At 69.2% G+C, this 115343-nt stretch carries 82 protein-coding genes and 1 tRNA gene (1 of these 83 running past the window's edge); 38 read left to right on the top strand and 45 right to left on the bottom strand.

The annotated features are described in order from the left end of the window. Both J8M50_RS00415 and J8M50_RS00410 read right to left on the bottom strand, forming a co-directional pair. Positions 1-827, bottom strand: the 5' portion of a protein-coding gene (locus J8M50_RS00415) for a HAMP domain-containing sensor histidine kinase (RefSeq protein WP_010350863.1). It extends 556 nt beyond the left edge of the window; 827 of the gene's 1383 nt are visible here — the first part of the coding sequence; its start codon is at positions 825-827; the stop codon falls past the left edge of the window. Further along, positions 824-1516 carry a response regulator transcription factor gene (locus J8M50_RS00410; protein WP_010350864.1) on the bottom strand — a complete coding sequence of 231 codons (693 nt, stop codon included), beginning with the start codon at positions 1514-1516 and terminating at the stop codon, positions 824-826. Before J8M50_RS00410 ends, J8M50_RS00415 begins: the two co-directional genes overlap by 4 nt. 201 nt (positions 1517-1717) lie before the next feature. Between J8M50_RS00410 and J8M50_RS00405 the strand changes: the two genes are divergently transcribed. The 4 genes from J8M50_RS00405 (at position 1718) to J8M50_RS00390 (ending at position 6411) form a co-directional block, all read left to right on the top strand. Further along, positions 1718-3007, top strand: coding sequence for an aspartate kinase (locus J8M50_RS00405; RefSeq protein ID WP_010350865.1), 1290 nt, complete (start codon positions 1718-1720; stop codon positions 3005-3007). A gap of 16 nt (positions 3008-3023) precedes the next feature. Further along, entirely contained in the window at positions 3024-4097 is a 1074-nt protein-coding gene (locus J8M50_RS00400) for an aspartate-semialdehyde dehydrogenase (protein WP_010350866.1), read from the top strand. A 449-nt stretch (positions 4098-4546) separates the two neighbouring features. Further along, positions 4547-5221, top strand: coding sequence for a SigE family RNA polymerase sigma factor (locus J8M50_RS00395; RefSeq protein WP_010350867.1), 675 nt, complete (start codon positions 4547-4549; stop codon positions 5219-5221). Between the two features lie 140 nt (positions 5222-5361). Next, positions 5362-6411: a hypothetical protein gene (locus J8M50_RS00390; protein WP_010350868.1), complete on the top strand. Its 1050-nt coding sequence runs from the start codon at positions 5362-5364 to the stop codon at positions 6409-6411. A 73-nt stretch (positions 6412-6484) separates the two neighbouring features. Here the strand turns inward: J8M50_RS00390 and J8M50_RS00385 are convergent, their stop codons facing one another. Continuing rightward, positions 6485-7306: an SURF1 family protein gene (locus tag J8M50_RS00385; protein WP_010350869.1), complete on the bottom strand. Its 822-nt coding sequence runs from the start codon at positions 7304-7306 to the stop codon at positions 6485-6487. A gap of 225 nt (positions 7307-7531) precedes the next feature. Here J8M50_RS00385 and J8M50_RS00380 point away from each other — a divergent pair, with 225 nt between their 5' ends. Beyond that, a complete protein-coding gene (locus J8M50_RS00380) occupies positions 7532-9325 on the top strand; it encodes a S9 family peptidase (RefSeq protein ID WP_029183442.1) in 1794 nt (597 codons plus the stop codon). A gap of 52 nt (positions 9326-9377) precedes the next feature. Here J8M50_RS00380 and J8M50_RS00375 read toward each other — a convergent pair whose 3' ends face one another. Beyond that, positions 9378-11204, bottom strand: a complete 1827-nt coding sequence (locus tag J8M50_RS00375) for an NAD(P)-binding protein (protein ID WP_040835436.1) — start codon at positions 11202-11204, stop codon at positions 9378-9380. Between the two features lie 212 nt (positions 11205-11416). Between J8M50_RS00375 and J8M50_RS00370 the strand changes: the two genes are divergently transcribed. Both J8M50_RS00370 and J8M50_RS00365 read left to right on the top strand, forming a co-directional pair. After that, positions 11417-12442: a permease gene (locus J8M50_RS00370; RefSeq protein ID WP_010350872.1), complete on the top strand. Its 1026-nt coding sequence runs from the start codon at positions 11417-11419 to the stop codon at positions 12440-12442. Beyond that, a complete protein-coding gene (locus J8M50_RS00365; protein ID WP_029183443.1) occupies positions 12439-13146 on the top strand; it encodes a TIGR03943 family putative permease subunit in 708 nt (235 codons plus the stop codon). Before J8M50_RS00370 ends, J8M50_RS00365 begins: the two co-directional genes overlap by 4 nt. A 43-nt stretch (positions 13147-13189) precedes the next feature. Here J8M50_RS00365 and J8M50_RS00360 read toward each other — a convergent pair whose 3' ends face one another. Next, entirely contained in the window at positions 13190-14749 is a 1560-nt protein-coding gene (locus J8M50_RS00360) for a hypothetical protein (protein ID WP_010350875.1), read from the bottom strand. A 328-nt stretch (positions 14750-15077) separates the two neighbouring features. On the opposite strand from J8M50_RS00360, the gene J8M50_RS00355 reads away from it, so the two are divergent. The 3 genes from J8M50_RS00355 to J8M50_RS00345 all read left to right on the top strand — a co-directional run bounded on the left by J8M50_RS00355 (position 15078) and on the right by J8M50_RS00345 (position 23653). After that, positions 15078-16466, top strand: a complete 1389-nt coding sequence (locus tag J8M50_RS00355; RefSeq protein WP_010350876.1) for a L,D-transpeptidase — start codon at positions 15078-15080, stop codon at positions 16464-16466. Positions 16467-16640: 174 nt separating this feature from the next. Further along, positions 16641-18689 (top strand): hypothetical protein, encoded by a 2049-nt coding sequence (locus tag J8M50_RS00350; RefSeq protein ID WP_010350877.1) that lies wholly within the window; start codon positions 16641-16643, stop codon positions 18687-18689. Positions 18690-18787: 98 nt separating this feature from the next. Further along, a complete protein-coding gene (locus J8M50_RS00345; protein ID WP_010350878.1) occupies positions 18788-23653 on the top strand; it encodes a DNA repair ATPase in 4866 nt (1621 codons plus the stop codon). Between the two features lie 21 nt (positions 23654-23674). On the opposite strand, the gene J8M50_RS00340 is transcribed toward J8M50_RS00345, so the two are convergent. The 5 genes from J8M50_RS00340 to J8M50_RS00320 all read right to left on the bottom strand — a co-directional run bounded on the left by J8M50_RS00340 (position 23675) and on the right by J8M50_RS00320 (position 37386). After that, positions 23675-24253 carry a hypothetical protein gene (locus J8M50_RS00340; RefSeq protein ID WP_010350879.1) on the bottom strand — a complete coding sequence of 193 codons (579 nt, stop codon included), beginning with the start codon at positions 24251-24253 and terminating at the stop codon, positions 23675-23677. A gap of 9 nt (positions 24254-24262) precedes the next feature. After that, complete coding sequence (locus tag J8M50_RS00335) at positions 24263-28888, bottom strand: RHS repeat-associated core domain-containing protein (RefSeq protein ID WP_010350880.1); 4626 nt, start codon at positions 28886-28888, stop codon at positions 24263-24265. A 306-nt stretch (positions 28889-29194) separates the two neighbouring features. Then, on the bottom strand, positions 29195-31924 hold the full coding sequence (locus tag J8M50_RS00330) for an FG-GAP repeat domain-containing protein (RefSeq protein WP_010350881.1): 2730 nt from the start codon (positions 31922-31924) through the stop codon (positions 29195-29197). 236 nt (positions 31925-32160) lie between these two features. Then, a complete protein-coding gene (locus J8M50_RS00325; RefSeq protein ID WP_010350882.1) occupies positions 32161-32724 on the bottom strand; it encodes a hypothetical protein in 564 nt (187 codons plus the stop codon). Between the two features lie 9 nt (positions 32725-32733). Beyond that, the gene (locus tag J8M50_RS00320) at positions 32734-37386 is read right to left on the bottom strand and encodes an RHS repeat-associated core domain-containing protein (RefSeq protein ID WP_223786130.1); all 4653 of its coding nucleotides are present in this window, start codon (positions 37384-37386) and stop codon (positions 32734-32736) included. A 439-nt stretch (positions 37387-37825) separates the two neighbouring features. Here J8M50_RS00320 and J8M50_RS00315 point away from each other — a divergent pair, with 439 nt between their 5' ends. Together J8M50_RS00315 and J8M50_RS00310 are read left to right on the top strand one after the other, a co-directional pair. Beyond that, the gene (locus tag J8M50_RS00315) at positions 37826-39268 is read left to right on the top strand and encodes a DNA phosphorothioation-associated putative methyltransferase (protein WP_029183444.1); all 1443 of its coding nucleotides are present in this window, start codon (positions 37826-37828) and stop codon (positions 39266-39268) included. Between the two features lie 58 nt (positions 39269-39326). After that, positions 39327-40178 (top strand): hypothetical protein, encoded by an 852-nt coding sequence (locus J8M50_RS00310; RefSeq protein WP_010350887.1) that lies wholly within the window; start codon positions 39327-39329, stop codon positions 40176-40178. Positions 40179-40291: 113 nt separating this feature from the next. Here J8M50_RS00310 and J8M50_RS00305 read toward each other — a convergent pair whose 3' ends face one another. The 5 genes from J8M50_RS00305 to J8M50_RS00285 form a co-directional block, all read right to left on the bottom strand. After that, a complete protein-coding gene (locus J8M50_RS00305; RefSeq protein WP_010350889.1) occupies positions 40292-41092 on the bottom strand; it encodes an adenine nucleotide alpha hydrolase family protein in 801 nt (266 codons plus the stop codon). A 231-nt stretch (positions 41093-41323) separates the two neighbouring features. Beyond that, positions 41324-41971, bottom strand: coding sequence for a hypothetical protein (locus J8M50_RS00300; RefSeq protein WP_010350890.1), 648 nt, complete (start codon positions 41969-41971; stop codon positions 41324-41326). 86 nt (positions 41972-42057) lie between these two features. Then, positions 42058-42954 carry a phospholipase D family protein gene (locus tag J8M50_RS00295; RefSeq protein WP_010350892.1) on the bottom strand — a complete coding sequence of 299 codons (897 nt, stop codon included), beginning with the start codon at positions 42952-42954 and terminating at the stop codon, positions 42058-42060. After that, the gene (locus tag J8M50_RS00290; RefSeq protein ID WP_202950038.1) at positions 42951-44834 is read right to left on the bottom strand and encodes an ATP-binding protein; all 1884 of its coding nucleotides are present in this window, start codon (positions 44832-44834) and stop codon (positions 42951-42953) included. The genes J8M50_RS00295 and J8M50_RS00290 overlap by 4 nt, the downstream gene beginning before the upstream one ends. Then, on the bottom strand, positions 44831-46405 hold the full coding sequence (locus tag J8M50_RS00285) for a DEAD/DEAH box helicase (RefSeq protein ID WP_010350894.1): 1575 nt from the start codon (positions 46403-46405) through the stop codon (positions 44831-44833). Before J8M50_RS00285 ends, J8M50_RS00290 begins: the two co-directional genes overlap by 4 nt. Before the next feature lie 490 nt (positions 46406-46895). Between J8M50_RS00285 and J8M50_RS00280 the strand changes: the two genes are divergently transcribed. The 6 genes from J8M50_RS00280 (at position 46896) to gltX (ending at position 58228) form a co-directional block, all read left to right on the top strand. Beyond that, positions 46896-48104, top strand: coding sequence for a cysteine desulfurase family protein (locus J8M50_RS00280; RefSeq protein WP_010350895.1), 1209 nt, complete (start codon positions 46896-46898; stop codon positions 48102-48104). A gap of 45 nt (positions 48105-48149) precedes the next feature. Next, a complete protein-coding gene (locus tag J8M50_RS00275; RefSeq protein WP_010350896.1) occupies positions 48150-49256 on the top strand; it encodes a DUF4007 family protein in 1107 nt (368 codons plus the stop codon). After that, the gene (locus tag J8M50_RS00270; protein ID WP_010350897.1) at positions 49253-52852 is read left to right on the top strand and encodes a hypothetical protein; all 3600 of its coding nucleotides are present in this window, start codon (positions 49253-49255) and stop codon (positions 52850-52852) included. Before J8M50_RS00275 ends, J8M50_RS00270 begins: the two co-directional genes overlap by 4 nt. Next, positions 52849-53682 carry a phosphoadenosine phosphosulfate reductase family protein gene (locus J8M50_RS00265; protein WP_010350898.1) on the top strand — a complete coding sequence of 278 codons (834 nt, stop codon included), beginning with the start codon at positions 52849-52851 and terminating at the stop codon, positions 53680-53682. The genes J8M50_RS00270 and J8M50_RS00265 overlap by 4 nt, the downstream gene beginning before the upstream one ends. A gap of 525 nt (positions 53683-54207) precedes the next feature. Then, on the top strand, positions 54208-56655 hold the full coding sequence (locus J8M50_RS00260) for a DUF262 domain-containing protein (protein WP_029183447.1): 2448 nt from the start codon (positions 54208-54210) through the stop codon (positions 56653-56655). Positions 56656-56851: 196 nt separating this feature from the next. Next, positions 56852-58228: a glutamate--tRNA ligase gene (gene gltX / locus J8M50_RS00255; protein WP_029183448.1), complete on the top strand. Its 1377-nt coding sequence runs from the start codon at positions 56852-56854 to the stop codon at positions 58226-58228. A 7-nt stretch (positions 58229-58235) separates the two neighbouring features. Here gltX and J8M50_RS00250 read toward each other — a convergent pair whose 3' ends face one another. Genes J8M50_RS00250 through J8M50_RS00210 form a run of 9 tightly spaced genes read right to left on the bottom strand, consistent with a single transcriptional unit; the run spans position 58236 to position 67454 of the window. Further along, positions 58236-59222: a glycosyltransferase gene (locus tag J8M50_RS00250; protein ID WP_010350901.1), complete on the bottom strand. Its 987-nt coding sequence runs from the start codon at positions 59220-59222 to the stop codon at positions 58236-58238. Then, complete coding sequence (locus J8M50_RS00245; RefSeq protein WP_010350902.1) at positions 59219-59833, bottom strand: HD domain-containing protein; 615 nt, start codon at positions 59831-59833, stop codon at positions 59219-59221. The genes J8M50_RS00250 and J8M50_RS00245 overlap by 4 nt, the downstream gene beginning before the upstream one ends. 5 nt (positions 59834-59838) lie before the next feature. After that, entirely contained in the window at positions 59839-61554 is a 1716-nt protein-coding gene (locus J8M50_RS00240; RefSeq protein WP_010350903.1) for a carbamoyltransferase C-terminal domain-containing protein, read from the bottom strand. A gap of 22 nt (positions 61555-61576) precedes the next feature. Further along, positions 61577-62374: a radical SAM protein gene (locus J8M50_RS00235; protein ID WP_010350904.1), complete on the bottom strand. Its 798-nt coding sequence runs from the start codon at positions 62372-62374 to the stop codon at positions 61577-61579. 16 nt (positions 62375-62390) lie between these two features. Then, positions 62391-63503, bottom strand: a complete 1113-nt coding sequence (locus tag J8M50_RS00230; RefSeq protein WP_010350905.1) for a hypothetical protein — start codon at positions 63501-63503, stop codon at positions 62391-62393. A 5-nt stretch (positions 63504-63508) separates the two neighbouring features. After that, on the bottom strand, positions 63509-64615 hold the full coding sequence (locus J8M50_RS00225) for a radical SAM protein (RefSeq protein ID WP_010350906.1): 1107 nt from the start codon (positions 64613-64615) through the stop codon (positions 63509-63511). A gap of 3 nt (positions 64616-64618) precedes the next feature. Beyond that, positions 64619-65617 (bottom strand): D-2-hydroxyacid dehydrogenase, encoded by a 999-nt coding sequence (locus J8M50_RS00220; RefSeq protein ID WP_010350907.1) that lies wholly within the window; start codon positions 65615-65617, stop codon positions 64619-64621. Continuing rightward, a complete protein-coding gene (locus J8M50_RS00215) occupies positions 65614-66924 on the bottom strand; it encodes a glycosyltransferase family 4 protein (protein WP_010350909.1) in 1311 nt (436 codons plus the stop codon). The genes J8M50_RS00220 and J8M50_RS00215 overlap by 4 nt, the downstream gene beginning before the upstream one ends. Positions 66925-66965: 41 nt before the next feature. After that, complete coding sequence (locus J8M50_RS00210) at positions 66966-67454, bottom strand: ATP-binding protein (RefSeq protein WP_223786129.1); 489 nt, start codon at positions 67452-67454, stop codon at positions 66966-66968. Between the two features lie 234 nt (positions 67455-67688). On the opposite strand from J8M50_RS00210, the gene J8M50_RS00205 reads away from it, so the two are divergent. Together J8M50_RS00205 and J8M50_RS00200 are read left to right on the top strand one after the other, a co-directional pair. Further along, on the top strand, positions 67689-69134 hold the full coding sequence (locus J8M50_RS00205; RefSeq protein ID WP_029183449.1) for an NsdA family TPR-like regulatory protein: 1446 nt from the start codon (positions 67689-67691) through the stop codon (positions 69132-69134). A gap of 10 nt (positions 69135-69144) precedes the next feature. Continuing rightward, positions 69145-70098 (top strand): FAD-dependent oxidoreductase, encoded by a 954-nt coding sequence (locus J8M50_RS00200; protein ID WP_010350912.1) that lies wholly within the window; start codon positions 69145-69147, stop codon positions 70096-70098. Between the two features lie 229 nt (positions 70099-70327). Here the strand turns inward: J8M50_RS00200 and J8M50_RS00195 are convergent, their stop codons facing one another. From J8M50_RS00195 to J8M50_RS00180, 4 genes are all read right to left on the bottom strand, one after another. Beyond that, positions 70328-72028 carry a relaxase/mobilization nuclease domain-containing protein gene (locus J8M50_RS00195; protein ID WP_010350915.1) on the bottom strand — a complete coding sequence of 567 codons (1701 nt, stop codon included), beginning with the start codon at positions 72026-72028 and terminating at the stop codon, positions 70328-70330. Beyond that, positions 72025-72513 carry a MobC family plasmid mobilization relaxosome protein gene (locus J8M50_RS00190; RefSeq protein ID WP_370516605.1) on the bottom strand — a complete coding sequence of 163 codons (489 nt, stop codon included), beginning with the start codon at positions 72511-72513 and terminating at the stop codon, positions 72025-72027. The genes J8M50_RS00195 and J8M50_RS00190 overlap by 4 nt, the downstream gene beginning before the upstream one ends. An 851-nt stretch (positions 72514-73364) precedes the next feature. Next, positions 73365-74042 carry a zinc finger domain-containing protein gene (locus tag J8M50_RS00185; RefSeq protein ID WP_029183450.1) on the bottom strand — a complete coding sequence of 226 codons (678 nt, stop codon included), beginning with the start codon at positions 74040-74042 and terminating at the stop codon, positions 73365-73367. Between the two features lie 8 nt (positions 74043-74050). Next, positions 74051-74860 (bottom strand): DNA-binding protein, encoded by an 810-nt coding sequence (locus J8M50_RS00180; protein ID WP_010350918.1) that lies wholly within the window; start codon positions 74858-74860, stop codon positions 74051-74053. A gap of 685 nt (positions 74861-75545) precedes the next feature. Between J8M50_RS00180 and J8M50_RS00175 the strand changes: the two genes are divergently transcribed. The 5 genes from J8M50_RS00175 to J8M50_RS00155 all read left to right on the top strand — a co-directional run bounded on the left by J8M50_RS00175 (position 75546) and on the right by J8M50_RS00155 (position 81516). Continuing rightward, positions 75546-75929: a helix-turn-helix domain-containing protein gene (locus J8M50_RS00175; protein ID WP_010350919.1), complete on the top strand. Its 384-nt coding sequence runs from the start codon at positions 75546-75548 to the stop codon at positions 75927-75929. A 49-nt stretch (positions 75930-75978) separates the two neighbouring features. Further along, the gene (locus J8M50_RS00170; protein WP_010350920.1) at positions 75979-77496 is read left to right on the top strand and encodes a LacI family DNA-binding transcriptional regulator; all 1518 of its coding nucleotides are present in this window, start codon (positions 75979-75981) and stop codon (positions 77494-77496) included. 421 nt (positions 77497-77917) lie between these two features. Beyond that, the gene (locus J8M50_RS00165; protein ID WP_223786128.1) at positions 77918-79768 is read left to right on the top strand and encodes a transposase; all 1851 of its coding nucleotides are present in this window, start codon (positions 77918-77920) and stop codon (positions 79766-79768) included. A gap of 8 nt (positions 79769-79776) precedes the next feature. After that, positions 79777-80571 (top strand): type I glutamate--ammonia ligase, encoded by a 795-nt coding sequence (locus tag J8M50_RS00160; protein WP_075779138.1) that lies wholly within the window; start codon positions 79777-79779, stop codon positions 80569-80571. A 102-nt stretch (positions 80572-80673) separates the two neighbouring features. Continuing rightward, positions 80674-81516, top strand: coding sequence for a hypothetical protein (locus J8M50_RS00155; protein WP_029183453.1), 843 nt, complete (start codon positions 80674-80676; stop codon positions 81514-81516). Here J8M50_RS00155 and J8M50_RS00150 read toward each other — a convergent pair. From J8M50_RS00150 to J8M50_RS00135, 4 genes are all read right to left on the bottom strand, one after another. Next, positions 81446-82741 carry a hypothetical protein gene (locus tag J8M50_RS00150; protein ID WP_223786127.1) on the bottom strand — a complete coding sequence of 432 codons (1296 nt, stop codon included), beginning with the start codon at positions 82739-82741 and terminating at the stop codon, positions 81446-81448. The genes J8M50_RS00155 and J8M50_RS00150 overlap by 71 nt on opposite strands. A gap of 531 nt (positions 82742-83272) precedes the next feature. Continuing rightward, positions 83273-83346: transfer RNA gene (locus J8M50_RS00145), tRNA-Pro, on the bottom strand. A gap of 42 nt (positions 83347-83388) precedes the next feature. Continuing rightward, a complete protein-coding gene (locus J8M50_RS00140; protein ID WP_010350925.1) occupies positions 83389-84174 on the bottom strand; it encodes a Pr6Pr family membrane protein in 786 nt (261 codons plus the stop codon). A 169-nt stretch (positions 84175-84343) separates the two neighbouring features. Further along, the gene (locus J8M50_RS00135) at positions 84344-85270 is read right to left on the bottom strand and encodes a metallophosphoesterase (protein WP_010350927.1); all 927 of its coding nucleotides are present in this window, start codon (positions 85268-85270) and stop codon (positions 84344-84346) included. Positions 85271-85366: 96 nt separating this feature from the next. On the opposite strand from J8M50_RS00135, the gene J8M50_RS00130 reads away from it, so the two are divergent. Then, entirely contained in the window at positions 85367-85831 is a 465-nt protein-coding gene (locus tag J8M50_RS00130; RefSeq protein WP_010350929.1) for a GatB/YqeY domain-containing protein, read from the top strand. Between the two features lie 129 nt (positions 85832-85960). On the opposite strand, the gene J8M50_RS00125 is transcribed toward J8M50_RS00130, so the two are convergent. Continuing rightward, positions 85961-88300, bottom strand: coding sequence for a transglycosylase domain-containing protein (locus J8M50_RS00125; RefSeq protein ID WP_010350931.1), 2340 nt, complete (start codon positions 88298-88300; stop codon positions 85961-85963). 498 nt (positions 88301-88798) lie between these two features. On the opposite strand from J8M50_RS00125, the gene J8M50_RS00120 reads away from it, so the two are divergent. Next, a complete protein-coding gene (locus tag J8M50_RS00120; protein WP_029183455.1) occupies positions 88799-89146 on the top strand; it encodes a WhiB family transcriptional regulator in 348 nt (115 codons plus the stop codon). A 300-nt stretch (positions 89147-89446) separates the two neighbouring features. On the opposite strand, the gene bagB is transcribed toward J8M50_RS00120, so the two are convergent. After that, positions 89447-90907 carry an ATPase BagB gene (gene bagB, locus J8M50_RS00115; RefSeq protein ID WP_010350933.1) on the bottom strand — a complete coding sequence of 487 codons (1461 nt, stop codon included), beginning with the start codon at positions 90905-90907 and terminating at the stop codon, positions 89447-89449. After that, on the bottom strand, positions 90904-91881 hold the full coding sequence (bagA, locus tag J8M50_RS00110) for an ATPase BagA (RefSeq protein WP_010350934.1): 978 nt from the start codon (positions 91879-91881) through the stop codon (positions 90904-90906). The genes bagB and bagA overlap by 4 nt, the downstream gene beginning before the upstream one ends. Before the next feature lie 129 nt (positions 91882-92010). Between bagA and sp36 the strand changes: the two genes are divergently transcribed. From sp36 to J8M50_RS00090, 4 genes are all read left to right on the top strand, one after another. Further along, complete coding sequence (gene sp36, locus J8M50_RS00105) at positions 92011-92166, top strand: Sp36 family protein (RefSeq protein WP_010350935.1); 156 nt, start codon at positions 92011-92013, stop codon at positions 92164-92166. Next, positions 92163-92627, top strand: a complete 465-nt coding sequence (locus J8M50_RS00100) for a RidA family protein (protein WP_010350936.1) — start codon at positions 92163-92165, stop codon at positions 92625-92627. The genes sp36 and J8M50_RS00100 overlap by 4 nt, the downstream gene beginning before the upstream one ends. Before the next feature lie 89 nt (positions 92628-92716). Then, positions 92717-93586 (top strand): NUDIX hydrolase, encoded by an 870-nt coding sequence (locus J8M50_RS00095; protein WP_010350937.1) that lies wholly within the window; start codon positions 92717-92719, stop codon positions 93584-93586. After that, positions 93583-94413: an MBL fold metallo-hydrolase gene (locus J8M50_RS00090; protein WP_010350938.1), complete on the top strand. Its 831-nt coding sequence runs from the start codon at positions 93583-93585 to the stop codon at positions 94411-94413. The genes J8M50_RS00095 and J8M50_RS00090 overlap by 4 nt, the downstream gene beginning before the upstream one ends. Here the strand turns inward: J8M50_RS00090 and J8M50_RS00085 are convergent. Both J8M50_RS00085 and J8M50_RS00080 read right to left on the bottom strand, forming a co-directional pair. Further along, positions 94410-95225 (bottom strand): nucleotidyltransferase domain-containing protein, encoded by an 816-nt coding sequence (locus J8M50_RS00085; protein WP_010350939.1) that lies wholly within the window; start codon positions 95223-95225, stop codon positions 94410-94412. The two genes, J8M50_RS00090 and J8M50_RS00085, sit on opposite strands and share 4 nt — an antisense overlap. Positions 95226-95393: 168 nt before the next feature. Continuing rightward, positions 95394-96068 carry a Crp/Fnr family transcriptional regulator gene (locus J8M50_RS00080; protein WP_010350941.1) on the bottom strand — a complete coding sequence of 225 codons (675 nt, stop codon included), beginning with the start codon at positions 96066-96068 and terminating at the stop codon, positions 95394-95396. Positions 96069-96342: 274 nt separating this feature from the next. On the opposite strand from J8M50_RS00080, the gene nth reads away from it, so the two are divergent. The 3 genes from nth (at position 96343) to J8M50_RS00065 (ending at position 99270) form a co-directional block, all read left to right on the top strand. Continuing rightward, the gene (nth, locus tag J8M50_RS00075; RefSeq protein ID WP_370516606.1) at positions 96343-97230 is read left to right on the top strand and encodes an endonuclease III; all 888 of its coding nucleotides are present in this window, start codon (positions 96343-96345) and stop codon (positions 97228-97230) included. A 73-nt stretch (positions 97231-97303) separates the two neighbouring features. Further along, positions 97304-97996 carry an NUDIX hydrolase gene (locus tag J8M50_RS00070; protein WP_010350943.1) on the top strand — a complete coding sequence of 231 codons (693 nt, stop codon included), beginning with the start codon at positions 97304-97306 and terminating at the stop codon, positions 97994-97996. Between the two features lie 74 nt (positions 97997-98070). Beyond that, a complete protein-coding gene (locus J8M50_RS00065; RefSeq protein ID WP_010350944.1) occupies positions 98071-99270 on the top strand; it encodes a MarP family serine protease in 1200 nt (399 codons plus the stop codon). Between the two features lie 21 nt (positions 99271-99291). On the opposite strand, the gene J8M50_RS00060 is transcribed toward J8M50_RS00065, so the two are convergent. The 6 genes from J8M50_RS00060 to J8M50_RS00035 all read right to left on the bottom strand — a co-directional run bounded on the left by J8M50_RS00060 (position 99292) and on the right by J8M50_RS00035 (position 108329). Then, positions 99292-99474, bottom strand: a complete 183-nt coding sequence (locus J8M50_RS00060) for a hypothetical protein (protein ID WP_075661357.1) — start codon at positions 99472-99474, stop codon at positions 99292-99294. A gap of 247 nt (positions 99475-99721) precedes the next feature. Then, the gene (locus J8M50_RS00055) at positions 99722-100651 is read right to left on the bottom strand and encodes an alpha/beta fold hydrolase (protein WP_029183457.1); all 930 of its coding nucleotides are present in this window, start codon (positions 100649-100651) and stop codon (positions 99722-99724) included. Next, positions 100648-101136, bottom strand: a complete 489-nt coding sequence (locus J8M50_RS00050; RefSeq protein ID WP_010350946.1) for a phage holin family protein — start codon at positions 101134-101136, stop codon at positions 100648-100650. The genes J8M50_RS00055 and J8M50_RS00050 overlap by 4 nt, the downstream gene beginning before the upstream one ends. A 54-nt stretch (positions 101137-101190) precedes the next feature. Then, a complete protein-coding gene (nhaA, locus tag J8M50_RS00045) occupies positions 101191-102564 on the bottom strand; it encodes a Na+/H+ antiporter NhaA (protein ID WP_010350947.1) in 1374 nt (457 codons plus the stop codon). 386 nt (positions 102565-102950) lie between these two features. Next, positions 102951-104906 carry an acetate--CoA ligase gene (acs, locus tag J8M50_RS00040; protein ID WP_010350949.1) on the bottom strand — a complete coding sequence of 652 codons (1956 nt, stop codon included), beginning with the start codon at positions 104904-104906 and terminating at the stop codon, positions 102951-102953. 225 nt (positions 104907-105131) lie between these two features. Beyond that, positions 105132-108329: a SulP family inorganic anion transporter gene (locus J8M50_RS00035; RefSeq protein WP_223786126.1), complete on the bottom strand. Its 3198-nt coding sequence runs from the start codon at positions 108327-108329 to the stop codon at positions 105132-105134. 291 nt (positions 108330-108620) lie between these two features. Between J8M50_RS00035 and J8M50_RS00030 the strand changes: the two genes are divergently transcribed. Beyond that, complete coding sequence (locus J8M50_RS00030; RefSeq protein WP_029184513.1) at positions 108621-109904, top strand: polysaccharide deacetylase family protein; 1284 nt, start codon at positions 108621-108623, stop codon at positions 109902-109904. Here the strand turns inward: J8M50_RS00030 and J8M50_RS00025 are convergent. Then, on the bottom strand, positions 109894-110874 hold the full coding sequence (locus J8M50_RS00025) for an ATP-binding protein (protein WP_075694068.1): 981 nt from the start codon (positions 110872-110874) through the stop codon (positions 109894-109896). The two genes, J8M50_RS00030 and J8M50_RS00025, sit on opposite strands and share 11 nt — an antisense overlap. Before the next feature lie 101 nt (positions 110875-110975). Between J8M50_RS00025 and J8M50_RS00020 the strand changes: the two genes are divergently transcribed. Beyond that, positions 110976-111791 carry a Fic family protein gene (locus J8M50_RS00020; RefSeq protein ID WP_029184514.1) on the top strand — a complete coding sequence of 272 codons (816 nt, stop codon included), beginning with the start codon at positions 110976-110978 and terminating at the stop codon, positions 111789-111791. A 336-nt stretch (positions 111792-112127) separates the two neighbouring features. Here J8M50_RS00020 and J8M50_RS00015 read toward each other — a convergent pair whose 3' ends face one another. Beyond that, on the bottom strand, positions 112128-112955 hold the full coding sequence (locus J8M50_RS00015; protein WP_010359176.1) for an HAD family hydrolase: 828 nt from the start codon (positions 112953-112955) through the stop codon (positions 112128-112130). A gap of 651 nt (positions 112956-113606) precedes the next feature. Here J8M50_RS00015 and ssd point away from each other — a divergent pair. Next, the gene (ssd, locus tag J8M50_RS00010; protein ID WP_010359177.1) at positions 113607-114737 is read left to right on the top strand and encodes a septum site-determining protein Ssd; all 1131 of its coding nucleotides are present in this window, start codon (positions 113607-113609) and stop codon (positions 114735-114737) included. A 31-nt stretch (positions 114738-114768) separates the two neighbouring features. Continuing rightward, positions 114769-115343: ATPase, T2SS/T4P/T4SS family (locus tag J8M50_RS00005; protein ID WP_223786125.1), on the top strand; the 575-nt coding region annotated here is incomplete at its 3' end.

Raw genomic sequence — 115343 nt, 5'->3', positions numbered from 1 at the left:
ACTTCCGCGGTCGCCTGCTCGACGTCCTCGCGGACGAATTCGTCGTCGACGCCGTCGGCGATGTTGTCGAGCGACAGCCTCAACGCCGTGAGTGGCGTGCGGAGTTGGTGCGAGGCGTCCGCGACGAAGATGCGCTGCGAGGCGATCAGCGTGTCGAGCCGCTCGCCCGCCTGGTTCAGGGTGCGGGCGAGCGTCCGGGTCTCCTGAGGGCCCGTCTCAGGGGTACGGGCCGTCAGGTCGCCGTCGCTGAACTTGGTCGCCATGTCGTTGAGTTGGCGGAGCGGCCGGGTGAGCCGGCGGGCCACCACGGCGCCGATCACGGCAGCCACACCGAGGACGGCGGCGGCGAGTCCGGCCCGGAAACCCCAGATGTTCCACAGCCGGTTGGTCATGCCGTGCGTCGAGTAGACGATCCGTACGGCGCCGACGGTCTCGTCGCCCGACTTCGCGGGGACGGTGATCGTCAGTTCGTCGCCCCAGATGAAGTCGGACCCCCAGTCGGTGGTGTCCTTGCCCTGGCCCAGCGCACGCTCCAGGGCCTGGCCGGCCTGCGGGCGGGGCAGCGGGGCCGCGCAGTCGGCGGTCGCCGTGACCTGGATGTCGTCCTTCGTCGCCTTGGCGTACGCGCGCGCGAGCTGGGTCAGCGCCTGGCAGGACGCCGGGTCCCCGTTGCTGAGCAGCACCGCCATCGTCGTCGCCTCCCGCTTCACGGACACCTCGGTGTCGTCCCGGAGCTGGTTGGTGAGGGTGAAGGCGACGGGGAAGGTGAACAGGCCGATCGCACCGGCGACGAGGAGCGCGTAGCTGAGGATGAGCTGGCGGATCATACGGAGGTATCCCCCGGGGTAGTACCGACGATCTCCAGCCGGAATCCCACCCCGCGTACCGCCTCAATGGTGATGGCTCCCGCCAACTTCCTTCGCAGCGCCGCCACATGGACGTCCAGCGTCTTCGTCGGCCCGAACCAGTTCGCGTCCCAGACGGCTTCCATGATCTGCTCCCGGGTCATCAGCGCCCCCGGCTCCTCGGTGAGGAAGGCGAGCAGGTCGTACTCCTTGGGAGCCAGCGACACCTCCTCCCCGTTGAGCCGGACCCGCGCGGCCTTGCGGTCGACGGTGAGGCCGGGGCCGTACCGGTCGGGCCCCGCCTCGGCGGGCGTACGCGGCTGGACCCGCCGCATGACGGCCCTTATCCGCGCGATGACCTCCCGCACCCCGAACGGCTTGGAGACGTAGTCGTCGGCGCCGAGTTCGAGCCCGACGACCCGGTCCGTCTCGTCGCTGCGGGCGCTGATGACGATGATCGGCACGTCGCTGCGGGCGCGCAGCGCCTTGCAGACGTCGAGTCCGTCGGTGTCGGGCAGCCCGAGGTCGAGGAGGACGACGTCGTGGGGGTCGGCGTGAGCAAGGGCGGCGGCCCCGGTCATCACCCAGTCCACCTCGAAGCCGTACCGCTTCAGCCCGCGCCGCAGGGATTCCGCCACGGGCTCGTCGTCTTCCACCAGAAGTACGCGCACAGCGGCACCCTAGTGCTTGAAACTTAATTCACAGCAATCACGCGCGTAACCCGTACGACCTGGGTACTAGCTCTCACGTACTAGACCGGAAAGAGCGTCGGGAACGGGTGTCGGACATCTCACCATGCGATACCCCGGAGGGGGAATTCGGACGCTCGTTAGACTGACCGGTGCAATCGACTAACTGAGCGAGGAGCGCACGTGGGCCTTGTCGTGCAGAAGTACGGAGGCTCATCCGTAGCCGATGCCGAGGGCATCAAGCGCGTCGCCAAGCGGGTAGTGGAAGCGAAGAAGAACGGCCATCAAGTGGTCGTCGTCGTTTCCGCGATGGGCGACACGACGGACGAGCTGATCGATCTCGCCGAGCAGGTGTCTCCGATGCCCGCCGGGCGTGAGTTCGACATGCTGCTGACCGCCGGAGAGCGGATCTCCATGGCCCTGCTGGCGATGGCGATCAAGAACCTGGGCCACGAGGCCCAGTCCTTCACCGGCAGCCAGGCAGGCGTCATCACCGACTCCGTCCACAACAAAGCCCGGATCATCGACGTCACGCCCGGCCGGATCAGCGAGTCCCTCGACCGGGGCAACATCGCGATCGTCGCCGGATTCCAGGGCGTCAGCCAGGACAAGAAGGACATCACCACGCTCGGCCGGGGTGGCTCCGACACCACGGCCGTCGCCCTCGCCGCCGCGCTCAAGGCCGAGGTCTGCGAGATCTACACCGACGTCGACGGCGTGTTCACCGCCGACCCGCGGGTGGTGAAGAAGGCTCAGAAGATCGACTGGATCCACTTCCAGGACATGCTGGAGCTGGCGTCCTCTGGCTCCAAGGTATTGCTCCATCGGTGTGTGGAGTACGCCCGCAGGTATGACATCCCGATCCACGTCCGCTCCAGCTTCAGCGGCTTGCAGGGGACCTGGGTCAGCAGCGAGCGGCCCGTTTCGAAGACACAGCAAGGGGACCAGCAGGTGGAGCAGGCCATCATCTCCGGTGTCGCGCACGACACCTCCGAGGCCAAGATCACGGTCGTCGGTGTGCCGGACAAGCCGGGCGAGGCCGCGGCGATCTTCCGGACGATCTCGAATGCCGAGATCAACATCGACATGATCGTGCAGAACGTCTCCGCCGCCTCGACCGGCCTGACGGACATCTCCTTCACGCTCCCCAAGTCCGAGGGCCGCAAGGCGATCGACGCGCTGGAGAAGAACCGCTCCGGAATCGGCTTCGAATCCCTGCGCTACGACGACCAGATCGGCAAGATCTCCCTGGTCGGCGCCGGGATGAAGACGAATCCGGGGGTCACGGCGGACTTCTTCACCGCGCTGTCCGACGCGGGCGTGAACATCGAGCTGATCTCGACATCCGAGATCCGTATCTCGGTCGTCACCCGCGCGGATGACGTGAACGAGGCCGTCCGCGCCGTCCACTCGGCGTTCGGACTCGACTCCGACAGCGACGAGGCCGTCGTCTACGGCGGCACCGGACGATGAGCGGGGGCTTCGCCCGATGACCGTACGACCGACGCTCGCGGTCGTGGGAGCGACCGGGGCCGTCGGCTCGGTCATGCTCACGATCCTCTCCCAGCGCGCCGACGTCTGGGGTGAGATCCGCCTCGTCGCCTCCCCGCGCTCGGCCGGCCGCAAGCTGACCGTGCGCGGCGAGGAGGTCGAGGTCGTCGCTCTTTCGGAGGAGGCGTTCGACGGGGTCGACGTCGCGATGTTCGACGTCCCCGACGAGGTCGCCGCGCGCTGGGCGCCGGTCGCGGTCGCGAAGGGCGCGGTCGTCGTCGACAACTCCGGCGCCTTCCGGATGGAGCCCGACGTACCCCTCGTAGTACCCGAGGTGAACCCGCACGCCGTCCGGGTCCGCCCGCGCGGCATCGTCTCCAACCCGAACTGCACGACCCTGTCGATGATCGTCGCCCTCGGCGCGCTGCACGCCGAGTTCGGGCTGCGGGAGCTGGTGGTCTCGTCGTACCAGGCGGTCAGCGGGGCGGGCCGGGAGGGCGTCGAGACGCTGCGCCGGCAACTGGCGCAGGTCGTGGGTAGCTCCGGGGTAGGGGGAGACCTGGGTACTACCCCTGGAGATGTACGCCGGGTGGTGGGGGACGACACCGGGCCGTTCGCGGCGCCGATCGCGCTGAACGTCGTCCCGTGGGCCGGGTCGCTCACCGAGGACGGCTGGTCCTCCGAGGAGCGCAAGGTACGGGACGAGTCCCGCAAGATCCTCGGGCTGCCGAAGCTGCCGGTCGCCGTCACCTGCGTACGCGTCCCCGTCGTCACCACCCACTCGCTGACCGTGCACGCCCGCTTCCAGGACGAGGTCACGGTCGCCGGTGCGCGCGAGATCCTCGCGACCGCGCCGGGCGTCGTGCTGTTCGACGACCCCGCCGCGGGCGAGTTCCCCACCCCGGCGGACGTGGTCGGCACGGATCCCACCTGGGTGGGACGGGTACGACGCGCCCTCGACGACCCGACCGCGCTCGAACTCTTCGTCTGCGGCGACAACCTCCGCAAGGGCGCGGCCCTCAACACCGCGCAGATCGCGGAGCTGATCGCGGCGGAGTGGGCGCCGAAGTGAAAAGCCGCTGGCCAGAGCCGGACGGCTTTGTAGGATCCACGTCAGAACTGTGAGCCGGAAGACGGTCGCGCCGCCTTGTCCCCGGGCCGGTCGGCGTCCGAAGATTTTTCTCCCCGCGCACCGCAACCGAGCGGCGCACGGGGAGCGTCTTTGCGGTCACCCTCTCCGGGTGCGCAGGCGTGTGACCACGGGCTGTAGCTGTCGGAAGCCTGTGGACGGGCGTGGGGACGCCCGTTTCGTATGGGGACACTTCCTATGGGACATAGGGAACATAGGGGAAGAGCGGGACGTATGAGGGTAGACCAGGGGGCGCGGGCCGGCAGACGGCCGGCCGCGCGACCCGGCGGGACCGGCGCGAGCGCCGGTGGAGAAACGATTCAGGCGATGCCGTGCGGAAAAGAGACGGCCGACACGTACAACCTCGCCCGGGGTACGGGTGTCCAACTGGCGTGGCAGAGGTACTCGACTTCACAGCGGCGACCCGCGGCGCGACACTGCGCCCGCCCCGCCGGACCGCCCGCCCCCGCGTCGCCGGGGCGCCCGGCGGCCTGCCGGTGATCGCGCCCGTGCCAGCGACGCGGCCCACCCGCATCCCCGGCCCGCGTGCCGACGCCGACGACACCGTGGCCGCCGGTACGACAGTCGACCACCTCACCGAGACCTACCAGGCGCACTACCGCTCCCTCCTGGGCCTCGCCGCCCTCCTCCTCGACGACACCGCCTCCTGCGAGGACGTCGTCCAGGAGGCGTTCATCCGCGTCCACTCGGCGCGCAAACGCGTCCGCGACCCCGAGAAGACGCTGGCCTACCTGCGCCAGACCGTCGTCAACCTCTCCCGCTCCGCCCTGCGCCGCCGCATCCTCGGCCTGAAGCTCCTCTCCAAGCCGATGCCGGACATGGCCAGCGCGGAGGAGGGCGCCTACGACCAGCTGGAGCGCGACTCCCTGATCAAGGCGATGAAGGGCCTCCAGCGCCGCCAGCGCGAGGTCCTGGTCCTGCGCTACTTCGCCGACATGACCGAGGCCCAGGTCGCCGAGACCCTCGGCATCTCCCTCGGCTCCGTCAAGGCGTACGGCTCGCGCGGCATCGCGGCGCTGCGGACGGCGATGGAGGCGTCGGCGTGAGCGGGGAACCGGACCGGGACGGTACCCCTCTGGAGGGACGGGGGGACTACCTGGGGGGTAGCCACCCCCCGTACGACACGGGCGGACCGCCGCCGTCGTACGGGACCGAACCGAACCAACCAGACGCTGGGAACAGGACTGTGAACCACCACCTCGACGACCAGGGCCCGGACGGGCTCGACTCGGACGAGCTGGAGCTGCGCCGCATGCTGCACCGGGCGGTGGACGAGATGGCGCCGCGCGACGGCTCGCTCGACCACCTGCGCCGGGCGGTCCCCGCGCGCAAGGCCCGCAAGCGGCAGGCGATCGTGGGGGTGGCCGCCGCGGCCCTGTTCGCGGGGGTCGCCGTTCCCGCGCTGATGACCGTCTCCGGCGTCGGCGAGACCGCGAACCCCGCCGTCGCGGGGCAGGCGTCCCAGACCGGTGGCTCCACGGGTGGGGGCAAGAACCCCGACGGGGGGTCCGCCGGGAAGGTCGGCGAGTCCACCGGAGGTACTACGGGTACGGGGTCAGGGGAGTCCAAGGGGACGGGCGCCGGCAAGCCGACCCCGGGGGCGGACGCCTCCAGCGGTACGGGGCCCTCCGCGTCGGCCGGTCCGGCCGCGCCTTCCTGTACCGCCGACCAGCTGGGGTCGGCGACCGCGACGGTGGACGGGCCGGACTCGACGGGCGTGGTGTACGGCACGTTCCGCGTCGTCAACGTGTCCACCACGAGCTGTACGGTCGCCGGGGCCGTCGCGCTGTCCCCTGCGGTGCAGGGGGCTGCCGATGCCACGAAGGTCGGTGTCACCGAGCATGCGGCCGGGGATGTGGCCGCCGCTCTGCCGGACCCCTCCCTGTACGTCACGAAGCTGGCGCTGGCGCCGGGGTCCGCGTACGACGTGAAGTTCGCGTGGGTGCCGTCGGGCTCGTGCCCCTCGGACGGGGGGACCACCGGCGGGAGTACTACGGGTGGGGACACGGGGTCCTCCCCGTCGCCCTCGCCGTCGCCCTCCGAGCAGACGACCAGTACCAGTAGCGGTACTACGGGTACGAGTCCGCAGTTGGTGCGGGAGGACGCGGTCACGACTGCCGAGGGCAGTGTGTCGGTGACCTATACGGCCGATGCGGGGTCACCGTCGGTGACGGCTACTGTGCCGGACGCGTGTGCGGGGACGATCTACCGGACGGGTGTGCTGGCGTCGTCGTGAGGGTGGGGTGGGGGGAGTCTGAGCGGGGTCGGCCTGCGGGGGGCCGGTGTGAGGGGGAGCTGGCTCTGAGGTATTAGCGGGTTAGTACTGAGGGGCTAGCTTCAGAACCCTCGGCATCCTTGCCGCCGTCGCCGTCCTCGGTGATCAGCCCCAGCTCCGCGTCCCGCGCGGCCTCCACCTCGCGCCGCAGCAGCCGGAACCACATGAACACCACGAACCCGGCGAAGACGAACCACTCGCCGGTGTAGCCGAGGTTCTGGAACGCCTTGAGGTCGAGCCCGGTGTTGGCGGGCGCCTCGGCGGGCACGGTCGTCATCCCGGGGTCGGCGCTGTCGAGCGTCACCCACGCGTCGTACAGGTCGTACGGCACGAGGTTGACCAGCGAGGCGGTGCTGATCGCGCCGATCTGACCGGCCGGCAGGCCTCCGCGCGCACTGACCCCGTTGTCCCCGGGTGTCTCGGACGCCTGGAGCGCGCCGGTCACGCTGACCTCGCCGCCCGGCGCGGCCGGAGCCTTCGCGGCGTCCGCCCTGCCGGGGAGCCAGCCGCGGACGACGGGCAGGGCCTTACCGGAGTCGGTCCGCAGCAGCGTGAGGACGTAGTACCCGGTCCGCTGCTCGATCTCCCGTCCGGGTACGAGGAGTTGCTCCCCGTAGTGCCCGGTGACGGTGACCCGCTTGCCCACGGTCGCCTTGTCCACCGGCAGCATCTCGCCGAGGGGCCGCGCGGGCTGCGACTTGCCCGTCTCGGCGGCTCTGTCGAGCGCGCGGTGGTCGTCCATCCGCGACTCGAACCGGCTCAGCTGCCAGGACCCCATGAACACGCAGAAGGGGATGGCCAGCAGCACGAAGACGTTGATTCCCCACCAGCGAGGCGTCAGCAGAAACCGGTACACGCGTTCAACCGTACGCGCCGGGGTGGGCGGCGGGGGCGGCGGGGTGGGCGCGGGGCCGGTCGGCGGGTTGGTGAGGTGGGGCGAGGTACTACCCCGCTAATACCTCCGACGGACCTCCGGGTATCACCTCCGCTTCTTCACCGGCCCGGCACTTTCTGACGGATGCCGCGCTTCTCCTCGTGCAGCGATGTCCACGCGACCCTCCTCATCAGGTTTGATGGAGGTATGAGTGACGCTGAGGCCATGCCCGAGTGGGAGAAGCGGTTCAGGGCGCCGCGGGTCTCCCTGCCCGACTGGGCGGAGGACGCCCCCGACCGCTCGCTGTTCACGTCGAACGCGACCGGGACGTACGAGCTGTACGCCTGGGACCGCGTGAGCGGCGAGCAGCGGCAGGTGACCGACCGGGCCAACGGGACGACGGACGGCAGGCTGTCCCCGGACGGCGCCTGGATCTGGTGGTTCGACGACAAGGACGGCGACGAGTTCGGCGTCTGGCGGCGGCAGCCGTTCGCCGGCGGCCCCGACGAGCCCGCCACCCCCGGCCTCGACCCCTCCTACCCGGCCGGACTGGCTCTCGGGAGGGACGGCCGTACCTCCGTGGTGGGACGCTCCACCGACGAGGACGGCACCACGATCCACGTAGTACTCCAGGGGGAGGCGCCCCGTGAGATCTACCGCCACCGAGAGTCCGCGGGCGTCGGCGACCTGTCGTACGACGGGACGCTGATCGCCGTCGAGCACACCGAGCACGGCGACGCCATGCACTCGGCGCTGCGGGTGCTCGCCCTCGACGGCACGACGGTCGCCGAACTCGACGACACCCGGGGCGGCGCGGAGGAACTCGGCCTGGAGGTCCTCGGGTTCGCGCCCGTCGCGGGGGACACCCGCCTGCTCATCGGCCATCAGCGGCGCGGTCGCTGGGAGCCGCTGGTGTGGGACGTGGTCTCCGGCGGGCAGACCGAGCTGTCCCTCGACCTGCCGGGCGACGTCAACGCGGAGTGGTTCCCCGACGGGGGTTCGCTGCTGATCGCCCACAGCCACGAGGCCCGCAGCGAACTCTTCCGCTACGACTTCGCGTCGGGTGGGCTGGAGCGGATCCCCACCCCCGCCGGTACCGTCTCCGGCGCCTCGGCGCGGCCCGACGGGAGCGCCGAGTACCTGTGGTCCTCCGCCGCCCAGCCGCCGGCCGTGCGCTCTACCTCCGGAGGGGTAGTACTGGACCCCCCGGGTATGAGGTCGCCGGGTTCGGTCCCGGTCGAGGACGTGTGGGTGGAGGGCCCCGGGGGCCGGATCCACGCGCTCGTCCAGAAGCCGGCCGGTGCGCGGGGTCCGCTCCCCACGGTCTTCGACATCCACGGCGGTCCCACCTGGCACGACAGCGACGCCTTCGCCGCCGCGCCCGCCGCCTGGGTCGACCACGGGTACGCGGTCGTCCGCGTCAACTACCGGGGCTCCACCGGGTACGGCCGCGCCTGGACCGACGCGCTCAAGCACCGCGTCGGCCTGATCGAGCTGGAGGACATCGCCGCGGTCCGCGAGTGGGCCGTCTCCTCCGGGCTCGCGGACCCCTCGCGCCTTGTGCTGACGGGTGGCTCCTGGGGCGGCTACCTCACGCTCCTCGGCCTCGGCACCCAGCCCGACGCGTGGGCGCTGGGCATCGCCGCGGTACCCGTCGCGGACTACGTCACGGCCTACCACGACGAGATGGAGGCCCTGAAGGCGATGGACCGCACCCTCCTCGGGGGTACCCCGGAGGAGGTACCCGAGAGGTACGAGGCGTCCTCGCCGCTGACGTACGTCGACCAGGTGAAGGCGCCGGTCTACATCTCCGCCGGCGTCAACGACCCGCGCTGCCCGATCCGCCAGGTCGACAACTACGTCCGGCGGCTGGAGGCGAGGGAGGCTGTTCACGAGGTGTACCGGTACGACGCCGGGCACGGCTCGCTGGTCGTGGACGAGCGGATCAAGCAGGTGCGGCTGGAGCTGGAGTTCGCAGAGCGGCATCTGGGGAGGGCGTAGCTCTCAAGGGGTAGTACTCAAGAGCTGCTTCTTGAGTACTACCCCTGCGGCACTACCCTTCAGCTCGCTCGTGCCTGCGCAGCAGGTCCGCCATCCCCTGCCGGGTCGCCGCCAGGATGACCCGGTCCGTCGGCCGCAGCACCCGGTCCGCCGGCAGGTCCCAGGCCAGCCCCGTACCGGTGTCGAGGGCCAGCACCCGCCAATGTCCGGAGCGGAACGCCTCGCCCATCGTGCGGCCCTCCAACTGCGGGTGCCCGCCCGCCTCCAGCGCCGAGAACAGCAGCACCCGGCGCTCCACGGAGATCGCGCCCAGGATCTGGCGGCCCATCATCGCCCCGGCGAAGGAGGGGGCCGCCAGATGGGAGACGCTGCGGCTGCGGGTGCGCGCGTAGGGGTGCGCGGCGCGCAGGGTGCGGTAGACGGCGGTCGCGAAGTCGTCGTCGTACAGCCGTAGTACCGCGTTCAGGTCCTGGCGCAGGGAGCGGGCGTAGAGGACGGCCTCCAGGTTGGTCGTGTCGGAACTGGTGACCGCCAGCAGGGCGTTCGCCCGATGGATCTTCGCCGCCTCCAGGACCCCCTCCTGGGTGACGTCCCCGAGGACTACGGGTACCCGCAGCCGCCGGGCCACCGCGAGCCCCCGCGCCTCGGGCCCGGACTCCACGCACACCACCGGGATGTCCAGCTCGCGCAGCCGGATCAGCACCCGGGTGCCGATCTTGCCGAGGCCCAGCAGGACGACGTGCCCGCTCATCCCGCGCGGCGGCTTGCGCAGGGAGCCCGCGCTGCGGAACGTGCCCAACGCTTCGAGCACGGCGGCCAGGAGCACCGGCAGCAGCAGCAACCCCATGAGCCCGGACAGGAGTTGGAGGATCTGCCGGGCCAACGGGTCGCCCACGGCAGGGTCGTTGATGGCGAAGAGGTCCAGCAGGGTCAGGTACAGGGCGCCCAGCGGATGGATGCCCGTCGTCAGCCACAGCGCGACCGCCAGCGCGAGGACGCAGGTGACGACACCCGCCAGCGACCAGCGCAGCCGCCGGGAGAAGAGCGAGGCCATCGGCGCGATGAGCCCGGCGCCGCGCCCCGTCGAAAGGTTGCCCTCGGAGGCGTACGACACCTGCTCCAGGACCACGGTCCCGCGCCCCGGCGAGGCGGCGGTCGCCGTCCTCACCTCCTCGGCGTCCGGCAGGAGTTGGGGTCCCTGCTCGATGTTCCCGTCGGTCTCCGAGGAGAGCAGCGCGAGCGTGGCGAGGCCGGGTGCGGCGCCCTCGCCGTGGTGTTCGACCGCCCGCAGGAGCAGGCCGTCGGTCTGAACGACCTTGGTGGTACCGGCGATCGCGGTCGCGGCGAGGGCCGGTGCCGCGGTGTCCGCGTCGGACAGGACCGTCGTCGTACCGGCGGTGGCGTCCTCCTCGCCGGACGCCAACAGGGCGGCCTGGTCGAGGAGTTCCTCGATGTGCTGGCCCAGCCTCCGGTTGTACAGGCGTAGTACGAGGCGCACGCGCGGGTTGAGGCGCCGGGCGGTGAGGGCGGCACGGATGTTGGTCTCGTCATCGTCGTAGACCAGCGCGAGGGCCGCCGCGCGGGCCACGCCCGCCTCGGAGAGGACCGCCTCGGTGGGCTCGGCCGCCTCCAGCGTCCGCTCGTTCCCGGCGGGAGCCGGCTCCGGCGCGCCCGAACCGCCGGTGCCCGACGCCCTGTTCACGGCCGCGCTCACCACGCGGTCGAGCAGCGCAGCCGAGACCGCGCGGGCCCGGCCCACCACGGGAGGGCGTACCGTGCGCTGGGCGGGCGGGACGACGAGAGTCACCTGCTCGCTGTAGACGCCCCGGAGTTCGGCGGCCAGACGGTGCGCGAGACCGTCGTCGCCGCACACCACCATGTGCGCCTCGACATCGATCGGTCTGGCCTGATTCGGAACGGTCCCCACGACGGAGAAGACTGCCTCATCGAGACAGGTGGTTCCACCAACGATCCGTTCGGGACCGCCTGAACGGAGCGGACGATTCGGTCGTACTTGAGATGTAGGGGGCGTACGGGTCGTAGAGAGCGGAGGCAGCAGATGCGATCCACGAATGCCGAGGTGCCCCGGCCATGACCACCGTCGTCACCGGGCAGGAGCTGAAGGACGGTAGTCCTGAAGAGGTAGCCCGCAAGAGGGAGGAGCGGCCTCCCCGGCTCAGCTCCCAGCTGGTCCTGGTCCTCGGCATGCTGCTGATGGTGCTGTTCCAGTCGCCCATCCGGCGCGCGCTGGGCTCCCCGGTCATGCAGAGCTGGACGACCGTGTTCGTCGCCGTCGTCGTCCAGGCGCTGCCCTTCCTGGTACTGGGGGTACTGCTCTCGGCGGCGATCGCCGTGTACATCCCCCCGTCGTTCTTCGCGCGCGCCCTGCCCAAGCGGCCCGCGCTCGCGGTGCCGGTCGCCGGGATCGCCGGGGTGGCGCTGCCGGGATGTGAATGCGCATCCGTTCCCGTGGCCGGGGCACTGGTGCGCAGAGGCGTGACTCCGGCCGCCGCGCTCGCCTTTCTGCTGTCCGCGCCGGCGATCAATCCCATTGTGCTGACGGCCACCGCGGTCGCTTTTCCGCGCAATCCGGAAATGGTCGTGGCGCGTTTCGCCGCCAGTCTCGTCGTCGCCTGCCTGATGGGGTGGCTGTGGTTGCGGCTGGGGCGGACGGATCTGCTGAAACCGCCCACGCACGCCGCCTATGAGGGGCGCACCAAGGGCGCCGCTTTCTGGGGTGCCGTACGGCACGACGTCATGCACGCCGGGGGATTTCTCGTGGTCGGCGCGATGGCCGCCGCGACCCTGAAAGCGGTGGCGCCGGAAAGCTGGCTGAAGGCCGCCGCCGACAATCCCGTGATCGCCGTTCTGGCGCTGGCCGTTCTCGCCGTCGTGCTCTCCATCTGCTCGGAGGCGGACGCCTTTGTCGCCGCTTCCCTGACGCAGTTCTCCTTGACCGCCCGGCTGGCCTTCCTGGTCGTCGGGCCGATGATCGACCTGAAATTGTTCGCGATGCAGACGGGGACGTTCGGCCGGAGTTTCGCCCTGCGATTCGCGCCGGCGACCTTCGTCCTCGCCATCGTGGTGTCCGTGCTCACCGGGGCGGTGCTGCTGTGAATCGTCAGGCCCAGTCGGCCGTGCTCTTCCTCCTCGGCGCGGCTCTGCTGCACGCGGGGAGCACGGACCTCTATCTGCGGTACGTCAAGGCCGGGTTGCAGCCGTTGCTGCTGGCGGCGGGCGTGGTGCTGATCGTCGCGGCGGCGGCGACGTGGTGGTACGAACGGAAACAGGCACAGAGCGAGGAAAACCATGCGCACCGCGAACCCCGCATTTCCTGGCTCCTCGTCCTCCCCCTTCTCGCCCTGATTCTCGTCGCCCCGCCCGCCCTCGGTTCCTACAGCGCCACCCGCACCGGAACAGCGCTCCAGGAACCCGTCGTCTACGGGAAGATCCCCGCCACCGGCCCGCTGAAGCTGGCGCTCGTCGATTACGCGGGCCGGGCGATCTACGACAACAAGAACATCAAGGGCCGGGAGATCCAGATCGCCGGATTCCTGGCACTGGGCAAGGACGGCACCCCGTATCTCGTGCGGATGGCGCTGAGCTGCTGCGCCGCCGACGCCCAGCCGGTGAAAGTCGCGCTCACCGGGAACATTCCGCCGGTCCTCCAGCCGGACACCTGGCTTTTGATCACCGGCACCTATTCCCCCAAACGCAGGGCGGACCCGGTGAACGGCGGCCCCATTCCCTTCATCCAGGTGACCCGCGCGGCCCCGGTCGCCGAACCGAGGGACCCTTACGACGAGACGTGGAACGGCTGAACTGTCTGAAATCACCCGGAACTACCTGGAATCGCGCCGGAATTCAGAACGCCATGTCGTCCGGCCCGCCATTCCGCCGCCGCAGGAACAACACCGCCCCCGTCACTGCCGACGCCCCCAACAGGACCGCGCCGATGAGGAAGGTGTTCCGGGGAATGCCGAACCAGCCCAGGCTGGAGGCGCCCTTGGGGGTGGCGCTGCCGGGGTCCTGGGAGGCGGTGGCTCCCAGGTCGTACGGGTCCGGTACCTGAGTACTACGGGCCGGGCCGTGCGAGGCCGGGGGATGCGAGCCGGTCACCGGGGAGCCGGCCTCGTGCGAGCCGGGGGTACTGGAGGTCGGGGAACCGGTGTGGTGGCTCCCGGGATCGTTCGGGTGCCCGGACGGGACCAGCGAGAACGCGGGGAGTTCACCGGGGACCTGGCTCCCGGAGGGATGCGTGGAGGGGATACCTGGGAGGTACCCCCCAGGTACCTCGCCGGGCAGGAACCCAGGGACTACGGCGGGTACGTCGTCGTATCCCGTGCCGGGTACCTCCCCGGGCACGACCCCCTGCGCCGCCCCGGCGGAGAACGCGGCCGAGTTCTCCGACGTCTCCTCCGGCACGGACGTACCGGACGAGGGCGCCTCGTCCTCGCCGGTGGCGGGCTCTGGGTCGGTCTGCGCGCCGAGCGGCATCGGCACCGGCGTCACGACGTCGCCCGCGCTCTGCTCGTACGGCACCCCGAACCGCAGCGAACTGTGCGCCCGCAGCATGGGCGCGCCGATCAGCCGGCCCTTGTGGTCCAGGGTGCTGGTGCGGTCGCTGCCCTCGGCGAACCCCTCGCTGACCTGGCTGCCGGGGTCGAGACGCAGCCGGACGGTGCAGTGCACGGTCCGGCCGGGCGCCACCTGGCGTAGTACTGACGTACCCTCCGCGCAGCTCACCCCCTGGGGGGCCAGGGTGCGGTCGGTGATGCGGACGCCGTGGACGGGCAGGTTGCCAGTATTGGTGAGGGAGTACTTGAGAGTGACGCGCGCCGGGTCGTCGGGCCCGGCGGGCGCGGCGACCGTGGCGCGCTGATTGAGCGCGAGGGTGCCGCCGACCCCGGCGTACCCGGACCGGGCCGTGGCTCTGACCGGCGCGTTCAGGGAGGGGATCCGGCCGGAGGCGGTGGCCTGCGCGATCCGCCGGCCCTTCTGCGCGGAGCCCTGGGCCGTGCAGGTCGTGGAGGTCAGGCCGGGCAGGAGCCGGACCTTGTCCGCACCGCCCGCGCAGACGATGCGGGCGCCCTTCATACCTGGGTCGTAGACGTGTACGTCGTGCAGGTCGGCGCCGCCCTTGTTGGTGAGGCGGTACTCCTTGAGCACGGTGTGGCCGGTCCGGATGCCCGGGTCGACGGCGCCGGTGCCGGGCCGCTTGTTGACGATCACCCGGAGGACCAGCCCCTTCCTGCCGGTCCCGTCCGCAGGGGCCGCGGCCGGTGCCGCGTGGGTGGGCCAGCAGGTGGAGAGAGCCGTGCACGCCAGGACCAGCGGCAGGACCGCCCGCCGGACCAGGACGCTGGCGGCCCGGGGAGCCGGGGCGCCGGTGTGCTCGTCGCACAGGGGAAATCGGATGATCATGAACGTATTGATCATTATGGTTGCGGGCGCGGGAGAGGCGGCACGCGCAGCGGACGTCATATGGGCGCATGGATTCACCCCGTTCTTTTGGCGGGCGCCCGGAGGAGGGGCCGGGGGCCAATCGGTGGTCCCGCAGGGGGAGATGGGGGCACCCCGGAGGAACGGCCGATGGGCCCGCGCGTGGCTCTGAAGGCGTACGACGCCGACGTACGGCCCGTGCGGGCGCCCCGATCGGAGGCCGCCGTTTCGTCTGATCGGATGCTGATCATCCATGGTTCTCGGGACACGCCGCAGACCTACGGGTGGCTCCGAGGTATGAGCCGGTTACATGCGAGCCGACCCACCCGCCCCCACCCCGCTGGAGCACAGGTTGGCGCCGAGCAGCACTCCGAGCACCCCCGGCGGCAGGGCCCTCAAGACGTACGGCACGGCCGCAACCGCCGCCGCCGTACTGGCCGTTGCCCTGACCGTCGCCCTCCACCACCCGCACGCCGACGCCCCGGCCACGGACGGCAAACCCGCACCGCCGCAGCCGGAGGTACGGGTCGGCACGCACTCCCAGGAACCGCACCCGCAGGAACCCCGCTCCCCGGGACGTACGGCTCCCGTCGACCCGGACGCCCCCGTCACCGTCACCCTCCGGGGCCAGGGTCACCTCACGGACGTAACACTCAAGGACGACGCGGGACACCGGGTCGCCGGGCACCTCGACCCCTCGGCACGCGTCTGGCGCAGCACCCACGTACTACGCGCCGCCACCCACTACGTCGCCGAGGTCCGCACCGACCCCCAGCCCCACAACGCCCCCCACCGCACGGAGTTCACCACCTCCCGCGCCCGCAGCGGCCTCCTCACGGTCACCCTGGGACCGTCCGGCGGGGATACCCGTAGTACCCCGGAGGGAGCCCGCACCTACGGCGTCGGCCAGATCGTCACCGCCCACCTCAGCCACCCCGTACCCCCCGAGAGCCGCGCCCTCCTGGAGAGCCACCTCAGCGTCACCGCCACCCCGGCCGCCGCCCCTGGCGCCTGGCACTGGCTGAACCCCACCACCCTCCACTACCGCCCCCGCACCTACTGGCCCGCACGGGCCGACATCCGCGTCACCGCCGACGACCTCGCCGGACTACGCCTCACGGAGCACCTGCGCGTAGCCCCCGTAGTACCCCTGAGGTTCTCCACCGGCCCCCGGGTGGAGGCCGTCATCGACGCCTCCGCCCACCGGATGAGCGTCCTGCGCGACGGTACGACCCTTCGAGTCATCCCCGTGACGACGGGCAAGGAGGGCTACCGCACCCGCGCCGGCATCAAGGTCGTCCTCGACAAACAGGCCGTCCTGCGGATGCGCAGCACGACCATCGGCATCCCCTCCGACACCGACGAGGCGTACGACCTGCCGGTCCGCCACGCGATCCGCCTCACCCGCAGCGGCGAGTACCTCCATGCGGCCCCCTGGGCGGCCTCGTCGTTCGGGCGCCGGGACGTCAGCCACGGCTGCGTCGGGATGAGCGACCGGGACGCGGCGTGGCTGTTCCTCGTCCTCGGCGAGGGCGACATCACCCGGACCGTGCACACACGCGGCCAGGAGATGACGCCGTTCTCCAACGGCGTGGGCGACTGGAACATGCCGTGGCGCGCATGGGTCAACGGCAGTGCCCTGAACGGGAGTAGCGCCGTACGGCCCGCCGAGGAACACCTGCGCCCCTCGGCCTCGTGACACGGCCGTACGACGTCGAACCTCCAACTCCACGATCCACACGGCTTCTTGACGGATTCTTAACAGCAGTCGGAACCAACACCCCCGAAAACACTGCCGAGAACCGGCAATGCGCGAAGCCCCAGGCCACGGGCACGATGACGGCACCAACCCAACGGCCGAAGGACGTACTCCATGGATGTCGTCGTCGTGCTGGCAGCCGTCGGCCTGATCCTGCTGCTGCTCGCGCTCCTCCTGGTCTCCCGGCTCTTCCGCAAGGTCGAGCAGGGCAAGGCGCTGATCGTGTCCAGAACGCGCAGGGTGGACGTGACGTTCACGGGGCAGATCGTGCTGCCGGTCCTGCACAAGGCCGAGACGATGGACATCTCGGTGAAGGCGATCGAGATCACCCGCGCGGGCAAGGAGGGGCTGATCTGCAAGGACAACATCCGCGCCGACATCCGCATCTCGTTCTTCGTCAAGGTCAACAAGACGGTCGAGGACGTCATCAGGGTCGCCCAGGCGGTCGGCACGGTCCGCGCCAGCGACCAGCGAACCCTCCAGGAACTCTTCCACGCGAAGTTCTCCGAGGCGCTCAAGACCGTTGGGAAACAACTGGACTTCACCGATCTCTACACCAAGCGCGAGGAGCTGCGGTACCGGATCATCGAGGTCATCGGCGTCGACCTCAACGGCTACCACCTGGAGGACGCGGCGATCGACTACCTGGAGCAGACGCCGCTCACCCAGCTCGACCCCGCCAACGTCCTTGACGCGCAAGGCATTCGGAAGATCACCGAACTCACCGCCGTCGAGCACGTCCGCACCAACGAGGCCCAGCGCACCGAGGAGAAGGAGATCACGCGCCAGAACGTCGACGCGCGCGAGGCGATCCTCGAACTCGAACGCCGCCAGGCCGACGCGGAGATCAAGCAGCGCCGCGAGATCGAGACCAGCCGGGCCCGCGAGGAGGCCGAGACCGCGCGGGTCGTCGAGGAGGAACGCCTGCGCTCCCAGGGCGCGTTCCTGCGCACCGAGGAACAACTCGGCGTCCAGCGCGAGAACCAGGCCCGCGAGGTCGCCGTCGCCGCGAAGAACCGCGAGCGCGTCATCGCCGTCGAGAACGAACGCATCGAGAAGGACCGGCTGTTGGAGGTCATCGCGCGCGAGCGGGAGACCCAGCTGACGCGGATCGCCGCCGACAAGGAGGTCGAGGCGGAGCGCCGGGACATCGCCGAGGTCGTGCGCGAACGCGTCGCCGTGGACCGGACGGTCGCCGAACAGGAAGAGTCCATCAAGAAGTTGAGGGTCGTCGAGGAGGCCGAGCGCGAGCGCCAGGCCGTCGTCATCGCCGCCGAGGCGGAGGCCCAGGAGAAGCTCGTCAAGGACATCAAGGCCGCGGAAGCCGCCGAGGTGGCGGCAGTTCACCGCGCCGCCGAGGAACTCACCCTCGCCGAGGCCCGGTTGAAGAGCGCCGACCTCGACGCGCGCGCCAAGCTGCGCCTCGCGGAGGGCATCCAGGCCGAGGCCGCCGCCGAAGGACTCGCCGCCGTGCAGGTGCGCGACAAGGAGGCCGAGGTCATCGAGAAGGCCGGCCGCGCCGAGGCCGAAGCGACGGCGGCGAGGCTGCGCGCCGAGGCCGAGGGCACCCGCGCCACCGCCCTCGCCCGCGCCGAGGGCGCCGAGGCACAGGCCCTCGCCGACGCCAGGGCCATCGGCGAGAAACTCAAGGCGGAGGCCGCCGGACTCACCGACAAGGCCGCCGCGATGGCCGCCCTCGACGAGGCGTCCCGCACCCACGAGGAGTACCGCCTGCGGCTGGCGGCGGAGAAGGAGATCCGCCTCGCCGGGCTCGACGTGCAGCGGCAGATCGCCGAGGCGCAGGCCACCGTCCTCGCGACCGGCCTGGAGAACGCGGACATCGACATCGTCGGCGGCGACTCGATCTTCCTCGACCGCCTCGTCGGCTCCATCGCACTCGGCAAGGGCGTCGACGGATTCCTCCAACACTCCGACACCGCCCAGGCGTTGACGAAGCCCTGGCTCGACGGCAGCGCCTCGTTCACCGACGACCTCACCGGAGTGCTGGGCTCGATCACCACCTCCGACGTCCAGAACCTCACCATCTCCGCGCTCCTGACGAAGCTGATGAAGTCCGGCGCCGACCTGTCCCAGCTGCGCCAACTCCTCGACACCGCACCCGAGTCGGGCCACGCCGAACTCAACGGCACCACCAGGCCCTGACCCTCGGCGGGACGCCGTAGCTGCCGCGCGGGGGGCAGCAGTTCCGGCGTCCCGCCCACCCTGACGACCCACCGAAGACAACACCCCTGGGGGAGCAGTTGAGTTCACAGGCGTACGACGGTGTCGACCCCGGCACCTACGAACTCCTCCGCGACCGACTCGCCGCCCAGGCCACCGAACTCGCCCGGCACACCGAGGAGTTGAACGCCCGCCGGGTCGCGGAGTTCGGCGCCACCGGCCTCACCCTCACCGGCACGGAAGCCCTGCGCACCGAACACCCCGTCCTGCCCCGGGACATTGTGGGCATCGGCGGCTTCCTCCTCTTCGGGTATGGCGGGTATGGCGGGTATGACGGGTACGACACCGGCGCCGACGGCGACAGCCGCGCCGGACGCCGGGTCTCCGACGTACTCGCCCTGCACGACCGCGAGTTGAACCGCGTCCCGGCCGACGCCCTGCCCGGGCTCCTCGACTCCCCCGACTTCGTACGGGAGTTCACCGACCTCCACCGCTACTACCGGCAGGCCCGGCTCCTGCGCCTCCACCTCACAGACGACCGGCTGCTGGCCGTCTTCCGGACCGGCGAGAAGACCGACGACATCCGCGTCCTGCGGTGGTCCATCACGCCGGGCGGGCGGCCGGAGTTCCTCGACGCGCGGGGCGACCGGGACCTCGTACGACCTGAGAGGTACGACTTCCGCTGGACGGAGGTAGTACGGGAGGACCACGTCCAGGGGCGCTACGCGCGGCTTCCGGAGGGGCTGCGGGTCTCGACGTCGGAGGGCGTTCTCACTCTTGCGGCCGACGGGGGTGACGCGGACGCGAGGGGAGAGCGGGGCGGCAGAAGCGACCAGGGTGACGCGGGTGACGTCCTCCACACCGAGCCCGTCACCGAAGCCCTCCAGTCCCTCGCTGACGCCGACATCGCGCACGCCCGCGTAGGCCCCCTGGTCCTCGTCCGGGTCCGCCCCTACCGCGAACCCGGCCACCGGTACCTCGTCGTCAACACCCTGACCCGGACCGTCGTCCGGCTCGACGGCATCGGGCAGGCCTGCCGCCGCCTCCCCGACGACCAGGGCATCGTCTTCCCCGGCGGCCACTGCCTGGCCTCCGGCGCGCACAAGACCTTCGAACTCGACGCCGGGGGGCTGGAGTTCGAGCGCGAGGTGCGCTCGCCGTACGGGGAGGACGTCCTCTACGCCTTCGCCGGCGACGGCCGGGCGCTGCTGCTGTCGTACAACACCATCCGCAAGGAGTTCGCCGCGCCGCTGCCCTGCCAGGGGTGGGCGCGGTGGGACGACGGGGAGTTGCTGGTGCTGCGGGCCGGCGAGGAGCCGGGGCACGTGCACACCGTGCGGCGCTGGGCGTCGCCGTACGTCTCCGACCTGCACGCACAGGCCGGGGGAGGGGGCGGGGCGCTGGGCCGGGTGGGGAACGCCGACCTGGTGCGGGGGATCGCCGACTGCCTCTCGATCGCGCGGTCGGTGGGGGAGACCACCGCGACGGTCGAGGGGCACGAGGCCCTGGTCGCCGCCTGCGCAAGGGCAGTTGACGTCCACCACTGGCTCGCCGACGACGAACTCGGCGGCCTCGGCGCCCGGTTGGCGGACGTCCGGGCCACCGCCGAACAGGTCCTCGCCGAGTTCCGCACCGTCCGCGCCCTCACCCGCCAGGCCGCCGACGCCCTCGACGAGGCCGCCGGACAACTCGCCTCCGTTGTACGGCGGTTGCGCGGCGAGGCCCCGCGCACGGCCGCCGCCTGGGTGGACGGCCTGACCGAACTCCGGCACGCACAAGGCCACTTGCTGACGCTGAAGGAGCTGCGGTACGCCGACCTGCCCCGCATCGACGCGTTGTCCGAGGAGGCCGGCGCCGACCTCGACCGGTTCGGGCGGCGGGCCGTCGAGCACCTGGCCCGGCCGGACGCCTTCGACGCCCAACAGACCGACATGGGAAGGCTGTCGGCCGACGCGGGCGCCATCACGACCGTCGCGGAGGCGGGCCCCGTCGCCGACCGCATCGAGGCCCTGGGGGAGGGGCTGCGCACCGTCACCGAGGTGGTGGCGGGCCTCGACATCGGGGACGCGACCGTACGGACGGCCGTGCTGGAGCGCATCGCCGACGTCCTCGGCGGCGTCAACCGCGCCCGCGCCGTCCTCGACGCCCGTCGCCGCAGCCTGCGCGACAGTGAGGGCCGCGCCGAATTCGCCGCCGAATTCGCCCTGTTGGGCCAGACCGTCACCGCCGCGCTCGCGGCGGCGGACACGCCGGACGCCTGCGACACCCACCTCGCGGGAGTCCTCGTCCGGTTGGAGAACCTGGAGTCCCGCTTCGCCGAGTTCGACGATTTCCTGGCCCAACTCGACGACCAGCGAGCCGAGTTGGCCGACACCTTCACCGCTCGCAAACAGAGCCTCCTGGACGCCCGGGCCCGCCGCGCCGAACACCTCGCCACCTCCGCCGCACGCGTCCTGGAAACCATCGCCCGCCGCGCCGCGGCCCTCCCCGACGCGGACGCCGTCAGCACCCACTTCGCCTCCGATCCGATGGTCGCGAAGATCCGCCGCACCGCCGACGAACTCCGTCAACTGGGCGACTCCGTACGGGCGGAGGAGCTGGACGGCCGCCTGCGCGCCGCCCACCAGGAGGCGACCCGCGCCCTGCGTGACCGCACCGACCTGTACGCCGACGACGGCCGCACCCTGCGCCTGGGCGCCCACCGCTTCACCGTCACCACCCAGCCCCTCGACCTCACCCTCGTACCCCAGGGTGACGGCCTGGCCTTCGCCCTCACCGGCACGGACTACCGCGCCCCCGTCACCGACCCCGCCCTCACCGCCGCCCGCCCCTACTGGGACCGCACCCTCCCCTCCGAATCCCCGCAGGTCAGCCGAGCCGAACACCTAGCCGCCCGGCTCCTGCGCGACCCCGGCCCCACCACCCTCACGACGACCGACGACCTCGCCGCCCTCGTACGCCAGGTAGCTCTGGAGTCGTACGACGAGGGGTACGAGCGCGGCGTCCACGACCACGACGCGACCGCGATCCTGCGCGCGGTACTACCCGTGTACGACCATGTGGGTACCCTCCGCCACGAGCCCGCCGCCCGCGCCGCCGCCCACCTGGCCTGGACGTACGGCATCGGCGCCGACGCCCGCGAGACCTGGACCCGGCGAGCCGTCTCCCTCGCCCGCGTCAGCCGGATGTTCGGCACGGCACCCGGACTCCCTGACCTGCTGGACGAGTTGGCCTCCGCCCTCGGCGGATCACGCCCTGCCGCCGAGTACCTCTTCGAGGAACTGACCACCGGCCCCGAGGGGTTCGTCCTGAGTGAGCCCGCACGAACCCTCCTCGACAAGTTCCGTTCCGTCGCGGGGAGTTCCGTCTACGACGACTTCGCGGCCTTGACGGTACTGGCGGAGCGCCGGCAGCTCATGGAGTCATGGCTGTCGGCGTACGCCTCCTCAAGTGGCCTGGAACTGACGGAAGGTGAGCTGGCCGAGGCCGTAGCAGCCGAACTGTGCCCGGAGTTGACGCGGTACTCGGTGGACGCCTCACCCACCGTGACGGTCGAGGGCCTGCTGGCTCCCCATCCACGGGTCACCGACGGCAAGTTGACACTCCGCCTCGACGAATTCCTCGCCAGAACCGCCGAGTTCGAGGAGCACGACGTACCCGCCTTCCGCGCCTACCAGCAGCGGCGCGGCGAACTGGTGGCGGCGGAGCGCTCCCGCCTGCGACTGTCCGAGCACCGGGCCCGTCCCATGACGACCTTCGTCCGCAACCGCCTGATCGACGAGGTGTACCTGCCGCTGATCGGCGACAACTTCGCACGACAACTGGGCACCGCCGGAGAAACAAAACGCACCGACACCGGCGGCCTTCTCCTCCTGATCTCCCCACCGGGATACGGAAAAACGACCCTCATGGAATACGTGGCGGACCGGCTGGGCCTGATGCTGGTAAAAATCAGCGGACCGGCACTGGGCCACGACGTCACTTCGCTGGACCCGGCAGAGGCCCCCAATGCGACGGCCCGACAGGAAATAGAAAAGGTCAACTTCGCGCTGGCCGCAGGAAACAACACGCTCCTGTACCTGGACGACATCCAACACGTCTCCCCCGAGTTCCTCCAGAAATTCATCCCCCTCTGCGACGCGACCCGACGCATAGACGGAGTGGAGAACGGAGAACCCAGAACTTTCGACCTACGGGGCAAACGATTCGCCGTCTGCATGGCAGGCAACCCCTACACGGAGTCCGGTGCAAAATTCCGCGTCCCCGACATGCTGGCGAACCGGGCAGACGTATGGAACCTAGGCGACGTCCTCACCGGAAAAGAAACAGCATTCGCCGAAAGCTTCCTGGAAAACGCCCTCACCTCAAACCCCGTCCTGTCCCCCCTGTCCGGCCGCGCCCGCACAGACCTGGCCCTCTTCACCCGCCTGGCCCAGAACGACCCCACAGCAACCCAGGACCGCCTCCACCACCCCTACACCACCGCTGAAACCAACGAGATCGTCTCCGTGATCCGCCACGTCCTACGGGCCAGGCAAACGGTCCTGGCGGTAAACGCCGCATACATCAATTCCGCCGCCCAATCCCCCACAACCCGAACCGAACCCCCGTTCCGCCTCCAAGGCTCCTACCGAACAATGAACCGCATCACCCAACGCATACGCCCCGCAATGAACGAAAGCGAACTAGACGCCACCATAGAAGACCACTTCCTCGCCGAGGCACACACATTGACCAGCGGCGCAGAGTCGAACCTGCTGAAACTAGGCGAGCTGAGAGGAACCCTTTCGGACGAGCAAGCGAAGCGCTGGGAAGCAATAAAAGCGTCCTATGCCCCGAAAGATGGAACCGACCCGATGGGCCGAGCCGTCGCCGCGCTGGAAAACCTCGCGGAGCGCATCGCGGCGGTCGAGCAGGCTATCGGACGAGCCGCCGATCAGCGGTGAAGGCTCCTCCCGCCGCCTCCGTCACCTGCCGCCCGCTTCCGACGCCCACGTGCCCGCCTTGTGGATCTCCGGCCCTTCGACGTGTGAGGCGCCGGCCGTGTACAGCAGCCACAACAGGTCCAGGGAGCCGAAAAAGGACTCCCCCCAACTGTCCACCCAGACATGGACCCGCGCCGGGCCCACGGGGGTGACGTCCCAGAACTCCCAGCCACGGGATTCCTCGTCCGGATCGAACCGGTAGATCCAGTTCTGAAGGCTCCAGGAATTCTCCTTTCCGCTCTTGGTCAGGAAAGCGGCACGCCCCTCCCGGGTGAATTCCTGCGGAGTCTCACCATCCCGATTCTCACTGTCCCGAGTGGAGATCTCCGTGAACCAGTCCGGAAAATCGTCCACCGGTAGATCGTCGTCGCCGAACTCGGCCGTGCAGGCCAGCTGGAGCACTGCGGAAAGGACATCACGCACTCGCTGTGCGTACTCCTCCGTGGAACCTTCGGCGACATCGACGGTGTAGGCGGCCAGAACCGGCGGAGCCGACTCCACGTCGGGCCGTCGCCGTACCCGATCCCGTTCGGCGGCGACGCTCTCCTTGCTATGGATCATGGTGCGATCCTACCCTTCCTGTACGACACGCCCGGAGTTGCGGACGATCTCGGCACGCAGGCCGTCAAAAAGCTTGTTCGGGATTCCGTAGAGGTCCGCCCCCTTGGTCGGATCGGAGATTTCCGGGTATTCCTTGAGGAGCTCCTTCCATTCTCCCCGCGTGAAGGCGTGACCGTCCGGATGATCGTCCTTGTCCTGCGGCAGAGCCGATTCTCTGATCCAGTCCCGGTATTCTCTTGAGACGTCGAAGGAGATGATCTGCCCGCCGTCACCCCGGTATTCGATGGTGTGCCGGATGTCGTCGCTCATGTTCACATAGAGCTTGCCCTTGCCGGTGAGGGTCACCTCGCCGTTCTCACCGATGTGAATGCGCTGGCTCAGCGGATGGTCGGTCTGCTTGCGGTAGACCGAGATCGTGTCCTCGTCACAGGGCGCGAGTCCCAGCGGGTCCGCCCATGTGTGCGGATTGTGCACGTACGACGCGGGGTTGGGCGTGGGCGCCAGGCCCAGGGGGTCGGCGGTGAGGTAGCGGGCGGTTTCCGGGTCGTAGTGGCGGAAGCAGTTGTGGTGCAGGCCGGTCTCGGGGTCGCTGTACTGACCGGGGAAGCGCAGCGGGGTGTAGGTGGTGGCGCCGGTGTTCCAGGTGGTCGAGCCCCAGAGGGTGGTGCGGGTGCGCCAGGCGATGTCGCCCTGTTCGTCGACGAGTTCGCGGGGCGAGCCGACGAGGTCGGTGACGATCGCGAAGAAGCGGGAGTCGATCTCCTGCTGCGGAGCCTCGGCCGCGCTGATGCGCTCGGTCTGGGCGATGGGTTTCAGTCCCTGGTGGTCCCAGGTGAGGGTGACCGGGTTCGGCAGGTCGGCGGAGCGTGTCGTCTGTTCGCACAGCGTCATGCCGTCCCAGGTGAAGTCGACGCGTTCGACGACCGTTTCGCCGTCGGCGCCGAGGCGGAGCTTCGCGGTGCGGCGCCCCAGCGGGTCGTAGGTGTAGCGCCAGCGGGTGCTGTCCGGGGTGATGACCTGGACGAGCCGGTCCTCGGTGTCCCACTCGTAGTGCCAGGTCTCCGGCTTGCGCGACAGCCGAGTCTTGCGGCGCAAGGTGACCCGGCCCAGCGCGTCATGTTCGTAGCGGACGTTTCCGGCACGGGTGATGCGGGTGCCGGTGTAGGCACGGTCGCCGGTGGCCTCCTGGCCGGGGTGCGGGGCGGGCCAGGCGGCGTACGCCTGGTTGCCGGCCGCGTCGTAGGCGTAGGTCTCGGTCCAGCCCTCGGCGTGGACGGTGGTGACGCGGCCGACCGCGTCGAGGTCGAAGTGGCGCGGGCCGTTCAACTGGTCGTCGAGGACGGTGAGATGACCGTCGCCCCGATAGGTGTAGGCGCGGCGCTGGAGGGTGGCGTCGTCCCGGCCGACGGCGGACTGGGCGGCGAGCCGGCCCCGCGTGTCGTAGGTGCTGTGCAGCGTGAGGAAGTCGCCGACGTGGCGGGTGAGTTCGCGGCCCGCCGCGTCGTACGCGATGTCGACGGAGCGACCGGAGGCGACCAGGCGGGTGCGGCGGCCCGCCGCGTCGTACGGCCACGTGGTCGTCGCGCCGACGGGGGTCGTACGCCCGTTGCGGCGCCCCAACTCGTCGTAGCTGTAGGCGATTTCCCGGTCGTCCACGGTCTCGGAGCGGACCAGGCCGTACTGGTCCCGGGCGATGGCCAGACGGGTGCCGTCGGGGCTGACGGCCTCGGTGAGCCGGCCGTTGCCGTCGTAGGTATAGGTGGTGACCTGGCCTGCGGCGTCTTTACGGAGGAGCCGGCCCAGTGCGTCGCGCTCGAAGGTGGTGGTCTCGCCCAGGTCGTTCGTGCGGGCGGCGAGGCGACCTGCGGCGTCGTACCGATAGGTGAGCACGCGATCGTCGAAGTCGGTCTCGGCTACCGGACGGCCCGCCGCGTCGCGGGTGTAACTCCAGGTGAGTCCTTGGGAGTTGGTGACCTGGGCGAGACGCAGCTCGGTGTCGTGGCCGAACTCGTGACGCACGCCGTCGGGGGTCGTGCGGGCGGTGAGCAGGTCGAAGTGGGTGTACTCGAAACGGGTTTCGCCGCCCAGCGGATCGACGTGGGTGGTGCAGTTCCCTTCGCCGTCGTAGGTCCAGGACTCGCTGGTGCCGTCCGGCCGGACACGCCGGGCCAACTGGTTCTCGGGCGTCCACTCAAGGCGAGTCGTCGCACCGGTGGGGTCCGTCCGTGTGACGGGGCGGCCGAGAGCGTCGTGGGTCTGGCGGGTGACCGCGCCGAGCGGGTCCGTGATCTCCTGCGGCAGGCCCGCCGCGTCGCAGCGGATGGTGGTGACGTTGCCGAGCGGATCGATGACCTCGGTGGGACGGCCCGCCTCGTCGTGGGTGAACCGGGTGGTGCGGCCGGCGGGAGTGGTGAGGGAGGCGAGGTTGCCGCGGTCGTCGTAGGTGTGCCGGGTGACGTTGCCGTCGGGGGTGCGGACGCTGAGAGGCTGCGGGAACGCGCCGTACTCGGCGGTGGTCTCGCTGCCGTCGGGGCGTACGACCGCGACGAGGTGCCCCGCGTCGTCGTAGCGGTGGACCACGGTGTGGCCCAGCGGGTCGGTGCGGCTGAGGAGATGGTCGCGGTCGTCCCAGGTCCGGGTGGTGGTGTTGCCGAGCGGGTCCGTGATCGCGACGATCTGGCCGCGCGGGTTGGCGCGGTGGACGGTGGCATGGCCGAGCGAGTCGGTGTAGGTGACGGTGCTGGTGCCGTCCGTGTCCGGACCGCCGTACGTGACCCGGGAGTCGAGGAATCCGTCGCTGCCCCGGGTCGCGGTGACCCGGCCCCGGTCGTCGTAGGTGTACGTGAAGACGGTGTCGTTGCTGTCGCGCCAGCCGGTGATGCGGTGGGCGCCGTCGTAGGTGAAGCGGGTGGCCGCGTCGACGGCGTTGACCACCTCGGCCAGGTCACCGCTCTCGTCGTAGCGGTAGCCGCGCAGGCGCAGCGGGCCGTCCTCGGTGAGGGCGTGCACGGCGGTCACCCGACCGGTGCCCTCGGCACAGGTCGGCGTCAGACGGTAACCGCCGGAGTGGGCGACCGCCAGCAGGGTGTCGTCCGCGTCGCGCTCGAAGGCGATGTGGTTGTGGTTGCGGTCCTCGATCCTGGTCAGCCACCAGATGCCGACGGCGGCCTCGGCGGGCTCGAAGTACCGGGTCAGGCCGGAGTGCTGGTCCTGCACCACGAGTACGTACCTGCTGCCCTGGGACCGGTACGTCAACGGCAGGCGCTCGCCCGCCACCGGGTCGACGCGGTCGCTGACGATGTCCGGGGTGCGCGGGTAGTACAGGCTGGAGCCGTCCTCCCGGCGCCACCACACGCCGTCGGCGCCGGGCTCGCGCTCCAGGCGCTCGTCGAGGGTCGAGGCCCAGGACGGGCCGAAGCAGATGCCGTGCGAGTAGCCCGTCAGGTGAGTACGGCGCAGGGTCAGCGACAGGGTGCCGGGCAGGTCGACGTCGGTCTGCGCCATGACCAGCTGGCCGGTGGCCATGTCGATCGGGTCGCCGCAGGTCTCCTTGTTCGCCAGGGCTCGGGCGTCCTTGGCACGCTGCGGCAGATCAGGATCGTGCTTGGCGCTCGCGTCGATCTTGAGCCGGGAGCCTGAGCCGGGCAGTCCGTCACCGCCGCCGTGCTTTCCGACGTGGATGCTGTGGGCCTTGTCCCCGACGCCCTGGTCGTTGCCCTTGTGCAGTCGGGAGGTGGCCTTCACCCGGTCCGGGACGGTCTCGGTGACATGCTTGACGATCTTGCCGAGCGCGTTGTCCGTGCCCTTGAGCGCACCGTGCAGCACGCTGTCGAAGGCTTGGGTGAACGGGTCGCGGCCTTTGCTCCGCCCGAACGCGTTCCTGGCCCTGCCCAACGGCGAACTCGCCGCCGTATGCAGGTCGTTGCCGCGCCTCGATACCCGCCCCGCACCGTCCTCGAACTCGACGTGATCGATCCTGGTGACCGGCGCAGGGCCGCCGCTGCCCTCGCCGCCGGCCGAGGCGAGCTGCATCCCGCTCTTGCTGCCGCCGGCCGGCATGGAGAACGCGCCCTCGGCCAGGTCGAGCACCATGTCCTCGACCATCGCCTCCAGCTTGGCGTTGACCGGCTCGGTGAGCTTGGCGATGACCTCGTCGACGATCCGGTCCACCGCCTCGTCGATGATCCGCTTGACCACCTGCCGCATCGCCGTGACCTCGGCCGCGCCGATCAGGGCGGACAGGCCGCCGGTCACGACGGCGAGCCCGGCCGAGATGCCCACCGAGGCCGCCATCACCCCGAGTTCGATCTCGGCCTTGGTCTTCATCCCGTAGACGATGTCCGCGAGGATGTCGCAGGCGTCCGCGAACAGCCGTGCGAGTCCCGGGAGTTTCTCCAGGTGGCCGGCCTTCACCTGGTACCAGTGCTTCTCGAACGCGTCCACGGCCCAGCCCTCGGAGGAGGACAGGATCCGGGTGACCGCCTTGTGCGCGTCGCCGCCGTGGCCCTCGAAATGGTCCGCGAACTCCCGTATGGCCTCTGCCATTTCGCGGTAGTCGTCCTCGTCCACGTTGGGGAAGTTGATCCCGATGAAGTCCAGGACGTCGTCCAGCCAGCCCGGAATCGTGTAACCCATCCGCGTTGTCCCTCGTGCGCCGGGGTGACGTGACACTCATGACATAACGAACCAGGGCCACCTAGGATTCCTAGGTGGCCCTGGCCTTTTACTCAGCTGTCGGGGTGGCGGGATTTGAACCCACGACCTCTTCGTCCCGAATGAGGCTCGGGCGGGCTCGGTACCAGGCGGTTCGGTGTTTTGCCTGGTCAGGGTGTTGGGGTCAGGTGGTCTCGGGTGGTGCGGAAGGGGCTCTGGGAGCAACTTGGCTCCCCGATGGCTCCCAGGGAACTCTGGTGGGGAAGCAGCCCGTCACACATCACGACGTTAGAAAATCCCTCTGTAGCCCTGCCAGCCGGTGCCGATCTTCACACGTGAGGCGAAGGCCCCGTTGCCGTAACCGGCCTGCCGGAAGAGATTCCCGGCGGTGTCCCGCGCGATCAGGTCGGCTTTGCCGTCGCCGGTGACGTCCCCGACCCCGACAACGCCGTTGTACGAAGAACCCCAGCCGGCGGCGATCTTCACGCGCGCAGCGAAGGTGCCGTTGCCCTTCCCGAAGTACCGGTACAGGTTGTTCGACTTGTCCTGCGCGAGGAGATCACCGATCCCGTCACCGTTCAGATCCCCGGCCCCGACGACCTTCTTGTACGTCTTCCAGCCGTCGTACAGCTTCACGCGCACGGCGAGCTTGCCGCCGCGCGCGCCCTTGTACAGGTACACCGCACCGGTGGAAGCGCTGCGGGCGATCACGTCGGGGAGGCCGTCCTTGGTGATGTCACCGGGGGAGGTGAGGACGTCGTACTGATTCCAGCCGGTGCCCAGGGCCGTGTACGGCGTCGTCGGCTTCAGCGCCGTCCCGCAGCCCGGCTGGTACAGGCGCAGTGTGCCGTTGCTCAAGCGGACCAGGACGTCGTTGCAACGATCCCCGCTCAGGTCCCCGACGGGCACCGGAAGGATGCCGGGCGCCCAGCCACTGCCGCCGACTGCCCCGGAGAACGTGCCCTGGCCCGTGCCTTGCTGGAACGCCAGCGTGCCGGAGGAATTGAGGGTGAGCAGGTCGCCGATGCCGTCCCGCCCCGCGTGGTCCCGCAAGACCGGCGCCGCGAGTGAACCCGCGGTGAGGATATGGATGCGCTCACCGGCGTCCACGAACGCCACCTGGTTCCCGTACGGATCAAGGGTCCAGCGGATCCGGTGGTCCGAGGTCGTGCCCTCCGGCCAGAGGTTGGACGGGGCGGGCAGATCGGCCAGGTCGCCAGTGACGGCCTGCCCGGAGCGGACGTCGGTGCGCACCAGCTTGCCGCGCGTGTTGTCGTGGCGGACCAGGAACCCGTTCGCCAGCAGAACGTCACCCGTCGGCACGGCCGTCGATCGCCCTCGGGAGCGGTCGAACACTCCGGCCTTCTTCTGTGCGGCGCAAGCCCAGTACACAAAGCGGCCGTTGACCTGCAACTCGCTGGGTACGCACGCCGAGCCGACGTTGACATCGACGGCGGCGGTCGACCCGAGGCGGCTCATCGACAGGCGCCCAGCGGTGGACGTCGTGGTCCACAGCTGCCCGTCCCACAGGGCGGCGGCGTTCGCCGTGCGCGTCGACACGACCTTGGACTGCGTCCAGTCGACGACGAACTGCTTCCCGTTCGCGCCGCCGGACAGCAGCGCGTACCGCCCCTCCGCCGCTTCGACCTCCCCGAAGAAACCGGGCACCGTCAGCGTCTGGACCTCACCCGTGGGCGTACGGCGGTGGACCCACTGGGTGGAGTCCCAGTCGTTGTAGACGACGGACCCGTCACCGGCCCCGACCAGCCGGACGCAGCCTCTGTGAACCTGACAAGTCTTCACCCATCCGCCGGCCTGCCCGACCGGCCCCACCTGGGGGACCACATCGGCGGACACCGTACGCGTGTTGAACATGACGTCGTAGGCCGGGGACGAGGTCTGGTCGGTCCAGGCCAGGGTGCCGCCAGCCAAGGACAGCCCGTCGACGGGCGCGGGCACCGGCGGCAGGTCCATCAGATTCTGGACGGCGACCTGTCCGTCCGGCGTTTCGGAGAGCCGGTGCACGCCCCAGTGCGCCTTGTCGGAACCGCCCGCCACGATGGCCGACCCGTCCGCCGCAGGCTCGACCCAGCCGTCCATCTGCGGGAGCAGCGTGCGCCACTCGCCCGCGTCGGTCAGGGGTCTGGTGAGCACGGCGCGGGGCTTGTCGTCGTACGTGGCCACCACGACGTTGTCACCGATGACCGTGAACTCGGTCTTCCCCTCGGTGCCCTGGCCCGGAACCACGGTCACCGGTCCGTCGAGCGCGTCGCGGCGCAGCAGTCGCGCACCGCTCCCTGGGTACCACCAGCCGACGTAGTTCTCGCTCAGGAAGGGAATTCGGCCGGGGCCCGCCTTGTAGGGGCTGAGTACCTTGGCCCAGGAGCCGTCGCGGACGTCGACGAGGACGAGCTGGTCGAGAAAGACCTTGGGGTCCTCCGTGGACACGCGGTAACGCATGAGCAGCGAGCGGTCGTCCCGCTCGCTCACCGCGAGGAGCTTCGCGTCGGCGGGCCAACCGGTCAGCGTCGTGTCGCTGGTGCCGCCCTCGGCCGTCGCTTTGAGCAGGTGTACTTCGCCCACCTTGGCGGCGCTGCCGAGGTAGGCGACGACGACGCCCTCGCCCGCGGTACTGGCGTATGTCAGGCCGGCAGGGACAGTGACCGTGCCCTTGTCCGCGCCGGAGTTGATCGCACGGAACTGGACGACGCGTCGCCCCTCGGCGTCGGTAGCCAGGGTGAACATGGTGTCCGACTGAGCCAGTCCGCTGGGTTGCTGCGTGTCAGCGAACTCGGTGACTTCCCTGGTTCGGCCCGTCGCGTAGTCGGTCCAGCGCAAGCCGGCAGTGCCTTCCGGGCTCGACAGCACACCGGTCTCGCCGAAGCCCCTGAACACCGGGTTGCGCGTGGCGTACCGGTCCGCGGCGGGCAGGACGATCCCGTCCTCACCGACAGTCGGCGCCGCCCCCGCGGGCACGGCGGCCAGTGCGCCCGCGGCCAGTGCGACGGCCGCGGCCATGGCCGTGCCCCCTCGGCCGAACGTACGACGGCGTACGGTCTTGTAACCCTGCACGGAACCCCCCGGCCCCTCGACCCCGATGGCTGTGTCCCCAACAGCCCCACATGACCTGTGCATGTCTTGTGAGCGGGGAGCGTATCAGCGTTGGTGATCCGAGGGCTTCGTGTACTGAAGGGCCTCGCCGTGGTTGGCGCCTCGGGCAGTCGGCGACCTCCGCGCGATCCGCGCTGCCTCCGTCACCGGCCGCCCGTCTCCGACGCCCACCTGCCCGCCTTGTGGACCTCCGGCCCCTCGACGTGTGCGGCGCCAGCCACGTACAGCAGCCACCGCAGCTCCAGGGAACCGAAGAAGGACTCTCCCCAACTGTCCACCCAGATACGGACCCGCGCCGGGCCCGCGGGGGTGGCGTCCCAGAATTCCCAGCCGCGGGACTCCTCGTCCGGATCGAACCGGTAGATCCAGTTCTGAAGGCGCCAGGCATTGGCCCCGCCGCTCGTTGCCAGGAAAGCGGCACGGCCGTTCCGGGAGAATTCGTGCGACGTTTCACCATCCCGGGTGGAGATCTCCGTGAACCACTCGGGAAATTCGTCCACCGGTAGATCATCGTCGTCGAACTCCGCCGTACAGGCCAGCTGGAGCGCCGCCGAAAGGACATCACGCACCCGCTGTACGTACACCTCTGCGGAGCCCTCGGCGACATCGACGGTGAAGACCGCCAGAACAGGCGGAGCCGCTTCGACCCCAGGCCGTTGCCGCACTCGGTCCCGTTCGGCGGCGATGCTCTCCTCGCTATGGATCATGGCGCAAGCCTACCCGTCCTGCACGACGCGCCCGGAGTTGCGGATGATCTCGGAGCGCAGGCCGTCGAAGAGTTTGTGCGGAATTCCGTAGAGGTCGCTTCCCTTGGTCGGGTCGGAGATCTCCGGGTACTCCTTGAGTAGTTCCTTCCATTCTCCCCGGGTGAAGGAGTCACCGTCCGGGTGATCGTCCTTGTTCTGCGGCAGAGCGGATTCTCTGATCCAGTCCCGGTATTCCCTGGAGACATCGAAGGAGACGATCTGGCCGCCGTCACCCCGGTATTCGATGGTGTGCCTGATGTCGTCGCTCATGTTCACATAGAGCTTGCCCTTGCCGGTGAGGGTCACCTCACCGTTCTCACCGATGTGAATGCGCTGGCTCAGCGGATGGTCGGTCTGCTTGCGGTAGACCGAGATCGTGTCCTCGTCACAGGGCGTGAGTCCCAGCGGGTCCGCCCACGTGTGCGGATTGTGTACGTACAACGCGGGGTTGGGCGCGGGCGCCAGGCCCAGGGGGTCGGCGGTGAGGTAGCGGGCGGTTTCCGGGTCGTAGTGGCGGAAGCAGTTGTAGTGCAGGCCGGTCTCGGGGTCGCTGTACTGCCCGGGGAACCGCAGCGGGGTATAGGTGGTGGCACCGGTGTGCCAAGTGGTGGAACCCCAGAGGGTGGTGCGGGTGCGCCAGGCGATGTCGCCCTGCTCGTCGACGAGTTCGCGGGGCGAGCCGACGAGGTCGGTGACGATCGCGAAGAAGCGGGAGTCGATCTCCTGCTGGGGTGCCTCGGCCGAGGTGATGCGCTCGGTCTGGGCGATGGGCTTCAGCCTTTGGTGGTCCCAGGTGAGGGTGACCGGGTTCGGCAGGTCGGCGGAGCGCGTCGTCTGCTCGCACAGCGTGGTGCCGTCCCAGGTGAAGTCGACGCGTTCGACGACTGTTTCGCCGTCGGCGCCGAGACGGAGCTTCGCGGCGCGGCGGCCCAGCGGGTCGTAGGTGTACCGCCAGCGGGTGCCGTCCGGGGTGGTGACCTGGACAAGCCGGTCCTCCACGTCCCACTCGTAGCGCCAGGTCTCCGGCTTGCGCGAGAGCCGGGTCTTCTGACGCAGAGTGATCCGGCCGAGGGCGTCGTGCTCGTAGCGGACACTGCCGGCGCGGGTGATGCGGGTACCGGTGTAGGCACGGTCGCCGGTGGCTTCCTGGCCAGGATGCGGGGCAGGCCAGGAGGCATGGGCCTGGTTGCCGGCCGCGTCGTAGGCGTAGGACTCGGTCCAGTCCTCAGCGTGGACCCCGGTGACGCGGCCGACAGCGTCGAGGCCGAAGTGACGCGGGCCGTTCAACTGGTCGTCGAGGAGGGTGAGATACCCGTCATCACGATACGTGTAGGTGCGGCGCTGGAGGGTGGAACCGTCCTGGCCGGCGGCGGACTGGGTGGCGAGTCGGCCCCGAGTGTCGTAAGTGCTGTGCAGAGTGAGGAAGTCGCCGACGTGGCGGGTGAGTTCGCGGCCCGCCGCGTCGTACGCGATGTCGACGGAGCGACCGGAGGCGACCAGGCGGGTGCGGCGGCCCGCCGCGTCGTACGACCACGTGGTTGTCGCGCCGGTAGGGGTCGTGCGTCCGTTGCGGCGGCCCAACTCGTCGTAGCTGTAGGTGATTTCCCGGTTGTCCACGGTCTCGGAGCGGACGAGACCGTACTGGTCCCGCGTCACGGCCAGACGGGTGCCGTCGGGGCTGACGGCCTCGGTGAGTCGGCCGTTGCCGTCGTAGGTACAGGTGGTGACCTGGCCTGCGGCGTCTTTACGGAGGAGCTGGCCCAGCGCGTCGCGCTCGAAGGTGGTGGTCTCGCCCAGGTCGTTCGTGCGGGCGGCGAGGCGACCTGCGGCGTCGTACCGATAGGTGAGCACGCGATCGTCGAAGTCGGTCTCGGCTACCGGACGGCCCGCCGCGTCGCGGGTGTAACTCCAGGTGAGTCCTTGGGAGTTGGTGACCTGGGCGAGACGCAGCTCGGTGTCGTGGCCGAACTCGTGACGCACGCCGTCGGGGGTCGTGCGGGCGGTGAGCAGGTCGAAGTGGGTGTACTCGAAACGGGTTTCGCCGCCCAGCGGATCGACGTGGGTGGTGCAGTTCCCTTCGCCGTCGTAGGTCCAGGACTCGCTGGTGCCGTCCGGCCGGACGCGCCGGGCCAACTGGTTCTCGGGCGTCCACTCAAGGTGAGTCGTCGCACCGGTGGGGTCCGTCCGCGTGACGGGGCGGCCGAGAGCGTCGTGGGTCTGGCGGGTGACCGCGCCGAGCGGGTCCGTGATCTCCTGCGGCAGACCTGCCGAGTTGCAGCGGATGGTGGTGACGTTGCCGAGCGGATCGATGACCTCGGTGGGGCGGCCCGCCTCGTCGTGGGTGAACCGGGTGGTGCGGCCCGCAGGGGTGGTGAGGGAGGCGAGGTTGCCGCGGTCGTCGTAGGTGTGACGGGTGACGTTGCCGTCGGGGGTGCGGACGCTGAGAGGCTGCGGGAATTCGCCGTACTCGGCGGTGGTCTCACTGCCGTCGGGGCGTACGACCGCGACGAGGTGCCCCGCGTCGTCGTAGCGGTGAACCATGGTGTGGCCCAGCGGGTCGGTGCGGCTGAGGAGGTGGTCGCGGTCGTCCCAGGTCTGGGTGGTGGTGTTCCCGAGCGGATCGGTGATCGCGACGATCTGGCCGTGCGTGTTGGCACGGTAGACGGTGTCGTGGCCGAGGGAGTCGGTGTACGTGGCGGCGGTGGTGCCGTTGGTGTCCGGACCGCTGTATGCGACCCGGGAGTCGAGGAACCCGCCACTGCCGTGGGTGGCGATGACCCGGCCCCGGCCGTCGTAGGTGTACGTGAAGACGGTGTCGTTGCTGTCGCGCCAGCCGGTGATGTGGTGGGCGCTGTCGTAGGCGAAGTGGGTGACCGCGTCGACGGCGTTGACCACCTCGGTCAGGTCGCCGTTCTCGTCGTAGTGGTACCCGCGCAGGCGCAGCGGGCCGTCCTCGGTGAGGGCGTGCACGGCGGTCACCCGGCCGGTGCCCTCGGCGCAGGTCGGCGTCAGGCGGTAACCGCCGGAGTGGGAGACTGCCAGCAGGGTGTCGTCCGCGTCGCGCTCGAAGGTGATGTGGTTGTGGTTGCGGTCCTCGATCCTGGTCAGCCACCAGATGCCGACGGCGGTCTCGGCGGGCTCGAAGTACCGGGTCAGGCCGGAGTGCTGGTCCTGCACCACGAGTACGTACCGGGCGCCGTCGGACCGGTAGGTCAACGGCAGGCGAGCGCCCGCCACCGGGTCGACGCGGTCGCCGACGATGTCTGGGGTGCGCGGGTAGTACAGGCTGGAGCCGTCCTCCCTGCGCCACCACACGCCGTCGGCCTCGGGGGCGTGCTCCAGTCGCTCGTCGAGGGTGGAGGCCCAGGACGGGCCGAAGCAGATGCCGTGTGTGTAGCCGGTCAGGTGGGTGCGGCGCAGCGTCAGCGACAGGGTGCCGGGCAGGTCGACGTCGGTCTGTGCCATGACCAGCTGGCCGGTGGCCATGTCGATCGGGTCGCCGCAGGTCTCCTTGTTCGCCAGGGCTCGGGCGTCCTTGGCCCGCTGTGGCAGATCAGGATCGTGCTTGGCGTTCGCGTCGATCTTGAGCCGGGATCCTGAGCCGGGCAGTCCGTCACCGCTGCCCCTGCCGTCGCCGTGCTTTCCCACGTCGATGCTGTTGGCCTTGTCACCGACGTCGTGGTCGTTGCCCTTGTGCAGTCGGGAGGTGGCTTTGACACGGTCCGGGACAGTCTCGGTGACATGCTTGACGATCTTGCCGAGCGCGTTGTCCGTGCCCTTGAGCGCACCGTGCAGCACGCTGTCGAACGCCTGGGTGAACGGGTCGCGGCCTTTGCTGCGGCCGAACGCGTTCCTGGCCCTTCCTAGCGGGGAACTCGCCGCCGTGTGCAGGTCGTTGCCGTGCCGCGATACCTTCCCCGCGCCGTCCTCGAACTCGACGTGGTCGATCCTGGTGACCGGCGCGGGGCCGCCGCTGCCCTCGCCGCCGGCCGAGGCGAGCTGCATCCCGCTCTTGCCGTGCCCGCCCTGGCCGCCGCCGGCCGGCATGGAGAACGCGCCCTCGGCCAGGTCGAGCACCATGTCCTCGACCATCGCCTCCAGCTTGGCGTTGACCGGCTCGGTGAGCTTGGCGGTGACCTCGTCGACGATTCGATCCACCGCCTCGTCGATGATCCGCTTGACCACCTGCCGCATCGCCGTGACCTCGGCCGCGCCGATCAGGGCGGACAGACCGCCGGTCACGACGGCGAGCCCAGCCGAGATGCCCACCGAGGCCGCCATCACCCCGAGTTCGATCTCGGCCTTGGTCTTCATCCCATAGATGATGTCCGCGAGGATGTCGCAGGCGTCCGCGAACAGCCGTGCGAGTTCCGGGAGTTTCTCCAGGTGGCTGGCTTTCACCTGGTACCAGTGCTTCTCGAACGCGTCCACGGCCCAGCCCTCGGAGGAGGACAGGATCCGGGTGATCGCCTTGTGCGCGCTGCCGCCCTGGCCCTCGAACTGGTCCGCGAACTCCCGCATGGCCTCGGCCATCTCGCGGTAGTCGTCCTCGTCCACGTTGGGGAAGTTGATCCCGATGAAGTCCAGAACGTCGTCCAGCCAGCCGGGAATCGTGTAACCCATACGCGTTGTCCCCCGTGTGTCCTCCGCAGTCCGGTGGCTTGGCAGCCATCAGTGCTTCGCACTCTATCGACGGGAGCCTTCCGGGCGGAGTCGGCCGGGGAGAGGCGGAGAGCCTGGTGGGGGTCATGATGCGGGGATGACACAGGTCCCGTGCCTGTCGGTCCCGGTGGCATGGACGCTTTCACCGTGCAGCACGGCTGCTGCGGCGCTGTCTTCTCTCTGGCAGGTGGTCTGTTGACGCTGAATGGAGTTATCACTCGGACGCGTCGCTTTGATACCAAGGCTATGCCCGTGGTGTGGTCGACGGCGGTACCTCGAGCTGTGTGGTACGCGATCAGCCTTGGCACATGCCTTGCCTGTAATCCGGATCTCTGGAGCGAGTGTCACGTAAGGTTCGGAGCTGTCGCACGCTGGCCTATCCGTGAATCAGGGAACACCGATGACCCAGCAGCTCTGGACCAGTCAGAGACATCACACCGCCATCGGTCGTGTCGGTCTGTCGCTCCCCGCTCGTCGCGCCGTTGGCGACCTTCAGCTGGAACCAGCCACGGGGGTACTCGATTACGGGTGTGGACGTGGCGGCGACGTACGGGCATTTCGGCACCTTGGCCTCGATGCCACAGGATGGGACCCGGTGCATTTCCCGGACGGGCGCCGCAAGGCGGCTGAGGTGGTCCTGCTCACGTATGTCCTGAACGTCATCGAGGATCCCGCCGAACGGCGAGACACACTCCTGAGCGCCTGGGAACTCACGGAGTCCGTGCTCGTGGTGTCCGCACGGTTGAGGTGGGAGCGCAACCAGATCAAAGGCACGGAGTACGGCGACGGCATCCTCACCCAGCGCCGCACCTTCCAGCACCTCTACGCTGCCGGCGAGCTTCGCGATTACATCGAAGAAGCAACCGGCGTGCGCTGTGTGTCGGCGGCACCGGGCATCGTCTACGCCTTCAAAGACGATGTGGCGCGCTTGAGTTACCTCGCCCGTCAGGTCGCCCCGGACGGGGGCTGGCTGGCCTCTGAGGACACTGCCTCGGCGATCACCTCCGTCGTCGCTCATCTCGAACAGCGCGGTCGGATGCCTCAACTTGAGGAAATGCCGCAGCCCACCATCCGACTGCTCGGCCACCTGCGCCCCGGCGAACTGAAGCGCCTCGCCGAGCAGGAAGCGGACCCTGTCAAGGTAGAACGGAGCGCCGAACGTGGAGCCCTCGATACGCTGCTCTTCCTCGCCCTCGAACTGTTCCACGGCCGAGGCCCCATGAGTAGCCTGCCCCTGCCTGTACAGCTGGACATCCGGGCGTTCTTCCCCTCATACACCGAGGCGTGCCAGCGAGCCGATCGCCTGCTGTTCAAGCTGCGAGATGATGCCTACGTCCGCCGAGCGATGAACGGATCGATCGCTGGCAAGTTCACGGCGACTGCCTTGTACGTTCACCGCCGGGCGCTCCACCGGATCCCTGCCGTGCTGCGTTTGTACGAGCAGTGCGCGAGCGTCGCTGCCGGCCGTCCCGGGGAGTGGTCTGTTGTCAAACTCCGCCACCAGGGCCGTGGCGTCAGCTGGCTCGACTATCCCCGGTTCGACTCGGATCCCCACCCGCGTATCGTGGCCTCGTACGCCGTCGACCTGAAAACCCTTAAATCCTCCTTCACTTCGTACGCGGACTCCACCAACCGTCCCTTGCTGCACCGCAAACACGAGTTCCTCGCCGAGGATGATCCCGACGCACCCAAGTACCGGCGGCTCACTGACGCCGAGGTACGCGCCGGCCTGTACGAGAGCCCGCACCTGATCGGCACGGAAGAAGGCTGGGAACGCGAACTCGTACGTTGTGAACGGGAGTTGCGAGGCCACCGGCTCGTACGGCGCACCACCAGCACTTGAGCATGGCACCGGCACTCAGCATGGAGCGATTGTCAGTGCCGTGTGCCACGCTGCACCCATGACCACTCCCCAGGCGGAGGGCCTTTGCCTGCCCTCATATCGCACGCTGCCTACCCTCGCGCTGTCCGAGCCAGAGGACCACGTCCGTGAACTCACCGACTGGGTGGAGCACGCCTCTGCCGTCAATGGAGCCCCCGGGGCGCAGAACAACTGGGACACGGCCTACAAGTGGCTGCGCCTTGCCCAGGGCCTGCGGGCGGTGACATTCGACATGTCGTACGACGACGGCGGCATGTGCTCGGCGGGCCTCGACTTCGACGCCGTTTGGACCGAGATGATGGAGGAGTGGCAGCAGCACCAGATCCGTCTCGGCTACCTGCGCGCGGCGCTCGAAGGATTTGTCCGGTTGCTGTACCCGGACACGGTGGAGCCGGGGCTGGCTGTCGAGACCGCCGAGCAGCAGCTGCACCAACACGTCGGTGCATGGCTTGTTCACGCTCAAGCGGTCGCCGACCATCTGCGGACACACGTACCGGACGGTGCATCGGGCGTCGACACGTCGGTGGCGGCAGCGGTGACTCAGGCGATTGCCCTGCACGAGATGGCCGTCCGGGGATGCGCTTCCGTGCCTGAGCCGGACAGTGACGAGGACGGGAAGGTCTTTCCTACAGGGCACGCCGAGGTCTGCGCGGTCAAGGAAGCCTGCACGATGCTGATGCTGGCGATGCAGTTGCTCCTGGCGGCAGCGGTGAAGGAGGACCGCGTCGCTGACTTCGACGACAAGTACCTCCTCGACGGCATGTGGATTCCCGACCCCTCAGGCGGCAGCCGCTGGGTAGATGGAGAGATGCCCTACGGCGAGTACCTCGCCGTTCTGCACCTGCAGCCCGGCGAGCCGCCCGAGCTCTGATTCCGCCGCCTGCAGTGCCCCATGGTGGCAATGTTGGCAACCCTGGAGCCAACCGGCGGGTGGGCCCGAAGCGATGCTTTCGGGCCCACCCGCCGTGGCCTGCTCGACACGTATCAGGTCATGCACCAGCCGGAGTCGCATGCCCCCTCGTCCTCATCGGTGTCCACTTCCCCAGGGTTCTTGTCGGGGATGGCTTGAGCGAGTGGGACCCCGTACCGCGTGAGATACACGGCATCCCGCCCGAGTGCGGACCGCCGTCGGTTGATCGTCTCCTCCAGCCGGACCGACTGAGAGAACAACTCTGGCTCGTGCCGACGCTGGTGGCGCCAGGCGTCGATGGTACGGAAGGGGCAGAAGAAGCAGGAGCTCTTGGGCGGCACAGGCAGGCCGGCCTCGGCTATGACGCGCTCGCAGTCGTCCCGGCGTAGCCCGAGGTCGAGGAGGGGGTATTCGATGACCTCGTGGGCTTCCCGCCGCCGGCGGTTGGCGCGATGGATTTCGTCGAGTGATATGCCGATGGCCACTTCCGCCGGGTCGTCGGCGGTGGCGCCGTGCTCCCGTAGCCACCGCCCGACTACCTTGATCTTAAAGTCGGCTGTGCAGTTGCGGCGGCCGGGTGCGCCGTTGGCCATGCGGACCGGGATGGGAATCGACCGGGTGTCCGGCCGGTTCAGCCGCTGCATGAGCGTTTCCGTGGCCCCATCGCGTCGGCGTCGCTTGAGCTCGTGGATGTCCACTCCCACACGTGTCGCGTATGGGATAGCGATGTCGCGAACGTACGCGAGGGTCGCCGGATGCTCGCTATCGTCGCCGACGTTGGCGAACAGGAATGTGCGGAAGTTGATCTCCCCCTGGGCGGCCAGCACGAGAAGGGCTGTGCTCTGGACACCGCCTCCGTAGGAGACGACCTTCATTGGGCGGCCACCTGACCGGTGAGCGGCTCGGTCGATGACGGCCTGTGGGCCGGTTTCCGTTGTGTTGTCGTGATGGGCTCCGGGTGTGCGTGACAAGTTCGCCATGTGAGAGACAGTATGGATAGGGATTTTAAAAATCAAGTGTTTCTCTCGCAGCTGTCGGCGAACACTGCTATGTGGGCGGCGCTGCGTTCTTTCGGGAGTCCGCCTCAATTCGGAACGGAAGGCGAGCTAAGGCCGTGGCTCGATGATTACGGAGTGTCCCTCCGCCATGACTGCTGTCAGGAACTCCGTCGCAGCAGACGGTTCGGCACTGGTGAATGTCCGAGCTGGGGGTAGCGCTTTGAGTGACGGTTGCGAGATGGTCGCTCGTTGCTTGCGGCCACGTGGTTTCTGCGGGGCGCGGTGGCCTGAGCTTAGGAGCTCGACCTCGGACGGGAGGATGGTGCGCTGCCGCTGTTGTGCATCATCCAGGATGCTCGACAGGAGCCAGAGAGGCGAGCCGGAGAGGACCAGGTCGGCCTCGGCGATCTGCCGACGGTTGCGCCATCGGGAGATCGCCTGCGCGTCTCTGGCGAGGACACGGGCCACCTCCTGGATGCCGAGGACGACAGGCAGGTCCTGCTCGTCCTGGACGTCGTAGCCACAGGGGATGCTGGCCTTGTAGGACGTCAGCCGGTCTTGCGCCACCCGGCGGTCGCCGACACCGTCGAGCTGCAACGCCGTCGCTAGCAGCCAGTACGGGTTGCCGGACGCGATCAGGTCAGGTGCAGCGAGGGCGCCCTCTGTCCGCCATTTCTGCGATGTCTGGCGCTCTACTCGATAGAGGGAGGCGATTTCGGCATGGCCCAGTAGGAACGGGACCCGCACCTGTGCCATGAGAGGGCCTTCCCATCACCTTCGTCTCCGTGGGGTGGCGATGAGCGGGGGAGTTGCTCCGCCGCGCCACGCCGTGCACGCAGATCTTAAGTGTGCTCCCGTCCTGGCCGCAGCTCCCACGAGCCCACCTCGGTGTAATAGCGGCCGAAGTGCTGTAGCCAGGCCGCGAGTGTCTCGGTCGTCCTCCGCGCCTGGTCTTCGGGCTCTCCTGTCCGGTCCACGATGGCCTTCTGGAGCTCGATGTTGCCGAGGCGCTCGCCGACGAGCAGTTTGTGGAGTTCTGGGATGGCGTGCAGCCGAACTTCGACTGCCGAGTTGAAGTCGTGCTCCGCCAAACCTGCCGGGACATCGAGCATGGCAAGGTCCTGGATGATGCCGGCCTCAACCGGCGAGGTGAATCGTGTTCGCCCGCTGTAGAGCGCGAACACGTTCTCCGGGCGCCTCGTCTCTGGATACCAGAGAGAGGCGGGTTCGCCCTCGGCCGGGGGTGTGATGCGTTCTTCCTTCAGCAGTTCTGCTTGTTGCCGAACAAGGGCGGCCACCAGGGGGGTGGCCGCTGTCGAGCGGGCGTTGATCTGGCTGAGGACGCGCTGCACTTCAGGATGCGTGACGGGTGCATCCAACAAGAGCTCCACGTTGGCGTTGGGGACTCGACCAGTGGCCTTGCCGGTCAGATTCGCCGATCCGACCAGACATCGGTCGTCGGCGACGTAGATCTTGGCATGCAACGGCGGGCAGAGAGAGATCTGCACGCGTTCGTCCCGCTCCGCTGCCTCGATGATCTCGGGGTCGGAGACTCCGGCGGCTACTTCCGCCGGAGTCCAGCGCGTGACGCATTCGATCTTCTCCACGGAGGTCGGTACCGAGGCGAGGGTCTCTTCGAAGACGGCCTTCTTGACGAAGGGCGCCACGAGGATCACTCGCGTGGTGGCGCGCTTCATCAGGTCAGCTATCTGCTGCCAGACGTGGTCCGGCTGCGTCACTCGTCATCGCTCCCGTCTTCGATGAAGTCGCGGGCGTAGCGACCCCAGTCGCGCCGGGCGTCCGAGATCCTGGCCCGGTCTCGCTTGTTGGGGATCTCGTCCTCCATGCGGGCCCAGGAGAAGACGAGGAGTTTGAAGGTGTCGGAGGCGCGGGCCAGGCGTTGGCGGAGTTCGGTCTCGCTCGCGTTTTCGGGCACGTCCTCAAGGACGGTCATCAGCTCGCTGTGCAGCGGGTGTTCGGTGTTGAAGATCACCTGCAGCATGCCGGCCATGAGGTCGATGTTGAAGAACGCCGTGGAGTCCTGCGGGCTGGAGATCCAGCGGACACGCCAGTCTTTCTCCAGTGCCTCGTCGACCATGGACTGGGCGGTGTCCTCGTCGAGGTGGTGCCGCTCGGTGAGCGCCGCGAACTGCTCCTGGCGCTTGTCGTTCTCGGTGGCCTCCTCTGCCAGGCGGTCGGTCGTTCCCGTGTGACCGTCCTCCTGCCGGCGCTTCACCGCGTCCGTGGCCTTGGATGTGACGACGTCCTCGTGGCGCTTCTTGCCTCCCCGGTTGCCCAGCGTGTGCTGCTTCAGCTTCCGCCGCATTTTGGGCAGAAGATTCTTCTCCAGGTAGAGCGCGAGATCGATCAGGGGCAGGCGCGGGTCGCCGAATTCGGCGATGCGGTCCTTGAATGCCTTGGGCGTTTCGTCCCCCTCGGCCTCGGCCGTCCAGTCGAAGTGCGCGAGAGACGAGAAGACCGTGGCGGTCTGCTTGTTGTTGGTTACTCCGAAGATGTCGTCGAGCTCCGGGGGAAATTCCACCTCGATGCCCCACCAGCGCTCGACCGGGTCGTACCCGATGGCCCACTTGGAATCGAGGTCGAGTTCGCGCCCCTGCCGGACCAGGGAAATCCCGATGTTCCGTCGAGCATGCTGACCCCATGGGTGGAAACCAGCGTCTCGGTTGGGGTTCGCGTTGTCGGGCCACGGGTGACCTTCGACGTCGGCACGGCGGGCCTCAGGCCGGGCGATGGATGCCCGCACCTTCACGTTGTGCTTCGTCCCGTCGACCGTGATCGGGAAGTAGGCGACCCCGGGCTCCTTCTCGTTGCCCATGTCGAAGGGCTCGAACATGGGCTTGTTCCCGAACGGGGGCGGCGTCCCCGTTGAGTCCATGAGGTACAGGGGGTCGTTGGGCTCAGCGAAGTACGCCCCGTTGTCTCCTTCGAGGACCTTTCCTGCGCGGACCGGCGCCATCTTGATCTCCACCCTGCCGTCGTGGAGGTAGTGCCGGTACACACGGCCGATCAGCTCGGCAGTGTTCCGCAGGGTGGCGCCGGCGCCGTGCCATTTGACCCGGTCAAGGTCCGACCAGACTACGAGGGTGCCGGTGGTGCCCAGCGGTGCCTCGCTGAGGTCGCTCCAATACTCCGGCACGGGGTGGTGTACGGGACTGGGGACGTCGTCGAGTCCGCCGTTGATCTCCTCAAGATCGAGGTAGGTGTACATGGCGTTCGGGGACCCATTGGTCCAGGACCAGACCTCGACCTTGGTGCACTGGGACATGCTGGAGTTGGGCAGCCCCATGCCGAAGCGCCCGATGCGGTTGCGGTCGCCCCCGAGGCCATCGCCGTACTTCAGGGCGCGCCGCAGCAGTTCGGTGTCCATGCCCTTGCCGTTGTCAAGGACAGCTATGGCGTCCACCCGGTGCCTCATCTGGGTGGTGCCCTGCACCGGGCTCTCACAGGCGAAGACCTGAACCAGTGTGGCTTCCGCGTCGATGCTGTTGTCGATCAGCTCGGCGAGCGCGTAGGCGGTGTTCTTGTAGCCGCTGTCGCGCATGGCCTTGACAGTCAGCGAAGGGCTGACGATCCGGTATTTGCTTCCCTCGCCGGTCACGCGGTCTCCCATACGTCTTCCCAGTTGGTGAATGCCTCGGCTACGTCCCCGAACCCGGGCAGCTCCGGGTCGACAACGGTGACGATCTCGCAGGTTACGGTTCCTCCGGCCTTGGGGCCTCGGATGACCCGGCCAACCATCTGGCTATACAGGACCAGCGACTTGGTCGGTCGGGCGATGATGGCAGCACTGGCCGCCGGGGCATCGAAGCCTGTGGTCAGGACCCCGAAGTTGCACAGAATCATGGGGCGTCGGCCGGTGCCCTTGAAGCGTCTGATGGCGTCGTTCCGGTGCCGGGGAGAGGACTCGCCGGTGACGAAGTCGGCGTCGAGGCCGAGTGCCGACAAGACGGCGGCGATCAGGCGGCAATGGTCAACGGAGGCTGCGAATACCAGGATCCTGCGGTGCTGGCGTTCCAGTAGCTCCAGCACGGTCTGGACAACCTTGAGGTTCCACTGCTCGTCGCTGGCCAGCGACGCGATGATGTCCGACGGGATGTCAAAGGACTTCGCGAGCAGTCGCTGATCGCGCGCGGACAGATGCAGGCCAGCTTCGGAGGCGACGGTCTTCATGATGGGCTTGGCCAGGTAGCCCTGTTCGATGAGGGCGGTTACCGGGTTGCTGTATCCGTCGATCTGCAGCATGACCTTCTGGCGGGCGAAGAAGTCCGACAGCCGCTCATCTTGCGTGACGTCCGCCCAGGTCCGGCCAGGGGTGGCCGTCAGGCCCAGCAAGCTGGCATCGGGGCGGATGGTGAGGGCGTCCACCACTCGCTGGTAGGTCGGCGCGATGATCTGATGAGCCTCGTCGAAGACTGTGAGAGTGCTGCGCGATGCGAGTTTGCGGAGAAGCTCCGGATCACTCTTGTCCGCGGAGACGGACTTCTCCAGCCCCAGGATGACAAGGCCGTCTGTCAGCGCCTCCACATCGGTGGGCGCCTCACCCCACATCCGGACGACCGCAATTGGACGGTCGCCGAGCTTGGACCACGCGCGCTCGAACTCCGCAGCCGCCTGCTCCAGCAGTTCCTGCCCACGCGCCAGCCAGACCACGAGAGTGGGCTCGTGCTGCCGCAGATGGTCGGCGATCAGGTTCATTCCGGTCCGGGTCTTGCCAACACCTGTCGGTAGGTGAAGGACAACCCGCCGCGGTCCGTCGTACAGCAGCTCCTTCACGCGTGCTGCTGCGCGCCGTTGGTGGGGGAACAACCCGTACTCGGGTTCGGAGGCTTGCCGAATGAGCGGAGGCAGCGCAGGCGCCCTGTCGACGCTGAAGCCGAAGAACTCCAGCAGCTCCCGCTGTTGTTCACTCGCCCACTTCAGGCCGCCCAGGTAAACCAGGGCATTGTTGCCCGCGCTGTCCGCCCCAAGACGTTGGGCAAGCTCCTTCTGCTTGTCGGCGGGCAAGAGCCGCAGCAGCTCCTCGCGGTCCGTCTGATCTGACACGAGCTTCTCGGCGTCCACCGCTACGGCAGCGACTGCTCGGAGCCGCTCATCGCCGGCGCTTCCGCCGTCGATGAGGTCGAGCAGAGCGCACATGTGCTTGCCGAGCCGCTTACGGATGTACGGCATGGGAGCGCTGTCCAACACGGCTTGGAAGGACAGGCCGGGCGACCACGCTGTCATCGATTCACCACCCCTGCGCAGCAGGGGAGATTTCCCCTAATGTCTGAATGACCGTCAACTTGCGGAGCACCCACCCCAGTTCTGTGCATGCAGAGCTGCCCGCAACTCTGAGTCGCCCCAGAGTTACAGCACCCGATCACCATAAACCCACGCACTGACACTCGGATCTCGGCGATTGATATTTGCAGCTCAGGGGCGCTGACGAGGTGCGGTAGGCCCCATAAGGGATCGCGTGCCGCCTCTGTGTCGATGTCCTTTCCCGGTATCGAGTGCAGGCACCCAAGCGATATGGAACATTAGTTCGAGTTACAGTTTGCGCTCCGGCCCGAGTGTCGGTTTCGCGGACTGATCGATCTCGATCACTACGATCGCGACTCACTCCTGGTCCTGCCCCCGGTGCACACGTCCGGGTTCCACCAGGAGTAGATTGTGTGCGGTGCTGAGCGAGACGAGGTGGGGCATGAGGGATGAGTCTGATGGGCCGGTTTCGGCGTATCTCGACTACAACGCGACGGCGCCAATTCGGCCCGAGGCGTTGGCGGCCGTTGTGGACGCCCTGCAGGCCGTTGGTAACGCGTCGAGTGTGCATCATCCCGGCCAGGATGCCGCCCATCGCGTGGAGGTCGCTCGTCGGCACCTTGCTGACCTGTTGAACTGCTCGCCCGGGGAGATCATTTTCACGTCGGGGGCAACCGAAGCGAACAACCTCGCGCTGCGCGCGGCTCACCGCCGCGGAGCGCGGATTCTAACGAGTGGTGCAGAGCACCCTGCGGTGCTGGAGACAGCCCGAGATCTGGCCCAAAACGAGCCGGGATCACTGACCGTCTTGCCGATGCGGGCGGACGGGCTGGTGGAAACCGTGGCACTGGAAGAAGAGCTCGGCCGGGGCGACGTCGGTCTCGTCTCCCTGATGGCGGCCAATAATGAAACCGGGGTTCTCACCGACCTCGCGCCGGTCGTCAAGGCGGCGCATGCCGCAGACGCGCTGGTCCACACGGACGCCACGCAGATGATCGGTCGGCTGCCCTTGGACCTTTGCGAAGTGGACGTCGATCTGCTGTCCCTGTCGGCCCACAAGTTCGGTGGCCCTCAAGGCGTTGGCGCACTGTTCGTACGACGCGGTACACCGTTGCCGTTCAGGCCGCTGATCACCGGTGGTGGGCAGGAAAAGGGGTGGAGGGCCGGCACCCTCAACGTGCCCGGGATCGCTGGTGCCGGAGCTGCCGCTGCGGCCGTCAGGCGTGACCTTGCCGACGACGTCGCCCGCGTTACTCAACTGCGCGATCAGCTCGAACGCATGGTGACCACGGCTGTGGGCGGATGCCGTATCAACGGGCAACAAGCTCCCCGGCTGCCTGGTGTGGCGAGCATCACTTTTGTGGGTGCTCCGGCTGACGCAGTCATGGCTGCCATGCCGCACATAGCCGCATCCGACGGAAGCGCCTGCGCCTCGGGAGCCCCAACTCCCAGCCACGTCTTGCTCGCTATGGGACTGAGCCGAGAGGAAGCAGAGTGCACTGTGCGCTTCTCCCTCGGCTACGCCACAACCGCAGACGAGACCGCCGCAGCTGCCGAGGCGGTGGTTCATGCGGTCCACCAGGTGCGCGCCGCTATGGCGACGACAGTCGGCGCCGCTGCTCACTGACTTCAGCAGTTCCCCTTATCTCTTCTTGTATTGAGAGGCCCTCGTATGGCAGACAGCAGGCTCGCGGAAGCCGCACATTCCAGCTTCGCGCGCCATGAGACCTTCGCCCCCCGCTTCGGCTGGCTGCATAAGGCATATATGCAGGTCAAGGACAATCCTGCTGCTTTTCTTGCCGAAGATGCTCCGGTCCTGCTCGGCGTGGGTAAGAACATGGTCCATGCCATGCGGTACTGGTCAAAGGCGTTCAAGTTGACCCGCGAGCACGCCGACCCGGCGGGTAAGACGAAGGCCCAGTACGCGTCCCCGACTTGGGAAGCGCGGTGGCTGCTCGACGAGAAGGATGGCGCCGATCCCTACCTTGAGGAATCCGGCAGCTTGTGGCTGTTGCACTGGTGGCTCGTATCGTCGCGGCCGGGCGCCAAATGCTGGGCCCCCGCGTGGTACACAGCGTTTCACCTTGCTCCGTTCTCTCGCTTCACTGTCGCGGATATGACGCAGGTCGTGACGCGGCATGTCAATTTCTCCTTCAGTGATGGACCGGTGGAGGCGTCGATCACCCGGGACGTCGAGTGCCTGACCAAGATGTATACGCGCGCGCCCGTCGAACAGAGCGGTTCCCGTGCCACCTATGAAGACCTATTGGCCTGTCCTTTCCGTGAGCTGGACTTGCTGACCTCCGTGGGCACCCGGGGAAAGCAGGAGTGGCAGTTCACCACTGGCACGCGCACCTCTCTCCCGGCCCACGTCCTGGTCTACGCCTGCCTCGACTACGCCGCCCGCGACACCCAGGGTTCAGGCTCCATCTCTCTGGCGCGGCTTGCCAACGAGCCCGGAGCGCCAGGCCGGGCCTTCCGGGTCCGCGAGCCTGAGATCGTCGCCGCCCTCGACAAGGTCGCCGTGGGCCGTCCGGAACTCAACCGGGTGGACGCCGTCGGCCAGCGGACCATGTCCTTCTCCAGCGATCCGAGGGCACTCGCCTGGGACATCCTCGACGAGCAGTACGACCATGTCACCCGGCGCCCCGGCTTTCCCACCCGGGACGAATGGAGCGCGCAGTACCCGCAGTTGGCCGAAGCAGAGAAGGCCGAGAAGGCCGAGAAGGCCGAACGTAAGCCCCAGCACGACCAGCTCACGACTCAGGAGAACGCGTGACCACCGCAGCTCCCACGCTGACCTCCCGCACTCCACAAGACGAGGCAATCCCTCAGTTCCCGTCCGGAATCGAACTGGTCGGCTCCCAGATGCGGTCGACCAACCTCGAACGCGACGTCGAGGACGAACTGCATGGACCGTATGTCGGCGCGAAGGCAGTTGACGTACTGGAGCGCATCGCCAACGCAGTCAGCGACCTGAGGCGTCCCCGCGCGTGGTCCTTCACCGGACCTTACGGCTCCGGGAAGTCCACGCTGGCTAACCTGATCGAAGCGCTTCTCGGCCGCGACGAGGACCGCCGCGACGAGGCTCACCAGATCCTTGCGGACACTAGCCCAGCCCTCGCCGAGCGTCTCGCCACAGCTCGGGCTGAGCGGACGGGAACCGGGTTCCTCGGAGCCGTGGCCACCGCGAGGCGTGAACCGCTGGTCGACACTGTGACCCGTGCGCTGGAGACCGCGGCAAAGCGCCGCTGGGGCAAGCGTATTCCGAAGAACATTGCCGCAGCACTTGCGGCCTGCGAAGACCCGACGACGACCGGGCCGAAGACGAACCAGGTCATGGCTGCTATCAAGGCCCTGACCGACAATCAGCAGCCGCTCTTGCTGATCATCGATGAGTTCGGCAAGACCCTGGAACACCTTGCCGGGCACAACGAATTCTCCGGCGCCGAGCACGACCTCTTCCTCCTGCAGGAGCTCGCCGAGCACAGCGCCGGGACCAACGGCCTGCCCGTCTTCTTGGTCACCCTGCAGCACCTGTCGTTCATGGACTACGCGTCACGGTCCAGTGAGCTCAAGATCCGCGAATGGGCAAAGATCCAGGGTCGCTTCGAGGACGTCACCTTCGTCCCGCACCACGGCGACTCCCTACAGCTCTTGCGCCGGCGTCTCGACCACTCCGCAGTCGACGCAGTGGGCCAGGACCTCATCCGCGCCTCGGCCCAGGCATCAGCCCTCGCGTGGAAGAACCACGGTCTGAACGTCCTTACCGAGCTGGCCAGCGACGACTTCGCGGGCCTCTACCCGTTGCACCCACTGACGGCGATCGCTGCGCCGATCCTGGCGGCGCAGATCGGCCAGCACGACCGCAGCCTGTCGGGTTTCCTCAACAGCGGAGAACCCAACACCGTCCGCGACTCGCTGGCCGCACACTCCCGGCGGGATGCCGAACTCGCCAGCACAGTGCAGCTGCCACAGCTGTACGACTACTTCCTCAACTCCGGCCGGACCTCGCTGCTCGCGGCCTCCAACGCCGGCCGCTGGATCGAAGTCGACGCGCGTATCAAGGAAGCCAATGGACTGCCCGACGCAGATCAGGCGCTGCTGAAGACCATCGGCGTTCTGAACCTCATTGATGCCGACGGCGCGCTCAGCGCTACCAGCGAGATGATCCACCTCGCGCTCCACGACCCTACCGATCTGGCCGACGCGGACGCTTTCGCCCGCCTTGAGGAGCAGCTCGCAGACCTCGTCCGCCGCGGCTTCCTCGTCCACCGGGAGTTCAGCGGTGAGTACCGCGTCTGGCAGGGCACAGACTTCGACATCGACGCCCGCCTGAAGGAGATCATCAGTCACCTGGACGATGCCTCCATCGTCCAGCGCCTTGGCGCACACCTCCCCAGCGCCGTGGTCGCCGGCCGCCATAGCCAGGTCACCGGGATGATGCGGGTGTTTCTCACTGCCGTCAGCGGCCCAGAAACCCGCGAAATCCAGGCGCCGGACGAGCTGAAGGACCCGGCCGACGGCCTCCTAGTCTTCCACCTCGGCCCCCGGGACCAGCTGCCCACCGTCAACTCGACGCTGCCTGTGATCCTCGGAACAACTACCCACCCCGACGTGGTACTCAACTCCGCCACGCACCTCATCGCCCTGAAAGAGCTGCTCGAAGACAAGGAACTCGATCACGTCGCCCGGCGCGAGGTTACCGACCGCGCCGTCCAGGCGGAGGCCGAGCTGCGGGAGGTCATCCAGACGGCCTTCTACCCGCCGACCCAGGACGCCACTTGGGATCTGTGGAAGGCCGGCCTGGCCCCTGAGATGTCTCCCTACAGCTCGGGCCTGCCAGCCCGCAGCCTCAGCGGCCTTGTCTCCCTCGCCTGCGAAAGTGTCTTCCCGCAGACCCCGCACATTCGCAACGAGATGCTCGGACGGCACTCACTCACCAGCAACGCCGCTCGTGCCCGAAGCGATGTGCTGGACGCGATGCTCACCCGCTCCGGCGAGCAATACCTGGGCTTCGACGCGACGGCCGGAAGATACGGTCCGGAGCGAGCCATCTACAGCGGCGCGCTGGCCTACCTCGGCCTGCACCGGGCCAACGGCACAATCCAGGCAGAGAATTCCCCCAACAGCCTGCTGCCGTACGGCTTCTCCGCTCCAGGCAAGGGCCACGAGCATGCCCAGCCCGTCTGGGAGGCGCTGCAGGAGGCGCTGGACGCAGCAACCCGGCGTACCAGCCTCGACCACATCATCCGGGTCCTGATGAGCCCGCCCTACGGGGTGAAGGCCGGTATCTGGCCGCTACTGGTCGTCACCGCCCTGGTGATCCGCCGACACGATGTCGCCCTCTTCGAAGAGGGCTCCTACCTGCCTCGGCTGACGCCGGAGGTCGTCGACCGCATCCTCGCCGCACCGGCCCGTTTCGACGTGAAATACACGCCGGTCGGACAGGGGCAGCGCTCCAGTGTGATCAAGAAGCTCCTGGTGTCTCTGAATGTCGAACCCCCACGCTCACAGGCACTGCGTAACCCAGATCTGCTGTCCGTAGCCAGGGCGTTGCTCGAACGCGTCATGGTTTTGAACAGCTACGCTCGCAAGACCAAGCGCATCTCTCCGGATGCACTCGCCGTGCGCAACGCCCTGGAAAACTCCCAAGATCCGGACGACCTGCTCTTCCGGGCTTTGCCCAAGGCGCTGGGCCTCGCTCCCATCGAAGCCGGGACCCGCGCCAACGCGGCAGCCGCCACGGAGTACGCCGACAGGCTGACCGCAGCGGCAGACGAGATCACCGGAATCGAACGCACGCTGCGGGAAGAAGTAGTCTCGGTTCTCGCCGAAGAGTTCCGTCTGCCCACGACTCTTCCCGAACTGCGGTCGACACTGGCCGCGCGGCTGAGTGGCTTCGCCACGGTGTCACTGAACTCGGAACTACGGGGCTTCGTCGACTTCGTGCTCAGCGAGAGCCTCGCTGACGAGGACTGGCTCGACCCGATTGTCGTCCGTCTCACCAACAAGGCACTCGGAGACTGGGACGACCGAGACGCAGGCATGTTCCCCCGCCTTGCACGCGAGATGTCCGCATCCCTCGACCGCGTCGCCCACCTTTACCAGGACAGCAGCGAGACCCGCGAGCAGGAAGTAAATCTGGAGACGCGGCTGTTGACCTTGACGGACAAGACAGGAGCGGAACGACGGACGCTGATCTACGTGCCAGAACAGTCCCGAGGCCAGGCTGACCAGCTCGCGGCCGACGTGCTGCAGCAGGCTGAGCAGGCCCTCGGACCCGACGGCGCACGGATCCTGCTCGCCGCTCTCGCACAACGAGTTGCCGACGGGCCGTCTGTCACAGCAACTGAAACCAAGGAGGGGGCATGACGGACCCAGTCACCCAGGAGAAGGTTCGCCACGTCCTGGGTATCTCAGGTGGCAAGGACTCGTCGGCGCTTGCCATCTACATGCGCGATCGTGTGCCGGAGATGGAGTACTTCTTCTGCGACACCGGTGCTGAACTACCAGAGACGTACGAGTACCTCAACCGGTTGGAAGCAGCCCTCGGTAAGCCCATCGAGCGACTCAATGCCGACCGGGACTTCGATCACTGGATGGAGGTCTACCAAGGCACCCTTCCCAGCCCGCAGATGCGCTGGTGCACGAAAAATCTGAAGATCAAGCCGCTGGAGGAGTGGGTCGGCGACGACAAGGTCATCTCCTATGTGGCCATCCGTGCTGACGAGAACCGCCTCGGCTACGTCAGCACCAAGCCGAACATTGATGCCGTCTTCCCCTTCCGTGAGGATGGCGTCGACAAGGACGGCGTGATGCGCATCCTCGACGAAGCTGGCATTGGACTCCCCGGCTACTACGAGTGGCGTACGCGTTCGGGCTGCTACTTCTGCTTCTTCCAGCGCAAGCACGAGTGGGTCGGCCTCAAGGAGCGCCACCCCGACCTGTACGACAAGGCCGTCGAGTACGAAGACAAGGTCCGGTTCCGCCACACGGCTATGAAGGGCCGCAACTACACCTGGTCACAGGGCGAGTCGCTGCCGGAGCTGATAGAGCGCAAGGACGAGATTGAGGCCAAACACGAGGCGGCCCTTGAACGCGCAGCCAAGCGCATCAAGCCCAACCGCCCCTTGCTAGAGGTCCTTTCCGACGCACTTGACTCAGACGACGATGAGGCCGGCTGCTCCGTCTGCCACCTCTGACCCGAAACGACACACAGCGGCCCCAGCAGCACGAGCTGGGGCCGCTGTTGCTTTCCCGGCTCCAATCAAGCTTGGCCCGCTTGCGGTTATGACCTTGTCCAGACTCTGTCCCTGGGCTCCCGAAGGGACGCATCGCACTCGCCCACGGCAAGTCGAGTTTCTCCGTGATGGAGTGACGTAACATCACATTTGGGGCATGATGGGTTCATGCGCGCTCCTGCTACCCCTGTCGACCACTCATATGCCACCATGAGTGACAACTCGCGCACAGGTGCGGGGCGGTGACGGAGAGAAACCGGGGATATGGAAACTCGCGGGTTTTTGATGTGGTGCGGATGTCAACTTCCCAGTTCCTCGATGTGCCCAGTCAGGGGCTCTGCGCCCCTTACCTGTTTCCTCGGTGCTGTCATTTTGCTTTGCGGCATCAATTGCGCGATCGTTGAGCTGAAATGCAGATTACAGGTCCCTTCTAAGGTGATTCCGTATCTGATCTGAACGAACCTGCTAAACGAAAAGGGGCTATGCATGCCTACGCAGGCCAAGGAAATATTCGAGGCGCAGAGTAAGAGTGTTCGCGAGCTACTTTCTGACAATGGTTTGGGCCTCTATCTTCCGCCCTATCAGCGCCCGTATGGCTGGGGTAAAGACAAGGTCGAGAAATTGCTCGACGATACACTGCATGGCCTCAAGAATCTAGGTAAGGCACCAGATAGCTTCACCTTCTTGGGGACCGTTATCACCATTCATGATGTTAATCATGTCACGGTGAAGCCAATTGTCAAGTCCGAGGTCCCGTCCAAGGTCCTTACCGTGATCGATGGACAGCAGCGTTTGTCGAGCCTTCTTATCCTGCTGGTCGGCCTGCATAACCTCATTCGTCAGCGTGCATGGAAGGTTTTCAAGGGGAAAGCGCTGGATCCGACCGACAGTGCTCGGACTCACCTCTACTCAGAAACGAGCGACATTCTTCAGATGCTTGGGGCGGCGTTCTATGAGCGAAAGAACTTCGGAACTACGCCGATCTATCCGCGCCTCATTCGAGCCTTCGTAGATCAGTGGGCCAGGGATGAGAAGCTCAAGCAGTATGAGTCGCCGATCGCCAACCTTATCTACCAGTACTCATTGCTAGTCGATAACGAGTCGGCAGACTCTAAGCCGACGGACTTCAAGCCGGCGGCGCGGCAGAATGCAGGTGAAGGTGAAGGCGACCTCATCAAGAGGTTCAATGAGATCCGCATCGGATTGACCAAGCTCTCGCAGAGGAAAACTATCGAGGAGCTGGAGGATCTGCCGCCGCTAGCAACCCTTGCCACCAACATTGAATTCCAGCGTGCGCTCTTTAATCACGAACTCGACTCCGAGCTCTGTGCTTGGATTGGGGGGTTGGAAGACGAGCCTGAGGCGGAGCTGATGCGACTCGTCATGTTTGCCGCCTATGGCTTGAACCGCATCGCTCTGACTGTCGTGCAGGGCAAGGACGAGGACTACGCCTTCACGATCTTCGAGTCATTGAATACCACGGGCGAGCCTCTGACCGCCTTCGAGACCTTCCTCCCTCGCGTGGTGATGGCAGAGAAGATTCAGGATTACCAGGAATCAGACGCGCACGCGTACATGAAGGAAGTTCAGGGCTATCTGGACCGTTTCGACGTCGGAGACAAGCTCCAGAACGCAACTCGAGACCTGCTGGTCACTTTCGCGTTGGCGGAGACCGGAGAGAAGCTCTCCAAGCGCCTTCCGGATCAGAGGGTCTACATGCGCGATACCTTTGAGGGCCACAAGGACTCGGCGGATGAACGCAGCGCTTATTTGCGCCACCTGCGCGACACTGCGGCCTTTGTTGGGAATGCCTGGGAGTCCACGAATAACTCTCCTCGCGCGCTACCCGGGCTAGAAGCGACTGCCATGACGGATGCCGTTAAGTTGTGTCTGGGCTTCCTCGACAAGCTCAATCACACCATTGCCATCGCGCCACTTGTGCGCTTCTACTCGGAGGCTGTCCACGCGGACGAAGGGGAGGCGAGGGGAAAGCGCATCGCCGAGTTCGAGAAGGCAATCAAAGCTATCACTGCCTTTACGGTCTTCTGGCGATCAACCCGGCGTGGCACGGGTAACATCGATAGCCAGTACCGGGCAGTAATGGCCGGTCCCTCGCTCACGGGAATGGTTCCGCTCGCTCGCCAGTCGGCAGTGCCCACTGTATTGAGCTCTGATCCGGCCGTCGACGCCGAGGCGCTGAAGAAGGAACTTGTGGCGCGCTTGTTGCACCCTAAGCACGGTGCCATCCCAAACCTGCCCTCATTCTTGGCGGATGCTTCTGCGTTGCCGCTCTATAAAATGGCCCGCCCGCTGACACGTTTTCTTCTTCTGGCTGCGTATCATGACACAATTGAAGATCCGGGGAATCCGGGACTGATTATCCAAGGCAAGGCGGGGGTCGCCTCGTGCTTCACTGCAGACGGTTGGGCGGACGAGACACACCTCACGGTTGAGCACATCGCACCGCAGCAGGCCACGAGCGGGTGGGACGAGGATTTCTACAGCGATAAGGAGACCGTCCACAAGCTGGGCAATCTGGTCCTGGCACCAAATGCCGCCAATGCGTCTCTCAGTTCGCGGCCTTGGAACGAGAAGAAGGTCCTGTACGCGGCACTTGGTGCCCCGACGGCCGATGACGCCAAGTCGATCCTCACCAGTTCCGGCTTGACTTTCGCGCAGTCGACTGAAGATCTCACGGCCCTGTCGCGCTACCTCCCACACCTGCGTGCACTGGGCCAGCGTGAGGACGAGTTGAATCCGGCGTTCATGGATCAGCGTGCTGTTGTCCTCCTACGGCTGGCCTACACCCGACTCAAGGGGTGGCTCGGTCTGGAACTGTCTGACTCCAGCAGCGATCTGGTGGTCAAGGTCGACGATGTGGAGATTGAGAACGATGAGTTCGACGGGAGTGAAGATGCCACGGGCGCAGTGTGAGCGGTTGAGGCGGTGTGAGCAGGAAAGCTAACTCAGCGTGCGTTCCCCCGCTCACCTGCGGGCCAGGGCGAGGGCTGCCGGAGAAAGGCGGTGCGGGGGTACGCGGAATGGTCCAGGACGGGTGCCCGGCGTCGGTACCCTGGAGCACATGTCTACTGCCCCGGTTCGCGTTCGTTTCGCCCCGTCTCCGACCGGTATGTTCCATGTCGGTGGTGCACGGTCCGCTCTCTACAACTGGGCAGTGGCGCGACAGTCCGGCGGCACGTTCGTCCTGCGGATCGAGGACACCGACGCGGCCCGGAACAAGCCGGAGTGGATCGACGGGATCATCAGCGCACTTGCGGCGATCGGTATTCATGGCGAGGACGCGGCCTTCGAGGGGCCGTACTTCCAGTCACACAACGCCGACCGGCACAGTGAGGCGGCTCAGCAGCTCTTCGCGGCTGGCCGGGCGTACTACTGCGACTGCACCCGGGAGCAGTTGAAGGAGCGTACGGGCTCGGACCACCTGGGCTACGACGGGTTCTGCCGGGCGCGCGGGCTGGCCTTCGAAGAGGGCCGTGCGATGCGGTTCCGGACCCCGGACGAGGGCGAGACCGTCGTGGTCGACTTGATCCGCGGGGAGCCGGCGTTCCCGAACAGTGCGATCGAGGACTTCGTGATCGCCCGCGGTGATGGGTCCCCGGTGTTCCTGATCGCCAACGTGGTCGACGACCTGGACGAGGGCATCACGCAGGTCATCCGTGGCGAGGAGCACCTGTCGAACACGCCGAAGCAGCAGTTGCTGTGGGAGGCGCTCGGCGCGAAGCCGCCGGTGTGGGCGCACCTTCCGGTGATCGTGAACGAGAAGCGGCAGAAGCTGTCCAAGCGCCGTGACAAGGTGGCGCTGGAGGACTATCTCGCCGAGGGTTTCCTGCCCGAGGCGATGGTGAACTACCTCATGCTCCTGGGCTGGGGGCCTGGTGACGACCGGGAGATCATGCCGTACGAAGAGCTGGAGCAGCTCTTTCGGATCGAGGACGTCAACACCGCGCCGGCCTTCTTCGACGTGAAGAAGCTGACTGCGTTCAACGGCGACTACATCCGCGCGCTGTCCCCGGAGCAGTTCGCAGGCGCCTGCGCGCCGTGGCTCGTCGCTCCGTACGCGCCGTGGGCGCCAGAGGCGTTCGACAAGGACCTCTTCGAGGTGGCTGCCCCGCTGGCCCAGACTCGGCTGGCGTTGCTGTCGGAGATCACCAGCTACGTGGACTTCCTGTTCCTCGATGAGCCGGTCGAGGACGAGGCGTCGTGGAACAAGGCGATGAAGGCGGGCGCCGACAATATCCTGTCCGACGCCCGCGCCGAGCTGGCCGCCCTCGCGGACTGGAAGGCGGACGACCTGAAGGCCGTACTCCTCGCCGTCGGCGAAAAGTACGGCCTCAAGCTGGGCAAGGCTCAGGCGCCCATCCGAGTCGCGGTCACCGGCCGGACGATCGGACTTCCGCTGTTCGAGTCCATGGAGTTGCTCGGCCGGGACCGTGTGCTGGCCCGTCTGGAGGCGGCGGCCAAGAAGCTGGCTGCCGCGCAGGCATAGCCGTCGGTCAGGCGATCTTCGCGAGAAGGTCGCCCCAGGCGTTCCCGAAGTAGGCCAGATCGAACCGGGCCAGGGCTTCATAAGCAGCCTTGGTCTCGCTCTGGCGCGCCGTTGCGCGTTCCCGGACCTGCGTCGGCAGGCGGTCGAGGTCCGGGGCCGGCTGGCCGGTCAGGGTGGCGAGGTCGCTCAGGCCGGCCACCGGGCGGATCAGGCAGGGCAGGCCCATCAGAAGGGCCTCGGCCGCGCAGCGGCTCCAGCCCTCCTGCATCCGAGGAAGGAAGACGCCGACGTCGCACGCGCACAGGAGCCGCAAGTACCGCTCGCGCGCCACGTCGAAGTGGGTTCCGTCGAAGCCGATGGTGTTGCTGCCACTGGTGATCACCCGCAGCCCGGGAACACCGGCCAGGGCTGCCGAGACCTCATCGGTGCCCTTCCAGTGCACAGCCTTCCCCACGTACACGCCGATCACGTCCGGGGGCAGGCCGAACTCGGTGCGGCATTCGTCGCGGTCGAAGCCGCGTGCCTGCCCGATCTCCGCCATGTCGAAGGCGTTGTAGATCACCTGGACGTCGCGCACGCCTCGGGCACGGAGGAAGTCGGCCCAGAACGGGGCGACACAGACTACGGCGGCGCACTGGGGGAGCACCTGGAACAGGCGCTCCCAGAGCATGGCCTCGACGGGGGCGGAGTCGTGCTGTAGGGGCTCGTAGTGGTGAAGGAGGAATACCGTGCGGGCCCGCATGTCAGGAGTGAAGAGCAGCAGGCTCAGATCGTCCCATACGAAGGTGCCTCGGGTGCTCTCCAGCTTCCGGATCGTCGGGGCCAGTCGGGCGAGGTGGCGCAGTTTGCGCCAACGGCGGACGCGGTAGGTGCGTTTGTGGTCCGGGACCGTGCGCCACTCCACGTCGCCGGCCGTCGCCTCGTGGAGCATCCGCAGGTAGACCCTGCCGCCGGTCCGGCCGACAGGCTCCATCGAGTAGACGACTCGCTTCACGGACGTACCTCCCGTTGGTGTCGGACGTACTCGGAGTGGAGCAGCGTGTGCATGGTCTCCAGCTGAGGGCTGAGGCCACGAGCGGCTTCAGCGAGCGGGAGGTAGAAGTGCTCCAGGCTCCGAAGGAAGCGCCGGCGCCGGTCGAGGTTGGGCGAAGCAGCGAGATCGCGCAGGTTGTGCAGGCGGTCGGTGAGCCGGACGAGGAGGTCCTCGGCCGGGAGCGCGGCTTGCTTGAAGCGCCAGTTGGGTTCGTCGCCAGTGGCCTTGGAGCGCTGTTCGAGGCGGTGGTCGGGCGTCATCTCCCGCAGGCGGGAGGTGAACTGGGCGCCGAGGCGCTGGATGAGCAGTGCCTCCGATTCGGGGGCCACCTCAAGGGCGTCGTGGAGGAGGGCGAGGAGCAGGGTCTCGGGGTGGCTGACCCCGGTCTCAGTGCGCAGGAGCGTGACGACGGCCAGTGGGTGTTCCAGGTACGGGGTTCCTTGGTCGCGGGTGTGGCCGTCGTACACCGCGAGCGCGAGGGCACTGGCGACGCGGGCGCGGGACTGCTCCTCCGTGGTCCACGCGGCGGCGCCCAGCACGGTCAGCACGTGGTCCAGGTCGATGGGGAACATCTGTTTCACCTCGTACGGAGGGCCGTGGTACTGGGGTCGGGCACGTGGTCGGCGAGGAGCAGGGTGTCGCCGACCGCGAGTGCGTCGAGGCTCAGGTCCGCCGCCGCTGCCACGGCCTGTTCGGCGGTCCGCAGGATCGGGGTTCCCTTGCGGTTGAAGGAGGTGTTCAGCAGTAGCGGCAGTCCCGTGAACTCGTGGAATTGCTCCAGGAGTTCGTGCAGGCCCTCGTGGTCGGGAGCGACGGACTGGACTCGGGCCGTGCCGTCGTGGTGGGTGACTGCGGCGACGCGGTCCGCTCGGCATCGGCGGACGGGTGTGACGCGGTTCATGAAGGGGTCTCCCGCAGACATGAACCACTCCGTGGCGTGCTCGGCGAGGACGGCCGGGGCGAAAGGACGATACGTGGCCCGCTTCTTGATCGCGTTGAGCCGGTCGCGGGTGGCGGTGTGGCCGGGGTGGGCGAGGATCGAGCGATGTCCGAGGGCACGCGGCCCGAATTCGAGCTGTCCTTGCACCCAGCCGACGATGCGGTGGTCCGCGAGGAGAGCGGCCACGGTGGGCTTCAGTTCCGGCCCGAGACCGGTCAGGGCGTGGTAGCCACTTGGCACCGCTGCCGTCGGCACAGCACCTGGGTACGGGCCCCAGGCCGCGTCGGTCGGCACTGGGAGACGCTCCTGGCCGAGCTGGTAGTGCCAGCCGTAGAGCGCGGCTCCCACGGCGGTGCCCGCGTCGTGCGGGGCCGGTGCCACGAAGAGGGTGTCGAAGCCGCTGTCGGCGGCCAACCGTCCGTTGAGGTGGGAGTTCAGGGCGCATCCGCCCGAGAACACCAACACCGATGCTCTGGTGAGCCGTTGCAGGTGACGGGCGATGTGGATCACCGATTCGGCGAAGACCTCTTGGGCGGCGGCGGCCAGGTCGGCCCGTTCGTGTTCCGGCTGCTCCGCCACGTTGTCGGCGGTCCAGGCCCGGCCGTCGAGCAGCAGAGGTGTGCTGCTGTCCGCCGAGCCCCACGGGTGGTCGATGCGGACCCCACCGTCGTCGCCGAGCTGGATCAGCTCGTGGATGCGTGCTCCGTAGCGCTGGGGATCACCGAAGGCCGCGAGCGCCATCATGCTGCCCTCGGGCTCGTCGCCGGGCGGGATCACTCGCCGCGCGAGGTTCCGGTAGAAGTGCCCGAGGGAGGAGTGGATCCGCCGGGGGCCGGCTGAACCGGGTACGACGGTCGGCATGCCCTGGTGGAGGCGGTCGATGCGGTCGGGCCGCAGGTCGTATCCGGTGATGCGTTCCCGGCCCGGACCGAAGTCGGAGCCGAGGGGGGAACCTCCGGCATCGATGACAAGGCCCGCCGCTCGATCGTGGCCGGAGAGCAGGTAGCCGGAGAGCGCATGAGCCGTGTGGTGGGAGAGGAGATGGAGACGGTTGCCGAGCGGGACAGGCAGGAAGCCGGCGAGTTCGTCTCGTTCCTCGTTCAGCCACTGGCCGGCGGCGGGGTTGGGGCGCATGGAGGCGGCCCAGACGGCGTCGACGTCCCGTGGTTCGAGACCGGCGGCCTCCAGGCACCACTGCAGTGAGCGTGCCGGGGCGGTGAGCGTGCCCTTGCGGGTGGGGTGGTTGTGCTTGACGCCGCTCCAGCGTTCCTCCTCGGCCGCGTAGAGGCGGCCGTTGACGAGTAAGGCGGCGCTGGTGTCGTGGTGAAAGTTCAGTCCGAGGACTGCTGGCATGGCGTACATCTCCGGTCTGGGGTCAGATGGTGAGGGCCGGGACGGGGAGGACGGCGGCGCCGGAGTCGGTGTACTCGTGGCAGCGCTGGCAGAACCGGAAGTGGTGGCCGCGAGGCTCGAACACCTTGGCCGCGAAGTCCTCGTCCCAGACGCTGAATTCGCTGTCGTCCTTCGCCATCGCGTTGAAGCAGCGATAGCAGGACCCGTCCATCTCGATCATCAGGTGCTGGTCGAAGTAGCGGTCGCAGATGCCGTGCAGCTCGTTCGTCGGCTGGCCGACATTGATGTGGTGCACGTGGTTGGTGACGTGGATGGCGCCGTACGCGTCGCACAGCCTTGCGAGCTGCTCCAGGCGGATGGAACTGATGCCTTCCAGGACACTGTTGACGACCACGGTCTTGCCGGCTTCACGGAGATGAGGAACGACGGCGTGTACTTCGTCATAGTTCTCGTGCTCGTCGTCGCAGCCGATAAGGATCTGGTCGTACGAGCGGAGAGTGGCGTCCATGATCCGCTTGTTGCGGGCCAGAGTAATGGCGTTCGTGCCCAGGACCATGACCTTGTCGGGCAGGTGGGTGCGGGCCGCGTCGCTGAGGGCGGGGAAGTCCCGGTGCACGGTGGGCTCGCCGCCGTTGATGTGCAACTGCTGGAAGGGGATGCTCCGGAGCCGGGCGAGGATGGTGGAGAACAGGTCCAGGGACATGTTCTCGCCCTGCGCGCCGTCGGCGAAGATGCAGAAGTCGCAGGACCGGTTGCACTTCGTCGTGATCTTGATCTTGGCGGTCTTCAGGGCGCGGGGCAGGGGCGCACGCGCGGGCATGGCGGGACTCCTTGTGTCAGAGGCGGATGTCTCGGGGAGTGAGACTGAGGAACTCCTGGACGGTGGACTTCTGCCGGTGCCAGAGCGCGAGGGTCGTGCGCAGGACGTCGGCGGTGGTCGGGCCGGTGGGGATCAGCACCGCCATCCGGGCGGCCAGCCGCTGGGCGGGGGTGGTGTCGTCCGCCGCGAGCGCGTTCAGGGTCTGGGTGGCGGCTCGGAGTTCCTTCGCCTCGCGCCGGATCAGATAGTCGGTCGCCATGCCGGGCGGCGGGTCGAGGTAGTACAGCCAGCGGGCGACGCGTACACGGAGCATTCCGGTCGCCGTCATCCAGTCGACGCGGGCGTGTTCCTTGCCCTTGGCGGCGGTGGTTGCGGTGTCGGGGACGCGGCGCATGACTGCCTCCAGGGCGACATGGGCCGTGCGGAGGAGGTGGCGTGAGCTCCGGGGGCGTGTACCGGGTCGGATCTCGGAGTGTCCGAGGATCAGTTCGGCGTACTCGTCCAGCCCCTCCGGACGCCACTGGGTGAGGGCGGCCGTCTTGCCGGGACAGCGGGTGCGGGTCGCGAGTGCCGCGGCGGCGAACCAGCACGGGGCGAGGTAGTGCCAGGCCACGCAGTGGCGCTGGTAGGCGGTGATGTCTCCCGCCACGTTGTCGGTGCTGTCCGCCGCCAACTGGTACCGGCCGCCCAGTCGGGCCCGGAGGATTCCCCGGTAGAACCGCTCGTCGACCTCGCACCACGGCGCCATCTGCGCCCGGGACTTCCAGCGCTGGAAGTCCCGGGTGTTCCCGCTGATCAGTGACCAGGTCGAGAGTTCGGGTGAGGAGACGAGCCGTCCGTCCGCCTCGGCCGTGGTGAACGCGAAGCCGGGCGGGTGCTCCAGGAGACGCCGATGGGAGACCTCCCTACCGATCGCGGCGGAATGCGCGGCGGCCAGGCGGTGGTTCCATTCCTCCCAGTCCGCCGGGGCTTGGGGGAGGAGGACGCGTACATCGATATCTGAGTGGGGAGCCAGCAGATCAGCTGGCTGCCACTTGTGGGTGAGCATCACCGCCCCGACACCGTGGGCGTTCAGCTCGCGTTCGTACAGGGCTCCGAGCTGCGAGTAGAGGGGCGGCGCTTCGGTCACCGCCCTCACCGTTCCCCCATGGAGGTGCGGGTGCAGGTGGGCTGGGCCGCGTCGGAGGTGAGGAGAGGGAGCAAGGGCAGGACCGGGATGCCCTCAGGGCGTTCCATCCGATCCCAGCGCAAGTCGTAGTCCACGTAGTGGAAGCCCTGCCAGGCGTCGTTGGTGTTGCGGTCGAGCATGGCCTGGAAGAGGTGGGCGAAGGCGTCCCCGAGGGTGCAGTCGGAGAGGTGGTGTTTCAGCGGGATGTCGCGATTGTGAAGGATGCAGGGGCGGGCCACACCCGTGGGCGTGATCTTGATGCGATTGGCGTCGGAGCAGGTGGCGCAACTGGAGTTGGAGATGAATCCGATGGAGCCCGCCCAGCCGTCGGGACGGAGGTACTGCCCGGGGCTGCGGACCCCGAGTTCGTCCCTGCGGACCTCGCCAGCGTTCGCGAACCATGCGTGAAGTCGGCTTCGGACCTCCGCCTCGTTGATGAACTCGGTCTCGAACAGCGCCTGCGCGGGGCCAATGTTCTGGAGCTCGATCAGCCGGACGGCGACGGGCAGGTCACGGGCGAGCTCGGCCACGGCGAAGGCGTCGTACAGGTAGGTGCGCTGGAGGACACAGTTGATCTTCACTCGTAGGCCGAGGGAGAGTGCGGCGTCGAGAGTGCGCCGAGTGACGTGCGGGTCGCCGCCGCCCATGATCTCGGCGGACCGGCCGGGGTCGAGGCTGTGGAGGCTGAGGTTGAGGTACGTCAGTCCGGCACTGTGGAGATTCTCGACGCTCAGGCCGCGTCGCAGGTTGCCGTGGCTGGTCATGCCGATCGCGGCGTCGGGCCCGAGGCCGTCGGAGAGGCTCGCGATCACGTCGAGGATGTCCGCCCGGAGGGTCGGCTCGCCGCCGGAACAGTGCGCCTTCCTGATCTTCCACGCGCCAGCCTCGGCGGCGATGGCCGCGTAGTCGGAGGCGGTCAGGGGCCGGTCCTTGTGACCGTAGTCCGGCATGCATCGCGGCTTGCAGAACACGCAGTCCAGGTTGCAGAGCGAGTTCAGGGTGAAGGCCAGGTAGGGGTGGTTGCGGCCGGTCGCGGCGAAGGCGGCCAGAGCGCGGTGGCGTGCGGTGGGCATGGGTCACCTTCCGGCGGAGGGAGATCGGACAGCGGGCGCCTCGGCCACTCCGTTGAGCTGCTGGTCGGTGAGGTAGCGGCGCAGGTTGTCGGCGAAGAACGCGACCGCCTCGTCCATGTATGTGCGGCTGAGCGTGGAGCTCTTGGGTGTGAGGACGACGCGGGGGTGGAGCCGAAGCGGATGGCGGGCAGGCAGCGGTTTCGGGTCGAAGACGTCCAGGGCGGCGCCGCGAAGGCGGCCGGCGTCGAGGGCGGCCAGGAGTGCTGTCTGGTCGACGGTCGCCGCGCGGCCGAGGTTGACGAAGACGGACTTCGGTTTGAAGGCGGTGAAGAGGCCGTGGTCGAAGAAGCGGTCCGTGGCTCGCGTGGCGGGCAGCAGATCGACCACCACGTCGGCGACAGCGACCGCCTGGTGCACCGCCGACGTGTGCATCCACCTGATCGTTCCTCCGGCGGTCACCGGTGGTCTGCGCCGTACGCCGATGACGTCCATCCCGAAGGAGCGGGCCGCACGCGCGAGGTGTTCTCCGATGCTGCCGCAGCCGACGATGGTCATCGTCGCTCCCGCCAGGTCGAAGAACTCCTCGGCCAGGTCGTCCTTCCACCAGGTCCGGCTCCGCTGGGCGAGCTGACTCACGAACAGTCCGCGGGAGAATCCCAGGACCATCCCCATGGCGTGCTCGGCCATGGGCCTGCCGTGAAATCCGTACGAGCGGGTCAGGGCCACCCCGGCGGAGCGGGCCTCGGCGACAGGCAGGTGGTCGGTCCCGGCTGCCGGGGAGGCGATCCACCGCAGACGGGGCGCGCCGAACAGCCACGACGGCTCGAACCTCCAGCCGAAGTAGACGTGAGCCTGGGCCAGTTGGTTCGGTACGGCCTCCTCGGCTGCCGTACGGAACTCGACACCGGGGAAGGCGGTGGACAGTACTCGCTCGTGTTCGGCGGACAACTGCCAGAAGGAGTGCGGAGACTCCAGACTGATCAACACCACCGGCCGGTTCATCGAGTTCTGCCCTCCGCACCGGGCGTCGGCTCCAGAGCCCAAGGGGCGATGCGTTCGATGACGGACCCGATGCTGGCCTCGTAGTCGTGACGTGAGCGCACCAGGGTGGCCCCGACGCTCCGGAGCCGGTCGCGTTCTCTGGGCACGACGGTCAAGGCGCGGTGCAGCGCGGAGGCCAGAGCACCGGCGTCCCGTGGTGCGGCGGTGAAGCCGGTCTCGCCCTCGATGACGGTTTGCGCCAGTCCTCCAGCAGTGGTCGCCACCACGGGGCCCGCACCGGCCGCGAACGCCTCCAAGGGGATCCGACCGAAGGGTTCCTCTCGCGAGGGAACGACGACTGCGCGCAAGGCGGGGTTGTGCAGCCAGGCCCGGATCGCGGGGGTGAAGCGCGTGATCAGGGTCGCGTCCAGGCCGTACGCGCGGACGCTTGCCGCCAGGTCCTTCTGATACGAGGTGAGGTGCTCGTGTTCGTCCGAGGTCACGGCCGCCAAGACCAGGTGGGGAGCACGGACTCCGCGTTCCTTGAGGATGTGCAGAGCTTCCAGGAGGTCGTCGAAGCCCTTCGTCGGCACAGCACGGCCCATGGCGAGAAGGAATCCGGCGCGGGCTTCGAAGGGCAGAGGGGGCGCGCTCGTCGGCCGGGCCATCTCCTCTTGGATCAGCCCGTTCGGGATACTCACGATGCTTCCCCGAGGCACGGCGTAACTCGTGGCGAGGTGGCCGTGCATGTGGGAGGAGATGGCACCAACCCGACCGCCTCGGGCGGTCGCCACCCGCAGGGCGTCCTGCTCCCAGCGGACTCGGGACATGTCCTTGGGGCGCGTCAACGCGGCCGTGGAGCGGGGAATGAGCAGGAGGTCCGTGGTCGGGGACGCGTAAGGAGCCAGCCCTAGAAACGGGATGTCGAGGCCGATGAGAAGGCACTGGCTCGCCTGATCAGCGATGCGTACCGCAGCCTCGCCTGCCAGGTCGCACAACTGAACGGAGCCGTGGATCGACTCCGGCGCCGCTTGGACCTCCGGGATAGTGATGACGTCGGCCTCGGCCCGCAGCAGCATCTGCTGGACTTCGGTCGCCCACTGCCGGTCGTATGTTCCCGCTGTCTTCGATACGTGCGGGGTGATCACCCGGAGGCGGCCCGGCGGCAGAAGACGGGCGAGGGCCGTGAGGAAGGCACGGTTACTGAAGCCAGTGCCCGACGTCGCCCCGCAGAAGCCCTCGTGGAGGGCGACGACGACGCGTGGCTGGCGGACCAACCCAGGTAGGGCGGTGAGAGAGGGTGGTGGAGCCGCGTGGTTGATGCGCACCGTGGGGTGCCTCCTTCGAGAGGGTTGTCGCGAACGGGGCGTCAGATGCCGACCGTCGAAGAGCCGGCCTCACGGGTGAGTCGGCACCAGGCGCGGGTGACGTGGGGACCGGTCGTCAGCGACCAGGCATCGGCCAGGGCCTCGACGATGACCAGCCCTCGTCCCGATTCAGCCTCCTCATTGGGAGCCTGAGGAGACGGCGTCGCGGGGTGGGAACAGCCGCCGTCGGTGACGGTGATCTCGACCTTCAGGACGCCGACGGCTGGGTTCGTGCGGTCGATGCACAGGACCAGGGGCGGACGGCCGGAGGCGAACGCGTTCGTCGCGAGCTCCGACGTGATCAGACGGGCGTCATCGAGGAGGTCAGCGTCGATGCCGTGAAGCACGACCGCCACCGCCTCCCGTGCGACCTCAGCCGCCTTCGGCCCGTATGGCAGACCCGCGATCAGCGTCGTGGCACGCGTGACGCCGACGTCGCCCTGTCCGGCGACAAAGACCTTGCGTTCCCGCACTCTGTCCGGACGGCTCAAGGAAGTGCTCGTGCGGTCTCTCAAGGCCCACCTCTTTCCCCGTCGGCACCGAAGGCGGCGACTTACGCCGGACTCCAAGAACACCGGAGGAGCCTGGTCGCGCAGGACCCGATCAATGGGTCAACTCGGTCAACTTCCTTGGGGAGGAGGTGAATCGCCGCCCTTGGGCGCCACCATGAGGGATCGCGACAGCTGATGGACGAACCGAACCACTGAGGCAAGAGGTGGTCGCACGTGGCACCGCAGGCAGGGGAACCCAACGCCGTACTGGCGCGATGCCTGGACGAACTCGGGTGGAGCCCCAAGGCACTCGCTCGCAAGCTCAACAGGGTGTTCGGAGCGGGGACGGTCGCTGAATCGGCGCCCTACCACTGGCGGGACGCTGGCTCCCTGCCGCGCTCGCCCCTACCGGGGATGGCCGCCTACGTGCTCTCCCAAGAACTGGGTAGACCTGTCTCGGTGGCTGAACTCTGGCAGGGCCGTGTGGGCGACTCCTCGGTGCTCGTTCCAGCCGACACGGATCTCGCACGACCCTGGACTGTGCAGGGGATGGAGGCGATCGTGGAGGACTGGGTGATGGGAGGGCTCGTCGACCGGCGCCGGTTCCTCGCGATCTCGGGCGCGGGGCTCCTCGCGATCGTCGCCCAGTACCTCGACGGCACAGCGGGGCGGGGCCGGTACGCGCCGCGGATCGCGGCTTCCGCGGGTACCGATCCGCTCGTGGACCAGGTCGAACAGCATCTGCCCATGCTCTCCGCGCTCGACGACGAGCACGGTGGAGCACGGCATCTCCCCTACGTGGGAGCCCAGTTCCGTGCGGTCGGTCTACTGATCCGTGAAGGCGGCCACGATTCCACCACCGCGAGCCGTCTGATCCGTGCATTTGCGGAAATCGGCCAGTTGGCCGGCTGGATGGCCTTCGATGCCGCCGACCACGGTCTGGCCCAGCGCTACTTCGCCACGGCACTGCGGGCGGCGCACCAGGTCAACGACCTTCCCCTGTGCGCCCACATCCTCGGCGACCTCTCTTTCCAGGCCGCGAGCCGGGGCCACCCGGCGGACGCCATCGCCCTCGGCGAGGCGGCCCGTCGCGCCAGCGACGCCGCCTCGCCGGTCGTCCGGGCATCCGTCCTGTCCCGGCTCGCGTATGCGTACGCCGCCGCCGGCCGTGACAACGACTTCGCTTACACCCGAGGAGCCGCCCGCGAATTGATCGCCCGCCGGGACGGCGGCCAGGAGGAGCCCCGCTGGATGTACTTCCTCACCGACAACCACTTGGACTGTCAGGCCGGTTACGGCCTCATCCAGATGGGCCGTGCGCAGCTGAAGGCGGGCGGCGGTACGCGGGGACGGCGCTTTCTCGCCCAGGGGGCGGAGATGCTCCGTTCCGGGGCGTACGACGTCCCGCGTGGCGACCCCAGCCAGCGCAGGGCCATGTTCGAAGGCGCCTGGCTTGCCTTGGGCCACAGCGCCCATGGTGACCTGGAGGCGGCCTGTGAGGTCGGCCAGATCGTCGCCGGCCGTCTCGACGCGGTGCGCTCGCCTCGCAGCGCGGCCCTGCTCCACCAACTCGCCGCAGACCTGCGCCGCCGACAGCGCAACGCTCACGTGCGCAGTTTCCTGCCGAGCCTGGAGCACGCCCTCGCTGAGCACGCCCCGTCGGCATCGCCCGGCCGTTAGGGTCAAGAGCATGGCCGTAGGGGAGCGCGTTGTCGTCGTCGGGGCTGGGGTGGCAGGTCTCACCACCGCCGTCGTTCTCGCAGAGGCCGGAGCCTCGGTGCACGTGATCGCCGAGCAGGTGCCGGGCGTCACGTCCTTGGCGGCTGGCGCGATGTGGGGGCCGTACCTGGTCGAACCCAAGGACAAGGTCGACCAGTGGGGAAAACGATCTCTGGCAGTCTTCCGCGAGCTGGCCGAGAGCCCGTCCACGGGTGTCCGGCTCACCAGCGGCATCGAGGCATCCCGCACTGCGGAGGCGCCACCGGACTGGGCCATCACCCTCCCCGGCTTCCGGCCGTGCGACCCGGCTGAACTGCCGGCCGGGTTCTCAGCCGGCTACCGCTTCACAGTGCCGTTGATCGACATGCCCACCTACCTCGGCTACCTCCTGCATCGGCTCGGTGCCGCTGGGGGAACAGTGGAGCGGCTACGCCTGGCCTCGCTCGCAGACGTCGGCCCGGCCACCGTGACCGTCAACTGCACGGGCCTCGGCGCAAAGGATCTGCTGCCGGACCCGAGCCTTCGGCCCATTCGCGGCCAGCACGTCGTCGTCACCAACCCGGGGCTGACCGAGTTCTTCTCCGAGGACACCGGCCTCTCGCCGGACCTGTTGTGCATCTACCCCCACGGCGACACCGTCGTCCTGGGCGGCACCGCCATCGACGGAGAAGGCGACCTCGCCCCCAACGGCAAGGCGACGGCCGACATCCTGGCCCGTTGCACCCAGGTCGAACCTCGCCTCGCCGAGGCCCATTTCCTGGAGGACCGGATCGGCGCCCGGCCGACCCGTGCCACGGTCCGTGTGGAGGCGGAGCGGGCGGAGGACGGCACCGTGCTCGCGCATAACTACGGGCACGGAGGTGCCGGCGTCACGCTCTCCTGGGGCTGCGCCGAAGAGATCGGGGCGTTGCTGTCGGCCACGTGACCATGGCTCTGCGCGCCCACTCCCGCCGTCAGCCCGCCTGAAGCTCCCTGATGACCCGCTCAGCCGTCCGCCGGGCGGGTTCCAGCCGAGGGTCCTCCGGGTGCGCGTACGGCCCGAGGATCTTCGAATAGACGAACAGCGTCATCACCTTGCCGTCCTGGCTCTCGAAGTCCGGCCGGCGTTCGCTCCATCCTGTTGACGGAGCCAGGGTTCACGCCGTCTCCGCCTGTCACCACGGCCGATGCGGACGCGATGTTGGCGGCGTGATGGCTGGAGCGATCTGCTTCGCAGTCCTTGAGACGGACCGGGCAGAGGCAGCGGTGCTGCGGGCTTGTGCCGTACGTGCGCGAGCGCTGGGAACATGGCGTGCCCCGAGCCGCTGGACGCGCCAGGTGAGCACTTCTGCCGGTGATCGGGCATCGTCCAGCGGACGTTGCCCCGCTGCCTGCCGGAGTAGTGAAGCGGGGTTGTGGCCTGCGCGCTCGGCATCCACGAGGACCGCCGTCAGCGCGTCCCAGCCGGCCTCCGCGAGGATCTGCTCGGCATGGGCGGGCACGGCCTTGCGCAGGTGCTCGGCGTATCGGTGCCTGACGTCGACCGGCGGCCTTCGTTCGGCGAGCTGCGACAGCGGGGTCGACGCGGCCCGTCCGTACGCGGCTTGGAGATGGTGCAGGGTCTGCTGGGCTGCGGCCACCCGCTGGTTGTGATGTTCCAAAGCGTTCCTGCGGCGCACGGCGATGACCGCGAGGATGGCGGCGTCCACGAGCATGGCCACGAGGTTGTCGTCGGCGGGGTGGTGGCGCATGGTCTTCAGGGCGCCGCGCAGCGCGCCCGCATGGTGATGGTCCACGCGGGCACGGGTGTTGACCGCGTACTCGAACGCGATGGCCGCCTTGCGTAGCTCGGCGCGCAGGTGTGCGGGAGCGAAGGCGGGCAGAGCGTAGAGGACCTCTCCGAACGCCACCAGGTGCGCCGAGGCTGTCGCCGGATCGTTCTGGGCGAGGTGGTGGGGGATGCGCTCGATGCCGGCGGTGGCCTGGTGCCACGGGTTGGGGCGGTGCTCGATCCGCGAGGGTTTGACGGCGGCGAGTCGCTGTTGGATCTGGGGCAGGGACAGGTCGGTGGCGAGGCTGGAGCCGGAGTACCAGACGGGTTCGAGGCCGGAGCCGATGTCGTCGGGGAGGGCGACCTTGTAGCCCTGGAGGTCGCCGGAGGGCAGGGTGCGGGTTTCGACCTGTAGACCGGCGTCGGCAAGCAGGTTGAGGAACTCCTCCACGGTGTGGGCGTGGGAGAGCGCAGTGCGCACGGTGAGGCGCAGCTGTTCGCGCACGGCCCGGTCGCGTCCGTTGCGGGTGGCCTTCTCGGTCTCCGCCCGCGTGGGCCGTTTGGCGGCCGGCCAGGTGTCGCGGTCGCGGTTGACCTGGTGGAGGCCGAAGTCGGTCTCGATGCGGGTGAGTTCGGTCATGGCGCGGTGGTAGTCGTTCCAGTTGCGCGGTGGGCGAAGGTCTCCGCGCATCTTGGTGGCGACGATGTGGATGTGGTCGTCCGCGTGGCGTACGGCGATCCAGCGGCAGCCGTCCGGATCACCGTCCGGGGCGATGCCGGTGGCGTGCAGGACGCGGCGGGCGATGGTGGACCACTCGGCGTCGGTCAGGGTCCGGTCCTCGGGCGCGGCGCGGAGGGAGCAGTGCCACAAGTGTCCCTTCGGGACACGATCGCTGGCCTGTTCGACCCGCAGGTCGAGGGCTTTGACGAGCTGGTTCATCCGCTCCCTGTGGCCCCGACTGTCTTCGGGGCCGGGGTCCGGGGCGAAGCCGTCCCAGGAGGCGACGATGTGCTGGTCGGTGTGCGCGGTCGCCCTGCCCGGCCCGAACAGGTAGATCAGCACGCCACGGGTGTTGCTGCCCGGCTTGACGATGTTCGCGATCACGTCCGGCTCGTCTTCCGCTCGGCAGCGTGGAAAGCGGCCTCGTCCACGGCCTTCACCGCGTTCCGGGCGGTGGCCAGGACGCGGTCGGCCCGCTCCAGAACGGCGGCGTCCACAGGGTGTGGATGGCCGCCGGAGTTGAGGCGGTGGGCGATCTGGTTGACGTTGGTGCCGATCCGGGCGATCTGCGTGCGCAGGGCGGCGAACTCGTCGATCACGTCGTCGTAGACCGTGCGCTGGTCGGGCAGGTGCGTCTCGCCGCTGACGAACGCCATGACGACCGCGCCGACCAGGTGCGCGCCGGTGATACCCAGTGCCTTGGCCTTGGCGAGGATCTCGGCCTTCTCCTCGACGCTGTATCGCACATCGACACGCTTCTCTCGGCGTTCGGCATCGCGTTCTCGACGACGGGCGACGCGGTGGAGCGCGGCTTCGTCGGCAGCGCGTACGACGGCTGGCCGCTGCTCGGCGGCAGTGGCATCGCCCATCCCCTCCCGCTCCGGTGCGCCCTCGCGCCGGAGTGTCCCCTCCGCCACCCCTGGGGCGGAGGGGGCTGCGATGGAACGGCCCGTGGACGGTCCATCGCCATTGCTTGCTCCGCTGGTGGTCGGGGTGGTCTGCATCTCCTGCTGACGGGTGCGGAGGTGGTCAGGGTGTCGTTCGCGCACGTGTGGTTCTCCGAGGTGTGAGAGCGGGGGAGAGGCTGGAAAGCTGGGCCGCCGAGAAGCTGCCCGGTGAGGGATGGGGCATAGCCGAGGGCTCTCCGCTGCTGCGGGATGCGGTTCGAGACGGGTGTCGGGGCAGAGCTGGCGGGCTGAGAATTGCGGTCGAAGCAGGAGCTGTGGGCACCGGTCCCCACAGCCCGGCGGCTGTGCACGGTCCCGGACGGTCCGGGACCGGGACACGACGTTTGTCCGGGACCGGTCCCCAGGACATGCCGTCAGCGGGATGGTCCCCGTGACATGTCGTCAGCGGGACCGTCCCGCTGTTGTCCGGGACCGGTCCCGGACCGCGTGCGCCGACGAGGCGTCGGTCCCCACTGTCGGGGACGCCTCGGGGACCGGCCCGACAGCCCGCCTGAGCTGCGGTTTCCAGAGGAACGGTCCCGTGCGGTCCCCGGTCCCGTGCCGTCTCGGTCCCCGGTTCCGCCGCGTGACGTTTCCGTACGTGTCGGTCCCCGGAAGTGGGCTACCGGGACCCGGGGTCCGGTCCCCTGACATCGCGCTCTCGGCCCCGGAACGCGGTCCCCGAGACGCCCATCGGAACGCCTTTGTCCGCCGGACAAGACCGGTCCGGGACCGGCGTAGGAAGCTGCGGTGAGGACCGAGCTCCGGCCGCGTCACACGGCCGGCAGCGCGGCGGCGCGGTCGACGCGCGACGGGTGGGGGACCGCTCGTACGGCGCTGCCCCGGACTGCGCCGTCCGGCCCCGTCTTTCTCCGGCGGCACGGGACGCCAACAGGCGCGTGGCACCACTCGCATCGGACGCCGAGTGCGTCAGGGGTGCCACGAGGGTTGGCGACCTCGCGTGCGGCGAGGGCCGGACGGTAGCGGGTCAGCTCGGCTCGTACGGCCGGCGGAATGCACGACCCGACTTCGCGCAGCCGCTCCTCGATGTCGCGAGGCGGTCCACCGCCGGTGATCTGCCGGTGCGTGGACGGCGGGGCCGCGCCGGCCGCGACTGCCTTGCAAGTGCGGAGCAGTTCGGCTCGCCAGGCGGCCGGATCGTCGGGGTCGGCGGCGGGGGTGGGGTCGGTGTGCCGGTCGAGGCGGTCCCGTCGGTGGGCGTGCCATCGGCGGGAGATGTCCACGGGCAGGATCGGGTACGGCGAGTCGAGGATGTGGGACCGTATCGCCTCGCGGACGTCCCAGCCGTGGCCGGTGGCGAAGGGCACGTCGTCGAGCAACTCCTGCCACTGGGCGACCTGGGCACGGGCCTCGCCGGTGCTGGTGCGGATGGTGCGGGGGTCGAGGCGGCCGATGTAGGCCAGGGCGGCGGCGATTTCGCGTCGGTCCAAAGGGCGGGTCACTCCATTCTGGTCGGCTCATCGATGGCGGCGAGCAGAGCGGCCATATGCGCCTCGGCGCGCGTCATGCGGGTGGGCGGGGCGGGGGTGCCACCGGGCAGGTTCGGGCGGTCGGGGGCAGGGGTGCGCTCTCGGGCGATCCACGCGCGCCAGTCGGCCGTCCACGCGGCGGCTGTGCGCGGCCCCCAGGCGGCCCGGTAGGAGCGCCACTTCCTGTCGGTGGAGTGCAGGGCGTCCTCGCCGAGTCGGTCGAGGTGGCCGTGGCTCTGGAGCCAGGCTCGGGTGCCGTCGTCGATCCGCCATCGATCGGCGGGGATGAGCGGTGCAGAGCTGCTGCTCTTACCGTTCACTTTCAGTTCTCTACCGTTCTGGGGGTCGGATTCCGCACCTGTGCCGGGTCGGAATCTGTCCCCTCCGGGGCTCGGATTCCGTTGCCCGGGGTCGGCTTCCGGTCCCTCCTCGAAGGGGGCGACGGGGTCGGATTCCGATACCCCGGAGGCCGGTTTCCGGTCCCCTCCGACGCCGCGCTCCGCGAGGAACCGGGCAGCTTCCGGTAGGTGGTAGTACGTCTCTCCCCGCGGCCCTTTGCGATCGCCGAGCGCCACCAGCTCGCCGTCGGCGATCAGCTTGGCCAGGGCGTCGCGTACGGCGGTACGGGAGGCGTTCGCTCGTTTCATCAGGGTGGGCACGGAGGCGTACGCGACGCAGCTCCCGTCCCGGCACCGGTCGGCGATCAACGCGAGCACCATGCGGGCGGTGCCCTTGCTTCGGCTGTGGTCCCACACCCACTCGCGGGCGTCGAGGCTCATGGTTCGGCGGCTCCTGGGTTCGGAGGGCAGGTGGAGATGCGGCGCCCTTGCCGGGCGGTGCGCGGGGGAGAGGGGGGCGGTACAGCCCAAGCCCGAGGGGGCTGATGGCTTCGCCCAGCCAAGAAAGCCACACCAATACCGCAGAAGTCCAGAGTTTCTTCGAAGAACCCAGGAAGCTGACGGCGAACGCGTACCCCTGGGCATTCTCCAAATCGTAATCCCAGACTGCCGGTCGCCGAAATCGGTTGCCCGCAAGGCCGAGCCAGAAGGATCACATCGAGAAGGCGTTGACCTCCCTCGGAAGGCAAGCTACAACACAACATGCCACGTCAGAGCATCTGTCCTACGGATCGGCGCCTCTCATGCCTTTTGCTTGAAAGGTGGCCCGGTGGCAACTCCCATCGCCGGAGTGAGCGCAACATAGCCGACGATCGCCGGTTCACCAAACCGGCGAGTCAGGGCTATCAATATGGGTATGGAAAACCGATTCCTGGAAATCGCTTCGGCCGGAATGCGGACCGCCGAGAACTTCCGCGCCGAACCCGCTTGACGCCGCGCACGGCATCCATGAACTCGTCGCCCTGACGCAGGCCCTCCGCGCCTCACCCGGTACGCCACCACGCGACGAAGCCCGCCCGGCACCGCTGCCCGCACAGGCACCCCACCGAAAGAGGACCCGCTCTTCTTGCACGACCCCGAGATACCCCCCGCCCTCGTACGCCACTTCGCTCACCCTGAGCGCGGAGCCCCCCTGCCCCGCCTCTACCGACCCGAGGAGATCGCAGAAGCCCTCGGCTGCTCCGCCTGGTGGGTCAAGGACCGCGCCCGACGCAGCCTCATCCCGCACACCCGCGTCGGCCGCGCCTACCGCTTCACCGCCGCGCACCTCGCCGAGATCGTCCGCCTCCACGAAGAGCACCCGAAGCGCCCCCGCAGCAACGCGCCCGTGACAAATCCCCCGGCCGTACGCGCTCGTGCCACCCCGGAGCTTCGGTCGGTGACCGCCGGGACGACGGGACGTCTGAAGGCCAGGCCGCCGCGCCGAACCCAGTACGAGACCGCCTTGTAGCGAGCACCCCACCCAGCCACCGCCCAAGAGCCAAGGAGGAAGAAGGAAGTTGGGCTTCGCGGAGAAGCGGGGAAACTACTGGCGCGGCCGGTACAAGACGGCTCCCGGCAAGCACCTCACGGTCGTCGACGAGAACGGCAAGGCGATCCGGTTCGCGACCAAGGGCGAGGCCCAGCGTGCCGCGAGCGAGGCCGAGAACAAGTACCGGCGTGGCGACTGGCGCGACCCGGCGCTCGGCCAGGAGACCTTCGGCGAGTACGCGAACCGCTGGTACGCCGCCCAGGACCTGGCGGCCTCGACGATGCAGAACTACAGGCGCCACATCGAGGAGCACCTGCTCCCGGTCTTCGAGGACAAGGCGCTCGCCGGCATCCTGCGCACGGACATCGACCTGTGGGAGAAGAGGGAGAAGGCCCTCTACGCCCTCTCCAGCGTCAAGACCTGGCGCTCGACGCTCCACCTCATCCTTGAGGACGCGATCGACGAGGGCCTGATCACCTCCAACCCGGCGGCACGACGACGCGGACGAGGCAAACGCGCCGGCCGCTCCCGCTCACGTGGCCCGGAGAAAGTCGTCACGGACGCCCTCGGCATCCTGCTGACCGCCGAGCGCGCCGCCCTGCTCTCCGGCCGCGACGACGAGTTCGTCGCCGTCGTCCTCAAGGGGTACACCGGCATGCGCTGGGGCGAGATCGTCGGCCTGGAGACGGAGTTCGCCCGCCTTGGCTCCGTCCGCGTCGAGTGGCAGCTGTACGAGCTCGACACGGGCGAGTTCGTGCGCTGCCCGCCCAAGGACGACAGCTACCGCACCATCGACGCGACGGACTGGCTGTCGGCCCTGGTCGCCGACCACGTTGCCCGTACGAAACCGAAGCCCTGCCCGTGCCACGGCAAGACCTACGTCTTCCGCGGCCAGGGAGCCGCGCGGACCGGCGGCCACCAAGGCGCGAAACTCGTCGACGTCGCACGCCGTGCCGAAGTCTCCACGGGCACGGTGTCCAACGTCCTCAACCACCCCGACCGCGTCACCGAGACCAAGCGGCTGAGGGTGGAACAGGCCATCGCGGACCTGGGTTTCGTGCGAGGCGGCGTGATCCCGGAGCATGCGGCGCACTGGCGCCGCAACGGCTTCGCGACGTGGCTGTTCGCTCCCGCGGTCTCCGGCTGGTACCCGAAGAAGGCACCGCAGGAGGCACGCCCCGTACCCCTGCTGGCCGAGCCCTGGCCCGGCGTCCCGGCCCGAGGCCGCGGGGCCGCTGACCGGGCCGACGCCTGCTGGCTCCCGATCGCCAAGGGCCTCACCCCTCACGGTCTCCGGCACACCCACCGGACCGTGATGGAGGACCTCGGCACCCCGAAGGTCCTCATGGACGACCGCATGGGCCACATCGACGGCTCCGTCTCGGCGCGCTACGCCCACGTCACCCCCGGGATGCGCAAGCGCCTCATGCTCGCGCTGACCGAGCAGTGGGAGACGGCGCTCGACGCGCGCTTGGCGATGTGCCCCACTTCGCAGGTGCGCGTGCTCAACGAGCTTCTGCAATCACGTGCGCTCGCTCGCGGGTAGGGAAGGAAACACACCGGGAGGTCTGAGGCGTGGTACCCGTGAAGAGACTGTCCTCGTACTTCCCATTCGACTCTCTGTGCGAAGGATCCGCATGTGGTAGAGAGCCAACTTCTTTTATCTTCAAGGAAGTTGACTTGGGCATGGTTGAAGCGTGGCCACACCTCAGAGCAGTTTGAGCGCACGGTCCTACTCACTTGAGTACGCGTACTCAAGGCGAAACTGTGGCTGGCTCGAAGACTTGGTGCATGAGACGACCCTCTGCCTCGGCCGACACCACCACCAGCCCCCGACGCCACCCGCACCTCATGCTTGCGATGGCAGCACTCGCGGCCCTGGCGCTCACTGCCTGCGGCACCGAGACTCTGCTGCGCAATTCCGTGCGGGGTGACGGTTGGGCGCGGGATGATCGTCTGTGCGGCCGTTGTCCTGTCGTGCGGCCGTGGGGGTGATGCGGTTGTCGATGCGGTCGAAGGGGCTGCCGGAGATTCCGGCACAGACTGCGGCGGTGGCCCGGGCGGCGTTCCCGCAGGGGAGCCTGGCGATCCGGGTGCGTGATCGGCTCGCGGAGGTCTTCGCCGACGAGCCGTTCGCCGACGCGTTCGGGGTGCGCGGTGCCCCGGGACTGCCACCGGGGGTGTTGTCGCTGGTTACGGTGTTGCAGTTCGCCGAGGATCTGACCGACCGGCAGGCCGCGGCGATGGCGGTGCGGGCGATCGACTGGAAGTACGCGCTCGGGGCCGAGCTGACGGACACGGGCTTCGACGCGAGTGTGCTGAGCCGGTTCCGCACCCGGCTGGCCGGGCACGGCATGGAACGGGTGGTCTTCGACCGGCTCCTGGAACACTGCAAGGACGGGGGCCTGGTGACCGCCGGGGGCAAGCAGCGCACCGATTCCACCCATGTGATCAGCGCGGTGCGGGACTTGAACCGTCTGGAGCTCGCCGGGGAGAGCGTGCGGGCGGCCCTGGAGGCGCTCGCGGTCGCGGCACCGGCCTGGCTGGCCGGACAGGTCGATGTGGTCGAGTTCGCCCACCGTTACGGGCCGAGGGTGGACGGCTGGCGCATGCCGTCCTCGCAGACGAAACGTGACCGGCTCGCGCAGGTCTTCGGGCAGGATGCCCTGGCGTTGTGCCGGGCGGCATGGGCCCCCGACGCCCCCGGCTGGATCCGTGAGATCGAGTCTGTGCGGCTCCTGCGGCAGATTCTCGTGCAGACCTATTACCTGCACACCGACACCCGGGGACGGGAGGTGATCAAGAAGCGGGACGCCGACGACGAGGGTGTCCCGCCCGGCCAACTCCGCCTGGCCTCCCCCTACGACCCCGATGCCCGCTGGGCGGCCAAAGGCGAAGACCTGTTCTGGATGGGCTACAAGGTCCACCTCACCGAGACCTGCGACACTCCCGCCGAAGCCGAAGCCGAAGCCGAAGCCGAAGCCGAAGCCGAAGCCGAAGCCGAAGCCGAAGCCGAAGCCGAAGCCGAAGCCGAAGCCGAAGCCGAAGCCGAAGCCGAAGCCGAAGCCGAAGCCGAAGCCGGGGTCCCGGCGGCACCGAACCTGATCACGGACGTGTTCACCACCGACGCCACCGTGCCCGATGTGAAGGCGACCGCGCCTGTTCAACGGCGCCTGGCCGAGCACGGGGTGAAACCCGGCGAGCACTACCTCGACTCCGGCTACCCCTCCGCCGATCTCATCACCGCCGCCCTGAAGCAGGGCACCCGCATGGTCACCCCCGTCCGGCTGGACCACTCCACCCAGGCCAAGGCCCACGCCGGCTTCGGCAAGAGCGCCTTCGCCATCGACTGGAAGGCCCGCCGGGTCCGCTGTCCCGCCGGGAAGAGCAGCGCGCACTGGAACCCGGTGAAACAGCACGGCGCGGACGCGATCGTCATCACCTTCAGTGTCCGCACCTGCCGCCCCTGTCCCTTCCAGGAACAGTGCACCAGCTCCGCGCTGGGCCGGCGCATGCTCACCCTGCGCCCCAGGGAACCGCACGAGGCCCTCGTCCGGGCCCGCGCCGAGCAGAAGACCGAGACCTGGAAGGCCAAGTACGCCCTGCGCGCGGGAGTGGAGGGCACCATCAACCAGGCCCTGGACATCACAGGCATGCGCCGGGCCCGCTACCGCGGACTGCCGAAAGTCCGCCTCCAGCACGCCTTCTCCGCAACCGCGCTCAACGTGATCCGGCTCGACGCGTACTGGACCGGACACGACCGGCACCACACCCGCAGCAGCCGCCTCGAACACCTCGCCTACCGACTCATGGCCTGACCCTGGAATTGCGCAGCAGAGTCCGCGCCCTCGCCAAAGCCGGAATACCGGTGGAAGCCATCAAGACCGAAGCAGGCCCCGGCCAAGTCGAAGTCACCTTCCCCTACGGCCCCGCCCGCGACGCCTGCGACAACCACCTCCTCTTCAAACACGCCGTCCGCACCCTCGCCACCCACGCCGACCTGACCCCCACCTTCATGGCCGCCCCCGAAACCGGCCGCGCCAACGGCCTCCACCTCCACCTCTCCCTCTGGTCCAACAACACCCCCCAACTCAACGCCCCCGACGGCAACCTCTCCGACACCGCCCGCCACGCCATCGCCGGCCTCCTCACCGCCCTCCCCGAACTCGCCCCCTTCTACGCCCCCACCACCAACTCCTACAAACGCTTCACCCCCAGCTCCTTCGCCCCCGCCACCTTCAACTGGGGCCACGACAACCGCACCTGCGCCATCCGCGTCATCGGCCACGACGACACCCTCCACCTCGAAATCCGCGTCCCCGGAGCCGACGCCAACCCCTATCTCGCACTCGCCGCAACCCTTGCCGCCATCACCCACGGCATCGACCACAAACTCGACCCCGGCCCACCCGAAACCGGCAACTCCTACCGCACCCACCACATCCCCGCCCTCCCCACCCTCGCCGACGCCCTCACCGTCTTCGAGGACAGCGCCCTCGCCCGCAACGCCTTCGGCACGGACGTCATCGACCACTACGCCCACCTGGCCAAACTCGAACTCGACCACGAACGAACCCACGTCACCGACACCGAACGCCAGCGCTGGCTCACCCGCGCCTGATGGCTGACCACTGCTGAGCAGGTTCTCGGCGCGGCTACAGGCGAAGTGCCGCTGTCAGCGAACCCCCAGCGATAGGCCCGACAGATCTGGCTCAATAGACCCATGGAGACTGGCGAGCACTGGGCATACCGCGCGAGGCCGAAGGACCTGGGTAGCGCGGTTCGCGAGGTGGAGATCGTTCGAGTGGGCGGCCCCGGCAGGTCCGGCGGCATCCACGTCCGGTTCCTCGAAGGCGATGCCGCTGGCTTGCAGGAGTGGGTCGGCTCCGGCTCGCTCGTGGTGCCGTGGGCGGAGGTCGACACGTTCCGCGCGGACGACGCGGCGGAGTCGGCCCTGGCCGAGGCATCCCGTCACGTCCGGGGCGGCGCGGAGTTCGAGGCCGCCCGCATGATCCTCGGCTTCGTCCGCCCGAAGAACAGGCTGCGCCTGCGCCGTACGGTGGCGGACGCGGGCGTCCTGGAACTGAGCCGCCTCGACGAGACCGCACCACTCCTAGGCATGGACGCCGCCGAACTTCGCGCCGACGCGATGGTGTACGAGAACCGCCACGGCACGTGCCTGGCCGGGTGGCCGGTCACCGAGCGGATCGCCCGCCACATGGCCGGACGCTTCGCCGACGAGATCCTTCCGGAGGTGGACCGTAAACAGCAGAACCTGGACCAGGAGCGCGCCCAGCCTTCCCGGTACTACTACGGCCGCCGGGACGACCGGAAGCTGGACGCGGAGGCGGCCGTCCTACGCACCGTCCGCGCTTGGTGCGGCGAGGACAAGGCCGAGCGCTACGACGAACTGGTCGCCCTGCGCGCCGAGGTCATCCGGCTCGGAGAACTGGTCGAGAAGGCGGCCAAGGCCCTGCGCGACCGGGGCCACGGTGTCATCGCCTCCACCATTGAGCGCGACCTGGGCGTCCATATCGCCAGCCTTGATCCCGATGTGCGTCGCTGACACCGCGCCACGGATCGGGTTCCGGTGGCGTCGGCTGGGCGGCGGGCTTCCTCTCCTTCTCCGGTCGTTGTGGATGCCAGCCGTCGAGGAACGGCCGTAGCTGATCTCCCGTCGGCTCCGCGTGAAAGTTGAGAACAGCCAACCCCCTGTCGTCCCTGAGGGGATCAAGCCGATCCGCCTCCGCCTTCCCCCAGGCCGACCACTCCCGCAGCCTCTCGGCTTCGAGGGCGCTCTCGGAGGCGTCCGCAGCCTCGTCCAGAGCGGCACAGAACTCCCGGATCTCGCCCGCGTCCCGCCACCGCTCCATAGCCGTGCCGAAGTGCTCGTTCCGTACCGCGTGAACCGCCTTGATCGAAGCAACGCCGACGGCGGCCTCCCACTCCTGCCGCGTCCGCTCCACCTGCTCCGCTTCCAGCCGACGCCGCTCCGCCTCCTGCTTCGCCCGCTCCTCCCTCAGCCGCCGCTGTTGCGCCTCGCGTTCCAGCCGAGCCCGTTCCTGTTCCTCCGCTCGCGCCTTCAACGCCCGGAAGACCGAGCCGATCTGCTCCTCCAACGGCTTCTTGGCGGTATCGGCCCACTCCTTCTTCCAGCCGTGGCCGTACCCGTAGCCTGAGTTCTCGCTGACCACCAGCTCCAGTTCACCGGACGGTTCGAACTTCTGCGCCGGGGTGACCCGTTGCCAGTGGTACGTACGGCGCCCCGGCTCCTTGGGCACGTACCGGACCTGCTTCTGCCGCTCACGGAAGCCGACCTCGTACGTCCGACCGTGGACGGTCAGCAGCGGCCTCGGCTGCCTGCGCTTCTTGGACACCTTGATCTCGCCGTACCGAGCGAGAGCCTGCTCGGCAAGCAACCGGAGCAGCGCGAGTACCCTCGGCAGAACTTCCTCGGAGACCTCGAAGGCGCTGTGGTCCCTGCCGACTGCGGCGAGCACATCCTCAACGTCCGTGATCACACGACTGCGCGCCAGCCGGACCCGGTTCCACTCGGTGTCGTCCTCACCGCTCACCCGGAGCAGCCCGAAGAGGAGGTCTCCCTTCTCCCGCCCGGTGTATTTCAGGTGGTACCCCTTCGGGGCACACTGCCGCGCAGCGTCAAAGGCCCGGCGGTAGCGAGCCCGCTCCTCGTCGTTGGGGTTCGGGATGCGAAGAAAGCGCCCAGCCTCCTGTACTTGTGCGATGAGAGTCGGCCCAACTGCTGCCGGTGATGGGCGCGGGGATTCCACGACACGTTCTGGGGTGGGCTGCGTCTCGGCAGGGGGAGCGGCATCCTGCGGAGGACCAGCAGTAGTCGGCGTCTTGCCTTCAGGAGCCGCCGACCGAGGCTTGCCTGGCACCAGTTCCGGACGGTCGGGATGATGACCGTGCTCCAGGTAGAAGCGCCCCGCGTCAGTGATCTCCGCCTGCCACCTCCCCTTCTTCCGGGGCATGGTCACCAGGCCCCGGTCCTTGAGCGCGCGAGCCGTGAGGGCGAGATCGGGGCTGTCTGACGTTACGGGGTCGGTTCCGTCCCCGACGCGGGTGAGGAGCGCGAGTTGCCGATCATTCAACGGAGACCATCGGTGCATGACGATCGTCGTACCGTCTGTGGACTCCCTACGACAAGCCTTGGGTAGACCTCTGGCCGGGAGCCGCAGGGAGCCGGGGTCTGAAGATCACCCTCCGTTGGCTCCCAACTGGCTCCCAAAACGGGTCCGCACAACAAATCAGGCCCTGCGCTGATCTCTCAGCACAGGACCTGACCTGCTCAAACACTGTCGGGGTGGCGGGATTTGAACCCACGACCTCTTCGTCCCGAACGAAGCGCGCTGCCAAGCTGCGCTACACCCCGATGCCGCTGCGAATCCTGCTCGTTGCGGCGACGTCGTTAACTTTAGCCCACCGGCGGCCGGAGACGAAATCCGGTTTTGGGGTGGGGGCGGATGGGGTTGGGGCGGGTGTGGTCGAGGGCTGTGAGCAGGAGGGAGAGGGCGTAGACGGCGAGCCCGAGGAGGAGCGCGTTGGCCAGAGTGTGCCGGTAGCCGTCGGCCGCCGCGTCGAGGAAGGGGTAGAGGTAGCGGCCGGAAGCGCCGGCCCCCAGGAGGTGTCCCCGGACCAGCGTGAAGCCCAGGAACAACAGCGGATACACCAGCCACGCCGCCGCCTGCCGCAGCCGCATCCTCGCCGGCGGCGTCAGCAGCAGCCAGTCGAGGACGGCCGCCGCCGGGATCGCCGTATGCAGCAGGTGGGACGTGACCGCGTGCCACCCGCCCGTCCCGCCGGTCAGCGGCGCGGCCTGCGCGTTGTGCGCGAGCAGCAGGTGGTACGTCAGCGCGCCGGTCACCGTATAGAGGAGCACCGCCCCCGTCACCGCCCCCGGCAACGGACGCCGCGCCGTCCAAGCACGCCGCGCCGACAACGCCGTCACCAGCGTCAGCATCAACGCGCTCTGTACGGAGAACCAGCTCAGTACGGTCAAGGGGTCGCCCAGCGCCACCGCCATTCCCACGCTCCCCGCCGCCGCCCCGGCCAGCAGCAGCCGCAGCACCGCGGCGAGGGGCCGCCGTACCGGCGCGACCACCGCAGCCGCCGGGACGTGCGAGACGTACGAGGGGAACAGCGCGTGCGTACGGGGAATCGCCGGCAGATCGGGAATGTCCCGGGGTATCGGAGCGGTCATGCCCCCAAGCTAGGGAAACCGGGCATACGGGGCGATCCGGGTGGGCCGAGTGAGGGACGCGGTGCTACGGAAACACCGTACGAAAATATGCCCGCCCTCTCTAACGCCACGCCCCGCCACGCCGCCTCGCGCCCAACGCCACCCCGCGCCCAACGCCGCCCCCAGCCCCCTACTCCCGCCCCACCAACGTCAACAACGTAACCTCCGGCGGACAAGCAAACCTCACCGGCGTATACCGATTAGCCCCACACCCCGCCGACACATGCATGAACGAGGTCCGCCCCCCCGCACTGTGCGTAGACAACCCCTTCACCCGCCCCGCATCCAGATCACAGTTCGTGACCAGCGCCCCATAGAACGGCACACACACCTGCCCCCCATGCGTATGCCCCGCAAGAATCAGCGGATAGTCATCGGCGGTGAAGGAATCCAGCACCCGCAGATACGGCGCATGCACCACCCCCATCGAGAAGTCCGCGGAAGCGGACGGCCCCCCGGCGACCCGCTCGTACCGGTCCCGCCGGATATGCGGATCGTCGAGCCCGGTCAGCTCGATGGAGACGCCCTCGACCTTCAGCACCCCCCGCGTGTTCGTGAGGTTGAGCCACCCGGCCCCGTCGAACCCGTCCCGCAGGCTCTCCCAGTCGATGTGGACGACGTCGACGGCGGGCGCGTTGCCGTTCAGCCCGTGCCGCCCGCTCGCCTTCTCGAAGAGGTACTTCGCGGGGTTGCGCAGCTTGGGCCCGTAGTAGTCGTTGGACCCGAAGACATAGGCGCCCGGGAACTCCATCAGCGGCCCGAGCGCGTCCAGCGTCTCAGGGATGCCGTCGGGGTCGGAGAGGTTGTCGCCGGTGTTGATGACGAAGTCGGGCCGCAGCCCGGCGAGCGACCGCAGCCACCGCTGCTTCTTGCGCTGCCCGCCGACCATGTGGATGTCGGAGACCTGAAGCACCCGAAGGGGCCGCATCCCCGGCGGCAGCACGGGCACGGTCACCCGTCGCAGCCGGAACGAACGGGCCTCGAACCCGGCGGAGTAGACCAGTCCGGCGGCGCAGGCCGCCGCGATTCCCAAGGGGACTCCATAACGCGCGCGCATCCCCCCATCGTGTCAGACCCGCCCGAGCCCCTTGACCACAAGCCCCCCTCGTAATAAAGAAGCCCCCTCCCTCCCGCACCTGCCACAATCGACGTCATGACCACGCTCAAGTCCAAGCTCAAGGAAGACCTCAACACCGCGATCAAGGCCCGCGACGAACTGCGCTCCTCGACGCTGCGCCTCACGCTCACCGCGATCACGAAGGAAGAGGTCGCGGGTACGACGAAGCGCGAGCTCTCCGACGACGAGGTCCTCACGGTGCTCGCCCGCGAGGCGAAGAAGCGCCGCGAGGCGGCGGACGCGTTCGCGCAGGGCGGCCGGGCGGAGCAGGCGGCGCGGGAGAAGGAGGAGGGCGAGGTCCTCGCCGAGTACCTCCCGAAGCAGCTGAGCGACGAGGAGCTGACGGAGATCGTCACGGCGGCGGTCGCCGAGGCCAAGGCGTCCGGCGCGGAGGGCCCCCGCGCGATGGGCGCGGTCATGAAGCTCGTCAACCCCAAGGTCGCGGGCCTCGCGGAGGGCGGCCGGGTGGCGGCGACGGTCAAGAAGCTCCTGGCAGGCTGACCACCGCCGCCCGGCTTCCCCGAGCAACACCAGCCGAAACCCCGGCGACCTCATGACGAAGGGCGCCCTCATCACCGTACGAATGTGTACGAGGATGAGGGCGCCCTTTCTCAGGTCAGCGACCGGACCTCAGTTCCGCCCCCCGTTGCCGTTCCCGTTGTTGCCACGGAACAGGCCCTCGGGGAGGCCCGTGATCGTCGGCGTCGGGAAGTCGCCGCCCGAGCCGCCGTTGTTCGAGCCGCCGGACGCCCCGCCGGTCGAGGTGTTCGCGCCGTTCGCGCCGCCGACGAGGCCGCCGAGGAAACCGCCGTTGTTGTCGCCGTTGTTGTTGTCGTTGCCCCGGCCCCGGCCGTTCCCCTTGCCCCGGCCGCCGTTGTTGCCGTTGTTGTCCAGGCTGCTGCCGGGGATGGTGACCGTGTTGAAGCTCGGGGAGTCCTTGCCGGAGAGGGCGCCGGTCATGGCGTCCTTCCAGATCGGGCCCGGGGTGTCGCCGCCGTAGACGAGCGAGTGGTACTCGCCGCCGATCCAGATGCGCTCCATCTCGACCTTCTGGGTGGCGCTGCCGACCCAGACCGCGCCGGAGAGGTTCGGGGTGTAGCCGACGAACCAGGCGTTCTTGCGGGAGTCGGTCGTACCCGTCTTACCCGCGTTGTCACGGTCCTTGAGCCCGGCCGTCTTACCGGTACCGGAGTCGACCACCCCGCTGAGCAGCGCGTTGACGGTGTCGGCGGTCTTCTCGCTCATCGCCCGCGAGCAGGTGGACTTCGGCACTTCGAGGGACTTCTTCGTGTTCCCGACGGTCTGCGTGATCGACTCGATCGCGACCGGCGTGCAGTACATCCCGCGCGAGGCGAACGCGGCGTACGCACTGGCCATGGTCAGCGGGGAGAGACCGGTCGCGCCGAGGGTCATCGACGCGGGCCGCTCGGGCACCTTGTCGCCGTTGCCCTGCACGACCCCGAGGCCGTCGATCATCTTGGACACCGGGCACATGCCGACGTCCTCCAGCATCTGCACGAAGTACGTGTTGACGGAGAGCTCCATCGCCTTGCGCAGGTCGTACGGGCCGACCTCGGACTCGCTCTCGTTCTCCACCGTGCTGTTCTCGGTGTTGCGCCAGTCCTTGCCGCTGCACGTGGAGACCCGGTCCGGGTACGGCATGTCGTACGGCGCCGGGTACACCTGGTTCGCCGGCTTGCCGTCCTCCAGCGCCGCCGCCGCGAGGAACGGCTTGAACGTCGAACCGGTCGGCCAGCCGTAGTTGGAGCCGCCGTACGCCGAGTCGACGGAGTAGTTGTACTCCGTCTCGTTCTTGCCGTAGCCGTACGGCTTCGACTGGCCCATGCCGAGGATCTTGCCGGTGCCGGGCTCGACGAGGGTGACGGCCGTCGCGACCTTGTCGGACTGGTAGACGTGGCTCTTGATCGAGTCCTGCACGGACTCCTGGGCCTGCGGGTCCAGGGTCGTACGGATCGTCAGGCCGCCCTGGTTCCAGACCTTCGCGCGGTCCTCCTTGGTCTTGCCGAAGACCGGGTTGTTGAGGAAGACCTTCTCGACGTACTTGCAGAAGAACCCGGCGCCCTTGACGGCGGTGATGCAGCCGTTCTTCGGCTGGGTGACCTTCAGGCCGAGCGGCGCGGCCTTCGCCTTGTCCGCGTCGGCCTGCGAGACGTCGCCGAGTTCGGCCATGCGCTGGATCACGATGTTGCGGCGGAGGGTCGCCTGCTTCTCGTCGTTGATCGGGTCGTACAGGCTCGGCGACTGGACGATGCCCGCGAGCAGCGCCGACTCCTGGAGGTTCAGGTCCTTCGCGTGCTTGGAGAAGTACCGCTGCGACGCGGCCTCGACGCCGTACGCCTGCTGGCCGAAGAACGTGATGTTGAGGTAGTTCTCCAGGATCTTCTTCTTGCCGAGTTCCTCCTCGACCTGGATCGCGTACTTCAGCTCGCGGATCTTGCGGCCGATCGTCTGCTGGGTGGCCTCGGCGACCTTCGTCGGGTCGTCACCGGCCTCCTCGACGAAGACGTTCTTCACGTACTGCTGGGTCAGCGTCGAGGCGCCCTCCGAGACGCCGCCGCTCTGCGCGTTCTTGTTCAGCGCGCGCAGGATGCCCTTCAGGTCCACCGCGCCGTGCTGGTAGAAGCGCGAGTCCTCGATCGCGACGATCGCCTTCTGCATGTACGGCGAGACGTCCTTGAGGTCGACCACCGTGCGGTCGCGCGAGTACACGGACGCGATCCGGTTGCCCTTGGCGTCCAGGATCGCAGTGCGCTGGCTGAGCGGGGGCGTCTTCAGGTTGGCCGGGAGCTCGTCGAACGACTCCACCGACCCCTTCGCGGCGAGGCCCAGCGCGCCGACGGCCGGCAGGGCGATCCCCGCCAGGACCGCGCCCGACAGGACACTGACACCGAGGAACTTGGCGGCCTGCTGCGTCGTGGACAGACCACCGCCCGAGCGCTTCTTTGGCATGAGGGCAGCCTAATCCGTCGTTTCGGGGGTTCCGGTGGTGCGGGTGGGGGTGAGGCTGTTCGGGGCGGGATTGTGACATGGGGGCGCACGCCCGGCTCACGGACGTTCTCATTCTCCGGACACGCGCGCGGGCATTGGCCTAAGCTGTACTCACGAGTCACGGCGACAGGGCTTCGTATCAATACGTCCAGCGACCCCGAATCGTTCTGGAGATCCCGGTGAATTTCTGCCGGGGCGTGCCCGAATCCGCCTCGTGTGTCACGCGGCGCCCGTTGTGGCACCAGTGAACTGCCCCCATTCGCCGGGAAAGTCACGTATGTCGCGGGCTCACTCGCTCGGGTGATCTGCCGGATGCGCATAGTCCGTTCGGGCCATTCAAGATTGGGCCCGAAGGGGGTGTTGCGCTGTGCCCACCTTCCGTAACGTCCTCAACTGGCGGCGGTGAATATGCCGCTGCCGCCGTGGGGGAGCCTCGATTCGGGAGAGGACGGCGCCGGTATGGGCTGGGTAACCGACTGGAGTGCGCAGGCTGCCTGCCGCACTACTGATCCGGATGAACTGTTCGTTCAGGGAGCAGCGCAGAACAGGGCCAAGGCGGTGTGCACCGGATGTCCGGTACGCACGGAATGTCTGGCCGACGCGCTCGACAACCGCGTCGAGTTCGGCGTGTGGGGAGGGATGACGGAGCGTGAACGGCGGGCCCTGCTGCGCCGCCGGCCGACCGTCACCTCCTGGCGCAGGCTCCTGGAGACCGCGCGCTCGGAGTACGAGCGCGACACTCCGGGCGTCGTGAGCGTCGTGCTCGATGACGACCGGGTGTACGAGAGTTACGCAGCGGTGGGATAGCTCGCCGGAGTACGTGAGTCGGGGGTTCTCGTGGGCCCTGCGGTGAGCGTTTCCGGTGCGTGGACCTCGTGGTCCGCCTGCCGTTGTCGGTGCCGGTGCCTTGTTTCTTCTCGCTGTCGCGGAGCGGCATTCGCGGCGGTGGGCGCCGGGTCCTCGGGTGACGTGCGCTGAATTCCTTCCGAGCCGGGTCGGGGGCTCGATTCTCGGCTCGGGGTTTTCGGCTTTTGCTCGGGGTTGTGCGGGGTGCGGGTTTTTGTGTGCGCGGATGTACGGGGCGCTTGCCCTGTTGTGTGCCCGCGCCTAGTTCCCGGTGTCTTCCGGCAGCTCGGGGCGGTTCGCCGCGAGGCGTGCGCCGATGTCGCGCAGGCCCGCCAGGTCGTGGACGTCACCGGGGAGCGCGGCGACCTCGGCGACCGCGACCTCGGGGTGGCGCGCGGTGAAGCGGTCGCGGGTGCGCTGCTCGCGGGAGAGCAGGTGCATACGGTCCGCGTGCAGGCGCAGCAGGCCTGCGGTGAGCCGGTCCACGGAGCGCTCCGCGTCGACGCCGGTGGGGGAACCGTCGTCGGAGGCGGTGACGGGGTCTGGGGCTGAGGCTGGAGCTGGGGCGTCGGAAACGGGGGAATCCGAACTGCCGCGTGGGTCGGGAGAGTTACGTAGGACAGCCTTCCCTGGGTCCTGATCCACAATGCCGGCGGGGGCAAGATTTTCCGCGCGGGGTTCGGGTGAGCGGAGGCTGTTCGACGGGTCGGCGTTCTGGGGGAGGTGCGGCTCCTCTTGAGGCAGGCCCGCCTCCAGGGTCTCCGCCGCGCTCAGTGCCCGCTCCGCCGAGAGGTGCGCCGCGCCGCTGCCGTGCACCCGGTTGAGGACCAGGCCGGCCAGCGGCATGTCCTCCGCGGCGAGGCGCTCGACGAAGTACGCGGCCTCCCGCAGCGCGTCCCGCTCGGGCGCGGCGACGACCAGGAACGCCGTACCGGGGGCCTGGAGGAGTTTGTACGTCGCGTCCGCGCGGGTACGGAAGCCGCCGAACATGGAGTCCATCGCGGCGACGAACGTCTGGACGTCCTTGAGGAGCTGTCCGCCGAGCAGCTTGCCCAGCGCGCCGGTCATCATCGACATCCCGACGTTCAGGAACTTCATCCCCGCGCGCCCGCCGACCTTCGCGGGCGCCAGCAGCACCCGGATCAGCTTGCCGTCCAGGAACGACCCGAGCCGCTTGGGCGCGTCGAGGAAATCCAGCGCGGACCGCGAGGGCGGTGTGTCGACGACGATCAGGTCCCACTCGTCCCGCGACCGCAGCTGCCCCAGCTTCTCCATCGCCATGTACTCCTGCGTACCGGCGAACCCCGCGGACAGCGACTGGTAGAACGGGTTCCCCAGGATCGCGGAGGCCCTCTCGGGGTCCGCGTGCGCCTCGACGATCTCGTCGAACGTGCGCTTCATGTCGAGCATCATGGCGTGCAGCTCGCCGCCGCCCTCGACGCCCTTCACCCGCCGGGGAGTGTTGTCCAGCGAGTCGATCCCCATCGACTGGGCGAGCCTGCGCGCGGGGTCGATGGTCAGCACGACGACCTTCCGCCCCCGCTCGGCGGCGCGCAGCCCGAGCGCGGCGGCGGTCGTGGTCTTCCCGACCCCACCGGAACCGCAGCACACGACGATGCGGGTCTTCGGGTCGTCGAGCAGGGGGTCGACGTCGAGGACGCGTACGGAGGAGATCCGGCGGGGGGTGTCGTGGGCCTCGCGGCCGGCCGGGTGCGTGCTCATGCGATCCCCTGCTTCCGCAGCTCGGTGGCGAGTTCGTAGAGGCCCGCCAGGTCCATGCCCTCGGAGAGGAGCGGGAGTTCATGGGTGGTCAGGCCCAGGCCGGTGAGGACCGCGCGCTGGTCCTGCTCCAGGCGGTGGCGCTCCGCGTACTCCTCGGCCTGCGCCAGGAGGGGGGCGACCAGCTTCTCCGCGTTGCCCCCTCGACGCGCTCCGCCCAGGCCCGCCGAGGACAGCGACCGTGCGACAGAGGAACGCGCGACGCCGCCCGCGAGTTCCAGCCCGTCGCCGTCCAGCACCTCGGGCCGGACCATGTTGACGACGACCCGCCCGACCGGCAGCCGCGCGGCGCGCAGCTCGGCGATGCCGTCGGCGGTCTCCTGGACCGGCATCTCCTCCAGGAGCGTCACCAGATGCACGGCGGTCTCCGGGGACTTCAGCACCCGCATGACGGCCTGCGCCTGATTGTGTATCGGCCCGATCCGCGCGAGCCCGGCGACCTCGTCGTTCACGTTCAGGAACCGCGTCACCCGCCCCGTGGGCGGCGCGTCCATCACGACGTAGTCGTACGCGAACCGCCCGGACCTGTCCTTGCGCCGCACCGCCTCGCACGCCTTGCCGGTCAGCAGGACGTCCCGCAGCCCCGGCGCGACGGTCGTCGCGAAGTCGATCGCGCCGAGTTTCTTCAGCGCGCGCCCCGCACTGCCGAGCTTGTAGAACATCTGGAGGTAGTCCAGCAGGGCCAGTTCGGGGTCGATGGCCAGCGCGTACACCTCCCCGCCCCCGGGCGCGACGGCGATCTTCCGCTCCTCGTACGGAAGAGTCTCCGTCTCGAAGAGCTGCGCGATGCCCTGCCGACCCTCGACCTCGACGAGAAGCGTCCGCTTCCCCTCTGTCGCGAGGGCCAGCGCGAGGGCCGCGGCGACCGTCGTCTTTCCGGTCCCGCCCTTGCCGCTGACGACCTGGAGCCTGCTCACATCTTCGAGCGTAACCACTCGACGCCCGGACCAATCAGCAGGCTGTGGATAACCGGTACGACAGTCGCACGAACCGCCCGTCCCCAACCTGTGGACAACCCCCTCGCCGCGTGCGGATAAAGTCGGCCCATGACCAAGTGGGAATACGCAACTGTGCCGCTGCTCGTCCACGCCACGAAGCAGATTCTGGACACCTGGGGCGAGGACGGCTGGGAGCTGGTCCAGGTCGTGCCCGGCCCCAACCCCGAGCAGCTGGTGGCCTACCTGAAGCGGGCCAAGGCGTGAGCGCCGTAGAGGACCGGATCGCCGAACTGGGCCTGGCCCTCCCGGACGTCGTCCCGCCGCTCGCCGCGTACCAGCCCGCCGTGCGCACGGGCGCGTACGTCTTCACCTCCGGCCAGCTCCCCCTGGTCGACGGCAAGCTGCCCGTCACCGGCAAGGTCGGCGCTGAGGTCACCGCCGAGGAGGCCAAGGAGCTCGCCGCACGCTGCGCGCTGAACGGCCTGGCCGCCGTCAAGTCCGTGATCGGCGACCTGGACCGGGTCGTGCGCGTCGTGAAGGTCGTCGGGTTCGTCGCCTCCGCGCCGGACTTCACCGGCCAGCCTGGTGTGATCAACGGCACGAGCGAACTGCTCGGCGAGATCCTCGGCGACAAGGGCGTGCACGCGCGCAGCGCGGTCGGCGTCGCGGTGCTGCCCCTGGACGCGCCGGTCGAGGTCGAGTTCCTGGTGGAAGTCAGCGACTGACGTACCCCCTCGCGAAACCCCCCGGCCGGGGGGTTTCCGCATGTCCGGCCCCTCTCGAACATTCGCTCCCCAGCGGATAGCCTCCGCCCATGGCGAATGGGCAGTGGTTCCCACCGGACTGGCCGGACCGCATCCGCGCGCTGACGGACGGCACGCTCACCCCGGCCGTCCCCAGACGCGCGGCCACCGTCATGCTCCTCAAAGACACCGCCACCGGCCCGGTCGTGCACATGCTGCGCCGCCGTACGTCGATGGCGTTCGCCGCGGGCGCGTACGCGTACCCCGGCGGCGGCGTCGACCCCCGGGACGACGACCGCACGGTCCGCTGGGCGGGCCCTCCGCGCGCGTGGTGGGCCGAGCGGCTCGGCACGGACGGGGCGACGGCCCAGGCGATCGTCTGCGCGGCCGTGCGCGAGACGTACGAGGAGGCGGGCGTCCTGCTCGCGGGCCCGGCCGCCGACTCGGTGATCGAGGACACCACCGGCGACGACTGGGAGGCCGACAGGGCGGCCCTGGTGGCCCGTGAGCTGTCGTTCGCGGAGTTCCTGGACAGGAGGGGGCTCGTGCTGCGCTCGGACCTCCTGGGGGCCTGGACGCGGTGGATCACCCCCGAGTTCGAACCCCGGCGCTACGACACGTGGTTCTTCGTCGCCGCCCTCCCCAAGGGCCAGCGCACCCGCAACGCCTCCACGGAGGCCGACCGCACGGTCTGGATCCACCCGGCCGAGGCCGCCGCGTCGTACGACAAGGGCGAGCTGGTGATGATGCCGCCGACCATCGCGACCCTGCGTCAGCTCGCGCCCCACGCGCGCGCCTCCGAGGCCCTCGCCGCCGCGCGCGTGCGCGACCTCACGCCGGTCCTCGCGACCGCCCGCCTGACGGACGGTGAGATCGTGCTGTCCTGGCCGGGCCACGAGGAGTTCACCCGGCACATCCCGATCCCTGGAGCCCCCGCATGACCTACGCAGGCGCCCTGCCCGGTCGGCCGCGCGGAGCGGTCCTCTCCGGACCGGCCACCCCGCGCGCGGTCAACGTCCTCGCGCCGAACGCCTCCGCGATGACGCTGGACGGCACCAACACGTGGATCGTCGCCGAACCCGACTCCGACCTCGCTGTGGTCATCGACCCCGGCCCCCTGGACGACAGTCACCTGCGCGCGGTGATCGACACCGCCGAGCGCATGGGCAGCCGGATCGCCCTCACCCTCCTCACCCACGGCCACCCCGACCACGCGGAGGGCGCCGCCCGGTTCGCCGACCTCACGCGTACGCGCGTGCGCGCGCTGGACCCCGCCCTGCGGCTCGGCGACGAGGGCCTCGCGGCCGGTGACGTCATCACGACCGGCGGCCTGGAACTGCGGGTCGTCCCGACCCCCGGCCACACCGCCGACTCCCTCTGCTTCCACCTCCCCGCCGACGGCGCGGTCCTCACCGGCGACACGATCCTCGGCCGGGGCACGACCGTCGTCGCCCACCCCGACGGCCGCCTGGGCGACTACCTCGACTCCCTGCGCCGCCTGAGATCCCTCACGGTCGACGACGGCGTCCACACCGTCCTCCCGGGCCACGGCCCCGTCCTCGAAGACGCCCAGGGCGCCGTGGAGTTCTACCTCGCCCACCGCGCCAACCGCCTCGCCCAGGTCGAGACAGCCGTCGAGAACGGCCACCGCACCCCCGAGGAGGTCGTCGCCCACGTCTACGCGGACGTCGACCGCTCCCTGTGGCCGGCGGCGGAACTGTCGGTACGCGCACAGCTGGAGTACCTGCGGGACCACGGGCTCATCTAGGGCCGCGGGCTCTTCACCCCGTGCACGCGCGCGTACTCCTCCGCCAGCCACGGCCCCAGATCCTCCGCGTACTCCGCGAGCGCCTCCGGCGAGTCGACCGGCTCGTACCCGCGTACGGCCGCCGCCCGGAGCTGGTCCCCGCGCGCGGGGTAGTACCCGGCGAACGCCTCGGCCATGTCGTGCAGGTCGCTCGTCCAGCCGGTCCAGCGGGGCATGACGAGGGTGAAGGCCGTGCGGACGAGGTGGCGGGACTGGAAGCGGACCAGCCGTCGGCGGGCGCCGGGGTCGGTGGCCTCCGCCACGCGTGTGCGCCACTGGGGGAGCAGGGCGGCCAGGTCGCCGTTGGTCTCGCGGGCGAGCAGGGAGTCGGGGCGGTAGCGCGGGAGGTACTCGGCGAGGTCGTCGCCCAGGAGCGGCGTGCACAGGCAGGCGACGAAGAACCCCATGTCGTAGGTCTCGGCGTCGCTCAGGAGGCGGCCTCGGCCGTACAGCAGGGCGCCGACCCCGTCGATCTCCGGGAACTCCTTGTCGAGCTGCTCCCCGAGGGCCCGTACGGCGTCCCGGTCGGCCGGTGAGGGTTCCTCGCGCGAGGCGACGAGCAGGTCCAGGTCGCTGCGGCCCACGCGCGCGGTGCCGCGCGGGATCGAGCCGTACAGGTACGCGCTGTGCAGGCGCGCCCCGAAGAGGTCGAGGATCGCGTCCCGGGCCGCCGCGACGACGGGCCGGAACTCGTGCCGTACGTGCGCGAGGGAGCCCTCCCGGGCGATGTGACCCTGCGCGTCGAGACCTCTGTGGGGGACCGTTTCAGCCATGCGCCCACTGTGGCGCGAGGAGCACCGCCCCGGCACCTCATTTCGGCCGCGGCCCGGCCGATTCAGCGCCGATTCAGCCATGAGGGCCTCTGACGGCCGGGAACAGCTGTACGGACGGCCCGGGGGCCGTCCGTACCGTGCCAGGCCCTCCAGGGCCCGCTCAGAGCCTCAGCGGGAGCGCTTGGCCAGCCGCTCGACGTCCAGAAGGATCACCGCGCGGGCTTCGAGCCGCAGCCAGCCGCGCTGCGCGAAGTCCGCGAGCGCCTTGTTGACGGTCTCGCGGGACGCGCCGACCAGCTGGGCCAGCTCCTCCTGCGTGAGGTCGTGGACGACGTGGATGCCCTCCTCCGACTGCACGCCGAAGCGCCGCGAGAGGTCGAGCAGCGCACGCGCGACACGGCCGGGCACGTCGGAGAAGACCAGGTCGGACATCTGGTCGTTGGTCTTGCGCAGGCGCCGCGCGACCGCGCGCAGGAGCGCTCCGGCGACCTCGGGGCGCGCGTTCAGCCAGGGCTGGAGGTCGCCGTGGCCGAGGCCGAGCAGCTTGACCTCCGTCAGCGCCGTCGCCGTCGCCGTACGCGGGCCCGGGTCGAACAGCGACAGTTCGCCGATCAGTTCGCCGGGGCCGACCACCGCCAGCATGTTCTCCCGGCCGTCGGGGGAGGTGCGGTGAAGCTTGACCTTGCCCTCGGTGACGACGTAGAGCCGGTCGCCCGGGTCGCCCTCGTGGAACAGGGAGTCACCACGCGCGAGGGTCACCTCACTCATGGAGGCGCGCAGCTCCGCGGCCTGCTCGTCGTCGAGAGCCGCGAAGAGCGGGTTGCGCCGCAGGACGTCGTCCACGAGTTCTCTCCTTGTCGACCTGCTCAGGGGTTCTTGTGCCCCCACGTACCAAGGGGCCCTGGTGCCCATTTTGCCGGACGGTCCAAACAGTGTGATCTGTCACAAGGATGCCGCACACCTGTCCCGGGGTAAGCGGCAGGGGTCCAATCGGGGGCCGCGCACCGGTGGCCGGGGCGGATGTCAGTGCCGGGCTCTAGGCTGGCCGGGAGTCCAAATCGCCGGTGGGAGCGCGGGATGGGGGACCGGGCGGGCGATCTCCCCACGGGTTTCCGCTGTGGGCGAACAGGACGTCGGGGGGATCTCTGGTGGCGGCACGAAAAGGGCAGACATGACGGAGAAGGCTTCTGTGAAGAAAACGTCCGCAGGCGGGAAAACCGGCGGCGGGAAGGCCGAGTCCCGTACGGCGCTGGTGCGCCGGGCCCGCCGGATCAACCGCGAACTCGCCGAGGTCTATCCGTACGCCCACCCCGAACTCGACTTCGAGAACCCCTTCCAGCTCGTCGTCGCGACGGTCCTGTCCGCCCAGACGACCGACCTGCGCGTCAACCAGACCACCCCGGCGCTCTTCGCCAAGTACCCGACGCCCGAGGACCTCGCCGCGGCGAACCCCGAGGAGGTCGAGGAGATCCTCCGTCCCACGGGCTTCTTCCGCGCCAAGACGAAGTCCGTGATCGGCCTCTCCAAGGCGCTGGTCGAGGACTTCGGCGGCGAAGTCCCGGGCCGTCTTGAGGACTTGGTCAAACTCCCCGGCGTCGGCCGCAAGACGGCGTTCGTGGTCCTGGGCAACGCGTACGGCCGTCCCGGCATCACCGTCGACACGCACTTCCAGCGCCTGGTCCGCCGCTTCCGGTGGACGGCGGAGACGGACCCCGAGAAGATCGAGGCCGCGATCAGCGAGCTCTTCCCCAAGTCGGACTGGACCGACCTCTCCCACCACGTCATCTGGCACGGCCGCCGCATCTGCCACGCCCGCAAACCGGCCTGCGGCGCCTGCCCCATCGCCCCCCTCTGCCCGTCCTACGGCGAGGGCGAGACGGACCCGGAGAAGGCCCGGAAACTCCTCAAGTACGAGAAGGGCGGCTTCCCCGGCCAGCGCCTGAACCCGCCCCAGTCGTACCTGGACGCGGGCGGCAAGGCGGCCCCGCCGCTGGGGAGTGCGTGAGGCATCCGCGTGGGTGGAACGATCTCGGGGGTACCGGGCGTTGAGCAGGGAGAGAACGGGGGGTGGTGCGGTCGTGCGGCATGTGGAGGACGACGGGGTGCCGGTGGAGGTCAGTGAAGAGGGGCTGCCGGAGTGGCTGGAGCCGGTGGTGCGGGCGGTGCGGGAGGTCCGGCCGGAGCAGCTCAGCAGGTTTCTGCCGCCACCGGACGGGGGAGGGCGGCAGTCCGCCGTACTGATCCTGTTCGGGGAGGGGGAGCGCGGGCCTGAGCTGTTGCTGATGGAGCGGGCCGGCTCGCTCAGGTCGCACGCGGGGCAGCCGTCGTTCCCCGGGGGCGCGCTCGATCCCGGGGACGGGGATCCGCAGGGCGACGGGCCCCTGCGGGCCGCGCTGCGGGAGGCCGAGGAGGAGACGGGGCTCGACCCCGCGGGCGTACAGATCTTCGGCGTCCTCCCCAAGCTGTACATCCCGGTGAGCGGCTTCGTCGTGACGCCCGTGCTGGGCTGGTGGCGCAAGCCCAGCCCCGTCGGCGCCGTCGACCTCGCCGAGACGGCCCGCGTCTTCACCGTCCCCGTGGCGGATCTCACGGACCCCGCGCACCGCGCCACGACCGTGCACCCCAGCGGCTACCGCGGCCCGGCATTCCTGGTCGAATCGGCCCTCGTGTGGGGGTTCACGGCGGGCGTGATCGACCGGATCGTCCATTACGCGGGCTGGGAGCGCCCGTGGGACAAGGGCAACGAGGTCCCGCTGGACTGGCGGTCATGACAGGGTGTCCCCCGGACGAGGGACCCCAGGCCGACCCGGAGTGAGGGCGAGTTGAATAGGCGAGGCGCCGAGCGGTGAACGTGCTGGACATCCTGTTGCTGGTCGCGGCCGTGTGGTTCGCGGTCGTCGGTTACCGCCAGGGCTTCGTCGTCGGCATCCTGTCGGTCGTCGGGTTCCTGGGCGGCGGCCTGGTCGCCGTCTACGTCCTGCCGGTCGTGTGGGACGCCCTGACCGACAGCTCGGAGGTCAGTACGACGGCCGCGGTCGTCGCCGTCGTCGTCGTGATCGTGTGCGCCTCGGTCGGCCAGGCCCTCACCACGCACCTGGGCAGCAAGCTGCGCCGCTACATCACCTGGTCCCCCGCGCGCGTGCTGGACGCGACGGGCGGCGCGCTGGTGAACGTCGCGGCGATGCTGCTGGTCGCCTGGCTGCTGGGCTCGATGCTCGCGCAGACGACGCTGCCGACGCTCGGCAAGGAGGTCCGCGGCTCGAAGGTCCTGCTGGGCGTGTCCCAGACGCTGCCGGTGCAGGCGGACACCTGGTTCAAGGACTTCACCTCGGTCCTCGCGCAGAACGGCTTCCCGCAGGTCTTCTCCCCGTTCTCCAACGAGCCGATCCGCGAGGTCGACCCCCCGGACCCGGCGCTCGCGGGCAGCCGGGTCGCGGTTGCCGCGAAGCGCTCCATCGTCAAGGTGATGGGCACGGCGGAGAGCTGCGGCAAGGTCCTGGAGGGCACCGGCTTCGTCTTCGGCGAGCGCCGCGTGATGACGAACGCGCACGTCGTGGGCGGCGTCGACGAACCCACCGTCCAGATAGGCGGCGAGGGCCGCACGTACGACGCGAAAGTCGTCCTGTACGACTGGAAGCGCGACATCGCCGTCCTGGACGTCCCCGACCTCGACGCGCCCGCGCTGCGCTTCACCAAGGACGACGCGGGCAGCGGCGACGGCGCGATCGTCGCCGGCTTCCCGGAGAACGGCGCGTACGACGTACGGGCCGCGCGCATCCGCGGGCGCATCACGGCGTCCGGCGCCGACATCTACAAGCGCGGCACGGTACGCCGGGACGTGTACTCCCTGTACGCGACGGTCCGTCAGGGCAACTCCGGCGGCCCCCTGCTGACCCCCGAGGGCGAGGTCTACGGCGTCGTCTTCGCGAAGTCCCTCGACGACCCGCAGACCGGGTACGCGCTCACCGCCGACGAGATCCGGCAGGACATCACCGAGGGCCGCAGCGCTTCGCAGCAGGTCGACAGCGACAACTGCGCGCTGTAGGAGCCGGTCGAGGGGGCCGCGTCAGCCTCGTGGGTGACGCAGGCGCACCGAGACCCAGCGGGCCCTGCGGCGCAGGATGCGCGGAATCCCCACCCGGAGGTCACTGCCCGGCAAGTCCGGGTCGCTGCCTTGTCGGTGAGCGCTCAGACCGTCGGCGGAGCGGCGGTTGCGTGCGGCGTCACTGTAGTCGTGCGTCCAGCCCATACCCCGACGTCTGCCCCAGCCCCAAGGTCGATAACCTCACCGAGGCCCGCCAATCGGCCTATGCTCCGGGCACATGGCCGTTCGTAGGACAAGCGTTCTTATGGGGGCCATACTCACCGGTCAGGCTCGGGGTCCTTCAGCCAGTTCACGAGTTCTGCCGAGAACGCCACCGGGTCCTCCTCGTGCGGGCTGTGTCTACCCGGGGGACAACCCCCGGACCCCCGGCAGCAGCCGACGTACCCGGCGACTACCGGTCCGGTTCCGGGTCCTTCAGCCAGTTCACGAGCTCCGCCGAGAACGCCACCGGGTCCTCCTCGTGCGGAAAGTGGCCGAGCCCGTCGAACAGCCGCCAGCGGTACGGCGCTTCCACGTACTCCGCGCTGCCCGCCGCGCTCCGCGCCCGCGACACCGGGTCCAGCGAGCCGTGCAGATGCAGCGTCGGCACGCGCACCGGGCGCTTCATGCGCCGGTAGAACTGCACCCCGTCGGGCCGCGCGAGGGAGCGGACCAGCCAGCGGTACGGCTCGATCGAGCAGTGCGCGGTGGACGGGATGCACATCGCGCGCCGGTACACCGCCAGCGCCTCCTCGTCCGGCGGCACCGGCCCCGACCACTCCTGGATCAGCTCGCCGACCTGCGCGCCGTCGTCCGCGACGAGCCGCCGCTCGGGGAGCCACGGCCGCTGGAACCCCCAGATGTGTGAACTCGCCGTCGTCTGCTTGACGTCGGCGAGCATCGCGGAGCGCCACCGTCGGGGGTGCGGCATCGAGGCGACCGCGAGGCGCCGTACGAGCTTGGGGCGCATCACCGCGGCCGTCCAGGCGAGGTAGCCGCCGAGGTCGTGGCCGACGAGCGCCGCGTCCGGCTCGCCGAGGGAGCGGATCACGCCGGTGATGTCGAGCGCGAGGTTCGCCGGGTCGTAGCCGCGCGGGGTGCGGTCGCTGCCGCCGACGCCGCGCAGATCGAGGGCGACCGCGCGGAAGCCCGCGTCCGCGAGCGCCGTCAGCTGGTGGCGCCACGTCCACCAGAACTGGGGGAAGCCGTGCACCAGCAGGACCAGCGGGCCCTCACCGGCCTCGGCGATGTGGAAGCGGGCGCCGTTCGCGGCGACGTCGCGATGCGTCCAGGGACCGTCGGGTCGTACCACCGAGGAGGGTGCTGTCGAGGGGTCCGTCATGATGTCGAGCGTGCCACAGCCTCGACGGCCTTCGGGGCTTTGCCCTCGACGAGTTCGGGACGGGGGTGCGGCTTGGCGTTCTGGAGGACGCCGGCGGTCTCCTTCATGGAGGCGGCGACCTTCTGGGGGGCCTTGCTCTTAGCGGCCTTCTTCGCCATGGCCACGCCGACCAGCCCCAGCAGGACCGCGACCAGCACGTTCGCCGCGAACGACAGCAGGAAGCAGACGGCCAGGTTCCAGTGGCTCCAGGTCCGGATGCCGTACGCCAGCGCGAAGTTGAGCATCGGCAGCGAGAACAGCAGCACGACACCGGCGACGGTGAACGCGCCCCCGCTGATCGCACCCCGCTTCACATCCCGCTTGAGCTGCGCCTTCGCCAGCGCGATCTCGTCGTGCACCAGCGCGGACATCTCGGCCGTCGCGGAGGCGAACAGCTGTCCGACACTGCGTTCGGCGCCGACCGGGCTGTCGTCGGGTGCGCTCATCGCGGTTCTCCCTCGTCCTGTTCACACGTTCTCGTTCCGTACCGTCCCGTCAGATCATGCCGGACGCCCGTCCCCGACGCCCGTCCCGCCCTGCACTTCCGCGGCCATGTCCCGGGCGATACGGCGGTGCTCGGCCGCCTTCCGCTCGTGGATCTCCGCCATCCGCAGGTGGTACGCCGGGTCGTCCTGCTCGTACACGTCCGGGATCCCGTCGGCGTCCTCGTCGCGCTCCTCGTCCTGTGCGAGCCTGCGGTAGCGCGCGTTGCGCAGCTTCAGCAGGACGGTCGCGCAGCACGCCGAGATCAGCGAGCCGATCAGGACGGCGGCCTTCACCTCGTCCGTGAGCACCGCGTCATCGGCGAACGCCAGCTCGCCGATCAGCAGCGACACGGTGAAGCCGATCCCCGCGAGCGACGCCAGCGCGAAGACGTCCGCCCAGGCGAGGTCCTCGCTCAGCGACGCCCGCGTGAACCGTGCCGTCAGCCACGTACCCCCGAAGATCCCCAGCGTCTTGCCCACGACCAGACCGAGCACGACGCCCAGCGTCTCCGGCTTCCCGAACACGTCCCCGAGCGCCCCGCCCGACACGGTCACACCCGCGCTGAACAGCGCGAACAGGGGTACGGCGAGACCGGCCGACAGCGGCCGTACGAGGTGCTCGATCCGCTCACCCGGCGAACGCGTCTCGCCCTCCCGCGTCGTACACCGCAGCATCAGGCCCATCGCGACGCCGGCGACCGTGGCGTGGACGCCGCTGTTGTACATCAGCGCCCAGATGACGACGGCGAGCGGGACGTACACGTACCAGCCCTTCACGTCGTTGCGCAGCAGCACCCGGAACAGGACCAGCCCCGCCACCGCGCCGCCCAGCGCGGCGAAGTTCAGCGAGCCGGTGAAGAACACGGCGATGATCAGGATCGCGAACAGGTCGTCCACGACGGCCAGCGTCAGCAGGAACGCGCGCAGGGCACTCGGCAGGGACGTTCCGATGACGGCGAGTACGGCCAGCGCGAACGCGATGTCCGTCGCGGTGGGGACGGCCCATCCCGCGAGCGAGCCTTTGCCGCCGGCGTTGACGATGGTGTAGACCAATGCCGGTGCTGCCATCCCGCACAGCGCGGCGACGACAGGGAGCGCGGCGGCCTTCGGGTCCTTGAGGTCTCCGGCGACCAGCTCACGTTTCAGCTCGATGCCGGCGACGAAGAAGAAGACGGCGAGCAGGCCGTCGGCGGCCCAGTGGGCGAGGGAGAGGTCGAGCCCGAGGCTTGAGGGGCCGATGTGGAAGTGACTGACGTCGGCGTAACTCCCCTTGATGGAAGGCACATTGGCCCACACCAACGCCCCGACGGCCGCGACGAGCAGGAGAACCCCACCCACCGTCTCCGTCCGCAACGCGTCCACCACGAACGTCCGCTCGGAGAGCGACATCCGCCCGAAAAACTTGCGACTACCACGGGCCGCGACCACAGGAACCTCCGGTCTCTGGACATGCCGACTACCATGCCGACCAGACTTCCCGGCGCACCTTGACGATCTCGTAGGGGATCTTGCCGCGTCCTTGACGCGACTTTTACCAGGGTACCGAAGGCGGGGTGGGGGTGCAGATGCGTCGGGTGGGTGGACGGGCGCGGGGCTGGGCTGCGATCAGCTACTGCGAATCCGCAGCCGCAGTCTTTTAGGGGCGCGGGGAACTGCGCGACCAGCCACCGACGACCCGCACTCGGCAGCGATCAGAAGCCCCCACCCCAGTAGCCGCACACACAAACGCTCCCGGCACCTTTCCGATGCCGGGAGCGTCCCTGTCAGCCGGTGTCTCAGTCCTCGCTCGGCGCAGCCGGCAGCTTTGCCTGGATGAAGTCCATGACCGTGGAGTCCGTCAGCGTCGTGACATCCCCCAGCTCACGGTTCTCCGCCACGTCCCGCAGCAAGCGCCGCATGATCTTCCCCGAGCGGGTTTTCGGGAGCTCGGCGACGGGAAGCACGCGCTTCGGCTTGGCGATGGGCCCAAGGGTCGTGCCCACGTGGTTGCGGAGCTCCGCGACCAGATCCTCGCTCTCCGACGCCGTACCCCGAAGGATCACGAACGCCACGATCGCCTGCCCGGTCGTCTCGTCGGTCGCACCGACGACCGCCGCCTCGGCGACAGAGGGGTGCGAGACGAGTGCCGACTCCACCTCCGTCGTAGAGATGTTGTGCCCGGACACGAGCATCACGTCGTCCACCCGCCCGAGCAGCCAGATGTCGCCGTCGTCGTCCTTCTTCGCACCGTCCCCGGCGAAGTACTTGCCCTCGAAGCGCGACCAGTACGTGTCGATGAACCGCTGGTCGTCCCCCCAGATGGTGCGCAGCATGGAGGGCCACGGCTCGGTGAGGACGAGATAGCCGCCGCCCCCGTTCGGAACCTCGTTGCCCTCGTCGTCGACGACAGTCGCGGAGATCCCGGGAAGAGGCGTCTGCGCGGACCCGGGCTTCGCCTCGGTGACACCGGGCAGCGGCGAGATCATCATCGCGCCGGTCTCGGTCTGCCACCACGTGTCGACGACGGGCGTCTTCTCGGCCCCGATGTTCTTGCGGTACCAGATCCACGCCTCGGGGTTGATGGGCTCACCCACGGACCCCAGCACCCGCAGCGAGGACAGGTCGAACTTCGCGGGGATGTCGTCGCCCCACTTCATGAACGTACGGATCGCGGTGGGCGCGGTGTACAGGATGGACACCCGGTACTTCTGGACGATCTCCCAGAAGCGCCCCTGATGCGGGGTGTCGGGGGTCCCCTCGTACATGACCTGGGTCGCCCCGTTGGCGAGCGGCCCGTAGACGACGTACGAGTGCCCGGTCACCCAGCCGATGTCGGCCGTGCACCAGTACACGTCGGTCTCGGGCTTGAGGTCGAAGACGGCGTGATGGGTGTACGCCGCCTGGGTGAGGTAACCGCCGGAGGTGTGCAGGATGCCCTTGGGCTTACCCGTAGTACCCGAGGTGTACAGGATGAACAGCGGGTGCTCGGCGTCGAAGGCCTGCGGCGTGTGCTCGGCGGACTGCCGTCCGACGACGTCGTGCCACCACAGGTCGCGGCTGTCGTCCCAGGCGACCTCCTGCCCGGTACGCCGTACGACGAGGACGCTGCGCACGCCGCCCGCCTTGGCGACGGCGTCGTCCACGGCGGGCTTGAGCGCCGCCGGCTTCCCGCGCCGGTGGCCGCCGTCCGCCGTGATGACGACCTTCGCGTCGGCGTCCTGGATGCGCGTGGCCAGCGCGTCCGCCGAGAAGCCGCCGAAGACCAGCGAGTGCGGGGCGCCGATGCGGGCGCAGGCCAGCATCGCGATCGCCGCCTCGGGGATCATCGGCAGGTAGATCGCGACCCGGTCGCCGGCCTGGACGCCCAGCTCCAGCAGCGCGTTCGCCGCGCGGGAGACCTCGTCCTTCAGTTCGGCGTAGGTGATGGCCCGGCTGTCGCCGGGCTCGCCCTCGAAGTGGATCGCGACCCGGTCGCCCAGGCCGTTCTCCACGTGCCGGTCGACGCAGTTGTAGGCGACGTTCAGCGCGCCGTCCTTGAACCACTTCGCGAACGGCGGGTTCGACCAGTCCAGCGTCTCGGTCGGCTCCTCGGCCCAGCTCAGCCGGCGGGCCTGCGCCGCCCAGAAGCCGAGCCTGTCAGCCTTGGCCTGTTCGTACGCCTCGGCCGTGACGTTGGCGGCTGCCGCCAGATCCGCCGGCGGAGCGAAGCGCCGCTCCTCCTTGAGGAGGTTGGCCAGGCTTTCGTTGCTCACGACATCTCCCTTTCCCAGGGTGTCCGTTGTGTCCCAGGCCACAGCTCATCAGACCCGGGAGGCGATGACAAGGGTCGGCCGATCAATGGTTTAGACCTGTAGGGCTCCAGAACCAGCCGGGTCATCCGTACCCACGGATCTCGGGGAAGGGGAGTTCAGCAGGTGTAACACCTTTCACACTCCGGGGGGTTGGGGTTCGAATTGCCGGTGTGCGGGGAAGGCGCGTCAGACCACACGGTCCGTCGTCCCCACGTGATCGAAGACGTCCTCCGTCAACAGGTACGCCTGCGCCTCCCCCACATGGAAGTACATGCCGTGCAGCTCCAGCGCGCCGGTGCGCAGGGCGTGGGCCACCGACTCGTGCGCGCGCAGGTGGTCCAACTGCTGGACGACGTTGGTGAGACAGAGCTGCTCCACCGCGTCCACGGGCGCGCGCCCGGCGAGCTTCGCCCACGCGCGGCTGTCGTCGGCCATCCGCTCCAGGCTCGGCCGTCCGTGCCGCAGCCACCGCTTCAACGGGGTCTGCGTGCCGCCCGGTTCGGTGTTCAGCAGCGCCTGCATCGCTCCGCACCCGGAGTGCCCGCACACGGTGATCGACCGCACGTTCAGCACGTCCACCGCGTACTCGATCGCCGCCGCCACCGAGTCGTCCCCGCTCTCCGCGCCGGGCAGCGGCACGAGGTTGCCCACGTTCCGTACGACGAACAGGTCACCCGGCCCGCTGGAGGTGATCATCGACGTCACGAGCCGCGAGTCCGCGCAGGTCAGAAACAACTGCGCCGGCCGCTGCCCTTCCCTGGCGAGCCGCGCCAGCTCGCCCCGGACGTGGGGCGCGGTGTTGCGCTGGAAGGCGCTGATGCCGCGGGCTAGTTGGTGTGCGCTGGGTGGGGGGACGGGGGTGGTGATGCTCTTGGGGGTGCTGGGGGGTGTTGTGCCGGGGGCTTGGGGCTGGCCGGAGCCGGCGGGGGCGCCGGTGCGGGCGGCTCCGACGGGGGCGCTTGCGGGGTCGGTCTCGGTGTGGCCCTTCGCGCGGCTGGTTTCGGCGGGGTGGTTCACGTGGCCGGTGTCGGCGGGGGCGCTCGTGGGGCCGGTCCCGGTGTGGCTCTTCACACGGCTGGTCCCGGCAGGGCCGTTCGCGTGGCTGGTCCCGGCGGGGGCGCCGGTGTGGTCGGTCCGGGCGGGGGCGTCGGCGTGACCGGTTCCGGCGTGGGCGCTCGCGTGGCCGGTCCGGGTGCGGCTGGTTCCGGCAGGGGGTGGTGTGCCGGGGGCCTGAGGCTGGCCGGAGCCGGAGCCGGAGCCGGAGCCGGAGCCGGAGCCGGAGCCGGAGCCGGAGCCGGAGCCGGAGCCGGTGGGGGTGCCGGTGCGGAGGGCTCCAGCGGGAGCGTTCGCGGGTCCGGTCCCGGCGGGGCCGTTCGCTGGGGCGGTCCCGAAGGGGGTGCTTGCGGGGCTGGCTCCGGCTGGGGTGCTTGCTGGGCCGGTCCCGGCAGGGGTACCGGCGTGGCCGGCCCCACCGTCCCCAGCCTCAGATGCTCCGCCGCGAGCCCCCGAGGTTCCGACCCCCGGCCCTGAGGCTCCGCCTCCTGGCGCCGAGGTTCCGTCCCCCGGCCTCAATACGCCGCCTCCTTGCGCCGAGGTTCCGCCCCCCAGCCCCGATGCTCCGCCACCTTGCGCCGAGGTCCCGTCCCCCGGACCCCCCGTCCACCGCCCGCCCGCCGGAGGCACCCCGCTGTCCTCGCCCAACCCCGAAGCCCCGCCCGCTCCCTGCGGGACCGGCATCAGGCTCCCGCACTCGTGGTTGCGCCACGGTGTCCAGGGACGGCACCGGCACTCGGCGGGCGCGGCGGGCGTGCGCCGTCCCGTGAGGTCGGCGGTGCCGCCCTGCGCGGTGTGCGTCTTGTGCCAGTCCTGGAGGGACTCGTACGCCGCGTGGTCCATGAAGGAGCCGTCGAGCTCGACGACCGCGTGCGCGCCCTGGGGGACGAGGTGGAGGGTGCGGCTGAGGCGCGGGACCGCGAGGAACGTCAGCTGGCCCCGGACGTGGATGTGGTGGACCCCGTCCTCCTCGGCGTGGGTGATGCGCGTGCGCGCGAGGCGGCGCAGGGCGACGGCCACGGCGACGGCGATCCCGAGGAGGACGCCCTCCAGGACACCCAGGAACACCACGCCGAGGGTGGTGACCGCGTACACCAGCACCTCGCGGTGGCGCGTCACCGTACGGATGTGGTGCAGCGAGACCATCTGGATGCCGACGGCCATGACCAGGGCGGCGAGGGAGGCGAGCGGGATCAGCTCCAGGACCGGGACCAGCAGCAGCGCGGCGATCACCACGAGAACGCCGTGCAGCATCGTGGAGTTCCGGCTCACCGCGCCCGCGTGCACGTTCGCGGAACTGCGTACGGCGACCCCGGCGACGGGCAGACCGCCGAGCGCGCCGGAGACGATGTTCGCGGCGCCCTGGCCGAGGAGTTCACGGTTGAGGTCGGAGCGGCCCACGCGCGGGGCGGGCGCCGTCGGCAGGGGGCCGGGGCCTTTGCCGGCCACGGGCGCGGACGTCTGCCGGGAGGCGATCATCTTGTCGACGGCGACCGCGCCCAGCAGCGACTGCACGCTGCACACCAGGGTGACCGTCAGCACGGCGGCGGCGATGCCGGACACCGGCCCCTCGGGGAGTCCGGCGAGTGCGTGGCTGGACCAGGACGGCAGGTCGACCTTGGGAAGCGTGAGGGAGGCGAGCGCGGCGACGGCGGTGGCGCCGGTGACGGCGACGAGCGCGGCGGGGATCTTCCGCAGCAGCCGCCCGAGGCGCCCGGGGATGCGTGGCCACAGCAGCAGGAGCGTCAGCGTGAGCGCGCTCACCGCGACGGCGGCCGGGTGCAGCCCGGCGAGCTGCGCGGGCAGGGCGCGCAGGTTGTCCAGGACGGAGCTCTGCGGGCTGCCGCCGAGGACGATGTGCAACTGCGCGACGGCGATGGCGACGCCGATACCGGCGAGCATGCCGTGGACGACGGCGGGGCTGACGGCGAGTGCCGTACGCGCGACGCGCAGGCAGCCGAGGGCGAGCTGGGCGAGTCCGGCGAGGACGGTGATCCCGCAGGTCGTGCGCCAGCCGTAGCGCTGGATGAGGTCGGCGGTGACCACCGTGAGCCCGGCGGCCGGGCCGCTGACCTGCAACGGGGACCCGCCGAGCCGCCCGGCGACCAGACCGCCGACGGCGGCGGCGACCAGGCCCGCCTGGAGCGGGGCGCCGGTGGCGAGCGCGATGCCGAGGGAGAGGGGCAGCGCGATCAGGAAGACCGCGATCGAGGCGGAGACGTCGGCTCCGGCGAGGCGGAAGCGGCGGCGCGGCGGCGGGCTGTGCGGCCGGTGGTTGCGCGGGGTGTGGTCGTAGGGATCGATGGCTCGGGTGGGGGCGCAGGCGAACATGTTTCCCGTCTCCTGAGGGGCAGCGCGGTCGCGGAACTCGCGGCCGTGGGGCACGGCAATACAGCGGCGGGATGAGCTGACGCTCGGTAAACGAATCGTAATGCAGAGTAAAGTCCCGGAATAGAACTCACGAGCAAATGGGCCAATAATTCACTCTCCGGGATGAAGTGGCTATTTGATCGGCTTGTCGTACTAATTCCTTTCCGGGTCCGTGCGACCTTGGCGGCGCCGTCGGCTCGCCCCGGCGGCCCACCACCGTCGCGCCGGGAACTCCGGGAAAGAAGGATGCTGATGGCCGCCACCCAGAGGATCGCCGCGTGCGCAGTGCTCGCCGCGGCCGTCGCCACGTCGCTCGCCGGCTGCGCGGGCACCGGCTCGCCCGGCGCCAAGGAGGGGGCGCAGGGCCCGCAGAAGGCGAAGCCGGCCGCCCCGGCGCCGAAGAGCGCCGTACGGCTCATCGGGGACGGGTCCACCTCCTACACCGGGGCCCAGCCCCACCTGTCCCGCCCCGAGCGGCTCGCGCCGGGCGCGAAGCCGCCGCAGTTCGTGGTCTTCTCCTGGGACGGCGCGGGCGAGGACAGCCAGAAGCTGTTCTCGCACTTCCGGGGGGTCGCCAAGGCCAACCACGCGACGATGACGTACTTCCTCAGCGGCGTGTACCTGCTGCCCGAGGAGAAACGTGACCTCTACCGGCCGCCGCAGCACTCGCCGGGCCGCTCCGACATCGGCTTCAACGACGAGCAGGGCATCGCCGACACCGTCAAGCAACTGCGCCTGGCCTGGCTGGAGGGCAACGAGGTCGGCACCCACTTCAACGGCCACTTCTGCGGCAAGGGCGGCGGGGTCGGCGAGTGGTCGGTGGACGACTGGAAGGACGAGATCGCCCAGGCCAAACGATTCGTCAAGACCTGGCGGACCAACACCGGGATGACGAAGGCGGCGCCCCTGCCCTTCGACTACGACAAGGAACTCGTCGGCGCCCGCACGCCCTGCCTCGAAGGCCAGAAGAACTTCCGCAAGGCCGCCCGCGAACTCGGCTTCCGCTACGACACCAGCGGCGTCAACAACCAGCTGTGGCCCGGGAAGAAGGAAGGGCTGTGGGACCTGTCCATGCAGCTCGTGCCGTTCCCCGGCCACTCCTACGAGCAGCTCACCATGGACTACAACTTCATGGTCAACCAGTCCGGCACCACCACCCAGGGCGACCCGGACAAGCACGAGTACTGGGGCGACCAGATGCGCGACGGCCTCCTCAAGGGCTTCCACCGCGCCTACGACGGCAACCGCGCGCCCCTGATCATCGGCAACCACTTCGAGTCCTGGAACGGCGGCACCTACATGCGCGCCGTCGAGGAGACGATCGAGCGGGTCTGCAACAAGCCCGACGTCCGCTGCGTCTCCTTCCGCCAGCTCTCCGACTGGCTCGACGCCCAGGACCCGAAGGTGCTGGCGAAACTCCGCACCCTCGACGTCGGCGAGGCCCCGAAGCAGGGCTGGACGGGCTTCCTGAGCGCCCGCCCGGCCCCCGCCCCCAAGGGTGTCCCCGGGGCCCCGGCCGCGACCGTCACGCGGTAACCGCGAGCCCCTCGCCGAGCACGAAGCCGGGGTCGACCTGCGCCGCCAGGTCGGCCCCGGTGCGCGCGTTCCCCCACGACTCGGCGTTCTTCAGGTGGAAGTGCACCATCTGGCGCGTGTACCGCTCCCAGTCGCGGCGGGCGTACGACGCGTCGGCGGTCGACCGCAGCCGCTCCAGGGCCGTCCGGTTCGCCTCCTCCAGGGACGCGAACCGGGGCGGGCGGCCCTTCTCCATGGCGCGCACCCAGTCCGAGTGGCCGACGGTCACCAGCAGGTCGTCCCCGGCCTCCGCGCGCAGGAAGTCCACGTCGTCCGGGCCCTGCACCTTGTTGCCGACGACCTTCAGCTCGACGCCGAAGTCCCGGGCGTACTCCTTGTACTGGCGGTAGACGGAGACCCCCTTCCGGGTCGGCTCGGCGACGAGGAACGTGATGTCGAAGCGGGTGAACATGCCGGACGCGAAGGAGTCCGAACCTGCCGTCATGTCCACCACGACGTATTCGCCCGGGCCGTCCACCAGATGGTTGAGACACAGCTCTACTGCACCAGTCTTGGAGTGGTAGCAGGCGACCCCGAGGTCGGCGTCCGTGAACTGGCCCGTGACCATCAAACGGACGGCGCCGCCGTCGAGTTCCACGCTCCGGGCACATTTCTCGTAGACCGGGTTGTCCTCGCACACCCGCAGCAGCCGGGAGCCCTCGCCGGGCGGGGTGGTCTTGATCATCGTCTCGGCCGAGGCGATGCGCGGGTTGTCGCCGCGCAGGTAGTCCTTGATCAGCGGCAGGTGCTCGCCCAGCGCGGGCAGGGCCGCCGCCTGGTCCTCATCAAGGCCGAGCGCGGGCCCCAGGTGCTGGTTGATGTCCGCGTCGACCGCGATCACGGGCGCGCCGAGGGCGGCGAGGTGCCGGACGAACAGGGAGGAGAGCGTCGTCTTGCCGCTGCCGCCCTTCCCGACGAAAGCAATTTTCATGTTCACGAAGGGTAGTGGCCCGCTGGCGCTGCGTGGCAGGGGTGCGTGAAGAAGACCACTCCTTCGAGGGGCGCGGGCGCGAGGTGGTTACTGTCGTACTCATGAGTACGACCGCCGATCCTCTTGTGGCCCTGGGCGAGCTGCCCGGGGTGGCCGAGTCCGTGGAGTCCGTCCGCAAGGCCGTGGACCGGGTCTACGGCCACCGCGTCATGCGCCGCCGCAGCACCGCCGTCACCTCCGAGGCCGCCCTGCGCGGGGCGCGCGGTTCGGCCGCGCTGGCCGGGGCGGACTGGGCGCTCGAAGAGGTGCGCCGGCGCACCGACTTCCGCGCCGACGACCAGGCGCGCGCGGTGGGCGCCGCGCTGAGGCTGAGCGCCGAGGCGGGCCAGCTGCTGTCCGTGTGGCGACAGTCGCCGCTGCGCGTGCTCGCGCGCCTGCACCTGGTCGCCGCGGCCGAGCAGAGCGGCGCGACCGGGCGCCCCCGGCAGGACGGCGAGCCCGTCGACGAACCCCTCGTCGAACTCCCGCTGCCGGGCGCCGCCGAGGTCTCCGCGCGCCTGGAGGGCCTCTGTGGGCTGATCGTCACCGGCAGCTCCGCGCCCGCGCTGGTGAGCGCCGCCGTCGTCCACGGCGAACTCCTCGCGCTGCGGCCGTTCACCTCCCACAACGGACTCGTCGCACGCGCCGCCGCGCGCATCGTCCTGATCGGCAGCGGCCTCGACCCCAAGTCGATCTGCCCCGCCGAGGTGGGACACGCGGAGCTGGGGCGGGCCGCCTACCTCGCGGCCCTGGAGGGGTACGTCTCCGGGACGCCCGAGGGGGTCGGGGCGTGGATCGCGCACTGCGGGCGGGCGGTGGAGCTGGGGGCGCGGGAGTCCACGGCCGTCTGTGAGGCACTCCAGCGCGGGGCCGCCTGAGGCGCACGCGCGAGCGCGCGAGACAGAAAAGTGCGGCGGTACGGGATCCGTACCGCCGCTGGCATGTTCGCCGGGTTACCAAGCGTCCTCGAATGTTGCCCATCAGGCCGGGAGCTTCGCCCGTCACCTGGTGCGGCTGGCCCGTAATCGACGGGTCGACGTCGCGTGGGTGCCCTGTTCACATGCTCGGTCCGTGGGGCCATGTGCGTCAGTCAGGTGATCCTCTCGGATGTCCTTCGGTCTCGCGGGCCGTGTCTTCCTTTGTACTCCCGGACCCGGAAGAGCGAAAGTCCTGGCCGCGATTCTTTGCTTTTGGCCGCAAACAGGGGCATTCGGTCAGATCAGCGGTGGCCGCTTCCGGCTGACGTACCAGACGAGCCCCGCCGTCGCCGCCGCCGCGCCCACGGCCGCCGCCGCGACCAGCGCCGGGCGGGGTGCGAACGACGGGATGCGCTGCTTGAGCCGTACCGGGCGGTGGAAGTCGAGAATCGGCCACCCGCGCGCGAGCGCCTCGCGGCGCAGGGTGCGGTCCGGGTTCACCGCGTGCGGGTGCCCGACCGACTCCAGCATCGGCAGGTCCGTCGCCGAGTCGCTGTACGCGTAGCAGCGCTCCAGGTCGTAGCCCTCGGACTCGGCCAGCTCCCTGATCGCCTCCGCCTTCGTCGGGCCGTAGGCGTAGTACTCGACCTCGCCGGTGTAGCAGCCGTCGTCGCCCACGACCATCCGGGTCGCCACCACCCGGTCGGCGCCCAGGAGTTCGCCGATCGGCTCGACGACCTCGGTGCCCGAGGTGGAGACGATGACGACGTCCCGGCCGGCCGTGTGGTGCTCCTCGATGAGGGAGGCGGCCTCGTCGTAGATGATCGGGTCGATCAGGTCGTGCAGGGTCTCGGCGACGATCTCCTTCACCTGCTCGACGTTCCAGCCGCGCACCAGCGCGGAGAGGTACTCGCGGGTGCGTTCCATCTGCTCGTGGTCCATACCGCCCACGAGGAAGACGAACTGGGCATATGCGGTGCGCAAGGCCGCCCTGCGGTTGATCAGACCGCCTTGGTAGAAGGACTTGCCGAAGGTGAGAGTGCTCGACTTGGCAATGACCGTCTTGTCCAGGTCGAAGAAGGCCGCAGTCCGGGGAGAGGGGTGGTTTTCCACGTCCCTGAGCATAGGTGCAGCCCATTCGGCGTAAGCTGAGGCGTGTGGGTTTGCCTGAGAGGGCTCTCGGGTACACCATGGAAGTCACGGATCGTTCGCGACCGTGCTAACCCGGCCCAACTCCTCCCCCCCCGAGTAGGGCCGTGGAGACGACCCCCACTCTCCCCCCCGGTGGGGGTCGTCGCATGTCCGGGTGCGTTTTCCCCCTCTCTCCATGGTGATCGCGCTGTACGAGGCGGCTTCGGCCGCCTCTTTTCGTATGCCCGCAGAGCATCACTGAGCGTAGTCGTGATGATGCTCTGCGGAGATCGCCGAGGTGGGGCGGGGGAGTTCGAGGGGGTGAGGGTGGTGAGTTCACGGGAGTGGGGCGGGGGTTTTGTCGACACTCCGTCGGGATTTCCGGGAGGCGGAAGTCGGCCGGAAGTCGGACCGGAAGTCAGCGGAAGTCGGGGGGTTCACCGGTTCGGGTGACCGAGATATCCACAGGCCGTCCTCCGTCCACAGTTTTCGACCAAGATCCACACGTTTTCCGGGGCCGCCGCATCGTGATTCCACCGCGTCAGGTCGGGCCGAGTTCCGGGCCCGTTCCGCTTTTCGGACGCGGGGTGGCCGGTTTCCGTCCGGCCGCCGATGTCGGTCGATTGCGAGAAGGGGGAGGAAACCGTGTCCGGATCCGTCACACACGACCCGTCGTCCACAGCTCCGGGGCGGCCGGGCAGGCCGCTCATCGTCACCGAGGACGTGTGCCTGCTGGACGACCTGCTGCGGCTGTGCGCCGCCGCCGGCGCGACACCCGAGGTGCACCCCGCGCTGCCACAGCGCCGGGGCGTCTGGGAGTCGGCGCCACTGATCCTCGTCGGCGACGACGCCGCCCGACGCGTACGGCACTCCGCGCGCCGTCGCGGGGTCGTGCTCGTCGGGCGCGACCAGGACGACCCCGACGTGTGGCGGCTCGCCGTCGAGATCGGGGCCGACCATGTGCTGGTGCTGCCCGACGGGGAGCAGTGGCTCGTCGACCGAATCGCCGACGTCGCCGAGGGCGTGGGGCGGCCCGCCCTCACGGTCGGCGTCATCGGCGGGCGCGGGGGCGCCGGGGCCTCCACGCTCGCCTGCGCCCTCGCGGTGACCTCCGCGCGGGAAGGGCTGCGCACGCTCCTCGTGGACGCGGATCCGCTCGGCGGCGGGCTCGACGTCCTGCTCGGCGGGGAGACCGCGAAGGGGCTGCGCTGGCCCGCCTTCGCCGCCTCCCGGGGGCGGGTCGGCGGGGGTGCGCTGGAGGAGTCGCTGCCCGAGCTGCACGCGCTGCGGGTGCTCAGCTGGGACCGCGGCGACTGCGTCGCGGTCCCGCCGCAGGCCGTCCGCGCGGTCCTCGCCGCCGCGCGGCGCCGGGGCGGGACCGTCGTCGTCGACCTGCCCCGCCGCTTCGACGACGGCGTCGCCGAGGTGCTCGCCCAGCTCGACCTGGGGCTCCTGGTCGTCCCCGCGGAACTCCGCGCCGTCGCCGCGGCCGGACGCGTCGCCTCGGCCGTCGGCATGGTCCTGCGGGACCTCCGCGTCGCCGTCCGCGCTCCGTACGTACCCGGCCTCGACGACCACGAGGTCTCACGGCTGCTGCGGCTCCCACTGGCCGGCGAAGTCCCGCTGGACCCGGCGCTGCTGAAGGCGGACACGGGGCGCAGACCGCCGGGCGCGGCTGCGCGGGGGCCGCTGGGGCGGTTCTGCAAGGAGTTCTGGGAGCGGGCGTTGACGGAGGGGGGTGGGGGCGATCGGGGGGTTCAGGGGGCGGTGAGGTGAAGACAGGTCGGTTCGTAGGAGGGAGAGGTTCATGAGTGTCGAGTTGTTGGACGGGGTGCGGCAGTGGCTGGCCGTCAGTGGGGGTGAGCCGACGCCTGCTCGGGTGGCTCAGGCCCTGCGGGAGCAGGGGCGGGTGCTGGGGGACGCCGAGGTGCTCGGGGCGGCGGATCGGTTGCGGTCGGAGCTGGTGGGGAGTGGGCCGCTGGAGCCGTTGCTGGGGGACGCGTCGGTGACCGATGTGCTGGTGTCCGCGCATGACCGGGTCTGGGTGGACCGGGGCGGCGGGCTGGAGCTGACCGGGGTCGCGTTCTCCGACGCCGCTGCTGTCCGGCGGCTTGCTCAGCGGCTCGCCGCTGTCGCGGGGCGGCGGCTCGACGATGCCCGGCCCTGGGTGGACGCGCGGCTGCCCGACGGGACCCGGCTGCACGCGGTGCTGCCGCCCGTGGCCGTGGGGTGCACGTGCCTGTCGCTGAGGGTCGTACGGCCCAAGGCGTTCACGCTGGACGAGCTGGTGGCCGCCGGGACCGTGCCGCCGGGCGGGGACCGGGTGCTGAGGGCACTGCTGCGGGCGCGGCTGTCGTTCCTCGTCAGCGGCGGCACGGGGAC

This window comes from Streptomyces acidiscabies, from assembly GCF_020010905.1.
In the GTDB taxonomy this organism is placed as follows: Bacteria; Actinomycetota; Actinomycetes; order Streptomycetales; family Streptomycetaceae; genus Streptomyces; species Streptomyces acidiscabies.
The sequence above is the reverse complement of the archived record's forward strand: the minus strand, read 5'-3'. Positions and strand labels throughout refer to the sequence as shown.

Excerpts from the sequence above, each read along its gene's own strand:
- J8M50_RS00400 (WP_010350866.1), top strand. The coding sequence starts at position 3,024 with ATGACCGTACGACCGACGCTCGCGGTCGTGGGAGCGACCGGGGCCGTC.
- J8M50_RS00380 (WP_029183442.1), top strand. The coding sequence starts at position 7,532 with ATGAGTGACGCTGAGGCCATGCCCGAGTGGGAGAAGCGGTTCAGGGCG.
- J8M50_RS00375 (WP_040835436.1), bottom strand. The coding sequence starts at position 11,204 with ATGGTGGTGTGCGGCGACGACGGTCTCGCGCACCGTCTGGCCGCCGAA.
- J8M50_RS00370 (WP_010350872.1), top strand. The coding sequence starts at position 11,417 with ATGACCACCGTCGTCACCGGGCAGGAGCTGAAGGACGGTAGTCCTGAA.
- J8M50_RS00360 (WP_010350875.1), bottom strand. The coding sequence starts at position 14,749 with ATGATCATCCGATTTCCCCTGTGCGACGAGCACACCGGCGCCCCGGCT.
- J8M50_RS00355 (WP_010350876.1), top strand. The coding sequence starts at position 15,078 with ATGCGAGCCGACCCACCCGCCCCCACCCCGCTGGAGCACAGGTTGGCG.
- J8M50_RS00350 (WP_010350877.1), top strand. The coding sequence starts at position 16,641 with ATGGATGTCGTCGTCGTGCTGGCAGCCGTCGGCCTGATCCTGCTGCTG.
- J8M50_RS00340 (WP_010350879.1), bottom strand. The coding sequence starts at position 24,253 with ATGATCCATAGCAAGGAGAGCGTCGCCGCCGAACGGGATCGGGTACGG.
- J8M50_RS00335 (WP_010350880.1), bottom strand. The coding sequence starts at position 28,888 with ATGGGTTACACGATTCCGGGCTGGCTGGACGACGTCCTGGACTTCATC.
- J8M50_RS00330 (WP_010350881.1), bottom strand. The coding sequence starts at position 31,924 with ATGGCCGCGGCCGTCGCACTGGCCGCGGGCGCACTGGCCGCCGTGCCC.
- J8M50_RS00325 (WP_010350882.1), bottom strand. The coding sequence starts at position 32,724 with ATGATCCATAGCGAGGAGAGCATCGCCGCCGAACGGGACCGAGTGCGG.
- J8M50_RS00320 (WP_223786130.1), bottom strand. The coding sequence starts at position 37,386 with ATGGGTTACACGATTCCCGGCTGGCTGGACGACGTTCTGGACTTCATC.
- J8M50_RS00315 (WP_029183444.1), top strand. The coding sequence starts at position 37,826 with ATGACCCAGCAGCTCTGGACCAGTCAGAGACATCACACCGCCATCGGT.
- J8M50_RS00310 (WP_010350887.1), top strand. The coding sequence starts at position 39,327 with ATGACCACTCCCCAGGCGGAGGGCCTTTGCCTGCCCTCATATCGCACG.
- J8M50_RS00305 (WP_010350889.1), bottom strand. The coding sequence starts at position 41,092 with ATGAAGGTCGTCTCCTACGGAGGCGGTGTCCAGAGCACAGCCCTTCTC.
- J8M50_RS00300 (WP_010350890.1), bottom strand. The coding sequence starts at position 41,971 with ATGGCACAGGTGCGGGTCCCGTTCCTACTGGGCCATGCCGAAATCGCC.
- J8M50_RS00285 (WP_010350894.1), bottom strand. The coding sequence starts at position 46,405 with ATGCCGTACATCCGTAAGCGGCTCGGCAAGCACATGTGCGCTCTGCTC.
- J8M50_RS00275 (WP_010350896.1), top strand. The coding sequence starts at position 48,150 with ATGGCAGACAGCAGGCTCGCGGAAGCCGCACATTCCAGCTTCGCGCGC.
- J8M50_RS00265 (WP_010350898.1), top strand. The coding sequence starts at position 52,849 with ATGACGGACCCAGTCACCCAGGAGAAGGTTCGCCACGTCCTGGGTATC.
- J8M50_RS00260 (WP_029183447.1), top strand. The coding sequence starts at position 54,208 with ATGCCTACGCAGGCCAAGGAAATATTCGAGGCGCAGAGTAAGAGTGTT.
- gltX (WP_029183448.1), top strand. The coding sequence starts at position 56,852 with ATGTTCCATGTCGGTGGTGCACGGTCCGCTCTCTACAACTGGGCAGTG.
- J8M50_RS00245 (WP_010350902.1), bottom strand. The coding sequence starts at position 59,833 with ATGTTCCCCATCGACCTGGACCACGTGCTGACCGTGCTGGGCGCCGCC.
- J8M50_RS00240 (WP_010350903.1), bottom strand. The coding sequence starts at position 61,554 with ATGCCAGCAGTCCTCGGACTGAACTTTCACCACGACACCAGCGCCGCC.
- J8M50_RS00235 (WP_010350904.1), bottom strand. The coding sequence starts at position 62,374 with ATGCCCGCGCGTGCGCCCCTGCCCCGCGCCCTGAAGACCGCCAAGATC.
- J8M50_RS00225 (WP_010350906.1), bottom strand. The coding sequence starts at position 64,615 with ATGCCCACCGCACGCCACCGCGCTCTGGCCGCCTTCGCCGCGACCGGC.
- J8M50_RS00220 (WP_010350907.1), bottom strand. The coding sequence starts at position 65,617 with ATGAACCGGCCGGTGGTGTTGATCAGTCTGGAGTCTCCGCACTCCTTC.
- J8M50_RS00200 (WP_010350912.1), top strand. The coding sequence starts at position 69,145 with ATGGCCGTAGGGGAGCGCGTTGTCGTCGTCGGGGCTGGGGTGGCAGGT.
- J8M50_RS00190 (WP_370516605.1), bottom strand. The coding sequence starts at position 72,513 with ATGGGCGATGCCACTGCCGCCGAGCAGCGGCCAGCCGTCGTACGCGCT.
- J8M50_RS00180 (WP_010350918.1), bottom strand. The coding sequence starts at position 74,860 with ATGAGCCTCGACGCCCGCGAGTGGGTGTGGGACCACAGCCGAAGCAAG.
- J8M50_RS00155 (WP_029183453.1), top strand. The coding sequence starts at position 80,674 with ATGGAGACTGGCGAGCACTGGGCATACCGCGCGAGGCCGAAGGACCTG.
- J8M50_RS00140 (WP_010350925.1), bottom strand. The coding sequence starts at position 84,174 with ATGACCGCTCCGATACCCCGGGACATTCCCGATCTGCCGGCGATTCCC.
- J8M50_RS00135 (WP_010350927.1), bottom strand. The coding sequence starts at position 85,270 with ATGCGCGCGCGTTATGGAGTCCCCTTGGGAATCGCGGCGGCCTGCGCC.
- J8M50_RS00130 (WP_010350929.1), top strand. The coding sequence starts at position 85,367 with ATGACCACGCTCAAGTCCAAGCTCAAGGAAGACCTCAACACCGCGATC.
- J8M50_RS00125 (WP_010350931.1), bottom strand. The coding sequence starts at position 88,300 with ATGCCAAAGAAGCGCTCGGGCGGTGGTCTGTCCACGACGCAGCAGGCC.
- J8M50_RS00120 (WP_029183455.1), top strand. The coding sequence starts at position 88,799 with ATGGGCTGGGTAACCGACTGGAGTGCGCAGGCTGCCTGCCGCACTACT.
- bagB (WP_010350933.1), bottom strand. The coding sequence starts at position 90,907 with ATGAGCACGCACCCGGCCGGCCGCGAGGCCCACGACACCCCCCGCCGG.
- sp36 (WP_010350935.1), top strand. The coding sequence starts at position 92,011 with ATGACCAAGTGGGAATACGCAACTGTGCCGCTGCTCGTCCACGCCACG.
- J8M50_RS00095 (WP_010350937.1), top strand. The coding sequence starts at position 92,717 with ATGGCGAATGGGCAGTGGTTCCCACCGGACTGGCCGGACCGCATCCGC.
- J8M50_RS00090 (WP_010350938.1), top strand. The coding sequence starts at position 93,583 with ATGACCTACGCAGGCGCCCTGCCCGGTCGGCCGCGCGGAGCGGTCCTC.
- J8M50_RS00085 (WP_010350939.1), bottom strand. The coding sequence starts at position 95,225 with ATGGCTGAAACGGTCCCCCACAGAGGTCTCGACGCGCAGGGTCACATC.
- J8M50_RS00060 (WP_075661357.1), bottom strand. The coding sequence starts at position 99,474 with ATGGGCTGGACGCACGACTACAGTGACGCCGCACGCAACCGCCGCTCC.
- J8M50_RS00055 (WP_029183457.1), bottom strand. The coding sequence starts at position 100,651 with ATGACGGACCCCTCGACAGCACCCTCCTCGGTGGTACGACCCGACGGT.
- J8M50_RS00050 (WP_010350946.1), bottom strand. The coding sequence starts at position 101,136 with ATGAGCGCACCCGACGACAGCCCGGTCGGCGCCGAACGCAGTGTCGGA.
- nhaA (WP_010350947.1), bottom strand. The coding sequence starts at position 102,564 with ATGTCGCTCTCCGAGCGGACGTTCGTGGTGGACGCGTTGCGGACGGAG.
- J8M50_RS00035 (WP_223786126.1), bottom strand. The coding sequence starts at position 108,329 with ATGTTCGCCTGCGCCCCCACCCGAGCCATCGATCCCTACGACCACACC.
- J8M50_RS00030 (WP_029184513.1), top strand. The coding sequence starts at position 108,621 with ATGGCCGCCACCCAGAGGATCGCCGCGTGCGCAGTGCTCGCCGCGGCC.
- J8M50_RS00025 (WP_075694068.1), bottom strand. The coding sequence starts at position 110,874 with ATGAAAATTGCTTTCGTCGGGAAGGGCGGCAGCGGCAAGACGACGCTC.
- J8M50_RS00020 (WP_029184514.1), top strand. The coding sequence starts at position 110,976 with ATGAGTACGACCGCCGATCCTCTTGTGGCCCTGGGCGAGCTGCCCGGG.
- J8M50_RS00015 (WP_010359176.1), bottom strand. The coding sequence starts at position 112,955 with ATGCTCAGGGACGTGGAAAACCACCCCTCTCCCCGGACTGCGGCCTTC.